Below are 115343 nucleotides of genomic sequence, written 5' to 3'. Positions count from 1 at the left end.
GGTGTAGAAGATATTTCTATCTCTGGTTTACGTTCTGAAATACGTAATAACATGGAGCGTGAATTAAAAAAAGTAATTCGTAATAAAATCAAGTCACAAATAATTAACTATTTAATTAATGCAAATGAATTTGATATTCCAGTTACCTTAATTAATAAAGAAATAAATAGCCTTCGACATCAAGCTTCTCAGTATAATAGTAAAGATAATCAAAAATTAGAGCTATCATCTGATTTAATTGAAAAACAAGCAAAAAGACGCATTAGTATTAGTTTACTACTAAGCGAAATTATTCGAATAAATGCAATAAAAGCAAATGAAAATCGGGTAAAAGCATTAATTGAAGAAATAGCTTCTGCATATGAAAATCCTCAAGAAATCATAAAATTATATATTAAAAACAAAGACTTAATGAATAATATTCGCAATATGGCCTTAGAAGATCAAGCAATTGATGAAGTATTAAAAAAAGCTAAAATTATTAATAAAAAAATTAATTTTCAAGATATAATGAATCATTATTCTACAATATAATTTATTGATAGTTTATTTTTTAAGTTAAGCCCGCAAACTAACTATTGCGGGTTTTCTATTTCATAGATTTATTTAATTAATTAAATTGAATTCTTTTAAAAATACATTCAAATTATTCCAGTAGGTATCCTATTAAGATAATAAATTTTATTAAAAGATAACAAAATAAAAATTAGCTAATTTATTATTCTAGCTTATCTTAAATTTGAGGATAGATATAAAATATTATGATATTTATTTAGGAGATGAACATTATGCCACATAGTAATAATAGTTTTATAGTTTCAAACATGACATTAGTACCTATGGTAATTGAACAAACTTCACGTGGAGAGCGATCTTACGATATTTATTCTCGTTTACTTAAAGAGCGTGTAATTTTTTTAACTGGACAAGTTGAAGATCATATGGCAAATTTAATTGTAGCACAAATGCTTTTTTTAGAAGCGGAAAATCCTGCCAAAGATATTTATCTTTATATTAACTCACCTGGTGGTGTCATTACTGCTGGTATGTCTATTTATGATACAATGAAATTTATTCAACCTGATATTAGTACTATTTGTATTGGCCAAGCTTCTTCAATGGCTTCATTTCTTTTATCTGCTGGAACAAAAGGTAAACGTTTTTGTCTTGCTAACTCACGAGTAATGATTCATCAGCCGTTAGGTGGTTATCAAGGTCAAGCTACCGATATTGAAATTCATGCACGAGAGATCTTAAAAGTAAAAAAACGTATTAACGAACTAATGGCTAAACACACTGGACAATCGCTTGAACAAATTGAACGTGATACTGAACGAGATTGTTTTTTATCTGCTAATGAAGCTGTTAAATATGGATTAGTTGACTCTATCTTGAAGCATCGATAATAAGACTTAAGTGTTAACTTTACACGTTATATCTCATGTAAGTAAACACTAAATTGATTAATATATAAAGTTCTTGTTGATGTATTATGTACTACACGTGATATAGTGACAGTATAATAATTTTTATTAAGGTTTCAGTTTTTGTTAGTTTTAAAAATTCAAAGAGGTTAATTGATGACAGAGCTGTTGTACTGTTCTTTCTGTGGTAAAAGTCAAAATGATGTACGCAAGTTGATTGCTGGACCATCAGTTTATATATGTAACGAATGTATTGATTTATGTAATGATATGGTTAGTGAAAAAACGAATAAAGTTACTCCATATCGTAGTAATAATGAATTACCTAAACCACATGAAATACGTCATCATCTTGATGATTATGTGATAGATCAGGAACACGCAAAAAAAGTATTAGCAGTAGCTGTTTATAACCATTATAAACGTCTACGTAATAGTGATACTAATAATGGAATAGAATTAGGAAAGAGTAATATTTTACTTATTGGTCCAACAGGTAGTGGTAAAACATTACTTGCTGAAACATTGGCTCGTTTTTTAGATGTACCATTTACAATAGCTGATGCCACTACTTTAACTGAAGCTGGCTATGTAGGTGAAGATGTAGAAAATATCATCCAAAAACTATTACAAAAGTGTGATTATAATGTTCAAAAAGCTCAACGCGGTATTGTTTATATTGATGAGATAGATAAAATTTCACGTAAATCTGATAATCCATCCATTACTCGTGATGTTTCCGGTGAAGGAGTACAACAAGCTCTACTAAAATTAATAGAAGGCACGATAGCTGCTGTTCCTCCACAAGGTGGCCGTAAACATCCTCAACAAGAATTTTTACAAGTTGATACATCTAAAATTTTATTTATTTGTGGTGGTGCTTTTGCAGGATTGAGTAAACTTATCTCTGAACGAATAGAAATAGGATCTAGTATAGGTTTTACTGCTACAATAAAAGACCAATTGCAAGAAAATAATGAAAATACACTATTATCTCAAGTTGCACCAGAAGACCTTATAAAATTTGGTTTAATTCCAGAATTTATTGGTCGTTTACCAGTAGTGGCTATTTTAAGTGAGTTGAGTGAAAAAGCATTAATTCGTATTTTACGTGAACCTAAAAATGCTCTAACTAAACAATATCAAGCATTATTTAATTTAGAAGGAGTTGAATTAGAATTTTGTGAGAATGCTCTTACTGCAATTGTTAAGAAAGCAAATTTACGTAAAACAGGTGCTCGTGGTTTAAGATCTATTGTTGAAGCAGTATTATTAGAAATAATGTACGATCTTCCATCTATGGAGAATGTTGAAAAAGTAGTTATTGATGAATTCGTTATTAATGGTCAATCTAAACCAATATTGATTTACAATACTAAACAAGATATTCAAGTTTTAGGTGAATAAATGATTGTGCTATATTGTTGTTTTAAAATGGATAAATGTTCTATTTAGTTTTTCTTTAATTGAAAACATTGAATGTATTACAAGAATCCCCATATAGTCAGTTATCTTAATAGGTTTAATCATTTTTATATATAACACAGTTCCCATTACTATGGCAGATACTACACTAAAAAGAGAGAGCTCTATGAATCCAGAGCGTTCTAAACGTATAAAAATTCCTGTGTTGCCGTTGCGCGACGTAGTAGTTTATCCGCACATGGTCATGCCATTGTTTGTCGGTCGAGAAAAATCTATTCGGTGCCTTGAAGCTGCAATGGATAATGATAAAAAAATAATGTTAGTTGCCCAAAAGGAAGCTTCAACCGATGAACCTGGTATAAATGAACTTTTTTCTGTAGGTACGATAGCTTCTGTATTACAGATGCTTAAGTTACCTGATGGCACAGTAAAAGTATTGGTAGAAGGATTACAACGCGCACGTATTACAACTTTATCTAATAATGAGGATCATTTTGTTGCTCAAGTTGAATATTTTATTTCACCTGATGTAGAAGAACGTGAACAAGAAGTATTAGTACGTACTGCTATTAATCAGTTTGAAGGATATATAAAACTTAACAAAAAAATACCACCTGAAGTATTAATTTCTTTAAATAGCATAGATGATGCTGCTCGTTTAGCTGATACAGTAGCGGCACATATGCCGTTAAAATTAGTAGATAAACAATCAGTATTAGAAATGTCGGATGTTAATGAACGTTTAGAATACTTAATGGCAATGATGGAATCAGAAATAGATTTATTACAAGTGGAAAAGCGTATTCGTAATCGTGTAAAAAAACAGATGGAAAAAAGTCAACGTGAATATTATTTGAATGAGCAAATGAAAGCTATTCAAAAAGAATTAGGAGAAATGGATGATACCCCAGATGAGTATGAGATACTAAAACGTAAAATTGAAGCAGCTAAAATGCCTACTGAAGTTCGTGAAAAAACTGAATCTGAATTACAGAAACTAAAAATGATGTCTTCAATGTCAGCAGAAGCAACTGTAGTTAGAAGTTATATTGACTGGATGCTTCAAGTTCCATGGCATGCTCGTAGTAAAGTAAAAAAAGATATATGTAAGGCACAGAAAACATTAGATACTGATCATTATGGTTTAGAGCGAGTAAAAGACCGTATTCTTGAATATCTTGCAGTGCAAAGTCGTATTAGCAAAATAAAAGGACCTATATTGTGTCTTGTCGGTCCACCTGGAGTAGGTAAAACTTCTTTAGGACAATCAATTGCAAAAGCTACAGGACGTAAATATGTTCGCATGGCTTTAGGTGGAGTACGTGATGAAGCAGAAATTCGTGGTCATCGTCGTACTTACATAGGTTCTATGCCAGGTAAAATTATTCAGAAAATGGCTAAAATTGGAGTAAAAAATCCTCTTTTTTTATTAGATGAAATAGATAAGATGTCTTTTGATATGCGAGGTGATCCAGCTTCAGCATTATTAGAAGTTCTTGATCCAGAACAAAATATTGCATTTAATGATCATTATTTAGAAGTCGATTATGACCTTTCTAATGTTATGTTTGTAGCTACATCAAATTCTATGAATATTCCAGCACCATTACTAGATCGTATGGAAGTTATTCGTCTTTCTGGTTATACTGAAGATGAAAAATTAAACATAGCAAGACAGCATTTATTAACTAAGCAAATACATCGTAATGCATTGAAAAAAAATGAAATCAATATTGATGATAGTGCAATTAATGGCATTATTCGTTATTATACTCGAGAGGCTGGTGTACGTGGCCTTGAACGAGAGCTTTCTAAATTATGTCGTAAAACAGTTAAATCCTTATTAATTGATAAAACAAAAAAAAGTATCACTATTAATGGTAACAACCTTAAAGATTTTCTTGGTGTGAAACGTTTTGATTATGGTCGTGCTGACAATGAGAATAGAATAGGTCAAGTCACTGGTTTAGCTTGGACTGAAGTCGGCGGAGATCTTTTGACTATTGAAACTGCTTGTGTTCCAGGTAAAGACAAATTAACTTACACTGGTTCTTTAGGGGAAGTAATGCAAGAATCTATTCAAGCAGCACTAACAGTAGTTCGTGCACGAGCAGATAAATTAGGAATAAATAGTAATTTTTATGAAAAACGTGATATTCATGTTCATGTTCCAGAAGGTGCAACACCAAAAGATGGTCCAAGTGCCGGTATTGCTATGTGTACAGCTTTAGTCTCTTGTTTAACTGGTAATCCTGTTCGTTCTGATGTAGCTATGACTGGAGAAATCACATTGCGTGGTCAAGTATTACCAATTGGTGGTTTAAAAGAAAAATTATTAGCTGCTCATCGTGGAGGAATTAAAATAGTTCTAATTCCAGATGAAAATAAGCGTGATTTGGAAGAAATTCCACAGAACATAATTGCAGATTTAAAAATACATCCAGTAAAGCATATTGAAGAAGTTTTAAGCCTAGCACTAGAAAATGAACCATATAGTATACAAGTTACAGCAGCAAAAGATCTTTAAAATAAAAATATTTACTTTAAATTAATTAAAAATTAATATCTACTCATATATATATGATTTACATAAATTATTTGAGTAATTTTAAATAAATGGTATGACTTTTAGCACTATAATTTATATACGATAGTATATTTTTTTAAAATCTTAGATGTATTAAATGTATTGGAGTAGTATCATAGCATGATGGATAATTTGCGTATAATCTCAAAGAATTTTATATTTAAAATTATTTTAGCATTAATTATTTTATCTTTTATAGTGACTGGTATAGGTAACTATCTAATTAGTAATAATGTTGATTATGCTGTTAAGATTAATGGACAAAAAATTGGACATGCTACATTAGAACAAATTTATAATAATGAAATAGAACGTCAACAAAAGATATTAGGTGATCAATTTTTTCAACTTATCAGTAATAAGTGGTATGTACAAGAAATACATCAAAAAGTTCTATCTCAATTGATAGATCAAGTATTATTTGAACAATACATTAAAGATTTAAATATTTTGATCAGCGATGATCAGGTAAAACAATCTATATTTAATCAGTTAGTTTTTCAAACCAATGGTAAATTTGATAATGACAAATATAAAAATTTACTTGCAAGTATAGGACTAACAGCTGATCAATATGCTGAAGCATTGCGTGAACAATTAGCTATTTGGCAATTGATTAATATTATTACTAATACAAACTTCATTCTTGAAGATGAAAAAAGTGATATATTAGAATTAATGTCTCAGCAACGCAAAGTTCGTACTGCCGTATTAGATATTAATATTTTATCTAAACAACAAACTGCAAGCGATAATGAAATAAAAGAATATTATGAACAAAATAAAAATATTTTTATGTCACCAGAGAGTTTTCGTTTAAGTTATATTAAGATTGATGCAAATAATTTAAAAGAAAAAGAAACTGCTAGCGAAGAAGAAATATATCAATGGTATAATAAAAATAAAACTAATTATTTACAACCACAGCGTAAACGTTTTAGTATTATTCAAACTAAAAGTAGAATAGATGCTGTAAATATTCTTAATGATTTAAAAAAAGGAAAAAAATTTTCTAATTTAGCTAAAACTAAGTCTATAGATATAATTTCTGCTCAAAAAGGAGGCGATATTGGATGGTTTGAAAAAAATAATATTCCAGATGAATTAAAAAAAATAAACTTAACTCAAAAAAATCAACTTTCTGGAATTATCAAATTACCTGTAGGATTTTTGATTGTCCGTTTAGATGATATCCAATCTGTAAAAATTAAACCATTATCTATACTGCATAAAATAATTGAAAATAATATTAAACAAGAAAAAGCACTTAATGCATTTTATAAAATACAAAGAAAAATAAGCATAGCTGCTAGTAAAAATAATAAATCACTAGACTATATTGCACAAGTTTCTGGGCTTAAAGTAATAGAAACTGGATGGATTACAAATAATAACATACCAGATAATATTAATTATTCTCAGATTAAACAATTAATATTCAATGGTAGCTTATTAGATTCAAATGGTTTTCCTGGTAATAATTCTGATTTAATAACTGTAAATAATCATATCGCTTTTATATTACGTATTAATGCGCATGTATTAGAAATACTTAAGCCATTAGATCAAGTCAAAACACAAATTATAAATATCATAAAGTATAATAAAGCAACACAGAAAGCAAAAATAAAAGCTAACAAAATTATAGCTGACTTAAAAGATGGAAAAAAAGATGCATTACAATCAGCAGGATTAATATTAAGTAATGAACAGTCTTTTGATCGTACTTCTCATGATCCTATAGCACAAGCTGCTTTTAATCTTCCAAGACCTATAGGTAACTCTTCTTCTTGGGGTATAGGAGAAGATATACATAAAAATATCATATTATTAACCTTAGATAAGGTTAGTCATATAAAGATATTAAAGCATCAAATTGATCAAATAATAGAAAGTTTTATTCAAAATAATGTGCAAATATGTTTTGAATCTATTATAAAAAATTTACATGAAAAAGCAAATATTAAATATGGCTAATTTAATTAAAATATTTTTTTATTTTAGTCTTAATTTTATCAGAATTAGCTAGATATTCAGATAATCCACGTGCACGTAAATAGCAAGAAGTACATTCTCCACACCCATCACCTTTTATTCCATTATAACAGGTTAAAGTTTCTGTACGTATTATTGATAATTTTTGTAAATAATCGGCTAATGCCCAAATTTCTGCTTTACTTAAATGCATTAAAGGTACTTCAAAACGAATGTTAATAGCCATGCCTAGGTTAACTGCATCGTTAAATGCTTGAATAAATTTTTTACGACAGTCTGGATATCCTGAAAAATCAGTTTCGCATACTCCTGTAATGACAACTTCTGCTCTTACTTGAAAAGCATAAATAGATGCTAGCGTCAAAAATAAAATATTACGTCCTGGTACAAAAGTATTTGGTAAACCATTTAGATTAGCATTATAACTAGATAAAGGAATATTATGATCTATTAGACTACTAACAGCTAAATCTTTCAATATTGAGACGTCTATAATTTTATGATTTTTCATACCTAGATTATATGCTAATTCAGTTGCAACTTCGATTTCTTTATGATGACGTTGTCCATAATAAAAAGTAATACAATGTATTTCATCATAAAGATTATTTGCTTGGATTAAACAGGTAGTTGAATCTTGTCCACCACTAAATAAGAGAACAGCTCGTTTCATTTTTAATACCAATATATTGATTTAGTATTATCAAATTAAAAAAAATAAATTTATATTAATATATATATCATATATTAATAATTATTAGTGTAAAATAAACATGTACAATTAATTTTAATATTTTATTATTAATAATAAATTGATTATTGATTTTTTCTAAAAAATATTTTATTAATATAAAAATATATAATAGTATTTTAATTATTAAATTATTAGTAAAATATAAGATATTTTATTTCAATAGAGGTTTTGTTGCTTTCCTACAACGATAGCTTGTGAATTCGGTCAGAGCTGGAAAGAAGCAGCCGTAGCAAGTGATTCTCGTGTGTCTGGATATAGTACACAAAACCTCTACCAGTTATAGTAAACAATAATAAATAATAATGAACAACAATGAAGTTATCTATCATTATTAGTAATAGTTTAATACATTAGTAATAATTTACTACTTAAGATTAGTTTTATCTTCTAATTCAATAATTATTAGATATATATATATAATTAATATATATAATTAAAATTTAATTTGCAGTAACTAAATATCCTATAAATTAGACTTTTAATTATTGTAATTAGAGATTGCTTAATTTAAATACATTACTTTTATATTTTACTTTCTTTCTTTAAAGTTATTACTTATTTTTAAAATTTTCTTTAGTTTATTATTCATTAATATCATTATTAAATAATGATTACATTAATTTGTTTTGAAAGATTTTAAGTATCTAAAAAGCATAGATAATTTTTATCTATGCTAAATAACTGTTAATTAAAATGATGTTTTTTTAAAGAAATATTTTTTCTTGTTAGATTTCTTTTAAAATAAAAAAATTATTGTTCTTTTAAAACAACAAATTCTAAAATATTTGAATCTACACTTAAAAAGATAGATAAAATTTTTCAAAAATAAAAATAACACTAAAACTTTTCTAGTTTTATGTATTTTATAAAATAAAGTTAATTATGCTTATGATTTATAAATTTTATTATTTATAATGACTAACATTTTTTAATAGCTGAGTTTAATTAATTTAAAATAAATACTATGAGCTATAAAGTACTTGCACGAAAATGGCGTCCACAAATTTTTGCCGATGTAGTAGGTCAAAAGTATGTATTGGCAGCATTAACCAATGGTTTATCGCAAAAACGTATTCATCATGCTTATCTTTTTTCTGGTACTCGTGGAGTAGGTAAAACGTCAATTGCTCGTTTATTTGTAAAAGGTCTTAATTGTGAAATTGGCATAACCGAAATACCATGTGGGCAATGTAAAAATTGCCGTGAAATTGAAGAAGGACACTTTATAGATTTAATCGAAATTGATGCTGCATCTCGTACTAAAGTAGAAGATACGCTGGATTTGCTAGATAATGTACAATATGCATCAGTTTGTGGAAGATTTAAGGTCTATTTAATTGATGAAGTACATATGCTATCACGCCATAGTTTTAATGCATTATTAAAAATACTTGAAGAGCCACCATTACATGTAAAATTTTTATTAGCTACTACTGAACCACAAAAATTACCGAGTACTATTATTTCACGTTGTTTACAGTTTCATCTTAAATCCCTAAGCATTGAACAGATTCAACAACAACTTGAATATATTTTAAAACAAGAACATATTCAATCAGAACCACGAGCACTTTACTTAATATCAAATGCTGCTCATGGTAGTATGCGTGATGCCTTAAGTTTGACTGAACAAGCAATAGCTATAGGGCATGGTTCTATAAGAAGAAAAATTGTAGTTGAAATGTTAGGTATGTTAGATGATGAACAGCCTTTATCTCTGATTGAAGCACTTGTAGAAGGTAAAGTTTCAGAAGTTATGGAATTACTTAATTATGTAGCTTTACAAAGTATAGAATGGGAATCGTTATTAGTAGAAATGATACGTTTATTGCATCGTATTGCTATGATACAATTACTACCAACATCTTTAAAATTTTTTAATGATGATAACCCTAAAAATATGCAACGTCTATGTTGTTTAGCACGTGTATTACCACCTACTGATGTACAATTATATTACCAAATTTTATTAATGGGACGCAAAGAATTGCCATTAGCTCCAAATCATCGATTAGGTGTAGAAATGACTATGTTACGTGCATTAGTATTTCATCCACAAGAAAACATATCCTACCCTATTCAAGAACCAATTTTAAAAACACAAAAATGCTCTCAATTTTCATCAGAGTATGAAAATACAAAATTACACACAGTAAAAAATCTTACATATGAAAATTTATTCCCATTATCATCTAATTCTGAAGAGATATCTAAATTAGATAACATGCCGAACACAATTAATCATCTATTAAAAGCAAGATCACAACTGTTAAAGGAGAATAAATTAAAAAAAAGTAATGTAACAGACAATATTACAGAGAATATAAAACAGAATATAGATAAATTTCCTATTACAACACTAGATAAACTTAAGTTATCTTGCTGGGAAAATAATCAAAAATCTAATGATGATCCACTAGTTACTACATATAAAAACTTAGAACTTAATCATAAGATTATTAATAAAAATGATATTATTAGTAAAATTAAAAAAAAAACTAATACAGACGAATTATCCGTAACACAAGAAGTTCTCAATGAAAAAAGACGGGATATTGAAGAGTGGATATCTGAAATCACAACATTTGTGCTACCAGAGTCAGCAAAGCAACTTGCACTAAATTCTTGGAAAGAAATAAATGAAAAAGGAATAGTTACTTTACACTTACGTAGTAGCCATCAGCATTTAAATTCTACTGATGTGTATAAATTATTACAAGATGCTATTAGTAAAAATAGGAATAAATTAATTAAATTAATTATTATTATTGATGATGATTATTCAAAATCATTGACACCTATAGAATGGTATCATTCTATATATCAAAAAAAATTAAAAAAAGCGCATCAATCTATTAAAAATGATATTTATGTTCAAACATTGCGTCAATTATTCGATGCTGATTTGGACGAAGAGAGTATTATACCTATATAAACATGCTGGTGTTCTTTAACTGTATACAGCTCTAGCAGAGAGAAAATATTATGTTTGGTAAAGGCGGATTAAGTAATTTGATGAAACAAGCCCAACAAATGCAAGATAAGATGGCTAAAATTCAAGCAGAAATAGCAGCTTTAGAGGTAACAGGAGAATCAGGTGCAGGTCTAGTAAAAGTAACTATAAACGGCGCTCATAATTGTCGGCGTATTAAGATAGATCCTAGCTTACTAGAAGATGATAAAGAAATGTTAGAAGATTTAATTGCAGCTGCATTTAATGATGCTGCTCGTCGTATAGTTGAAAATCAAAAAGAAAAAATAGCTGCTGTCTCTGCTGGTATGCAATTACCACCAGGGTTTAATATGCCTTTTTAATGTTATTAATATATTTTTTAAACTTTATTATTATGGATATATTTTATTTGTAGGTGATATATAGTACAAGCCGAAATTAATGTAGTAAATTATTTTTAAAATCTTAAAATCATATAAAAGTTCTAAGTAAAAATAATTTTTTATATAATCTATATATAAATATATACATTACTATAATATCAAGAAAATAAAAAATAATAATTTATGTAATATAATTTGAATATAATCCATGTTATAATTAAAAGTAATTAACAAATTAGATATAATAAAAAAATTAAATCTTGTTCTTTATTGATTAGATTAAACTAACTTGAAATTTTCTTTCATTATTCCCATTTTAAACTCGACTTTCGATTAACTGTATTTTGTTGAGGTAATAATTATTATGCAAGGGCAAGAAACACGTACTTTTCAATCAGAAGTAAAACAACTTTTAAATATGATGATACATTCTCTTTATTCAAATAAAGAGATTTTTTTACGTGAACTTATTTCTAATGCTTCTGATGCTGCTGATAAATTACGATTCCTTGCTTTGTCTACACCGGATTTATATGAAGGTAATGGGAATTTACATGTGCGTATATCTATTAATAAAGAAAATCGTACATTGACTATTACGGATAATGGTATTGGTATGCGCCGTGATGAAGTAATTGAAAATATTGGCACTATTGCACAGTCTGGTACTAAAAATTTCATAAAATCTATGGGGTCAAGTCAAATACAAGATAATCAATTAATTGGTCAGTTTGGCGTTGGTTTTTATTCAGCATTTATTGTAGCTGATAAAGTTACTATACGCACGCGGGCAGCAGGTGTAAAAATAGAGGAAGGTGTATTTTGGGAATCATCTGGTGAGGGAGAATATACCTTAGCAAATATTGAAAAAAATGATCGAGGAACTGAAGTGATATTACATTTTCGTAAAGGTGAAGATGAGTTTCTTGATATGTCACGAGTACGTAGTGTTATTAGTAAATATTCTGATCATATCGCATTACCAGTAGAAATGGAAATCAAAAAAGAAGACAGTAATATATTTACTTGGGAAAAAATTAATAAAGCTCAAGCATTATGGACACGCACTAAATCTGAAATAAGTGTTGATGAATATAAAGAATTTTATAAGCATATTGCCCATGATTTTAATGATCCACTTATTTGGACTCATAATCGAGTTGAAGGTAAACAAGAATACACTAGTTTATTATATATTCCATCACAAGCACCTTTTGATATGTGGAATCGTGATATTAAATACGGCTTAAAACTTTATGTACAACGTGTTTTTATTATGGATGATACAAAGCAATTTATACCCAATTATTTACGTTTCATACGTGGTTTGATTGATTCGAATGATTTGCCTCTAAATGTATCACGTGAGCTTTTACAAAATAGTCGTATTACTCAGAGCTTAAGGTCTTCAATAATTAAAAGAACTTTACAAATGTTAGAAAAACTAGCTAAAGATGATGAAGAAAAATATAATCAATTTTGGAAAGAATTTGGTATGGTTTTAAAGGAAGGACCAGCAGAAGATCATGAAAATCAACAAGCAATTGCCAAATTACTTCGTTTTACTACTACTTATAGTAAAGATTCTACTCAAAATATTTCTTTAGATAGTTATCTAAATCGAATGGTAAAAGGCCAAGAAAAAATTTATTTTATTACATCAGATAGTTATGCTGCAGCAAAAAGTAATCCACATTTAGAAATTTTCTATAAGAAAGGCATTGAAGTACTATTACTTTCTGATCGTATTGATGAATGGATGATGAGTTACCTTGTCGAATTTAACGGTAAACATTTTCAATCTGTTAGTAAAGTAGATAATTCTTTAAATAAATTAAATAATGAAGAAGAAAATGCAGAAGTTGTAGCACATAAAAAAGAATCAGAAAAGCATTTTGAAGCATTTATTAAACGAGTAAAAAATCTATTAGGTGATCGTGTTAAAGAAGTACGTTTAACACATCGTTTAACTGATACACCAGCGATTGTCATTACAGATGAAAACGAAATAACCACACAAATGGCTAAGCTTTTTGCAGCAGCAGGTCAAAATGTTCCAGAAGTGAAGTATATTTTTGAAATTAATCCGAATCATAGTTTGATAAAACGTATAGCTGATATTCAACAAGAAGAGCTTTTTATTGAATGGATAGAATTATTATTAGAACAAGCTTTACTAGCTGAACGAGGTACTTTAAACGATCCTCATAAGTTTATTCGTCGTATAAATCAACTATTAATAACACATTAAACATATTGAGTTAAATTCATTACATACGTATATGATGCTTAAATTTATTTTTAACTTTACTAATTTATTTTTGTTAATGAAATAAAATATAAATATAAATATAAATATAAATAAATTTATACGAGGTAATAATTTCTCGTATGAATTTGTTTCAATGAAAATATTTTAAAAATAAACTATATTTATGATTAAAATAGTAATTTTCAAATTAATTAGGATTTTAAGTAATTTAGGATTTTAAGTAATGAATTTAAAAGAATTATAAGATATTTTAAATTTGATATTAATATCAATATATCAATACAATTTTGCCTATGTTTTATTAGATAATCCTTTTTTTTAAAAAATTTAAAATATTAGATTTAAGAAATATTTTATATTTTTGCTTTCTTTACTTTAAATAAAAATATTTTTTTAATATTAAATTATATAACTATAAGGAGAAGTGATGAAATGCGGATTATTTTGCTTGGAGCACCTGGAACAGGTAAAGGAACTCAAGCTAAATTTATTACAAAAAGATATAGTATTCCACATATATCTACAGGAAACATGTTACGTTTGTCTATGAATACAAATAATGAAATAGGGCAAAAGGTAAAAAATATTGTAAATTCTGGAAAACTAGTATCAGACGATTTAATATTAATGTTGATTAAAGAACGTCTTCTTTGTGAAGATTGTAAAAATGGATTTTTATTTGATGGGTTTCCACGTACTATATTTCAAGCAGAAACTATCAAACAAGCAGGTATTAATATAGATTGTGTGCTAGAATTTTATGTACCAAAAGAATTAATCATTGAACGTATTACCGGTCGTCGTGTACATTTACAATCTGGAAGAATATATCATATTAAGTATGATCCACCTAAGATAGAGAATAAAGATAACATTACAGGAGAAGAACTTAGCATAAGAAAAGATGATACAAAAGAAACTATAAATAAACGTCTTATAGAGTATAGTCATTCAACTTTACCTTTAATTGATTATTATCATAAAGAAGCTATAAAAGGACACATTCTGTATCAGAAAATTGATGCTAGCCTGCAAATTTCTAAAATAAATAATTATATAATTAATCTATTTGATAAATATTTTTTAAAAAATAAATAAATAAATAATTTAAAAAAAAATTTTAAAAATTTAATTGAAAATTATTTAATTATTTAATTTAAATTAATAAGATATTAAAAGAATTTTGAAAAACATGGGTTTTTATTAGTCAACATTTTGTAAATAAAAGTATAGTATATTATATCAAGTATAAATTAATAGAATTTATACTTATTTAAATAATATATAAGATATTTTTAATAAAAAGAACATTATAATATTTATAGATGTTTTATTACCCAGTTAATACTTCTACTAGCATATTCTTTTGGAAGTATACTTATAAGATTATTTAGCGCTGTAGAAAGACGTACATGATCTATATCTACTAAGTTAAGATGACCCATTTTCCGATTAATACGTACTTCTTTATTATACCAATGAAGATGTACTAATGGTTGTTTTAACCATGAAAGGTTTAAATGAGTACCAATTAAATTAATCATTACAGACGAAGCGAAAACTATAGGATTTGGTAATGGTAAACCTAGCAATGCCCGTAAATGTAATTCAAATTGACTAATAGAAGCACCGTTTTGTGTCCAATGACCACTATTATGCACACGAGGTGCTAACTCGTTAATTAATAATCCTGTGGGCGTAATAAAACATTCCATTGCCATGACACCTACATAATTTAAGTGATTCATTATTTTACTCAACATATCTTCAGCTTGTTTTTGTTGAACATTGAACTTAGAAAAAGCAAAATTAATACATAAAATACCTTTTTGATGTAAATTATATGCAAGTGGATAAAAAACTATTTTTCCATCATAACCTCTTGCTCCAATTAAAGATACTTCATTACTGAAATTAATGTTTTGTTCAACAATACATTTTCCATAGTATTTATTTGGAATTGTTTTAGTTTCATGAGAATATATACTCCATTGACCACGACCATCATATCCACCAGTACGTAATTTAACAATTACTAACTCTCCTAATAACCTAAATATTTGAGTCCATTCATCTTGATCAGATAATAATTGCCAAGGTGCAGTAGATAAGTTAAGTTTATTTAAAAGTTTTTTTTGCATTAAACGATCAGCTAAACATTGAAAAATATCACGATTAATAAATGATGGATGATTAGATAACTCGTTAGTGAGTAAGTTTTTAGGCCAATATTCTACTTCACTAGTAATTATACTTTCAGCTATTATATTTTTACCTATAGGTAGATCAGTAGGTTTAGTATCTAATCCTATAGTATACACTGTAAGACCCAATGGCTGACCTGCTTGACATAACATACGTCCTAGTTGACCGTTACCAAGAACACATATAGGCTGCATCATATGTTTTCTCTAGGATCAGAGTTGTTCAATACCCTATCAGTTTGTTTCTGACGCCAATTAATTAAACGAATTTGTAACATATTATCATGCATTGCCAAAATTTGTGCAGCTAGTAAAGCTGCGTTTACAGCACCAGTTTTACCGATAGATAAAGTGCCGACTGGAATTCCACTTGGCATTTGTAAAATAGAATAAAGACTATCTATTCCATTTAATACAGTACTTGAGATTGGAACTCCTAGAACGGGGATTAATGTTTTAGCTGCTAACATTCCAGGTAAATGTGCAGCACCACCAGCACCAGCAATAATTACCTGTAAGCCATTCTGTAAAGCTGTTTCTGCAAAATGAAATAGTTTATCAGGAGTCCGATGTGCAGAAATCACTTCAACGTGAATAGATAAATCTAATGAATTAAGAATTTCTTCAGCAAATTGCATGGTCATCCAATCTTTTTTGGATCCCATGACGATAGCAATACGAGTTGGATTAGAGTTAAGTTCCATGTAATATAAGTCCTATTTATATTAAACTAATCTAGAATAATATGTCATCTATATTATTACTATTATAATGGTAAGGTAGACAAACGGTTATTAATTAAACTTGAAATTCGATAAAGCTAATGCCTTTTGAATCTATTTGTACCATTGATGCATGTATATCCCAAGATCCTAAAACAATACGTTGAAAAATTTTACCATTTATTTTAAATTTATGAATAGCTGGTCGATGAGTATGTCCATGAATTAAAATATTTACTTGTTTACTTGTCATTATATTTTCTACAGCTTGTTGATTTACATCCATAATATTTAGAGATTTATTCTTGATGCCCTGATTGCTATCAGAACGTATTTGTGCTGCTAGTTTTATACGTAAATATATTGGTAGTATAAGAAATAAACGTTGTATCCAACGCTGATGTACTGCAATACGCAAAAGCTGATAACTACCATCATCAATACATAAAGTATCTCCATGCATTATAAGAATAGAATGTCCGTATAATGTTAATACGTGTTCTTTGGGTAACAATATTATACCGCTAGCATTAGCAAAACACTGACCAATTAAAAAATCACGATTACCGTGAATAAAAAATTTCGGTATTGGTAAGGCTTTAAGAGTATTAGCAACTTGTTTGTATAATGGGTTTGGATCATCATCTCCAATCCAAATTTCAAATAAATCTCCTAGAAGGTAAATGGCTTCATATTGCTGCGCTTTACTTTGTAAGAAATTAATAAAAGCAGTAATAATTTTAGGCTTTTTTCCACATAGATGTAAATCTGAAATAAATAATGTACTTGACATAACACTCAATTTAAAAGTTATTCATTATTAATAAATATTGATATTATATTAATATCTCAGTAATTTAATTCTTAATTACCTTACGAAAAGAATTGAGAGTTAACTATTAATAAACTAACTAAATTTTTTAATTATTATTCGATAATGGATTTTATCAAAATTAAATAATTTTTTATATAAGTAAATTACTTATTTTTATATTATTAAAATTAATAATATAAAGGATATTATCATTACCTTTAATGTTTTATAATATTTGAGTAAAACCATTATAGTTATAATAATAGTATACTTTTTTAAACGTATATTTTAAAACTTCTGTTTGGATGTTTAGTTGATGATTATAATCAATAAATAAAATATTTCTATATGTATTAAATGGATGCTATTATGCTTAAGATTTACAATACTTTAACTAAAACTAAAGAAGAATTTAAATCCATTCATGATGGTAAAGTTTCTATATATGTTTGTGGAGTTACGGTTTATGATATTTGCCACATAGGACATGGGCGTACTTTTGTAATATTTGATATTATAACACGTTATTTACGTTATTTAGGTTATCAATTAAAGTATGTACGTAATATTACTGATATAGATGATAAAATCATTAAACGTGCTAATGAAAATAAGGAAACAATTAATACTTTAGCTAATCGTATGATTACGAGAATGCATATAGACTTTAATGCTCTTAATATTTTACCGCCGGATATAGAACCACGTGTTACACATCATATTAAAGATATTATTGAACTAATAAGTATTCTTATTAAGAATGATGCTGCCTACATTGCGAGTAATGGTGATGTATTATTTAATATCCATGCAAGTACAAATTACGGACTATTATCACGTCAAAATTTAACTCAATTAAAGACGAATTCAATAATTAATAAAAAAAATACGAAAATTAATCCATCAGATTTTGTATTATGGAAATTATCAAAAACTAATGAACCTGCATGGCATTCACCGTGGGGAGAGGGACGACCAGGTTGGCATATCGAATGTTCAGCAATAAGTTATAAACAATTAGGTAGTCATTTTGATATTCATGGTGGTGGATCAGATTTAATATTTCCTCATCACGAAAATGAAATAGCTCAATCTACATGTGCATATGATGGACCATATGTAAATTATTGGATACACTCTGGTATGGTGACGGTCGATAGTGAAAAAATGTCTAAATCGTTCAATAATTTTTATACAATTCGTGATTTATTACATTTTTATGATTCAGAAACTATACGTTATTTTTTAATGTCTTCTCATTATCGTAGTCATCTTAATTATAGTGCAAATAATTTAAATCAAGCACATGCAGCTCTAGAACGATTATATAATGCTTTACAGAATACTAACTTTCAAAATACCATAGTAGGATTAAAAAATCAAAGTGCAGAATGTAAAGAAAGTGCAGAATGTAAAGAATTTGAATCACGTTTTCGCATTGCGATGGATAATGATTTTAATACTCCTGAAGTTTATTCGATTTTGTTTGATATGGCTCATGAAGTAAATCGTTTAAAAAATAAAAATAAAAACATGGCTAATCAATTAGTAGTTAAATTACGCCAATTAGCAGGTGTATTAGGTATTTTACAACAAGATCCAGAAAAATTTTTACACCATAGTACACATTTTCATGCTAAAAAAATAGATGACAAAATAAAAGAAATTGAATTACTCATTCATATACGTAATAATGCTCGTAAATCTAAAGAATGGAAAAAAGCAGACTTAATACGAGATAAGTTACACATATTAGGAATATTATTAAAAGATAGTCCACAAGGAACTTCTTGGCGTAGAAAATAAATATAATGTATCTTATCTTCTTAAGATAAAGGAATCATCATTTTAATGATATATCTATAATTTTCTTTAAATATTTAGTTTATATCTTTTTATTGTCGTGATATAATTCACATGCTAGTAATGTATTTTGAATAAGCATAGCTACAGTCATTGGTCCAACACCACCAGGTACAGGTGTAATATACGATGCACGTTTAAAAGCAGATTCAAAGCTTACATCACCTACTATATTACCGTTTTCCAAACGGTTAATCCCTACATCAATTACAATAGCACCAGGTTTTATCCATTTACCTGGAATAAAATTAGGTTTACCTACTGCTACTATTAAAATATCGGCATGTTCAACATAATTTCTTAGATTTTTAGTAAAACGATGAGTTACAGTAGTAGTACAACCCACTAATAATAGTTCCATACTCATAGGTCGTCCAACAATATTTGAAGCTCCTATAATTACAGCACTTAAACCATAAGTATCTACATTATAATGTTGTAATAAAGTAATTATTCCATAAGGAGTACAAGGACGTAATAGGGGTACACGTTGACATAATCGACCGATATTATAAGGATGAAAACCATCAACATCTTTTTGTGGTTTTATATGTTCAAGTATTTCGTTATTATCAATTTTTTCTGGTAGAGGTAGCTGTACTAAAATACCATCAATTTTACTTTCGTTATTTAATTTATCAATTAATTCTATTAGTTCTGTTTTGCTAGTAGTAGTAGGTAGATCGTAAAGTCGTGAAATAAAGCCAACTTCTTTACATGCACGTCTTTTATTAGTAACATATATTTGTGAAGGTAGATTTTTACCTACAATAATTACTGATAAACCTGGTACACGTTTTTTCATTGCTACTCGTTTTTGTACTTTTTTAGCAATTTCAAGACGTATTTTTTGAGCAATTATTTTACCATTTATTATTTTTGCCACCATCATATAATATCCATATATTAAAAGAGTTAAATAAAATATAACTCTTAATTTAGTCAAAATTGCTGTTAACTATAAGTTATAGATTTTTTATTTATTCTTTTATGATTTTTCTTATATTTTATTTATTTTAATAAAAATAATAATATAATGAACAATAACAAAATTATTCTTATTTTCAAAAAAAAATAAATAACTTATTAAATGAGAATGGTTAAAATTTTATTTTTATATAATATTTATACTTTGAAAATATTATACTAGCTTAAATTTAATTATTTATTAGATTTTTTTAAAATTGTAGAAAATAGATGAATTATTTATTATAAATAAAATAATATTTATAGTATAAGGTTAATAATATATAATTAATTTATATGTTTAGAATATACAATTTATATATGATGATTATGCGCCCTTAGCTTAGCTGGATAGAGCAACGGCCTTCTAAGCCGTAGGTCACAGGTTCGAATCCTGTAGGGTGCACTTTGCATTTAATTAGTTAAATATTTGTTAAATGAATATTTAATTATATTAAGTTTAGTTATGAATGATTAATAATTATTAAATTAGTTTATTATGCATGCAATTTGATAAAATAAATTATTTTAATTACATATGTTTTTATACTTGTTTCCATAGTATCTAAATTTTTATTCCTTGAAACATAAATAGAATTGTTTTGACTAGATTGGTTTAAGCTAATTATTATTTTATAAATAGTGTCATGTATATTGTTAAAAATTTTTAAGATATAGCAATCTACCAAACTGAAAAAGTACTTGTTAAAAAATAAATAATGTTAAGTTAATTATCATAAAATAAATTAACTTTAATAAGTTAAATTTATTATACGAAAAGTGTATAAATCACTTCTTTAATTTTTTTTATCTCTTAAACTATATAATAAAGTATTTTATTAATAATAATAATAATAAAAAAATCATAAAATATTAAATTAATTAATAATTTAATTAATTTAATTTAAAATTATTTAAATCACTCATAATATATATTATTATAACTTTTTTCTTTTATTTTTATGTTATTTTATAAAATAGTATAAGTATAATACTGTATAGATTTAATCTATATATTTATATAATAGAAATTTAAATAGTTATATATATAAAAATAATTAAAACAGGAAATTATAGCTGTGAATTGGCATACTCCTGCATTTCTTTTAAGTTATTTCTTAACATTATTATTTTCTTTTTCTGCATTAGCTGGAAAAATGAATAATATAATGCAATTAAGTTTTAATGATTTTAATAAAAATATATTAGAAACCTGGTTATATCCTCAAAACTACGATTTTTATTTACCTATAATTATTAGGCATAATCGATGGATGTATGATGATCATCATATAAAAAGATATAATGAAAATCCATGGGGTTTAGGAGGAGATATCTCACGTTTAGATGATAAAGGTAATTGGCATAGTCTTTATATGATTATTTTTAAAGATTCATTTAATAAATGGGAAATAAGTAGTGGGTATAATTGGGAAATGACCTGGCATCCATTTAAAAATAAGGATATTTACGTTGGTGCTGGTTATACGGTAGGTATTACGCTACGAGATAACTGGAGATATATTCCAATACCTTTAGTCTTACCTTTAGCTTCTATAGGTTATAAATTAACACGTTTTCAAATGACGTATATCCCAGGTGTTTATAATAATGGTAATGTTTATTTTGCTTGTCTAAACTTTCAATTTTAACACTTAAAAGTGCGCATAAATCATGAAAATAATAAAAAAATAATATTTATCACTTTTTCATTAATTGTGACTGGACAATTGTTACAGTAATTGCTGTACTAGGAACTGGCACAGTTTTAGTGTCCATTTTTTTCATGTAAAGGTAATTATAGATGTCCAAGATCAAAGGTAACGTTAAGTGGTTTAATGAATCTAAAGGATTCGGTTTCATTACTCCAGAAGATGGTAGTAAAGATGTATTTGTACATTTCTCTGCTATTCAGAGTAACGGTTTTAAAACTTTAGCTGAAGGTCAAAGCGTGGAATTTGAAATTACCGACGGTATCAAAGGTCCATCTGCTGCTAACGTTACCACTTCGTAAGTTAACAAGCAGTACACTAAAAACCCGCTTAATGCGGGTTTTTAGTGTTTTTTTTATATGATGACTATCATACAGATATATTATAATGATTTTAAATTTTTGATTGATAAATATTAATTTTTTAAAATTAAGGTAAAATTCAAATATGGAAGGTATCACTATTTCTAAATTATTAATAATTGGAGCTCTTATAATATTACTCTTTGGTAGTAATAAATTACGTTCCTTAGGAAACGATTTAGGTTCTGCAATTAAAGGTTTTAAAAATGCTATGAAAGATAAAGATGATGACGAAGATTCTATTGCAGTAAAAAAAATATCTAAAACGAAATTACCATCCGAAGATATGAATCAACATCCATATCAAGATAAAGATAAGAAAAGTTAAATATTAATTATTATTTTAAATTAACTTACATTTAGTATATTAATTATTTTATATGTTTTTAGCTTGTATATTAGCATGATAAGAAGAGCGAATAAAAGGACCGCACATGACATTATTAAATCCCATCATTAATGCTTCTTTTTTAAAATCATTAAATTCAGTAGGACTAACATAACGCTGTACAGGAAAATGATTTAGACTTGGCTGTAGATATTGTCCAATTGTTAACATAGTAACTCCATGCTGTCGCAAATCAGTCATTACTTCAATTATTTCAGTATCTGTTTCACCAAGTCCCACCATTAAGCCTGATTTTGTAGGTATATTAGGATTTGCTTTTTTAAATTTTTCTAAAAGTTTTAATGATAATTCATAGTTAGCTCCAGGACGTATTTGGTTATAAATACGAGGTACATTTTCTATATTGTGATTAAATACATCAGGAGGGGTAGATATAAGAATCTTTAATGCATAATCCATACAATTACGAAAATCTGGTACTAATATTTCAATTTTAATGGATGTATTTTTTTCTCTTATAGAAGTAATACAGTGAGCAAAATGTTGAGCACCGCCATCTTTTAGATCATCACGAGCTACTGAAGTAATTACTACATAATGTAAAGCCATATCAGAAATAGTTTGTGCAATTTTTAGTGGTTCATTAATATCTGGAATTTTTGGACGTCCTTTTGATACGTTGCAAAATGGACAACGACGAGTACAAATGGAACCTAATATCATAAAAGTAGCAGTATTTTGGTTAAAACATTCGGATAAATTAGGACAAGAAGCTTCTTCACAAACTGAATATAAACCATTTTTACGCATTATAGATTTGATCTTTTTGATCTTATGAAAATCTATAGGTAATTTTATTTTCATCCAATCTGGCTTACGCAATATTTCTTTTTTTGTGCTAATCATGATATATACCAGGATCATTATTAATGATATTAGTATTACTAAAATTCATATTTTATTTAATTAATTCTTTTTCATCAAACCATTTGATTTGTTTAAAACCAGCTAAACGTGTAAAGTGTTGTATAAGATGTGGTTGTACATCATTTAATTGAATATCTGGATAAAAATCTTTTAGTTGAATCATACGCATTCCAACGTATCCACATGGATTAATACGTAAGAAAGGAGATAATTCCATTGCTATATTTAATGCTAATCCATGAAAAGAACATCCTTTACTAATACGCAATCCTAGAGAGCAAATTTTTTTTTCGTCTACGTATACACCTGGAGCATTCACTTTAGAATAAGAACATATAGAATAATCAGCTAAAGTAGCTATTATAGTTTGTTCCATTAAAGTTATTAGTTCTCGTACACTCATTTTACGACGTTTTATATCAATAAGCATATACATAACTTGTTGACCTAACCCGTGATAAGTAACTTGTCCTCCACGATCACTTTGTACTACTGGAATATTACCAGTATTCAATAAATGTTCTACTTTACCAGCTTTCCCTTGTGTAAATATTGAATAGTGTTCAACCATCCAAATTTCATCGACAGTATTATCGTTACGTTTATCAGTAAACAAATGCATAGCTTTATAAACGCTATGCCAATCACGTTGTCCAAGTTTACGGATAAAAATATTATTATTATTATTATTCAATTAATAAACTATTTTAAATGTATAATTTATAAAAATATTTGTCAAAAACAATCATTTATTAAAAATATGCATTATAGTACAAGACGTACACTTTTAATATTACTTAATTCTTTATATAAGGTTTCAATTTGCTCACTATTAGTAGCTATAATTTTAATGGAAATGGAGTAATAGTTACCTTTACTGCTAATTTTTACATCTGGTGTATACATACCTGGTATATAGTTTTGTACTATTTTTACTACTTGATTAATTAACTCTGGTTGTGCTAATCCCATAACCTTATAGGTAAATGGAGTAGGAAATTTAAGTAATTTATTTAGTTTACTTTCCATATATTAGCTCCAATAATAGCACAATACTTTGCCTAAATATAATATAAGTAATACTAGTGAAATGCAGTATTGCCAATCATCATAACATATATGTATTTATAACCTACTTATACTTAAACCAATGGTAAAATATTAATTTTATATAATCTAAAATACGACTAAATAATCCACCTTTTTTAACTTCATTCAATACTATTAATGGTTGTTGTTGAATTTTTTCATTACCTAAATAAAAATTAATACTACCTATTATTTGATTTTTCTGTAATGGAGCATGCAATTCTGTATCTTTTAATGTATACTTTGCTTTTACTTCTTCAGCATGACTACGTGGAATAGTTAAATATATATCATTTTTTACGCCAAGATGAACTTTATTACTATTTCCAAACCAAACTGGTTCTGAAACAAATTTCTTACCAGCTTTTAATGGTATTACTGTTTCAAAAAAGCGGAAACCCCATGTTAATAGTTTTTTACTTTCTACTTCACGTCCTTTATAAGTATATCCTCCTAATACTGAAGAGATTAAACGCATCTGACCTTCAGTTGCTGAAGCAACAAGATTATATCCGGCTGCATTAGTGTGACCAGTTTTAATCCCATCAACATTCAAACTCTTATCCCATAATAAACCATTACGATTTATTTGTCTAATATGATTAAAAGTAAATTCTTTTTCATGATAAATATTATACTCATCTGGTACATCACGAATAAGTGCTTTACCAAGTAAAGCCATATCGCGTGCCGAACTATATTGACCATTTGCATCTAGGCCATGTACTGTTTGAAAACGTGTATTTTTTAATCCTAATATAGTAACATAATGATTCATTAGATGAACAAACGCATTTTGACTACCAGCAATATAGTCTGCCATTGCTACACATGCATCATTACCAGATTGAAGGACAATACCTCGTCTTAACTGAGATACTAGAACATGATCTCCAGGTTTTAAAAACATTAGAGATGAACCTTTAAATATTGGATTACCAGTTGCCCAAGCATCCTCACTAATAGTAACAATATCATTTTGATGAATTTTTTTTGTTTTAATTGCTTGTCCAATAACATAACTAGTCATCATTTTAGTCAAGCTAGCTGGATTACGATGTACATCAGCATTTTTTGCTGCTAAAACCTTACCAGAATTATAATCAATAAGAATATAAGCTTGAGCTTTTATTTCTGGTACTTCTGGAAGTATATCTTGAATATTGATATTTTTAGCGAAAGTGTTTTTTCCACTAAAGAAAAACATCAATAATGATATAATCAAAAAAAATCTATAAAAATTTAAAAATTTGAATATAGTCATTTTTATAACAAAATATTAATTAAGTTAAAGTGAAAATTATTTCATGTATAAACATATGTTATAAGTATAAAGAATATTTTCTAAGTTCCTAAATAAGAATAGCTAAATGTAGGAATTTTAATATAATACAACATACTATAGCTAATAGGTTTTATTAAAAATAATAATAAATATATGAATTCTATATTTTATCTATTTAATAGAACAATTAAACCATTTTAGATAAAATTTTTTTATGAGAATGAATTGACATCACTATTCCAAATCCAGCCATCAACATAATCATAGCTGATCCTCCATAACTTATTAAAGGTAAAGGTATGCCAACTACAGGTAAAATACCACTTACCATACCAATATTAACGAATACATAAACAAATAAGATTAGCATTAAACTGCCAGATAGCACACGTCCAAAAGTAGTTTGTGCATGGGATGCAATTATCAAACCACGCATAATAAGGATTAAATAAAGAAAAAGCAATAATAATACTCCTATTAATCCAAATTCTTCTGCTAATACTGCAAAAATAAAATCAGTATGACGTTCTGGTAAGAATTCTAATTGTGATTGAGTTCCATGTAACCATCCCTTACCATATAAACCACCAGAGCCAATAGCAATCTTAGATTGAATAATATGATAACCAGCTCCTAGAGGATCGCTTTCTGGATTAATTAGCATAATCAAACGATCTCGTTGATAATCATGTAGACATAACCATAGTACTGGGATAAAAGCTCCAATTAATAGCAGCGCTAAGATCATTATCTTCCAATTAACTCCAGAAAAAAATAATACAAAAATACCGGAAGAGGCAATCAAAATCGATGTACCTAAGTCTGGTTGAATTGCTACTAGTAATGTTGGTATAAAAATTAATAACAATGAAAAAATAGTTTTTTTTAGGTTAGGTGGACATATATCACGGCTAATAAACCTTGCTATCATAAGTGGTACAGCAATTTTGGCAATTTCTGATGGTTGAAATCGTAATAAACCTAATTCAAGCCAACGTCTCGCTCCTTTACTTACATGACCACAAGCATCAACTATAACTAAAAGCATTATACATAAAAAATAAAGATATGGTGCCCAATTTTCATATACTCTTGGAGACACTTGAGCCATTATCAACATAATAGTTAATCCTATTGTAATTTGCCATATTTTATTCTCTATTATATCGTAATCTTGTCCACTTGCGCTCCAAATAACTATTATGCAATATACTAGTAAAAGTATAACTAATAACATAAATATTGGATCGATATAAACACGTATCCAAAACTTATTTTTTTGTAATCTATTTCTTTCTTTCATGAAAATTTTTATTTATATTTATAATGGGTGAGCTATTAATACTTTTTATCATAATATGATCAAGAATTTGACGAGTTATATTACCTATATTAGAATGGAGCTTATTCCCGCCGTTTTCTAAAATCATTGTAATAGCAACTCGAGGCTTATTATAAGGTGCAAATGCAGTCATTAATTTATGATCACGTAATCGTTCAGTAATTTTATTTACGTTATAAATTTCATGTTCTTTAAGACCAAAAATTTGTGCAGTACCAGATTTTGCAGCAATTTTATAAGGTGCATCAGCAAAACTTTTACGTGCCGTACCATTTAAACGATTTGCTACTCCATACATTCCATTTTTGACTATTTTCCAAGCATTAGAATAAATATGATCAATAGGTTTAATTGGAGGTTGGCAATAATACACCATACTTTGTTTTTTACGCATTGCGTGTAATAAATGTGGTACTTTTATGACTCCATTATTAATAAGAATCATAATCGCTTTATTCATTTGTAATGGTGTAGCACTCCAATAACCTTGTCCAATACCCATTGATATAGTATCACCTTGATACCAGGGCGTATTAAAACGTTGCATCTTCCAATCACGAGTTGGCATGTTACCAACATTTTCTTGAGGAAGATCAATGCCTGTACGATGTCCGTATCCAAATTTGGTCATCCATTTAGATAGACGGTTAATTCCCATGTCATAAGCTATTTGGTAAAAAAAAGTATCAGCTGATTCCTCTAAGGATTTAGTTATATCTAATCGATTATGTCCTAATTTTTTCCAATCACGGTATCTCTTTTTAGAGTCGGGTAATCTCCACCATCCAGGATCAAAAAGATTTGTATTACTATTGATTATTCCAGAAGTTAAAGCCGATATTGCAATATACGGTTTTACGGTTGAAGCAGGTGGATAGGTTGCTTGAATTGTACGGTTATAAAGAGGTTGATTTTCATTATTCAATAATATACTATAATCACTATTAGAAATACCTTCAACAAATAAATTTGGATTGTAGCTTGGCGTAGAAACTAAAGCTAAAATTTCACCAGTACGAGGATCAGTTACTACAGCTGCAGCACGATTACCAACTAGTAATTTTTCAATAAATTGTTGCAATTTAAGATCAACTGTTAGATATATATCTTGTCCAGCTTGAGGTGATTGTTTATGTAAGTTACGAATGATATTACCATGACTATTAACTTCAACTTCTTCATATCCTATTTTACCATGCAGTAAATCCTCATAATAACTTTCTATACCTAATTTACCAATATCATAGGTGTTTGTATAATTTTGCCATTTACCTTCTTTAATTAATCGAATTTCGTCGAGATCATTAATTTTAGAAACATAACCTAATATATGGGTTAGAGTTTTTCCATATGGATAATATCGACGTTGATAACATTTTATCTCTAATCCAGATAAAAAGTGTTGATTAATGGCAAAACGTGCTACTTGAATATCATTCAAATAATTTTTAATCGGAATGGATGCTAAATAATGAAAAAATTGATATTGATTTTTAACAAAATTAATATCATTATCATTAAAATTTAATAATAAACGTAAATTATGTAACATTTTTTTAAAATTAAAAATTTTTTCTGGAATTAATTCAAGAGTATAAATTGTTTGATTAACAGCTAATGGTATTCCATTGCGATCAAAAATTATTCCACGGCTTGGTTCAATTGGCATTATTCTAATACGGTTTTCATTAGATTTAATGTTATATTGATCAAAAAATAAAATTTGTAATTTATATGAATTAATTATTAACATAATAAAAACTACTAAAATAGCCATAAAAGCAAAAAATGCTCGCTTAATATATATTTTTTGTTCAGCACTATAATCACGAAAAATGTTTTTTTGTAATATCATGGGCTATTTATGTTTATTCAGTATAAAAATTAGAAGAAATAAAATTTCTGACTATTATATTTCAATTAGTTTAATTTTAATAATTATGATTATTAATAGATTTATCTAATATGACTAATAACTTTTTATATGTTTATATTAAATAAAAAACATAATACTAATGTAATTAGAAAGCTTATAGAATAATTTTATTTTTTTATGAAAATAAAAACACTTATTATATAATACCTCTTTTATTTATTTAATGTTAATACAGTTAATTAAACATAGAAATATTATTTCTATAAAAAATTAGATTTTTATTATTTTTTTTATAAAAACCTACATTAAATAATTAATAAAATTAAAGATTTATTATCTGATATTAGTATAATAATTATTTGATTTTTAATCATAAATATATTTATAAAACATGATTAATATATCAAAATAATTAGATATTTGAATACGGTACAAATAGATTAATTTTGATATAAACCAACATAATTAATATAATTAATTACTGAATCTGGCAATAGATTTGTACAAGAAAGTTTATTATAGTACCTATTACGAATTTCTGTAGAAGAAATATTAAAACATGGTGTATCAGCCAACCAAATATAACCTGCCGGTGTTTGATGTATCTGTTGAATATTATATGCAATATGTTTATGAAGCCACTTTTGCATATTGATATTAGACATATGTATAGTATAACCAGGACGTTTACATACTAGTAAATGACATAAAGATAATAATTCTTGCCAATCGTACCATTTTTCTAATGTTAATAAAGCATCTTTACCAACTATAAACCCTAGTGATTCTTTACAACCAAGTTCAGCACGTAATACTTTTAAGGTAGTTACAGTCCAAGATGGTGTTGTATTATTAAATATTTCACGTGTATCTATATCAAATAGTCTATTATTAGTAATAGCGTATCTTAACATTTCTATACGTTGATGTGGATTAGCTTTTGGATTAGGACGATGTGGAGGTATATTATTTGGCAAAAAAGTAATTTTATTTAAACAGAGCTGTTTTGCAAGTGATTCGATTGAACGAAGATGACCATAATGAATAGGATCAAATGTACCACCAAATAAAGCATGCATTTTAAATATTAAGATGTATTATTGAAAAATTACGTTGACATAATAGTAAAGAAAGATTTTCTAACTGCTCCCACAGATTTTGATTATAGTCTTGTTTTAAAGATAATTCTAATATTGTCAGTAAATTTATAGCATGTTTCAAATGTATAGAATTTAGACGATGTAAGGCTTCAATAAATAAAGAACGGCGATTTTGCCATATATAATGTTGATCCATAAGCGTACGGATAGGATATTTATTATAATTACGTTGTAACTGGATCAAGATCAATAAATCACGTTGTAAAGAACGTAGTAAAACTATTATTTCTATATCTTCTTTTTCCATTTGATATAAAATATGTTGAACTCGTTTGCTTTTACCAGCTAGGATAGCATTTATCCAATGTAATGGTGTAAAATTTGCAGCGTCTCTTACTACTTCCTTTACACGAGGTAAAGTTAAGTGTCTATCTGCCCATAACATTGATAAATTTTCTAGAACTTGTACTAGAGTAATTAAATTACCTTCATAACAATAGCAAAATAATTGTACTGCATCTTCATCGATTTTAAGATTCATAGTTTTTGCACGATTTATAATCCAGCGTGATAAATTAGCTTGTTCTGGTGTTTGACATGATACTAAAATTGCGTGCATACTTAACTTTTTAAACCAAAAAGTCTTCTCATGATTTTTCGTTAATTTATTGATACGTAATATTAGTAATATAGAGTTATGTAATAACTTAGAAAGCTTTATTAATTTTTCTGATATTCCAATAGTCAAATTATTTTCTGGTATTTTTAAAATTAAAGTTTTACCGTTAGTAAATAGATTAAGTGATTGACAATTTATAAATAACATATCCCAATCCGTCTTACTATCTACTGCAATATTAATATGTTCTGTAAAACCTTGTTCGATTGCAGTTGTTAAAATGGCATCTATACTTTCTTGAATCAGTAGGTCTTCATTACCTGTAATAAAATAACAAGTATTTAATTTATTAAGAAGTTGATATTTCAATTGTTCAGGATAAATCTTAATCATTTAAAATACTTCTTAAAATACTTCTTTTATAATACTGATTTAATAAAAAAACTAAGTTAATATTTTTATTTAGTTTTCACTCTTTTAGAATTAAGTAATTTACTTTGATATTCCTGATTATTACATAATATAATTATTTTGCGTAATAATTGAGAAGATATGATTTGTCGCATCTCTTGAAAGAGAGTTTCTTGCTCTACATCTTTTGCTAAAATAGTATTAGGTTCATCAAAGACATAATGATATGTATTAGCATTTATTGGATATATTCCTTTATATGGAATCATAATTTTTCCGGTTACTGTCATAGTAAGTAAAGATTCAGCAACAGTATTGTTTATAAAGACTGAAGTAGTTTTCCGTTCTATCATTTCTGTACCTAAGTACAAAATTGGATATTTATTATGTACATATTTAGTGTCACTAATAACATTTATACCATGAACATGTAATTCTTGAATTACACTACGTGTTAAAGGATTATACGGTTCAACACTTTCAATGATCATCGTTTTTATTTGTTTAGGCACAAACATACTATTACGCAATTTGAACCCACAGCCTATATTAATTAAGGCTATTATGAGTATAAACAACTTATATATAAGTTGTTTCACAGTTTCTCCTAATATCTATTTATCTAATAACTAAATTTATTAATTTTCTAGGAATATAAATAACTTTAATAATAGTAAATCCATTTAAATATTTAATTATTCGATTATCTTGCATAGCTTGCTTTTGGATTTGATGTTGAGTAGCATTAATATCAACATTCATTTTACCACGAATTTTACCATTTATTTGAATAATTATTAATAAAGTATCTTCTATTATTGCTGATTTATTGATCATAGGCCAACTAGTATTATCTATACTCTCTACACCTCCTAGTTCATGCCAAATAACATAGCTGATATGAGGAGTAAACGGATAAAAAAGGCGAGTTATTACCATTAATGCCTCTTGTAACAATGCACGATCTTGTTCACTTTTTTTAGGAGCACGAATAAGCTTATTCATGAATTCCATAATAGCTGCAATAGCAGTATTAAAACTTTGACGACGTTCAATATCATCTGTGACTTTAGCTATTGTTTTATGTAATTCACGATGTAGTGATTTTTGATGTTTATTAAAATCATTTAGGTCTAAAGCTACAGTTTTTCCTTGAGATACGTGTCCATGTACTAGTTTCCACCAACGTTTTAAAAATCTATAAGCACCTACTAATCCTGATTCTTGCCATTCTAACGCCATTTCTACTGGAGAAGCAAACATAATAAAAAGACGTACAGTATCTGCACCATAACGATTTATCATCACTTGAGGATCAATACCATTATTTTTAGATTTAGACATTTTCATCATACCAGCATAAACTAACTTATTTCCTTGTATATCATTAGCTTGTATAATACGACCTTTTTTATCACGCTTAACTATAACTTCAATAGGTGATATCCAATGACGTTGATTATTAATATCTAAATAATAAAATGCATCGGCAAGTACCATCCCTTGACAAAGTAAGCGTTTTGCTGGTTCATTTGAATTCACAAAACCGGCATCACGAAGCAATTTATGATACAGTCGAAAATACATAAGATGCATAATTGCATGTTCGATACCTCCTATATATTGATCAATGGGTAACCAATAATTAGCTGCAACTGGATCTAAAATACCTTTATCATAATGCACACAAGTATAACGAGCATAATACCATGATGATTCCATAAAAGTATCAAATGTGTCTATTTCACGTAACATTAATTGACCATTAAGAGTAATCTTTGACCACTCTGGATTCACTTTTATAGGTTTTTTAATTCCATTAGTAATAATATTTTTTGATAAAATAACAGGAAGTTGATCTTCTGGAGTTGGTATTATAGTACCATCTTCTAATGTAAGCATTGGAATTGGTGTTCCCCAATAACGCTGACGAGAAACACTCCAATCACGAAGACGATAATTTACTTTAAATTTTCCTATTCCTTTAGATATTAACATATCAGTAATAGCTTTATAGGCTATCTTATGATTCATACCGCTATAATTACCTGAATTGAATAATGTTCCTTTATCAGTCATTGCTGCAGTTAAAACATTAGGTTGAGTGCCATCTAAGTTAAGTAAAACAGGCTTGATTTTTAATTTATATTTATTAGCAAACTCCCAATCACGTTGATCATGCGCTGGAACTCCCATAATAGCTCCTGTACCATAATCTATTAATACGAAGTTAGTAATCCATATTGGTATATATTCATTAGTTAGTGGATGTATGGCATATAAACCAGTAGCTATACCTTGTTTATCTATTTTTGCTATATCAGCTTCAGCTATTTTTACATTATTACTTTTATTTATGAATTTTGCTAATAAATCATTATTAACCGCAGCTTGTAATGCTAGAGGATGAATAGGAGATATAGCAATATAAGTTACACCCATAAATGTATCTGGACGCGTTGTATAAATAGTTACTATTTTATTTGAATTTAAAACTTCAAAGTTAATTTCTATCCCTTCAGAACGTCCAATCCAATTACGTTGCATATTTTTTACTTGCTCTGGCCAACCTTTTAAATTATCAAGCTCGTTTAATAATTCTTCTGCATAATTTGTAATTTTTATAAACCATTGAGGAATTTCTTTACGTTCAATTTTAGTATCACAACGCCAGCAACAACCATTAATAACTTGTTCATTAGCTAGTACAGTTTTATCGTTTGGACACCAATTTACTCCGGATTTTTTTTTATACACTAAATTTTTTTTATATAATTGAATAAAAAACCATTGTTCCCATTTATAATATTCTGGTTTGCAAGTATATATTTCTCGACTCCAATCATAACTAAAGCCTAATCTTTTAAGCTGTTTTTTCATATACTTAATATTATTATAAGTCCAATAAGCAGGAGTAGTGTTACATTTTATTGCAGCATTTTCTGCTGGCAAACCAAATGCATCCCAACCTATTGGTTGTAATACATTTTTACCAAGCATACGTTGGTAACGAGCAATTACATCACCGATAGTATAGTTACGTACATGTCCCATATGCAAATGGCCAGAAGGATAAGGTAACATTGACAGACAGTAAAATTTTTCTTTTCCTTGTTGCTCAGTTACTTGAAAAATCTTATTTTCATTCCAGTATTGTTGTACTCTTGATTCTATTTCTTGTGGACTATATTGTTCTTGCATATCTATTTTAAGTACCTTTATTATGATATTTATATTAAATATATTCATTCATAACTTATTTGTTATTGAATAAGCTAAAAATAACAACTTACTATGGGATAAATATAAATATAAATATAAATATAAATATAAATATAAACTATTAATATTAATTTTTTTAAAATAATAAATATATAATTTTATTATATATTTATATGTATTAATATGTAATAATGGTATTTTACTGTTATTAATTTAAATATAGTTATGAATTGAAAATATTTTAGTAATTATAACTGTATTGAATTTAGTAGAGTAAAAATTTTATAGGAAAATAAATTTATTATTATTTAATGCGAATCTAATAAACAATTATCACATACGTCGGTATATAATAATTAGCCCAAGAGAAAATAAAGTTAGTATCCATACTGGCCAAATACCAACTATAGAATAAGGAGTTTGACCACTTGTTGGTGTAACTTTAACATTAAGTACTTGACGAGTAAACTGTGGTATAGATTTTTCTATATCACCATTAGCGTTGATTACAGCCGTAATCCCATTGTTTGTAGAACGTAACAGTGGACGTCCTAATTCTAATGCACGCATACGTGCCATTTGAAAATGTTGCCATGGACCAATGGAATCACCAAACCAAGCATCATTAGATATGGTTATTAAAAAGTTAGTATTAGGATGAAAATTTGCGCGTACTTGTTCACCTAATATAATTTCATAACAAATAGCGCTAGTTAAATTATAACCTGCTACTTTTAATTGTGGTTGTATATAATTTCCATTGCTAAAAGAAGACATTGGTAAGTTAAATAAAGGAAATATTGAACGTAATAATGATTGTAAAGGAACAAATTCACCAAATGGTACTAAATGATTTTTCTGATAGCGATTTTTATTTTGATAACTATAAGGATCATTATTTCCTAATACAATCATTGCATTGTAATAAACATTACTATTTAAATGAGCATCAACAACAATACCAGTAATTAAAGAGGTACCATGTAAACGTAACTTTTTATCAAGCTGGTTTAGAAAAAACTGTTGATTGCTTTCAAAATCTGTAATGGCAGATTCTGGCCAAATAATCATAGATACTTTACCTATCCATGGTTCACTATAAGATGTATAAATATGCAATGAATTATATAGTTGTTCAGGATTCCATTTGCTTGACTGTAAAATATTACCTTGTACTATAAGTACGTTAGCAGTTTTTTCTGGTATTATTTTATACCATTTTATCATAGATAGAGGATAGGAAAATAGTATTATTGCTACTGCTAAATTTAAACTTTTAATTCTATTATTATAAACTGCATGCGCTATTAACCCGGAAATCATCATTAAAATAAAGGTGATTGTTTCCACACCTACTATAGGTGCTAAACCCTTTAAAGGACCATTAATTTGACTATAACCAAATTGTAACCAAGGAAAACCAGTAAGCATCCGACCACGTAAAAATTCTGTTATATGCCATAATGCAGGTGCTGCACATACTAAACGCCATAAAGAATTACTAGGACACAGGTAATTTAAAATAATTGCAAATAATGTAGGGTATAGTGATAAGTAAATAACTAATAATATTACTAAAAAAATACTCAGAGCTTTTGGGATATCACCAAAACCAGCAATACTAAAGTAAATCCAATTAATCCCGGTCCCAAATAATCCAAATCCCCAAAAAAAACCAATACAAGCACTTTGAATTATATTTTTACCTAATAGTAATAACTGTAAGCTAAATAGCGAATATAATGCAGCAGGCCAACAATCATAGGGGGAAAAGGAAATAGTACCCATTGCACCTGATATTAAAGCTAGAATTACCTGAATCCATTGAATGGAATAAAGGAATGATAATTCCATAAAATTGTTTGTTCCCAAATATCAATATAGAGAATAGACTAAGTGAATGTTATTAATTATTAAATATAGATACATCAGTATTATTGAATTAGATGTATATTTTTTATTTTTTATTTTTTATAAATTTTTATTTTTCTATAATAATATAGGGATCAGGATAACCAAGATTTAGCATTATTTTAGTTTCTATTTTTTCCATTTTTTTAGCTTGATAATCTTCTATATGATCATAGCCAAGTAAGTGTAAAGTACCATGTATTACTATATGAGCCCAATGTGCTTCTATATTTTTACCTTGTTTAATAGCTTCAAATTCAACTATTTGAGGACAAATAACAAGATCTCCGAGGATTATAGGGTTAAAGCTTATCAAATATTTAAAAGGAAAAGAAAGAATATTAGTTGGTTTATTTTGGCCTCTATACCTTAAATTTAATTTATGGATTTCTGTTTTATCTACTAAACGAATGGTTATTTCTCTTTTTTTTTATTTTCTTTTTTAATAGTTTCTGGGATTAACGCTGATTTTATCCAACGTTGAAAAATTCTTTTATTTGGTAAGAAAAAATTTCTATTTTTACAGGCTAGTTGTAAATAAAGACTTATTGCATTCATAAAGTTATGTAAGTTCAATTAAGTAAAAAAAGTAAATAAAAATAGTTATATAGATTTTTTTATGATTATTTTAATCAATAAAGAAACATACATGCATTATAGAATTTCTTGATTATAAATATTACTACATTAAATATTTGAGAATTAAATATATATTAAGATTTAAATACATTAATATTTATTTTATAACGATTTTGTATTAATAATATTTGTAATTTTTGTTAATTTTTGGTTATTAGTAATAGATTTATTTATTTTATCTTCAGCGCTAATAACTCTTCCTCGTAATGAATTTGCATAAACATCGATGATTTCTACTTCAATAAATTTACCAATCATATCAATAGAGCCTTCAAAATTAACTGCACGGTTATTCTCAGTACGTCCAGTAAATTCCATAGTATTTTTACGAGATTGACCTTCAACTAAAATATGTTGAGTAGTACCAAGCATACGATTACTCCATGAAGTAGCTTGTTTATTAATTTGATTCTGTAAAATATACAAACGCTGTTTTTTTTCTTCTTGAGAAACATCATCTGGGAGATTAGCTGCAGGTGTTCCTGGACGAGCAGAGTAAATGAAACTAAAACTCATATCAAAATTTATGTCACTAATAAGTTGCATAGTCTGTTCAAAATCATCGTTAGTTTCTCCAGGAAATCCAACAATAAAATCTGAACTGATTCCGATATTTGGACGAGCATCTTTTAATTTATTAATTAATTCTTTATATTCCATTACTGTATGATAGCGTTTCATCAGATTAAGAATACGATCAGAACCACTTTGTACTGGTAAATGTAAAAAACTTACTAATTCTGGTAAATTTCGGTATACATTGATTATATTATCATTAAAATCAATAGGATGACTAGTAGTAAAGCGAATTCGATCGATACCATCAATTGCTGCAATTAAATATAATAATTCAGCAAAGGTACAAATATTATCATTAAAAGTCATTCCGCAATAAGCATTAACATTTTGTCCAAGTAAATGCACTTCACGAACACCTTGACTAGCAAGATGAGATATTTCTAGTAAAATATCATCAGAATATCTGCTTACTTCTTCTCCTCGAGTATATGGTACAATACAAAAAGTACAATATTTATTACAACCTTCCATAATTGAAACTAATGCTTTAGGACTTTTAGGGCAATGTTGGGGTAAATAATCAAATTTTTCTATTTTTGGAAAGCTTATATCAATAAGTGGACTTGAATTTCTTCGTTTTTTATTAGAAAGAACTTGTTCGATCATGATTGGTAGACGGTGCAATGTCTGTGGTCCGAATATTATATCAATATAATTTGCTCGTTGATAAATATATTCTCCTTCTTGAGAAGCTACACAACCACCAACACCAATAATTAAATTAGGATTATATATTTTTAGTAATTTCCATCGTCCTAACTGATGGAATAATTTTTCTTGGGCTTTTTCACGTATAGAGCAAGTATTAAGTAATAAAATATCTGCATCTTCAGCTTTATCAGTTAATTTATAACTATAAGTATGCATAAGAATGTCCATGATTTTTGATGAATCATATTCATTCATCTGACATCCCCAAGTTTTAATATAAAGTTTTTTTTTCATTTAACTGGTTATTTAACATAATATTATGTTTCAAATGATATTTTTTATCCAATCAACCTTAATAAGGTAATTTATAATTAAAGAATTTTCATTTTTTTGATTTATTACAAATGAATATTTATTAAAATCAATAATATTTAAATTTATTTAAATGTAATAGAAAAAAACTATAGATATTATTTATCTTCGTAAGTCTTTTTTTTTAAGATTATAAGATGAATATAATTCTATCAATAATATTGATGAGTTCTTTATTATTGATGAGTTCTTTATTAATGAAAAAAATTAAAATATTTAATATATAAATCTAATATCTAAATTAATATGAATGGCGCATCTATTATTACTTTATTTTAGCTGGGGTACCTGGATTCGAACCAGGGAATGCCGGTATCAAAAACCGGTGCCTTACCTCTTGGCGATACCCCATTTATTATAATGGCCTATAAAAACAAAATGGTAAATGCGGAAGGCGAGACTTGAACTCGCACACCTTACGGCGCCAGAACCTAAATCTGGTGCGTCTACCAATTCCGCCACTCCCGCAAAAAATATGGTGGCTACGACGGGAATTGAACCTGTGACCCCATCATTATGAATGATGTGCTCTAACCAACTGAGCTACGTAGCCATGAACTATTTTTTACGTTACTTTATGAGCATAATGTATTATGCTTATTAGTTTTTTATTCGTCAATCTTTTTTTAAAAAATAACCCCTTACTTAAGTAAAAAAGAAATTATTAATTATTAATCTCATTAAATAATGATATTAATAATTAAGTATAAAAAATAAAAATCAGAATAGAATTCTAAATAATTAAAATATTTTATTTATAGAACTTATGTGTATTTATAACACGACCTGAAGGGTCATTTATGTATTTAAATGATTTATCCCATTTTATGGCTGTGGAAGAAGAACAAGCAACGGATTGACAGCTAGGAACACATTCTAGTGCACCGGAAACTGGAAAAAGTTCTTCAAAGATTTTTCGATATAAATATTCTTCTTTTGATTTTGGTGGATTATATGGAAAACAACAATGAGCATTAGCTAATTGGTAATCGCTAATTCTTTTATCAGACTCTTTTTTAAGAGTATCAATCCATGTATAACCAACTCCATCAGAGAATTGTTCTTTTTGCCTCCAAAGAATACATTCTGGTAGATAACAAGAAAAACATTCACGTAAAATATGTTTTTCTATTTTGCCATTTATACTACACATTTTATCTTTTGGATTAATTCTCATTGCTATATCTAAAAAATTTTTGTCAAGGAAAGGTACTCGTATTTCTACTCCCCATGCCGACATTGTTTTATTTGCACGTAAGCAATCATACATATGTAATGCTAATAATTTGCGTACATTTTCTTCATGGAACTCTTTAGAGCTTGGTGCTTTATGAAAATATAGATAACCACCAAAGATTTCATCTGCACCTTCTCCAGAGAGAACCATTTTAATACCCATAGCTTTAATTTTACGTGACATTAAATACATAGGTATTGAAGCACGTACTGTAGTAACATCGTATGTCTCGATGTGGAAAATAACATTTCTAATAGCATCTAAACCTTCTTGAATTGTGAAATAAATTTCATGATGAACAGTATTCAAATGATCAGCAACTAATTTTGCAGCTTGTAAATCTGGAGATCCTTTTAAGCCTATCGCAAAAGAGTGTAACTGTGGCCACCAAGCATCAGTTTTACATTCATTTTCAATACGTTTTGTTACAAAACGTTTAGTAATAGCTGAAATAATGGAAGAATCTAAACCACCAGATAACAATACTCCATAAGGAACATCAGACATCAAATGATTTTTTACTGATTCTTCCAATTTAGCTCTTAATGTAGCCATATTTGTAATATTATGTTCAACAGCAGAATAATTCATCCAATCACGATGCCAATAACGATGGATTTTTTTATCTGTACTAGAAAGATAACTTCCAGGAGGAAACTCTTTAATATTGCAGCATACTGGTACTAACGATTTCATTTCTGAAGCTATATAAAAGTTTCCATATTTATCATTGCCCATATAAAGTGGAATGATACCGATATGATCGCGGCCAATTAAATATTCTTTTTTTACTTTATCCCATAAAACAAAAGCGAACATACCATGTAAATCGTCAAGAAAGTCTAGACCTTTTTGGTCATATAACGCTAGAATAATTTCACAATCAGAATTAGTTTGTAATAAGTAATTACTATTCTTCAATCCTTTGTATAAAGATTTATGATTATATATTTCACCATTTACAGCCAATACGTGAGTACGATTAGCATTATAAAGTGGTTGTGCACCATTGTTAACATCAACTATTGATAAGCGCTCATGTACTAAAATGGCATAATCATCTGCATATATTCCAGACCAATCTGGCCCACGATGACGCATTAATGAGGAACATTCTAATGCTTTATTACGTAATTCGATAGGATTGGTTTTAATATCGAGCACACTAAAAATCGAACACATAACTAAATCCTCAAGTATATTTTTCAGTAAAATAATGTTAATTTATATAAATTAAATATTTTGTGTTAATTAATAATATTAAATATCTTCATTAAATAATAGAAAATAGTTGTTTGAACTTTAAAATTAAATTTTATTTTTTAGTCTTGACTTAGAATTATTATTCTAGTTATAGTGAAATTAATATTTCTAAGGATTTTAGTATGATTGGAGATGAAAGTTATCCAATAAATTTTATTAGTAAAATTATTGATGCTGATTTAGCGAGTGGTAAATATAAAAGTATACATACTCGATTTCCACCAGAACCTAATGGTTATCTTCATATTGGACATGCAAAATCAATTTGCTTAAATTTTGGTATTGCACAAGCTTATCAAGGTGAGTGTAATATGCGCTTTGACGATACTAATCCAATAAAAGAAAATATAGAATTTGTTGACTCAATTAAATATGATGTAAAATGGTTAGGTTTCAAATGGAGCGGTAATATTCATTATTCTTCAGACTATTTTGATCAATTTTTTAACTATGCAATTGAGCTAATAAACAAAGGATTAGCATATGTAGATGAGCTATCAATTGAAGATATCCGTAATTACCGAGGAACTCTTACTCAACCAGGTAGAAACAGTCCATACAGAGATCGTAGTATCAATGAAAACTTGGTGCTTTTTCAAAAAATGCGCGAAGGTAGAATTTTAGAAGGAAAAGCTTGCCTACGTGCTAAAATTAATATGAGTTCAAATTTCATGGTTTTACGAGATCCAGTTTTATATCGTATTAAATTTTCAAAACATTATAGAACTGGCAATAAATGGTGTATTTATCCTATGTATGACTTTAGTCATTGCATTTCTGATGCAATAGAAGGAATTACACATTCTCTTTGTACTTTAGAATTTCAAGATAATCGTCGTTTGTATGATTGGATACTAGAAAATATAACTATTTCAAGTCATCCTCGCCAATATGAATTTTCTCGTTTAAATTTAGAATATTTTGTGATGTCTAAACGTAAACTGAATATGTTAGTAACTGATCAAATTGTTACAGGATGGAATGATCCACGCATGTTCACTATTTCTGGGTTGCGAAGACGTGGATATAGTGCAGCATCTATTCGTAAATTTTGTCTATGTATAGGTGTAACTAAACAGGATAATTTAGTTGAAATGGCATCACTAGAATCTTGTATTCGCAATGAACTTAATGAACATGCTCCTCGAGCTATGGCTGTATTAGATCCTTTAAAATTGATAATTGAAAATTTACCAATAGGATATGAAAAAATCATTAGTATGGCAAATCATCCCCAAAAAGAAGCCATGGGTAGACGAGAAGTTCCTTTTAGTCGTGAAGTTTGGATAAATCGTGCAGATTTTCGTGAAAAAGACCATAAACAGTATAAACGTCTAATTTTAGGTAAAAAAGTACGTCTCCGTAACGCTTATGTAATTCGTGCTGAAAGAGTAGTGAAAGACATAGAAGGTAATATTACATGTATTTATTGTACTTGCGATATAAATAATTTATATCAAGATCTCATTGATAATCATACAATTAAAGGTGTAATTCACTGGGTATCTGTACATCATGGTTTACCAGCTCAATTTCACTTATATGATCGTTTATTTAATATCCGTAATCTATCTTCTATTGATAATTTGCTTAAAGCTGTTAATCCTAATTCATTGATAATAAAAAAAGGATTTGTTGAACCATCTTTACTTAACGCTATAGCAATGTCGCCATATCAATTTGAAAGAGAAGGTTATTTCTGTGTAGATAGCGTATACTCACAACCATCACAATTAGTCTTTAATCGTATCGTAAATTTACGTGATATTTGGAAAAATATATTTAATTAATTTTCATTATTTAACATATATATTATTAATTTTTAATATGGATGTGAATTTCTCTTAGATTCAAATTAATTTTGAGATATGATATATAGATATTAATATCTCTCTTTATTTTCTTATTTTTCTTTAAAAGAATAATATTATTTTAAAACTATTTTTTACACTTTTAAGAAATTATACATAAAAAATATAATTTTATTACATATATTTTATAATACTTAGTCATTGTTTATTTAGTCATTGTTTATAATGAGATTATTTGTATATATTTCTTATTAAAGTATTTAATTTGAAAAGATAAAAAATTACCTTTTAATTATATTTTAAAGTTGTAATTCATGTAAAATTTGTTTTACCCATTTTTCTAATCGTTGAGAAGTAAGTTCTGGCTGGCGATCTTCATCAAGAGCTAAACCTATAAAATTTTTATCATCTAGTAAGCTTTTAGATGACTCAAAATAATAGTTTTCAATAGGCCATTTACCTATAATTACTGCACCATTTGTTTCAACAATATCTTTAATCGGCTTCATTGCATCACAAAAATATTCTGTATAATCTTCCTGATCACCACAACCAAAAATAGCTATGAATTTTCCATAAAAATTTATTTCCTTTAAAATTGGTAAAAAATCATCCCAATCACATTGTACTTCACCATAATACCATGTTGGAATACCTAATAAAAGAACATTAAATTTTTCTAAATCTTCTTTAATACTTTTAGAAATATCATATAATTCCACTGTGTTTTTGTTATTTAAATACGATAATAATTGCTTTTGAAGCATTATTGCAATTTTTTCAGTATTTCCTGTATCACTACCGAAAAAAATTCCTATGTTTTTATTCATGTATAATATAATCTCTTATGTTATTTTTTAAAATTTATTTAAATTAATACATCATAGATATTAAAATAATGATATCAAGTTATACTATAATAAAATTTATAGAATTTTATATCAATACGTTATTTTTTTTATTTTAAGACATTTATATCTTTCTAAAAGATAGTCTAAAAATCTTTAGTTTTTATCATATTCAATGTAAAACTAAGATAATATATTAATATATTCTACATATATTTTACTCTATATTTTAGATTAAAACTCTATATTAAAGATAATATCAGTAATAGAAATTATATTCTAAGAAATAAAGATCTTATATTCTTTTTTTATATTCTTTACATTAACTAATCAATAACATTAACAGTTATTTAATTGTTATTAAATAGACTTATTTTAAAATTTAAAATTACTGATTCAATAATATTGAATATTTATTAATTAGTTAATTATAAATTAATAAATTTTTCTCTCACAGTTTTTTTAATAAAAACATTATTTTTATAATGACTTGTTATATAAAAATAATTAAAATTAAATAATACAACATAGTTAAATAATACAACATACTTAGAATATGTTATGCTATATCTTATAGTTATAGTAATAAAACTTCCAGTTATCATATTTAGATTCTAATGAAAATTTTAATAACTAATCATCCACGTGCTGGTCAGCTAGCCCAACAGAACGATTTAATTAACGTTGCACAATTAATTTCACAATACTATCTTTTTACACCTGACATTTTAAATTTAGAACATGCAATTAAATTTGGCACCTCTGGTCACCGTGGAACTTCTAAAAAAAATACTTTTAATGAAACACATATACTTGCCATTGCTCAAGCACTAGTAGAAGAACGAAAAAAAAATGGCATTAATGGTCCATGTTACATTGGTAAAGATACTCATGCACTTTCTGAACCTGCAATGTTATCAGTAATAGAAGTACTCGTAGCTAACAATATTAATATTATTATTCAAAAAGATAATGGTTATACACCAGTCCCAGCTATTTCTAATGCTATTCTTGAACATAATAAGAATAATAGTATACAAGCTGATGGTATCATAATTACACCTTCTCACAATCCACCTGAGTATGGAGGAATTAAATATAATCTACCTAATGGTGGTCCTGCTGATATAAAAATAACAGAAATAGTAGAGAAACGTGCTAATCAATTGATTAAAAATAATTTAAAAGAAGTGAAACGTATTCCTATAGATCAAGCATTAACAAGTAGTTATATTTTTAAAAAAGATTTTATACAGCCATACGTAGAAGGATTAGCAGAAGTAATAGATTTTTCTATTATCCAAAAAGCTGGTTTAAAAATTGGTATCGATCCTCTTGGAGGATCTGCTATAGCCTACTGGCAGCGTATTGCTGAGTATTATAAGCTTAATATCACTATTGTGAATGATACTATTGATCAAACATTTCGTTTTATGCACTTAGATAAAGATGGAATCGTGCGCATGGATTGCTCTTCTGAATTTGCAATGGCTGGTTTAGTAGCCTTATGCAATACATTTGACTTAGCTTTTAGTAATGATCCTGATTCTGATCGTCATGGTATTATAACACCAGATGGCTTAATGAATCCAAATCATTATCTAGCTGTAGCAATTAATTATCTTTTTCAACATCGTCCACATTGGAATAAAGATGTCGCTGTTGGTAAAACTTTAGTATCTAGCGGTATTATTGACCGTGTAGTTAACGATCTTGGTCGTAAATTATTAGAAGTACCAGTAGGTTTTAAATGGTTTGTTGATGGCTTGTTTAATGGTAGTTGTGGATTTGGTGGAGAAGAAAGTGCAGGTGCATCTTTTTTACGTTTTGATGGCAGTGCTTGGTCAACTGATAAAGATGGTATTATTTTATGTTTATTAGCTGTAGAAATTACTGCAGTTACCAGTAAGAATCCACAGCAACACTACAATGAATTAGTTCAACGTTTTGGTTCTTCTAGTTATAATCGGTTACATAAGCCAGTAAATTCAGCACAGAAATATGCACTTTCTAAATTATCATTTACCAAGCTCAATGTTTGTAAATTAGCTGGAGATCCAATTACTGCTTATTTAACAACAGCTCCTGGTAATGGTGCTCCTATTGGTGGTCTAAAATTGATAACAGAAAATGGTTGGTTTGCTGCACGTCTTTCAGGTACAGAAGACGTCTATAAAATGTATTTTGAAAGTTTTCTTGGTAAAGAACATCGACAACGTATTGAAAAAGAAGCAATAGAAATTATCAGTGATATCTTTCATAATATTTGACTAGTCATTTATTAAATAATAAATATGATTTTGCTATTTCAAAATAACTTAAATTAATATAAGTAATCTTTAACTTAGCACCTAAGCTAATTAAATTATTTTATAAAAAATCTATTTTTGTTATTTATTTTAAGTAAATTTAAATAAATGTATTTTATTAAAAAGATTTTCTTATTTTAAAACTATTCTTTAAAATTTTTAATTATCAAAAAATTAATATATTAATAATTAATTTTGAAAATTTGATTTTCATATATTAATTATAACCTTTCAAAACTTTATTAAAGTTATTAAATTCTTAATTTAATAACTAACCTTACGATTAACGATATAATAATCTACTTGGAGTATTATGAAAGTTCATTTAGTTTGGATACGAGATGATTTACGTATTAATGACAATCCAGCTCTTACAATGGCATGTTACGAAAAAAGCACTATAGTTATAGCATTGTTTATAGCTACACCTGGTCAATGGTATTTTCATGATGTGTCACCGAAACAAGTAACTTTTATTTATCAAAATCTATGTTGTTTACAAAAGGAATTAACTAAATTAGGTATTTTTTTACATTATCATCAATCTTATGATTTTGCTGCATCATTAAAATATTTATTGAAGTTTTGTGATATACATCAAGTAAATGATATTTATTATAACTATCAATATGAAATTAACGAACGTAAACGAGATGAAAAATTAGAAAAAAAATTAAAAGAAAAAGGTATTATTTGTCACGGTTTTGATAATAGTTTATTATCACCAGGAGTCGTACGAACTAAAAATAATAAAATGTTTAAAAAATTTACTCCTTTTAGAAAAGTATTTATTAAATATTTGCATCATAAGTTACCAGATTGTTTTAATGCACCCCAAGTACGTTGTAAAATTCTATTTAGCAACCATTATCAAAATATTCCTCCTTTTGATTACCCATTGGAACACTTTGATTTTTCTCTTTTCCCTCCTGGAGAGAAAGCTGCTTTAAATCAATTAGATAATTTTATTGAAAAATTAGTTCAAGATTATTCAAAAAATCGCGATATACCTATAATAAATGGTACAAGCAGATTATCACCCTACCTGACGATTGGGGTACTATCACCACGTCAGTGTTTGTATTCCCTTTTAAAGAAATACCCACACGTTTTATATGGAGGTATAGGTTTTACTTGGCTTAATGAATTAATTTGGCGTGAATTTTATCGACATTTAATAGTAGCATTTCCGATGTTATGTAAACATCAACCATTTATCAAATGGACTAGTAAAATACATTGGAATAAAAATTTAATTTACTTTAACGCTTGGAAAGAAGGTAAAACAGGTTATCCAATTGTTGATGCTGGTATGCGTCAATTGAATAAATTAGGTTGGATGCATAATCGTTTACGTATGATTACTTCTAGTTTTTTAGTTAAAGATTTAATGATTGATTGGCAATGTGGTGAACGTTATTTCATGCAGAAATTAATTGATGGAAATCTAGCAGCTAATAATGGTGGTTGGCAGTGGATAGCTTCTACTGGAGCAAGTCATTTACCATATTTTCGTATTTTAAGTCCTATTGTACAAAGTAAAAAATTTGATAAACAAGGAATATTTATTAGACAATGGCTACCAGAATTAAAAGATGTGCCAAACAATGCGATTCATGAGCCACATATTTGGGCAAAAAAAAATAACAAGCATATAGATTATCCTAAACCAATTGTAGAACACAAAAATATACTTAAAAATATACGAAATAATTTTGAAAAAGCACGTAACAACGGTAATTGAAAATAATAGAGATATATTTATATGAATAATATCGAATTAGAAGAAATAGTAAATAAAAAATTAAATACTAATAATTTTAATGACTATATACCTAACGGATTGCAAGTTGAAGGACGTAATAAAATTAAAAATATTATTACTGGTGTTACTGCATGTCAGTTATTGATTAATGAAGCTATAAATATTAAAGCAGATGCAATAATAGTTCATCATGGTTTTTTTTGGAAAAATGAATTACCTTTTATTAAAGGTATAAAACGTCAGAGGTTACGTTCTTTATTAGAAAATAATATTAATCTTTATAGTTGGCATTTACCTCTTGATGCTCATCCTGATTTGGGTAATAATGTACAATTAGGACATATATTAAATATTAACATAAAAGGTAATATATTACCTTTAGTACTTTGGGGTGAGTTTAAAACTCCAATTAACGGTAGAGCGCTATTTAAAAAAATTGAAAAATATTTAGGTCGTACGCCACTGCATTGTAATGATAATGCCCCTGAATTCATTAAAAAAATAGCTTGGTCAACTGGTAAAGGTCAATGCTTTATTGATGAAGCTGCTCTATTTGGTGTAGATGCTTTTATAACTGGAGAAGTTTCAGAACAAACAATACATAGTGCTCGTGAACTAAAAATACATTTTTTTGCAATAGGACATCATGCTAGCGAGCGAGGTGGAGTTAAGGCATTAGGTGAATGGTTAGCATTAAATTATAAATTGAATATTACTTTTATTGATATATATAATCCAATTTAATTATAAAAGTAAAATCATTGATTAATAGATCAAAGAATATTAAATATACTAATATTTTCATTAATTAAGACTGAATAAATAATCAAAAAAGATTATAAAAAATTATAATTAAAGAGGTATTTAACCTCTTTAATATTTATATTTATACGATTAATTATTCTTTAATACTGATTTAAATTTACGTTCATTATAACCAGTATATAGTTGACGTGGACGAGCAATCTTCATTTCTTCGTCGTGCATTTCTTTCCAATGTGCTATCCAACCTACTGTACGTGCCACGGCAAATATCACTGTAAACATTGAAGAAGGAATACCCATTGCTTTTAAAATAATTCCAGAATAAAAATCAACATTTGGATATAATTTCCGTTCGATAAAATAAGCATCATTAAGAGCAATATGTTCTAGTTCCATTGCCACTTCTAATAAGTTATCTTTCATTCCTAATTCATTTAAAACTTCATGACAAGTTTCACGCATGACAGTAGCACGTGGATCATAATTTTTATAAATTCTATGACCAAATCCCATAAGACGAAATGAATCATTTTTATCTTTAGCACGTCGTACAAATTCTGGAATATGTTCTATTGTACTTATCTCTTCTAACATACGTAATGTAGCTTCATTGGCTCCACCATGTGCTGGTCCCCAAAGGGAAGCAATACCAGCTGCAATACAAGCAAAGGGATTTGCACCAGAAGATCCTGCAGTACGTACAGTAGATGTAGATGCATTCTGTTCATGATCAGCGTGCAAAATCAAAATACGATCCATGGCTCGCTCTAGGACACTATTTATTATATATTCTTCACAAGGAGTAGCAAACATCATATGTAGAAAATTTCCGGCATAAGAAAGAGTATTTTGCGGATATATAAAAGGTTGGCCAATCGAGTATTTGTAGCACATTGCAGCCATGGTTGGCATTTTTGATAGCAAACGAAAAGCAGCAATTTCACGATGTCTTTCAATGTTTACATCTAAAGAATCATGATAAAATGCTGCTAATGCTCCAGTTACACCACACATCACTGCCATAGGATGTGAATCTCGACGAAAGCCATGAAAAAGACGAGTAATTTGTTCATGAATCATAGTATGACGGGTAACAGCATTGCAAAAATCTTCGTACTGTTCTTGAGTAGGAACTTCATTATTTAATAAAATATAACAAACTTCAAGATAATTTGATTTAGTGGCTAGTTCAGAAATAGGGAAACCACGATGTAATAAAATTCCTTGTTGTCCATCTATAAAAGTTATTTTAGATTCACAAGATGCAGTAGAGGTAAAACCTGGATCAAAAGTAAATAACCCTTGAGATCCAAGAGTCCTTATATCAATAACATTTTGTCCCATCGTACCTTGCATGATATCAAGTTCAATAGAATTATCATTTTGTAGAATTAGTGTCACTTTTTTATTTACCATTTTTCGTCTCCATAGCACCTTTAATAGAAAAATGTTGGACACTATAATATCTTTCATATTACATAATATCACAATTTTTTAAAATTAATTTAAAAGCATTATTCATTTTCAATTGAAGTTTGACTTCAATAAGAAAAATTGAAGAAAAACACAATGTAATGTTTAACACATTTTAATATAATAACGAAATACATTTTCAATATTTTGTATGTTATTATTTATTAATATTTTTATTAAATTGTTAATAAACCTTTTTAAATTTCGAAATTACTTAATATCTATTTCTTTAAAAATTAGTCATTTATAATAAAAAATGTTAAAATAAATCCAAATACATAGAATATTAATTTAATTAAATTAATAATTTATTAATTGAATATTTATCTTTATTTAAAAAATTAAATATCATATTGTGGATACGATCATTGTTTTGTGTGAATTTTTACTAAAAACTATAGAGTCATTAATAATGAAAATTTAACATGCTTTATAAGTTAGTTTATGTTTTTAAGTATATTTTAATATTAATATATAAAAGTAATTAAAATTGATGATACATCTAATAAAAATAAAATGAGAACTTAATAAATTAAATAGTTTGAATTAAAATCTATGATTAGATTAATATATATCATGTGTATAATATATATTATAATTATAGAAAATCTTAACGGAAAAATTGTGAAAAAAAAAAGACCTGTTAATTTAGATCTTACGACCATTAAATTTCCTATTACTGCAATATCATCTATTCTTCACCGTTTATCAGGTATAATTATCTTTTTTACTATAGGATTTTTTTTCTGGTTATTGAATATTTCTCTTGCTTCTCCGGAAGGTTTTTCACAAGCAGAATTAATTATGAAAAATATTTCACTAAAAATATTACTTTGGTTTATTTTAACTATACTTCTGTATCATAGCATAAGTGGTATCCGTTTTATGATGATAGATTTTGGTTATATTCCAGAGACTTTAAAAGTAGGAATTCGTTCTTCTAAAATTGTTTTCATCATAACTATTTTACTCTCAATTGTAGTTGGAGTTCTTTTATGGTAATCCATGCTTCTGCTTTAGGACGAAATGGTATCCATGATTGGTTATTAGTTCGTGTTTCTGCAATAATAATGTTATTATATACAATCTATATCATTGGTTTTATTACAATAACAGACAAAATAACATATGAAATATGGTATAGTTTATTTTCATCATTTTTCACAAAATTTTTTACATTACTAACTTTAATTTCAATACTAATTCACGGTTGGATTGGAATATGGCAAGTATTAACAGATTATGTCAAAAAACTATCTATACGGTTATTATTACAGATAATAATTGTTATTGCGTTATTATCATACGTTATTTATGGAACTATTGTAATATGGAGTGTGTAAATGACTTTATTGATTAGAGAATTTGATGTCTTAGTAATCGGAGCTGGTGGTGCAGGTATGTATGCAGCACTACAAATTTCATTACTTGGAAAAAAATGTGCACTTTTATCTAAAGTTTTTCCAACTCGTTCGCATACCGTATCTGCACAAGGTGGTATTACTGTAGCACTTGGTAATACTCATCATGATAATTGGAAATGGCATATGTATGATACTATTAAAGGTTCTGACTACATTGGCGATCAACATGCAATAGAATATATGTGTAAAACAGGACCAGAAGTAATCATAGAATTAGAAAAAATGGGGCTACCATTTTCTCGTCTTAAAAATGGTCGTATATATCAACGTCCATTTGGCGGTCAATCAAAAAATTTTGGTGGTGAGCAGGCAGCACGAACTGCTGCTGCTGCAGATCGTACCGGTCATGCTTTACTTCATACATTATATCAGCAAAACTTAAAAAATAAAACCACTATCTTTTCAGAATTCTATGCACTAGATTTAGTAAAAAACGTAGATAATGCAATTGTAGGGTGTACTGCTATTTGTATTGAAAATGGTGAAAGTATTTATTTTAAGGCAAAAGCTACTGTTTTAGCAACTGGGGGTGCTGGACGTATTTATCAATCTACCACCAATGCACATATCAATACTGGAGATGGTATAGGGATGGCATTGCGTGCTGGTGTACCTGTACAAGATATGGAAATGTGGCAGTTCCATCCAACTGGTATAGCAGGTTCTGGTGTTCTCATAACTGAGGGTTGCCGTGGTGAAGGTGGATATTTATTAAATAAACATGGTGAACGTTTTATGGAACGATATGCCCCTAATTCTAAGGATCTTGCAAGTAGAGATGTTGTATCACGTTCTATGATGATTGAAATTCGAGAAGGACGTGGTTGTAATGGTCCATGGGGTTCACATCTTAAATTAAAACTTGATCATCTTGGTAGTGAAATATTGAAATCACGACTTCCAGGAATCCTAGAACTTGCTCGAACATTTGCTCATGTTGATCCTATTAAAGAACCTATTCCTGTTATTCCAACTTGTCATTACATGATGGGTGGTATTCCTACTAAACTTACTGGTCAAGTATTATGTATAAATTCACTTGGTGAAGATGAAGTAGTGTCTGGTTTATTTGCGGTAGGAGAAATTGCTTGTGTATCAGTACATGGTGCAAATCGTTTAGGTGGAAATTCATTATTAGATTTAGTAGTATTCGGCCGCGCAACTGGTTTATATTTAACTCAATATATTAAAGAACAAGGTTTTCAACGGGATGCTACTAAAAATGAAATTGAGTTAGCTATGAATCGATTGAACCGCTGGGAAAATAATATAACTGGAACCGGTGAAGATCCTGTTGAAATTCGTAATTTACTACAGCGGTGTATGCAGAATGCTTTTTCAGTCTTTCGTGAAGGTGATGTAATGATAAAAGGTTTTGAAGAATTAAAAATTATTCGTGAGCGATTAAAATATGCACGTTTAACAGATCGTTCAGTTAAATTTAATACTCATCGTATTGAATGTTTAGAGTTAGATAACTTAATGGAAACCGCTTATGCAACTGCATCTTCAGCTATTTTCCGTACTGAAAGCCGTGGTGCACATAGTCGTTTTGACTATCCAAACCGCGATGATGAAAATTGGCTTTGTCATAGTTTGTATGTTCCTCAAACAGCAACTATGACGCGCCGTCAAATCAATATGGAACCTAAATTACATACACCTTTTTTACCTAAAGTACGTATTTATTAATTGCTGGATATTTTATGAGACTAGTATTTTCTATATATCGTTATAATCCAGACGTTGATGACAAACCATATATGCAAGATCATAGTTTGGAAATTAAAGATAATTACGACATGATGTTATTAGATGCACTTATACTCCTAAAAGAAAAAGATCCAACTTTAACTTTCCGTCGTTCATGTCGTGAAGGTGTATGTGGTTCAGATGGTCTTAACATAAATGGAAAGAATGCTTTAGCTTGTATTACACCAGTATCTCAGTTACATAAAAATAAAAATAAAAAAATAATAATTCGTCCATTACCTGGGCTTCCAGTCGTTAAAGATCTAGTAGTTGATATGGAAATTTTTTATACTCAATATGAAAAAATTCAACCTTTTTTATTAAATAATGGTAAAAATCCCCCTGTTCGTGAATATTTACAAAGTCCAGAGGAACGAAAGTGCTTAGACGGTTTTTATGAATGTATTCTATGTGCTTGTTGTTCAACTGCATGTCCTTCATTTTGGTGGAATCCAGATAAATTTATAGGACCAGCTGGACTTTTAACAGCTTACCGGTTTTTAATAGATAGCCGTGATACTGAATTTAACGAGCGATTAAAAAATTTAGATGATTTTTTTAGTGTATTTCGCTGTCATAGTATTATGAATTGTACACAAGTTTGTCCTAAGGGTCTTAACCCAACACGCGCTATTAGTCATATTAAGTTAATGTTACTACAATATGGAGCATAAGATTACTATCTAAAACTAAAATAAATTATAAATGTTTTATTTTCAATAAATTAAAAAAGATAGTAATAATACTTACAAACGTTTTTTATTAGCTAATCTTAAATTAAAATCTGCAATAAATAACATTTTATGAAAATAACTTACTTAATACTTAAGGGATCACAATGCAGAACAGCGCGATGAAACCATGGTTAGACTCTTCCTGGCTGGCTAGCGCGAATCAATCTTACATAGAAAAACTCTATGAAGAGTTTTTAAGAGATCCTGACTCTGTCGATAAAATATGGTGTATAATATTCAAACAGTTACCTGTTACTGGAGTAGAGTTAGAACAATTCCATTCTAAAATTAGAGAACAGTTTCGTAGTTTAGCTAAAAAAGGCTTAATTCATTATAGTTCTAATATTCTTGATTCAGATATTAGTTACAAACAAGTAAAGGTATTGCAATTAATTAATGCATTTCGTTTTCAAGGTCATCAACATGCTCATCTTGATCCTCTTGATTTATGGAAACAAGAATCAGTACCAGATTTAAATTTGGATTATTATGAATTAACTGATGCCGATTGTCATAAAGTGTTTAACGTAGGTTCTTTTGCAATAGGCAAAAGTATTATGAAGTTATCTGACTTGTACTTTGCATTACAGCAAACTTATTGTGGTTCTATTGGAGCAGAGTACATGCATATCAACAATACAATAGAAAAACATTGGATTCAACAGCAGCTTGAATCAGGAATGAGCTATGTTTCTTTTAATCAAGAAGAGAAAAAAAATTTTCTCAAAGAGTTAACAGCAGCAGAAGGACTAGAGAAATATCTTGGAGTAAAATTTCCAGGTGCAAAACGTTTTTCATTAGAAGGCGGAGATGTATTAATTCCTATGCTCCGTGAAATCATTCGTTACGCAGGTAAAAGTGGAACACGTGAAATAGTTTTAGGTATGGCACATCGTGGTCGTCTTAATGTTTTGATTAATGTTATGGGAAAAAAACCTCAAGATTTATTTGATGAATTTTTAGGACAACATAAAGAATATCTTGGTACAGGTGATGTAAAATACCACATGGGATTCTCATCAGATATTGAAATCAAAAGTGGTTTAGTTCACTTAACTTTAGCATTTAATCCTTCTCATCTTGAAGTTATTAGCCCAGTAGTTATGGGTTCAGTGCGTGCGCGATTAGATCGTTTAATTGATAGATGTAGTAATAAAGTTTTACCTATTACTATTCATGGAGATGCTGCAGTAATTGGTCAAGGTGTAGTACAGGAAACATTAAATATGTCACAGACACGTGGATATGAAGTAGGTGGTACTGTGCGTATTATTATTAATAATCAGATTGGTTTTACAACTTCTAATCTAAAAGATGCACGTTCAACACCTTATTGTACTGATATAGGTAAGATGGTTATGGTACCAATCTTTCATGTCAATGCAGATGATATAGAAGCGGTAGTTTTTATTACTCGTTTAGCTGTGAATTATCGTAATATTTTTAAACGAGATGTTTTTATTGACCTTGTGTGTTATCGTCGTCATGGACATAATGAAGCAGATGAACCAACCGTAACTCAACCGATAATGTATCAAAAAATCAAAAACCATCCAACATCACGTGAAATTTATGCTAATAAATTACAAATTGAGGGTCTCATAACACTAGAAGATAATACCAACATGGTTAACTTGTATCGTAACTTATTAGATAAAGGTAATTGTGTCGTAACAGAATGGCGCCCCATGGATCTACATTCTTTTACATGGTCACCTTATCTTAATCATGAATGGGATGAAAGTTATCCAGCACGAGTTGCGTTAGACCATTTACAAAAATTAGCGCGGTGTATTAGTTATGTACCTAAAGAAGTTGAAATGCAATTACGTGTCGCCAAGATTTATAATGATCGTAAAGAAATGGCAGAAGGAAATAAGTTTTTTGATTGGGGAGGAGCAGAAAATCTTGCTTACGCTACTTTAATTAACGAAGGTATTTCTATCCGTTTATCCGGTGAGGACTCTGGGCGTGGTACTTTTTTTCATCGCCATGCAGTAATTCATAATCAAAAAAATGGTTCTATTTATATACCTCTTCATCATATTAATATTAATAATAATACTCAAGGTCAATTTAAAGTTTGGGATTCCGTATTATCAGAAGAAGCAGTACTTGCATTTGAATATGGTTATTCTATAACAGCACCTAGTATGCTAACAATTTGGGAAGCACAATTTGGTGATTTTGCTAATGGTGCACAAGTAGTTATTGATCAATTTATCAGTTCTGGTGAACAAAAGTGGGGTCGAATGTGTGGCCTAGTTATGCTATTACCACATGGTTATGAAGGTCAAGGACCAGAACACTCTTCGGCACGTTTAGAAAGATTTTTACAACTATGTGCTGAAAAGAATATGCAGGTATGCATACCTTCTACTCCATCTCAAATATATCATATATTACGTCGTCAAGTACTACGTGCCATGCGTCGACCTCTAGTCGTAATGTCACCAAAGTCATTATTACGTCATCCTTTAGCTATTTCTTCTTTACAAGATTTAGCAAATGGTAGTTTTCAACCTGTAATTAATGAGATTGATAACCTAGATCCAAAACAGATAAAACGCATTATATTTTGTTCTGGTAAAGTTTATTACGATCTATTACATCAACGCCGTAAGAATAAACAAAATGATGTAGCTATTATACGTATTGAGCAAATTTATCCTTTTCCGCATAAAGTAATACAAGAAATTTTAAAAAATTATTTTCACGTTAAAGATTTTATCTGGTGTCAAGAAGAACCACTAAATCAAGGTGCATGGTACTGTAGTCAACATCATTTCCGTGATGTAATACCACTTGGTGCATTATTACATCATATATGCCGTCCGGCTTCAGCTTCTCCTGCCGTAGGCTATATGTCTGTTCATAAACAACAACAGCAAAAGTTAGTTAATGACGCACTAAAACTTGGTTAATAAAAAGGACTAGAGATGAGTATCGTAGAAATTTTTGTTCCTGATTTACCTGAATCTGTAGCTGATGCAACAGTGATCACTTGGCATAAAAAACCTGGTGATTTTATAAATCGCGATGAAGTACTAGTTGAGCTTGAAACTGATAAAGTGATATTAGAAGTACCAGCACCACTTGAAGGAATCCTAGAAAATATTCTTGAAAAAGAAGGTGCTATAGTCAACTCTCATCAAATTTTAGGTTATTTAAAAAAAGAAAATAATGATGAAAATAAAACAACCAAAACACTATCAGATAATAAATCAACTTTAGTACAAGATAAAATAGTTTTAGATGAAAATAAAACAACCAAAACACTATCAGATAATAAATCAACTTTAGTACAAGATAAAATGGTTTTAAAAACAAAAAGTAATTATGATTTTAGTCCAGCTATACGTCGTTTAATTGCTGAAAAAGATATTGATATCAACCAAATCACAGGTATAGGTATTAGTGGTCATATTATACGTGATGATATCAATGAATTTTTAATAAAAAAAACAAAAAATGATCAAAATAACTCTATATCTTTATCAGATGAATTATTTCCTCAGAATATAGCGAATCGAAAAGAAAAACGAGTACCAATGACGCGATTAAGAAAACGCGTAGCTGAACGTTTATTAGAATCCAAGAATAGTACAGCAATATTGACTACTTTTAATGAAGTAAATATGAAACCAATAATAGATTTACGTAAAAGTTATGGTGAACTTTTTGAACAAATGCATGGCATACGTTTAGGGTTTATGTCATTTTATATTAAAATAGTAACAGAAGCATTAAAACGCTTTCCAGAAATTAATGCTTTTATCGATGGTGATGATGTAGTTTATCATAACTACTTTGATATTAGCATAGCTATATCTACACCACGTGGTTTAGTAACACCAGTATTAAAGAATGTAAATGCAATGAGTATGGCTGATATCGAAAATAAAATTAAAGAATTAGCTTTAAAAGGACGTAATGGTAAATTAACTGTAGAGGAATTAACTGGCGGTAATTTTACTATTACTAATGGTGGTATATTTGGTTCACTAATATCGACACCGATTATTAATCCACCACAGAGTGCTATTTTAGGTATGCATGCCATAAAAGATCGACCAATGGCAGTTAATGGAGAAATTGTTATATTGCCTATGATGTATTTAGCACTCTCTTATGATCATCGTTTGATTGATGGTCGAGAATCCGTAGGTTATTTAGTTGCCGTAAAAGAGATGTTAGAAGATCCAGTTCGTTTACTATTGAATGTTTAAATTAATAAAAATAAATTTTATATTAGGATTATAAAAATAGGTATAATATTATGAATTTACATGAGTACCAAGCAAAAAAAATATTTGCACGGTATGGCATACCAGTACCTATTGGCTATGTTTGTTCTACGCCTAATGAAGCAGAAGAAGCTATTTTAAAAATTGGAGTAGGTCCATGGGTAGTAAAATGTCAAGTACATGCTGGTGGACGTGGGAAAGCAAACGGTATAAAAGTAATTAATAGTAAAGAAGACATACGAGTTTTTGCTGAAAAATGGTTAGGTAACCGCTTAGTAACATACCAAACAGATAGAGATGGTAAATTAGTCAATCAACTTTTAGTGGAAAAATTTACATATATAGATCAAGAATTGTATATTAGTATAGTAATTGATCGTTCTATACATCGTGTAGTTTTAATTGCTTCTCCTGAAGGCGGGATAGAAATTGAAAAAGCTGCCAGAAATAATCCATCTTTGATTCATAAAATAATATTAGATCCTTTAATGGGCCCACAGTTATATCAAGGTCGAGAGTTAGCATTCGAAATGGGTTTATATGGTAAACAAATTAATCAATTTACTAATATTTTTATGGGTTTAGTAACTATGTTTTTAGAGCATGACTTAGAAATAGTTGAAATTAATCCTTTAGTAATTACAAAGCATGGTGATCTAATATGTCTCGATGGTAAAATATGTGTAGATAATAATAGTTTATTTCGTCAACAAGAATTGCGTGATATGCGCGATCTTAGTCAAGAAGATCCTCGTGAAGTACAAGCCATGCAATGGGAATTGAGCTATATAGCATTAGAAGGTAATATCGGCTGTATGGTTAATGGTGCTGGTTTAGCCATGGCTACAATGGATATTGTTAAACATTATGGTGGAAAACCTGCTAATTTTCTTGATGTTGGTGGAAGTGCAACTAAAGAAAGAGTTATCGAAGCTTTTAAGATTATTTTATCTGATCATGCTGTAAAAACAATATTTATTAATATTTTCGGTGGTATCGTACGCTGTGACTTGATTGCAGATGGAATTATAAGCGCAATCTCTGAGATAAATATTCATGTTCCAGTAATTGTACGTTTAGAAGGTAATAATGCTGATTTAGGAGCTAAGAAATTAGTATCTAGTGGTATGAATATAATTGCAGCAAAAAATCTAATAGATGCAACACAACATGCCATTTTTGCTGCAAAAGGTAATATATGATGTCTATATTAATAGATCAAAATACTCAAGTAATTTGTCAAGGTTTTACTGGATGCCATGGAACTTTTCATTCTAAACGAGCATTAGCTTATGGGACGAAACTAGTTGCTGGTGTTACTCCAGGTAAGGGTGGAAGTATCCATTTAGGGTTACCTGTATTTAATACTATGCAAGATGCAGTAAAAGAAACAGGTGCAACCACTACAGTAATTTATGTTCCAGCTCCGTTATGTAAAGATAGTATCTTAGAAGCGATTAATGCTGGTGTGAAGTTAATTATAACAATTACTGAAGGTATACCAACTTTAGATATGATCATAGTAAAGAGTAAAATTAATGAACTTGGTAATGTAAGAATGATTGGCCCTAATTGTCCTGGAATAATATCGCCTGGAAAATCTATGATTGGTATCATGCCAGGACATATTCATAAACCTGGTTGCATAGGAATTGTTTCTCGTTCAGGAACTTTAACGTATGAAGCAGTAAAGCAAACTACAGATATTGGCTATGGACAATCAACTTGTGTTGGAATTGGGGGTGATCCAATTTCAGGATCAAGCTTTATTGATATTCTAAAAATGTTTCAAAATGACTCACAAACTAAAGCAGTAGTAATGATTGGTGAAATTGGTGGCAATGCAGAAGAAGAAGCCGCTATGTTTATTAAACATTATATGACAAAACCCATAATAGCTTATATTGCTGGTATAACTGCACCAAAAGGTAAACGTATGGGACATGCAGGTGCTATTATTACTGATACTCAAGGTACAGCAGAAGAAAAAATTGCTTCTTTAGAATTAGCTGGTGTAAAGACTGTTCGTAGTTTAGCTAATATTGGAGAGGCAGTTAAATTAGTAATTGATGATAAAATTGATGATAAAATAGTTTATTCTTAATTATATATATTGTATTTGGTATATTTTATCTTTCATTAATTAAATAAATAATAAATATTATATATTTAACAATAAATAAATTGTTTTAATTTGTTGGTAATATACTGTAGTTTACATAAAAGGCATATCTTAGAAATGAATTGGTTGACGTTTTTATTTATTATTATCTAGTAAATTATTAAGGATTTAATGATTTTTTAACTTTCTATTATTTTATAATAAATATTTTTTATTATAAAAAATCATTATATTTATTAATATTAATTAATATTTGTATGAATATACAATGCAAGAAATATATTCTTTCAATTTATCTAATCTAGATTATTTATCTTCATTAAATAATTAAATAATTAAATAATTAAATAATCAAATAATTAAATATATTATTTTAATATCAATATAATATGATTACTCTAAATATTTAGAAAAAATCATTTTACCATAAAGAAATAAAAAAATCATAGAAATAGTGTTTAGTATTAATTTTTAATATAAAAATAACTATGGTTATAAATAAAATGTGTTTTTGTGGAGTATAAGCAGTGACTGAGATAAATGTTTTTAATTTATTTCTAAATACTAGTCTTTTCGTAAAAATTATAATTTTAATTTTAATTGGTTTTTCTATTATTTCTTGGGCCATTATTATTCATCGCACACGTATTCTTAATAGTGTAGTACGTAAAAATAAAGCGTTTGAAAATAAGTTTTGGGCTCATGATGAATTATCTTGTTTATATAAAGAAAGCCATAGAAGACGTGATGAACTAAATGGTTCTGAAAAAATTTTTTATAGAGGTTTTAAAGAATTTATCCGTTTGTATAGTGATAATCTTTATATGCCAAAAGTGGTAGTAGAAGGTGCTGAACGTGCTATGCGTATTTCTATAAATCTTGAGTTAAAATCAGTAGAAAATTATCTTTCTTTTCTTGGAATAGTAGCTTCTATTAGTCCTTATATTGGTCTATTCGGTACAGTTTGGGGTATTATACATTCCTTTATTGATATCGGTATACAAAAACAACAAGCTACCTTACAGATGGTAGCTCCAGGTATAGCAGAAGCATTAATTACTACTGCGGTAGGATTATTTGCAGCTATTCCTGCTGTTATAGCTCATAAAAGCTTAACTCAACTTATTAATAAATTAGAACAAGGATATGATAATTTTATGGAAGAATTTATGTCCATTTTATATCTTCAAGCTTTTTCTAAAAATAATAAAAAATAAGTGGAGTTTAAAATGCCTAAAATTCGTGTTCGTAGGCACAGTGATTCACAATCAGAAATTAATATTATTCCATTATTGGATGTTTTATTAGTTTTACTTCTTATTCTTATGATGACCTCACCTTTTATTACCACAAGTATAAAAGTGGATTTACCAAGCGTTAAAAATTCCAAAACTTTTTCTAAAGAAGATAAAAATATCCCAATTATTATTGAGGTGATAGGGGCAGCAAATTATAATTTAATAATAAATTACTCTCGAACGATCCATTTATCTCTAAAAGAAATAATAAATCAAGTAAAAAGAAATATTATAGCTAATCCTAAAACAGTATTTTTGATCGGCGGTAATAAGCAAGTATCTTACGATGAAATTATTAAAGTTATTATTTTATTACGTCAAGTTGGTGTTAAATCTGTTGGTTTGATGACTAAATCAATTTAAAGCATAATTATAGCGGAGAATGTTAAAATGTCTCAAATCATTAAACAAAAAAATGGAATTAAAAATGCTATAATTATTTCTATATTTTTTCATATAATACTAATTATCTTGTTAACTTGGAGTACATTTAGCAAAAAAAATATATTAAATGAAAGAAATAGGGATAGTATTGATGCAGTAAGTATTGATATTAGTTCACTAGACAATAAGTATTATTTTCATCAAAAACAAAAAAAAAACAATAATATAATTAAAAAACAAAATCTTAATTTTATTACTAAATCTATTATTGATGCTAAAATAAATAAAGAAAAGAAAGTAACAAAAGTAAATAAAGAAGTTGCTATAACATCTAAATCTATTATTGATGCTAAAATAAATAAAGAAAAGAAAGTAACAAAAGTAAATAAAGAAGTTGCTATAACATCTAAATCTATTATTGATGCTAAAATAAATAAAGAAAAGAAAGTAACAAAAGTAAATAAAGAAGTTGCTATAACATCTAAATCTATTATTGATGCTAAAATAAATAAAGAAAAGAAAGTAACAAAAGTAAATAAAGAAGTTGCTATAACATCTAAATCTATTATTGATGCTAATAAAAAGAAAAATTTTTCTTTTAAACAAGAAAAGAATAAAAAAACTGTTAATGATTTAATACATGAATTATCTTCAAGTAAAGACATATTAAAAGATATATATAATGATAAAAAATATTCTAATATATCAATAGAAATCAATACTTATCTTAGAGAAATAACTAAAGCTATTCAAGAACATTTCTACGATTCAGATCTATATCGTGGAAAAAGTTGTAATTTACGTATTCAAATATCGCCAGATGGATTGCTAATCAATATAAAATCAGAAAGAGGAAATATAGCATTATGTCAGGCGGCTATTACAGCGGCTAAGCAAGCACAAATTCCAAAACCACCATCTATAGCAATATATAAAATTTTTAAAAATATTCAAATACATTTTGAACCAAAATCAACCGTAACCAAACTATTAAAATAGTTAATTAGAAATATTCCTATAACTATTAATATTAATAAAGATTAATGTACTTTAAAATATTTAAAATACATCAATTTTTATTATTAACAAGGGAAAAAATGAAAAAAATAATTAGTTTAACTGTAATTTTTTTTATATTTATATGGTCAGAAATATTACAAGCAGATGTTTATATTAAAATCACAAAAGGTGTAGATATTGCACGTCCAATTGGAATATTTTTATTACAATGGGAAAGTTCTGGTATGCCGCCAGAAAACTTCGTTGAAATTGTAACAGCTGATTTGCGTAATAGCGGAAAATTTGATCCATTAAATGCTTCTTCCTTACCACAACAATTAGATAATTTAGAAAAAATACAGCCATCTTATTGGAAAAAGTTAGGTATAGATACAGTAGTTATAGGTAAATTAATACTTAATGTAGATGGAAGTTATCAAGTTTCTTATCAACTAATAGATACTAGTAATTCATTGAATAATGTGTTAGCTCAAAATTCTTTTAAAGTAACTAAACAATGGTTACGGTATGCCATTCATAATGTTAGTAATGAAATATTTGAAAAATTAATAGGTATTAAAGGAGCTTTTTGTACGCGAATTGCATATGTGGTTAAAAATAGTAATAAAGACCAAATACCATATGAGTTACGAATAGCTGATTATGATGGTTATAACCAGTTTGTAGTATATCATTCAATGCAACCGATTATGTCACCAGCTTGGTCTTCTGATGGAACTAAACTGGCATATGTTACATTTGAAAGCGGAAAATCTGCATTGGTTATCCAAACTTTAGCTAATGGAAATATCCGACAGATTGCTTCTTATCCATGTCATAATGGAGCACCATCTTTCTCACCAGATGGTTCTAAATTAGCATTCGTTCTATCAAAAACTGGTAGTTTAAATTTATATGTTATGGATATAAATTCAGAACAGATTATTCAGATAACTGATGATCGATTCAATAATACAGAACCTACATGGTTTCCTGATAATCAAACACTAGCTTATACTTCTGATCAATCTGGATCACCACAGATTTATAAGATTAATATTCATGGAGGTATGCCAAAACGTATTAGCTGGAATGGTTCTAGAAATCAGAATGCAGATATATCTTTTGATGGTAAAATGCTAATAATGATCACTAATGTTAATGGTATTCAACATGTGGCTAAACAAGATATGGAAACTGGAGTAGTGCAAATTTTAACAAGTACTTTTTTAGATGAAACACCTAGTATTGCTCCTAATGGAACAATGATTATATATAGCTCTATTGAAGGAATGGGATCTATATTACAGTTAGTATCAAGTAATGGTCATTTTAAAGCAAGTCTTCCAGCAAGCAATGGGCAAGTAAAATTTCCAGCTTGGTCACCGTATCTATGATTTTTTTATATAGAAAGAGTAAATAAAATACATTTATTTTATAAATAAAAAGGATAATTTAATGAAATCAAATAAATTTATGGTATGGTTAATATTATTTAGTATAGTTACTATAGTTTCTGCATGTAGCTCTGATAAAAAAAATAAGTATAATCAGAGTAGTCATATTATTACAAAAAATAATAATAAGAATGTTTCTAATGTTCACCATTTTTTAGACGAACAAGTACGTTTACACATGCAAAATAATAATACCATTTATTTTGATACCAATAAGTATGATGTAAAACCTGATTATTTTCAAATGTTAGAACAACACGTAACTTTTTTACATGCTCACCCATCTTATAAAGTAACAATCGAAGGACACACAGATGAACGTGGAACACCAGAGTATAACATTGCTTTAGGTGAAAGACGTGCTAATGCCATTAAAATATATCTTGAAAGTAAGGGTATACTATCTGAACAAATATTTATAGTATCTTATGGTAAAGAAAAACCTATTGTATTAGGTCATAATGAAATGGCTTATACTAAAAACCGTCGAGCTATATTAATATACTAATGAGGGTAAAATGATTTATAAACTTATAATTGATGTATTAAGATTTTTACTGTTTAGTAGTATAATGATTACATGGAATGTAACTGCTCAAATTTCAAGTAATTATTTTGAATCAACGTCACTTGAAAGTCGAATTACTATTCTTGAAAGGATATCTAATGCTCAAGCTCAACTTTTACAGAAATTACAACAGCAAATTCTTTATAATCAACATGATATTGATTTGCTAAGAGGTCAAATTCAACAAAATGATTTTAATTTAAATCAAAAAATTAATAGTCAAAAACAATATGATCAAAGAACAGGTGATTTATTTATATCTAAGATAATGGATAATTCAGATATAGAATATAATAATGCTATTGCATTAATTATAGACAAAAAAAAATATGAACTAGCAGCTAATGCACTACAAGAATGGATAATAAAATATCCTAGCTCTTCTTATCAACCAAATGCTAATTATTGGCTTGGGCAATTATTTTATAACAAAGGTCAAAAAGAAAATTCAGCTTATTACTTTGCTAATGTAGTAAAAAAATATCCCAAATCAATTAAAGCATCAGAATCTCTATTAAAAATTGGTCTAATTATGCAAGAAAAAAAAGAATTAATAAAAGCCAAAGCAGTTTATAAGCAAATAATTAAAAATTTTCCTGATACCAATTCTGCTAAACAAGCTAGAAAATATCTTTCTCAATTATAAATAATAAATGAGAAAGTGGAGCTAAGTTATTTAACTTAGTATTCAAATCACTAACATCAATTTAAAATATTAAATTTTGTAATACTACTATATTATTTTGTAATATGATTTGGTTTTCTTATATAACATATTTTACTTACTTTAAAATATTTTATTGATATGATACCAAATCATAATAATTTTCATATAGTATATATGATATATATGTCTATTAAATAACAAATAATTCATTTTATATAAAAAAACTATTTTAAAATTAATAAATCTTTACGATTGATTTAATTAAATAATTAATATCATTTATGTTTTAATTGAATAATTACATCTAACTAAGAGATAAAAATGTTTATTTTTAAAATAATTTTATTGTATGTTTTTTTATTGATATTTTAATTTGTTAATTAATATTTATAGTATATTAAAATCAATAAAATTAGTTATATTTATTGGTAGAATAAAGATTCTTTACATATTAATAAAATTACAGTATGAGTAATTTTTATTGTTTTACTTAAAATATAAACAATTTTGTTATTAACATTATATTTTTTATATTGTTTTTTAAATAAAAATGAGAACTAGGTAATGAGTTTGATATTCAATTCTGAAATCATAAATTATTCTTTCCCTCCAAAACCAGATAATCTTAGCCAAGATGAAAAAATATATTGGAAAATAAAAATAAAAAATTTATTAAAAGAAAAAAATGCTGTTATAGTAGCTCATTATTATACTAATCCTGATGTTCAAGCATTAGCGGAAGAAACAGGTGGCTGCGTAGCTGATTCGTTAGAGATGGCTCGTTTTGGAAATTCTCATTCTGCTTTAACTTTAATGGTTGCAGGAGTACGGTTTATGGGAGAAACTGCAAAGATTCTTAATCCAAAAAAAACTGTATTAATGCCTACCTTACAGGCGGAATGTTCTTTAGATATAAGTTGTCCAATTGATAAATTTCATAGTTTTTGCAATGATCATCCAGATCGTACTATAGTAGTTTATGCTAATACATCTGTAGCTGTTAAGGCTAATGCAGATTGGGTTGTAACTTCAAGCATTGCTATAGAAGTCATTTCATATCTTCACAGTATTGGAAAAAAAATCATTTGGGCTCCAGATAGACATCTTGGTCGTTATATTACTCAAAAAACTGGTGCAGATATACTCTGTTGGAATGGTACTTGTATAGTACATGAGGAATTTAAGACTCAAGGTTTAAAACATATGAAAATACTTTATCCTAATGCAGCAGTATTAGTACATCCAGAATCACCACAAAGTATAGTCGAACTTGCTGATGTAATAGGATCTACTAGCCAATTGATTAAAGCTGCATATTCTTTACCAAATAAGCAAATGATAGTTGCTACAGATCGTGGAATTTTTTATAAAATGCAACAAGCTGTTCCAGATAAAGAATTAATTGAAGCACCTACTGCTGGTGTAGGAGCTACTTGTCGTAGTTGCGCACATTGTCCTTGGATGGCAATAAATAGCTTACAATCTATTGCAAATGGATTAGAATATGGAGGTAATGCTCATGAAATTTGTCTTGATCCAAAAACAAGTCAAGATGCTTTAATACCATTAAAGCGTATGTTATCGTTTGCATCTAAAATAAAAAATAATTTTAAATAAAATATTTAATTAGTATTAACTTTTGCTATGTAAATAAAAAAAATAATTATCATGTATAATTTAAATATAAAATATAAAATATAAAATATAAAATATAAAATATAAAATATAAAAATATTATAAAATTTCATTTTTTATTAAAAATATTTAAAATCAAGAACTGAACAAGTTAATAAAAAAATAAATTCCATCTAGTAAGAATTAATATTCTTAATGTTAATTAAAATTAACTGATAACTAATATTTACATATTTATTACTAAAAAACTTTATTATCAGCTATTTAATATATTAAATAATATTATATTAATTCGTATTATTTAAATAATAGTGTCTAATTGGTTTAGAATCATAATTTAATTCATAAATTAATGGAATACCATTTGGTATGTTGAGTTCAATAATTTTATTATCATCTATATTATCTAGGTATTTTATTAATGCACGTAGTGAGTTGCCATGTGCTACAATAATTATTTTATTTCCTTTTTTTATACGTGGTAGAATATTATTCTTCCAGAATGGAATTACACGTTCAATGGTTAATGCTAGACTTTCAGTAGTAGGTAATTGATCGTAATCTAAAGATTGATAACGAATATCATGTCCAGGGAAACGTTCATCAGTACGATTTAATGCTGGTGGTTTATTAATAAAACCTCGACGCCATTTTTTAACTTGTTCTTTACCATATTTAGCTATAGTTTCGTTTTTATTTAATCCTTGAAGTGCACCATAATGACGCTCATTAAGATGCCATGTTTTCTCAACAGATAGCCAAGATTGATTTAACTCATCTAATACTTTCCATAAAGTATGTATCGCACGTTTTAACATAGAAGTATATGCATAATCAAAGGTGAATCCGTGTTCATTTAAAATCAAACCAGCTAATTTAGCTTCATTTTTTCCATTATCAGATAGATCTATATCATGCCAACCAGTAAAACGGTTTTCTTTATTCCACTGGCTTTCGCCATGTCTTATAAGAACTAGTTTATTAAATATCATATATTTTTTCCCTTTATTTTTATTCGAAATACATATACATATATTGATTAAGTCTTTAGCTTAGGTGGTATTATATATTTTTAAATAATATTAAAAATTCTTTTAATTAAAAGTAAAAGATTTATTTTTTTATATCCAGTTAATAAGAATATGAATTCAATGCGAATATATTGATATTGTATATTTTATTATATATTGATTTAGTTACGTATTTCATAGTTACTTTATGATGGATATAATATAAATGACTAAATTTATTTTTATATCATTATTACTACTTACTTTAAAATATTAATTATATTACTAAAATAATTTTATAATTGTATTTTACATACAAAACAAGAATAATTTAGCATATATAATTAATAATTTTAAATAGTTAGAAAAATAAGATGAAGAAATATATTTTTATTAGTAGTATGAATATGAAATGACTTTAATTTAATTATAATAAATAAGATAACTAAATATTTATTCATTATTTGATTAATTTATAAATTTAAAAAAAAAAGCATATGAAACAAATTGTATATGTTGCTAGTCCTATAAGTCAGCAAATTCACGTATGGCTATTAAAAAAAAATGGAGAATTAATATTATTACAAATATTAGATGTTGACGGTCAGGTGCAACCAATGGTCGTACATCCGAAAAAGAATATTCTTTATATAGGTATTCGTCCAATTTTTCGTATCTTATCTTATTATATCAATATTGATGGCACACTTAGACTATCTAGTGAAGTTAGATTACCAGGTAGCCCAACACATATTTCTACTGATCGTTTAGGAAATTATTTATTTTGTGCTTCTTATAACAGTTCTTGCATTAGTATGAATCCTATTAATAATGTAGGCAAATTAACTAAACCAAGTCAGATTATCAATGATTTAGAAGGATGTCATTCAGTAAATATTGATCTAAATAATAAAATATTATTTGTGCCTGTATTAAAACAAGATCGTATTTGTTTATTTGAATTGAATTATAGCGGTAAGTTATTACCATATAAACAGTCACAAGTTAATACTGCTAAAGGTGCTGGACCTCGTTGTATAGTATTTCATCCAAACAATAAATATGCTTATTCAGTTAATGAATTAAATAGTACCGTTGACGTTTGGATTTTAAATAATGATCAATATCAAGTTGAATGTTTGCAAACCGTAGATATAATGCCTAGGAATTTTTTTGGAAAACGATGGGCTGCAGATATTCATATTACTTCTGATGGACGTTTTCTTTATACATGTGATCGTACTAGTAATATACTTAGTGTATTTAAAGTCAATAATAATGGTGATACATTAACAATTCAAGGCTTTCAATCTACTGAAATACAACCACGTGGTTTTAATATTGACTATAATGGACATTATTTATTATCAGCAGGACAAAAATCTGATCATATCACAGTATATAAAATTCAAAAAAATGGATTACTTATTCCATTAGAACGGTATACAGTAGGAAAAGGTCCAATGTGGATTACTATTCATCAATTAAATTAAAAATCATTTTTTAAAAGAAAATAAATATATTTATTACCTATAGTTATGTTAATAAATATTCTTATATAAGAACAAATCCGTGATATCATTATTTTATAATACTATCAAATAAAATACAAAGAAATTAATTTGTTATTATTTTTATATCATTATTATTTCTATCATACAAACAAAAGAGATGAGTAATTATATTTAAAAGGTTTTCAGTTGGATTACTTTTTTAGTATAAATTTTTATTTTAATTGGATAATTATTGAATAAATTACAGTGATATTAAATTAGCACAAGCACATTGATTACTTTAAGAAGTTAGATTATCAATACTATATAACTATTATCAATACTATATAACTAATAGATACTATAGTTTTTATTTAAAAATATTACTTAAACATATAGAACATATATTGCTTTTAGATAAAATTATTTATTTTTAATAAATTATAGTATATATCGTACTTTACCGAAATGGTTATTTTTTTATGTACTTGATCTTTTTTTTTAAAATACTAATATTTAATTATATTAAATTATTTTATTTTTAATCATTTATTTTAAATAACTTGATTTTAATCAGTACTATAAATGGATTGATATGGATTGATTATGAGTAAAGTTTTTAAACTGAGATCAACTTTTAAACCTTCAGGTGATCAACCAAAAGCTATTAAAAGCTTAAAAAAAGGAATAAGGTATGGTCTTGCACATCAAACGCTATTAGGAGTAACTGGTTCTGGAAAAACTTTTACTATAGCTAATGTGATAGCTGAATTAAATAGACCAGCAATGATTTTAGCACCAAATAAAACGCTAGCTGCACAATTATATGGTGAAATGAAAGATTTTTTCCCAGAAAATGCCATAGAATTTTTTGTCTCTTATTATGATTATTACCAACCTGAGGCTTATATACCAAGTTCTGATACTTTTATTGAAAAAGATGCTTCTATAAATAACTATATTGATCAAATGCGTTTATCAGCTACTAAAGCAATATTAGAACGTCGTGATGTAATTATTGTAGCATCAGTATCAGCCATCTATGGTATAGGTGATCCTGTTTCATATTTGAAAATGATTCTTCACTTAACGCGTGGTATGATTATAGATCAGCGTAATATTATAAATCGTTTAATTGAATTACAATACATCCGAAGTAATAAAATATTTCAACGAGGTTCATTTCGGGTACGAGGAGAGATTATTGATATTTTTCCAGCTGAATCAAGCAAAATTGCATTACGTATTGAATTATTTGATCAAGAGATAGAACAGCTTTCATTATTTGATCCTTTAACGGCAGAAGTACATAGTATCATACAACGTTTTACAATTTATCCTAAAAATCATTATGTTACGCCACATATACAACTTTTACAAGCGATTGCTGATATCAAAGATGAACTAAATAATTACCGTAAAATTTTACTAAAAAATAATAAATTAATAGAAGCACAACGTATAACTCAGCGTACACAATTTGACTTAGAAATGTTAAATGAATTAGGTTACTGTTCAGGTATAGAAAATTATTCTCACTATATATCAGGACGAGATTTGAAAAAACCTCCACCAACTTTGTTTGACTACTTACCTTCTGATGGATTATTAATAATTGATGAATCACACATCACTATTCCACAAATTAAAGCAATGTATCGGGGCGATCGTGTACGTAAAGAAACTTTAATAGAGTATGGATTCCGATTACCATCAGCGTTAAGTAATCGACCATTAAGTTTTGAAGAGTTTGAAGAGGTAGCACCACAAACTATATACATTTCAGCTACACCTAGTAATTATGAACTAGAAAAATCAGGTAATGATGTAATAGAACAATTATTACGTCCAACTGGATTACTTGATCCTATATTAGAGGTTCGTCCAATTTTAACACAAATAGATGATTTATTATCTGAAATTGAAAAAAGAGTTCAGTTAAATGAGCGTATTTTAGTTACTACCCTTACTAAACGTATGGCAGAAAACTTAACTGAATATTTTGAAGAATATAATCAAAAGGTTCGTTATTTACATTCGGAAATCGATACATTAGAACGTATGGAAATTATTCGTGACTTTCGTTTAGGTACATTTGATGTTTTAATTGGTGTTAACCTTTTACGTGAAGGCTTAGATATACCAGAAGTATCTTTAGTGGCAATTTTAGATGCAGATAAAGAAGGATTTCTACGTTCTGAATGTGCTTTAATTCAAACTATTGGTCGTGCTGCTCGTCATTTACATGGTAAAGCTATTCTCTATGCCGATAAAATTACCCATTCAATAGCATGTACTATCAAAGAAACCGAAAGACGCCGGAAAAAACAAGAGTTTTATAATCAAAAGCATTGCATCATACCACAAGGACTAAATAAGAAAATTATAGATATTCTTGAATATAATAAAAAAAATAAAATTAATAATAAAAAAAATATATTAAATACATTTTAAAAAATAAAAAATGTTTTATTATTGAATCCACAAGAACTAGAAAAAAAAATTAATGAAATGGAATATAATATGAAACAACATGCACAAAATTTAGAATTTAAAGAAGCAATAAGTATTCGTGAACAGTTGAAAACATTACGTAAATATTTATAAAGATTATTATATAGTTAAATAAACTTTTTAAAAAATATAGGTAGATGAAAAATTATTAAAAAACATTATATTTATTTTAAGATATTGAGATTGTATTAAAAATTGAGTAATATTTTTTTATATAAAATGTTTTATAGACACTAATAAGAAATTTAATTACTATTTTCTACCGACTATTATTTTTATTGCATATTTATTTTTTAATTCATAAAAATTTAAATATTAAAAATCTTAATATAAGATATATTTATAGTTATAATTTGGGAATAAAAAATAAATAAGTAGCGTATTGATCTTATCATACCATTCGTGTAGTCCTAACAATAGAAACTCATCTCTAAAAAATACATAGATATATTTCTAACTTAATAATTATGTATGTTATGAAAAAGTTAAATTTTGAGTTTTATTTTTTTGTTTCTTACTATTTAAAATATATTGTAATATTATTTGGAAAGTATTGTATATGATAAAAATTTTATTTTTTGCTCAAGTACGTGAATTAATTGGTATTAGCTCTTTAGAAGTAGAATCAACATATGAAAATATTATCGCTTTACGTGATGAACTTGCTAAAAAAAATATTCGTTGGGAATTAGCATTAGAATCTAATAAATTATTGACAGCAGTTAATCATATTCTAGTACCGATGAGTCATCCTCTAAAATCAGGAGATGAGGTTGCATTTTTCCCACCAGTTACAGGAGGATAAAATGAAATATCGCACTCGTATTTTAGTCGAGGATAAACCTTTTAATGTTGCACATGAACATAAAATGTTATCTTATTATGATATAGAAGGCGTAATAGTTACTTTTGTTGGTAAAGTACGCAATCATAATTTAGGTAAAAAAGTTTTAACATTAACTTTAGAGCATTATCCTGGCATGACAGAAAAAATTTTAACTAATATTGTTAGTGATGCATGTAATCGGTGGATGCTACAGAAAGTAACAGTTATTCATCGGTTTGGAGTACTTTTCCCAGGTGATGAAATTATGTTTGTTGGTGTTAGTAGTGCTCACCGTAATAATGCTTTTAAAGCCTCTGAATTTATTATAGATTTTTTAAAAACTAGTGTTCCTTTTTGGAAAAAAGAAAGGACTAATGATGGTGATTATTGGGTGAATATTTGTGATAGTGATTATCGAGCAGTAGAAAAATGGAAGAAATGTTATTAATTTTTGAAAGAATAAAAAAATTTATAATAGATAAAATATTATAAAAATTAAGTATTTCAATATTGTTAATGAATCTGAGTATTTTATTATTTAAATGTTTTAATAATTTAAATACAAAGATCTAAACATTTTATTTACTATTTTATTGAATCTAAAGTCTAATTTTATTAGAAAAATTATTTTTTAATTTTATTAAAAATTTTTTTAAATTAAGTAAGGATATCGAAGTTGCCTATAAGTATGTATTAGATGTTTTATTTAAAATAAATATACACTAATAAGTAAAATTATATTGCATGTATAATTATATGAGGAGTATTTAATCTTTTTTTAAAAAAAATTATGAATAAATCTTATATATATCTAAAATATTTGGTTATTTTATTTAAAAACATAAATTTAAGTATAAATATACTAAAATAATTTTGTTATTATAAATAATATTATTTTTATAATTTACTGGATTGATTTAAGAGTATATTAATATATTAATTTTAAGATTTATATTATGTATTTTATAAATATTAGTTCTATAAACTTAAAATTTAAAAATTAATCACGATATTATTATGAATAATAGATAGATGTAAAGCAATAGATTCATGAACAGAATTTATATATTTAATCAATTAATTAGCAAATAATTTAAAGAATTTTATACTGTTTATCATATAAATAATTTTTATTATTGGATCATAAGATGATTATTATTTGCCGAATATAATATTGTTATATATTGTGAATAATACCTTAACAATGACTTATAAAATTACAGCACGTTAAAGCTTTTAACTTTTAAAGAGGTATATTATGGAACGATATTTCCGCAATAATTCAATTGAACAGCAAGTATCAGCTCATTTACAAACTTATATGGCACAAGTTTATGGCTGGATGACTTGCGGTTTATTACTTACTTCCTTTGTATCATGGTTATCTTGGCATTCACCTGCATTGATGACTATGATATTTGCTAATCGTAGTATTTGTTTTGGTTTAATTATTTTACAATTAGCAGTAGTTTTTTTGTTATCCAGTATGGTAGATCGTCTAAGCGGAGCAGTTGCTACTAGCTTATTTATGTTTTATTCAACTCTTACTGGTTTAACAATTTCTAGTATTTTTCTTGTTTATACTGTTGTATCTATTAGTAGTACTTTTTTTGTTACCGCAACTATGTTTGGTTCTGTGAGTCTTTATGGTTATATTACAAAAAACGATCTAAGCCGTTTTAGTAGTTTATTATTTATGGCTCTTATTGGAGTGTTAATTGCATCACTTGTCAATTTCTGGTTAAAAAGTTCATTATTAACATGGATTTTAAATTATGTTGGAGTTATTGTTTTTGTATGTTTAACAGCTTATGATACACAAAAGCTTAAAATAATGGGTCAAAATATTAACTTAAATGATAAAGAAAGTATGCGTCGTTTTTCTATTATGGGTGCATTGACATTATATTTAGATTTTATTAATTTATTTTTAATGTTGTTAAAATTTTTTGGTAATCGTCGTTAATTTTTTAAAGCAACAAGTTTTTTTGAAAGTATTATGATGTTAATGTATTTTACTTTTGTTACTGGACGATCCTATGATCGTCCTTTTTGATGTTTATTTTTAGTTAATTAATAAATTCAATATTAACTTGATAGATATTTAAATTATGATAAATTCTACATATTTAATTAATTTTAAATAATTATATTTATTGACATGAAAAATATAGTATAAATAATAAACAGATTATTTTTTCGTTTTTTAAAATCATTATATTATTAGGAGCTATATCTTTAATAAAAAACTAACTTAATTTTAATGATTAATTTTTATAGGAATACCACTACGGTATTGTATAGCAGCATTTAGTAAATCCTTATTTACACTAGCATCTAATATGATTTTTGTTACTGCTAATGGAAAATTAATTGGAACTATTTCATTTGATTTAAATTGTTTTTCAGTTTTTGATAATGGATTATGTACTTCAATATAACGGGTACCATCCGGCTCTACAGTAGCTTTTACTGGTTGATCTATGAAACGTACACGCGTACCAACTTTTACATTATTAAATAGCCATCTTATATCTTCTGTTCGTAATCTTATACAACCGTGGCTTACACGAAGACCAATCCCAAAATTAGCATTAGTACCATGAATAGCATATAAACGCCCAATATAAAGAGCATATAACCCCATAGGGTTGTCTGGTCCAGCTGGAAAAATATTAGGAAGGCTTTCACCCCGCGCAGCATATTCTAAATGCATCTCTTTAGTAGGAGTCCAAGTAGGATATGCTTTTTTACGTTTAATCTCTGTTATCCAATGTAAAGGAGTATTTTTTTTTGGTTCACCAATACCTATAGGTAAAACAACAACAGTTTTAGTACTTTTTCTATAATAATAAAGTCGCATTTCTGAACTATTAATTACTATATCTTCTCTTGGTGCTTCTGGTAGTATTAGTTGATGTGGAATGATTATTTTACTTCCCGGTTTTGGTAAATAGATATCAATTCCTGGATTAGCTTCTAATATATTACTAATACCCATTTGATAATGAGCTGCAAATTCTTCTAAAGATAATTTACTATTTTTAGGTACAATAATTTCAATGTTTTTACCAACTAACCTACTATTAATTGAAGGAAGTGGATAAACTACTGCAAAAGTAGATTTATGAAAGCCGGTAATTAAGAGAGCAGATAAAACTAAAACAAAAATACTCTTTTTCATTACTAATTAATAGATATTATATAACACTATACTTAATATATTTGTTAAGTAACAAATATATTGTCTCTATTGTTTACTACTATAATTATAGACATAATAAATATCACTAATCCAATTTATTAAAAAAATTATTAAATATTGTTACTAATGAGCTTTTTATTTTAAGATAACATTATTGATATTTACTAATGTAAATTACTAATATTAAAATATTTTTATAAAAAAAATCAGATTTCACAAAATAAAAAATAATAATTTTTTTATTTTAAATAATAGTATTTTTGACATAAAATTTTTACGTTTTTTAAACCATATGTACTTTATGATAATAGGTAAATTAGTGATTTTTTGTATTTTACAATATAATAAGAAATACAGGGAATTTCATTCCTTATAAAAACTATATTTTTTTACCTTCCTTGTAAAGGAAGATATTTATTTTTTAAAAATAAAATTCATAGATGGTAATTAATATTTTTTTAAAATAAATAACTATTATTATAGTAGATATCTTTATTTTGTTTTTTATACATATCAAAATCAAAAATAATGATTCTTTATATTAAAGAATTACATTCTATTTAAATAATTAAGGTAATAAATTTCGTAAAAATATATTTAAATATTAATTAGTATTTTACTTATACTTTACACATATATGAAAAATATTACATAAATAAATTGTTAATTCCTATATTTATTAATATTAAAAAATTAATCTATTAATTTGTTTTATGGCGATTCCAATAATATATGATATATATTACAAGAAAAGAAATTAATACTAAATAAATTAATAGTTTTAGATGTTTATTGAGGTTATGTAACCATATTGTAATTATCTCTCCTGCAAAATAACCTAATGTTACAAAAATAACTGACCAAAGTGCTGCTCCTATAATATTCAAAATAAAAAAACGTATTGGATTAAGACGACTTATACCAATAATAATTGGACCGATAATTCGAAAACCATACATGAAACGTACACTAATAACAAATAAACTAGGCCATTTCTTAATAAGCTGATCAACTTTATTAATTGTTTGTTTATACTTATTGAAACGTTTTAAGATATTTGTACCGAGATAATAACCGATGTAGAATAATGCTTGATCTCCAATAATACCACCAATCATGGTAGTTAAAACAACGCCGTTAAATTTTAGTAAACCTTCATGCACTGCTATCCCACCTAATAAAGTAAAGGTTTCTCCTTCACTTATACATCCAATTAATAAAGCTAAATATCCATATTGGCTGATTAATTCCTTAATATCAAACTGCAAATTATTCTCTCCAATGATAAATTTATATATAGGTTTATATACTATTAATTTTTATTTCTATACTTAGAAAAAGACATCAATAGATTATAATTAAAAATAAAACATCTATCTTTATAAAAGATTAAAATTTTAATATTTATTCATATAGGAGTTCTTTTATGTATCATTTTTGGAAGCTGTTAGCACATCCTCATCAAGAAATGCATAGGATAAATCAAAAAAATGAAAGTTTAATATACCATTATACCCATCATATTTTATTAATGGCAGCTATACCTGTTATATTTACTTTTATTGGGACTACACAAATCGGATGGAATTTAGGTAAAGATCACTATATTAAGATTAGTTTAATAACAGGTCTTAAATTAAGCTTGTTTTTTTATTGTCTTATTTTAGGAGGTGTAGCCGTAATGGGCCGTATTATTTATTGGATGGCACATGATTATATTAATCGGCCTAGTATTTCTCGTTGTACTATATTTGCTGGATATGTAGGAACACCTCTTTTCATCAGTGGAGTAATAGGATTATATCCATTAGTTTGGCTTTGTATGTTAATAGCAACTTTAGCTTTAGTTTATACAGGATATCTCTTATACATTGGTATCCCTAGTTTTCTTAATATTAAACAAGATGTAAATTTACAGTTTTCTAGCTCTATATTAGCAATTGGAATATTAGTATTTGAAATATTATTAGCACTCACAATTGTTTTATGGGGTTATGGTTCTAGTATTTTTTAGTCATGAAAAATTTATAAAACATCTTTAATATTAGATATTATTATGTGTAGTAATACACTTATTTTTATTAATTTATATTTAATAAGTTTATAAATAAATAATGTTTTACAAAACAAATCAATAATAAATTATTCTGAATTTTTATTCAATTTAAAAAATCTAAATTTTAGCTTTTCGTAAAATCATTTCAGCTTCCTCTAGATTCTGTGATCTTCCAGTAGCTATTAAACAACATGCTAACTGTAACCTTATTGACTCTGGTACTGTATGTTTATTATATAAAACTTCATTAATCCAGTTAGCTGTATCTATGGCTCCCTTACTTTTTGGTAAATTTATTATCTTTTTTTCTTCATGATGTTTGATCATAAATTCTAATTTAATATTCTTACTAAGAAGAATATTAATAACAGGACAGTTATATGGATCAGCATATACTTCACCTTCAGTGCCATTGAGTAGAATAGCAGGTGAATTTATTTTGAAAAAAAAATTACTTATTCTAGTAAAATATTTAGGATGAGAAATACTTGTAATACAAAGTGCAGCGTGATTAGTAAAAGGATTTATTAATTTAGCTAAAATATGTGCGCTATTACGTACTCCCATACGCCAACGTAATGATAATTGTTTAGCAATTGGTGCACAAAGATTATCAATAGTTATAAAGACTAATTTTCCTTTATTTAAATATTCTTGTATTTCTTGTTTTTCCATAACTGGCTTCATATCTAAAGCTAACAAAATTTCTTTTGTAGTGATACGTGTTGGATCATTATTAATAGCATGAACTAATACTGGAAAATCAAGTTTAATCAATAATAATGCTAAAAGTAATGTTAAATTAGCTTGTCGTCGTGCGCCGTTATAACTAGGAATAATAATAGGCATAGGACGATTAAGTGGTGGATATAATTGTATTATTTTGTGTTGCATAGCTTCATAAAAGCCCTGAATTTCTTCTTCATTTTCTCCTTTAATGCGAAATGCAATTAATATAGCTCCTAACTCTAGATCTGAAATATTTCCATTCAAAATAGCACTATACAGTGTAATAGCAGTATGGTAATCAATATTATTTTTCCTATTATTATTTTGTCCTATCTTTTTTATTATTTTATTTATTTCCATATGTTTTATAGTATTTAATTGATTCAATAAAGTTTAACATTAAAAAAAATATTTTATTGTTTTAGATAAATTTTAATTAAAATTGTAGTATTATTAATAAATAAAATATTCTTTTATTTAAGAAAAAATATAAAATACCTTAATTAATTCATTTTAATTATAGGTAGTTATTACCCTATATGAATAATCTTAATTAAGATAGAAGAAATATACTTAACTTATATATAATTTTAAATTTTAAAATATGATGAAAAGTATTAATTAATTTATAGTATTTGATAATGATAAAAATTCTTTTTATTGATTTTCAATTTTTAATTAAATAATAAAATGATTAAAAATCAATAATAAATACAAGTTTTTTTAGATATTGGTATGATAGAATCGTATGACGATTAAGTTAGTAACAAAATTTAGCTTTAATTAACTATCTTGTGTAGTATCCATAATATTTTATTATTTACATTTTAATGTTAATATAAATGATTATGCCATACTTATTAGTATTGTTATCGATTTATTAAACTAAAATTATTAAGTACATGGGGAATTCTAGGAAATGTATGTAAAAACCACGGTGTAAACTGTGATGAGTTAGCTATTGTTTCCTGTTGAATCTGTTGAATTGAACGATAACACCAAGCATCAGCTTCATTAAAGTTAATTTGAGGTTTTTTATCACTAATTACAAAAAAGACATGACTATATTCGTGTTCAATTAAACCGTTACTTAATATAAGATTATAATTTAACTCCATTACTGGACTTAAAATTAATTGTAGACCCATTTCTTCACTAAGTCGTCTTTCAGCAGCATAATGTGTATCTTCTTGTGGATAAGGATGACTACAACAGGTGTTACTCCACAATCCAGCACAATGATATTTTTTACTAGCACGGCGTTGAAGTAATAATTCATATCGAGAATTAAAAACATAGATTGTTACTGCACGATGTAATAATCCTTTAGTATGTGCTTCAATTTTTTCCATTGTACCAGTTGGTCGATCAAGATAATCAACTAAAATAACTTCAACAACAGAAGACATAAAGAGCTCCTTTTTTGCTAAAAGGACAATATTGTATAAAAAAAGTATTACAAGCTAAATTATATGATTTTTATTTAATAAATTAATAATACAAGTCTCTTGTATATTGATCTTTTAAACCAGTTTTAAAATAAAAATGAATATTTTATTAAAGAATTAAAGTAAAGAAGGATATTTACCATTATTATATACTTTGTGAATTTATTTTCATATTAAGAATCAAAAGATAAAAATAATTCAACATAATTCTTAATATATATGAGTATAAATAATAATTTAGTGTAATCTTCTTAATACTATTCATTATAAAATGAATAGAAATAATAGATTTATTATGATAATTCTATAAAAGTTATTTTTATAATGTAATAAACAAAATGTAAAGAAAAACTTTTCGTATTAATAAATTAATTATTTTACTTTAATTTATTAAATATAATTTAATATAATAATTATTATATTAAATTAATATTGATTTTACTTATAAAAATAATTTATTTATTAAGTAATAAATCTTATTTTTAAAAAAGTCAATAGTTTTTAACTACAACTTATTTAGTTAATTTTTGTATATTACATTATATATATTAATTATATATAAAACATTATATTTTAATTTATTAATGAATTCATAAATGAATAATTAACTATATTCATTTTATTTAAAGTTTAAAATTATTAAACTTTTATTTTTTATAAATACATTCATTTTAGCTTAATACTCATTGTTTTATTATAAAATAATAATATTATTAAGAAATGTGCTGTAAAAATTCTTGTAGACGTTTACTAGATGATTTACTAATTAAATCGTGTGGATGTCCATCATCAATAATTTTACCTTCATCAATAAAAATTAAACGTGAAGCAATTTTTTTAACAAATTCCATTTCGTGTGTGACTATAATCATAGTCATACCTTCTTTAGCAAGGTTCTGTATTACTTTGAATACTTCATAACGTAGCTCAGGATCTAATGCAGAAGTTGGTTCATCAAATAACATCATTTTTGGTTTAACTGCTAGCGCACGAGCTATTGCCACACGTTGTTGTTGACCACCAGAAAGCTCAGATGGAAAATGATGAGTTCGCTTAGCTAAACCAACTTTATTTAATAAATCATGTGCTATATTCTTAGAGTCTTCTTTATTCATACCACGAACTCGTCTAGGGCCAAATGCTACATTCTCTAACGCAGTCATTTGTGGAAATAAGTAAAATTGTTGAAATACCATGCCAACTTCTTGACGGATGATACATGGATTAAACTTTGGATCATTAACTTTCATATCATCAATAATTAATTCACCTGTACTTATTTCATCTAATTTATTTATGCAGCGAAGTAATGTAGATTTACCAGATCCTGATGGTCCAATAATAACAACTACTTCACCTTGATCAATTTTTAAATAAATATTATATAAAACTTTAATTGGACCAAAATTTTTAGAAACATTTTTAAATTCAATCACAAAATTTTTACCTTTTTTTCAATACAACGTAGCACAAAGCTAAATATTAGGGTAATACATAAATAAATAATAGCGACAGTACTCCATATTTCTAAAGCTCTAAAATTACTAGCTATAATTTCTTGACCTTGACGGGTTAATTCCGCTACACCAATTACGATAAATAATGAAGTATCTTTAATGCTTACAATCCATTGATTACCTAGTGGTGGAAGCATACGGCGCAGTGCTAATGGCATTATAACATAACGTATTGTTTCGATACGTGATAATCCTAATGCTAAACCTACTTCACGAAAACCTTTATGAATAGATGAAACTGCACCGCGTGTAATTTCAGCAATATAAGCTCCAGAATTAATCATAATAGTAATTACTGCAGCAGTAAAAGAATCTATACGTAAATATGGACATGCTATTGGTAAAGCAAAATAAATAAACATAACTTGTACAACAATTGGCGTACCGCGGATTAATTCAATAAATAATAACGCTATATTTTTAACAAGACATCCACCATATATGCGCAATAATCCAGTAAATAAACCTATAATTAAACCACCCATCAAACCAAGAACAGAGATAAGAAGAGTCATATGAACTCCGTCTATTAAAATGGGGAGTACAGGCCAAATGACTTTCCAATCAAATTCCATTGTATAGCTCCAGAGCTTCTTGTGTTAAAAAAATAAGAATTTTAAAGATCATATATGTCTATTTTTAATTTTAATATTTTGGTTCAGAATTAAACCATTTTTTATAGATTGTTTTATAAGTGCCGTTTTTATAAAGAATTTTTAATGCATGGTTTACTTTACGACGTAATTTATCACTTCCTTTAGGAAAAGCTATACCATATTTTTGAGCTTCAATAGAAGAACCCGCTGTCTTAAAGTTATTTTTACCCATTGTACGAATGAAATATAAAATATTTGGTGTATCATGTAATACTGCATCGGCACGTTTAGTACTTAATTCCATATAAGCATTATCAATGTTTGGGAATTGACGTAATTTTTTTGTATGAATATATTGTTTTACATAATCAGCAGAACTAGTACCGCTTTTGACAGCAACTATTTTTCCGTTTAAATCTTTAATATTTTTTATGTCATTATTGTCTTTACGAACCATTATTAACAGTCCACTAGTATAATAACTATCTGAAAAATCAATTACTTTTTTACGTTCTTGAGTAATTGTAAGACCAGCTAGTGCTAAATCAACATTCTTGGTTTGTAAAGCGGGAATAATTCCATTAAAATCAATTGGTTTTAATATATATTTAAGTTTTATTTCTTTAGCAATTGCATTCCAAAGCTCTATATCAAAGCCAACATATTTATGACCTTGTCTGAATTCAAAAGGTACAAATGATGTATCTATAGCTATAATTAATTTTTTCTCTGCTGCGTAGGATAAAAAGGTAACCAACATGCACATAGCTATAAGTATTTTGCTCAATAGTTTAATCATTATTTTTCCTATTTTAAAGAATTTAATATCATTATTCATAGTATAAAAATTATGCATTTTATGCTGCATTATTTAATACATGTGTGTTATAAATAACACTATTTTATTATGGTAATTAAATTAAATTTATTTTTTTAATAAAATAAAAATGGTATATACATTTTGTGCATAATATAAAATTAATATGTTTCTTTTGAAGAAGAATTAAAAATATTTGATTGAAAAAATATTTTTAGTTAAAATAAATACTAAACTTTTCATAAAAAAGGTGGGAGATAACTCCCACTTATTCTACTTTTTTTTATTTAATAATTAGATTCAATATAACACATAAATTGATCAAGATCTCGTGAGGTAATAGTTAATATAATTATTGTATTTATATCAGTTATTTCTATACGTATATTATTAATCACACACAATAGTATATCGGTTTAAGATATGTAGATGTTCTTATACAGAATAAATATTCAATAAATATTGATGTAAAAAAACTTTTATCATTTATTATTTGAGTTATACCTAAAATTATACAACCTAGTTGAATAATTTTATCAGCTATAGTATCTTTATTAGTGATAGTTACAACTGATCATATAGCGAAAATTTATCTATACATTTCATGTATTCCGATAAATTTTACTTCATGCATAATTCCATTATGCTTTCTTACTTAATTATTAAAGATAAATCTATAAATTTAATTAACAAAAAATTTAGTTTTTTGATAGTATTTTTTTTATGATTAGATATATTATTACTATATAAATAAGTGTATAGGTTTTTTTTAAAGTTTTGTAGTATATAAGCATTAACAATTAATTCTACTAATATTTAAAAATAAAATATGATGATAAATAAGATAAAATATTTAATTTAATTCATTATGGCTACTGATGCTTCACTTAAAATTTTGTATGTAATTTAATTAGAAAAATGAGTTTTTTATATTTATATACTATTATAAAAAAAGTTTTTATTAAAATAACAATTACTATTTTTATCAATTGATTTAATACTTATCTGTTTAGTTTTATAAAATTTTACTATAAAATAAAACTAAACATTTATTTAAAGTATAAATTTTATTATATTACTTTAAATAATAATCAAAAAAGTAATCATTTTTGTAAATATTCATATATTATATTGATTTTAAAATAATTTATGATGCCTTTGCTATAGATATATTTACAGATTATTGAAAATTTAAGTATTATATAATAATATCTTACTATATTAATCAATAAATTAATATAGTATAACTACCTATATTTTAAATTTTATTAGTAATATTAATAAAATAAGAACTTCACATAGTACATATAGAGATTATGATTTACCAATATTTTTGAACTTTGATAAAGTTAATAGGAAAAAATAGAAAAGAAATAAATAAGATAATTAAACTTTTTTGTAAATAAGAAATTAACTAGCTTTAGAAAATATGTCAAATGTGTTTATTTGTATGAATATGTAATATTTACTTAGTAAGTATAAGTATAATTAAGACATATAATAGGGGATGTATTCTCTTATAAAATTCTTATATGTTATATATAAATATTTAAAAAAATAATTGTAAAATATGTAATAATAAAACTTATATTAAAGTTATAGACTATAAATATTTATTTTTTATAAATTTTATTATTTATTCGAGTAGAATACCAATCTTTTTGAAAGTATGGCAATAAAAAAATATCTAAAATATTAATACAGTAATTAACTACTTAATTAAGTTTAATAAATCCTTAATAAAATATTTAACTAACGTAGTTCTAATTTTTTTCATAATAAATAATTATTTTTATAATATATATAATTAATTAGAAAATTAGGAAATTAGATAAATTTTTAATATATGATATTGTAAGTACTACTAGAAATAAAGAAGCAGAATTTCTTGTTGAATTTTATTATATTCCTTTATATTTTGAGTATTTCATGAGAAGCTATATGAAAATATTATGAGGTGGTTATGAAAAAAATTATATTTCTTTCAGTTTTAACTTATTTATTATCAATTCATACATGTCCAGCTGTTGTAATAAAAAGTACTGTTTCCACTGGTTATGCACAAGGTGATATTAAGGGGTTTTTCAATAAAAATAATGGATTCACCTTGAAATATCGTGAAGAAAATGAAGCTAACCCTCTAGGTTGGATAACTTCTTTTAACTATATTGAAAGAGATCTCGTTACTAACGGTGTATATCGTAAAAGTCAATTTTATAGTTTTACTGGTGGTCCAGCATACCGTTTAAATGATAATACATATGTTTATGGTACATTAGGTCTAGGTTACGGTAAATTTAATTCTAATATGTCACATCGTCGTAAAAAAGATATTAGTGATGTAGGATTTACTTATGGCATCGGGTTCCAATTTCACCTGTTTGATAACTTTTCTTTAGATATTGGATATGAGATGAGTCGTATTCGTAATCTAGATGTAGGTACTTGGGTTGCTGGTATAGCTTATACTTTCTAATTTTTTAAAAATATTTAAATATAAAAACGATCTATGAAATGGATCGTTTTTATATTTAAATATTTAATTAACTTGTTAAAATTAGGAAATATCCTAAATATTAAAATATATAGAATATATTTATTCATTTTTTATAGTACATTTTATGTATAAATACATTATTCTTCTCTACAGTTTGCTTATAATGTAAATAGCCCATATATATTATGCAAATAATAGAAAAAGGAATCTGATTAGAATGAGTCATCTTGCGAAAAACGTTAGCAACACATTATTCCAGGATCCATTTAAATACATAGAAGATCATGTTAAAGGATTTTGTCAAGCACGTGAAGCAAATCGGCGTGAGATTATTGATGACTATGTAGAATTAATTTCTGATTTAATTTATAAATTCGGTGAAGCAAGACAGGTAGATATAGCAGCATATCTTGGTGTATCTCAACCCACAGTAGCAAAAATGCTTAAACGTCTTAATAATACTGGATTAATTGAACAATTACCATATCGTGGAATTTTTTTAACTATGAAAGGTGAGAAATTAGCTAAACAAAGTCGTATTCGTCACCATATTGTAGAGAATTTTCTATTAACATTAGGTGTAAGTCCAGAGATTGCAAGACGTGATTCTGAAGGTTTAGAACATCATGTTAGCGATGAAACACTTATCATTTTTAGAAATTTTAAAAAACCTGTTAATCTTAGATAAACATAATAATTTATTTAATATTTTCTAAATTACGTTTTTTTTGCTTATTATTACATCTTTACTTAATAGAGATATAGTAAGTTTATTATTTAATATTTAATAACATGTATTTATTGATTCTTAATTTTATAAGATAATCTTTACTTATAAATATAATAATTTAATTATTATTAAGATTTTATTACTATAATAATTAGTACTTTTAATAAAAAAATTATGTAAATATATAAAGTTATTGAAATATAAAATTAAAACCACATTTATAAATTATTATTTATTTATTATTTTTAGATTATTTGATATTATAGTAATAAAGTTTGATGATTATTATCATAAGGTAATTTATACTAAAATATATATTTAAATTAAATTTAATGAATTAAGCAATTTTTTTTACTAATAATCTTTTTTATTTTAAAATTTTTAATTTTACTGTTAATAATCTACTCTACTGGAAAATTTTACTTGAATTTATTTGAAAATTTAATTTTCAATGTATTATGTACTATATATTCAATAAAATAATAATTATTTATTAAATAATTTAAAAAATGTATTCATACTAAAATGTAGTGTGTATTAATAATAAACTGTATTTTAAAATTAATAATATAAGTATATTAAATATAATTATTTTTTTAGAAAACTAATTATATTTTTATCTTTACTTATGTGTTTCTATTTTTAATAAATTTATTTTATAAATTACATAGATACTTTTCTTTTTTTAGCATTGATTAATTCATTAATAAATGCATCAATAATAGAAAGAATATCCAGTCATATTTATTAAAAGCTAAGTGTTAAAATTAAAATAACATATATAATTATATTAATATATATTCAGAAAATATGTATATTTTAATTTAAAATTGGATATGTTTAAATCTTAAAATAGTTAATTTTATTACTAAATTGTTTATTAAAAATCTTTAGGTAAGGATATTGTGATGAGTAATGCATTTAAAGTTTTAAATAATATTCGTACATTACGTGCCCAATCACGTGAACTTCTTTTAGCCGATTTAGAAGAAATCTTAGATAAATTAACTATAGTAATAAGTGAACGTCGAGAAGAAATAAAAGCAAAAGAAGCCAAAAATCGTACAAAAGAAGAAAAAATTTCTAAATACCGTGAAATGTTATTAGCTGATGGTATTGATTTAACAGAATTGCTTAGTACACTAGAAAACAATAAAAAACATATTAAACGTGTTCCACGTCCAGCAAAATATTTATATATTGATGAAAAAGGTATGGAAAAATCTTGGACTGGACAAGGAAGAACTCCGGCAACTATTAAAAAAGCGTTAGATAAAGGAAAAAGATTAGAAGATTTTTTAATTAAATAATTTATATTACTTAATATAATAATTAACAGTATATGTATCATATACATATTTATATTGGTCAATAATGAATACTATTGTCATGTTATTTATAACAATTTAAAACTATAAAAAAGTAGTTATATTTAAAATTAAAAGTTAATAAACAAGATTACTTACATGTATACATAAGCTACATTAATTTTTTTTTAAAAATATACTGCTAATTTCTTTAGTAATTAATAATAAAAAAATAATATAAATTTGTAAGATACTAAAATTTATATTGCATAAAGGTAAAATACTATATTTTAAATAAATAAATAAATAAATAAATAAATAAATAAATAAATTTATTTATTTATTAAATAAAGGTATTTATTTTAAAAAAGTAATATACAATTTTTTATTTAATTTATATTATAACTATTAATTTTAATTGCAATTATAAATTGCATAATTTTTTTAAAAAAGCATTAAAATATTTAAGTAGTATATATATAATTTTACTGATTACAAGTACCACATACTTCACAATAAATATCTTGTATTATCTTTACTGTATATAATTCCATGATCATGGCATCATAGATTAATAAACGTGCATTTAATGTTTTACCAAATTTAGTTAATACTTTAAGAGTTTCTAGTGCTTGCATTGAACCTAATACACCAACTAATGGAGCTATTATACCAGTTTCTAAGCAATTTAATTCATATTCATTAAATAATCTGCTAATACAACGATAACACGGTTCACCTGGCTTCCAAGTAAATACACTTAATAAGCCTTCCATACGAATAGCTGCACTAGAAATAAGTGGTACTCTATGTTGAAAACATAAACGATTAATTTGTTCACGAGCTCTAATGTTATCAGTGCAATCCACTACTGCGTCATGATTGGAAATCAGACATGAAAATGAAGTCTCATTTAATTGTTCATTAATAATTTCTATATTACAGTATGGGTTGATTGTTTTTAATTTTTGTGCTGCTACATTAACTTTTGGTATACCAATTTTTGTATCGCTATATAAAATTTGACGCTGTAAATTACTTAAGCTAATTGTATCAAAATCAAGTATAGTAAGGTATCCAATTCCAGAAGATGCTAGATAAGGTGCAGCAGCACAACCAAGTCCACCAAGTCCTACTATTAGCACATGAGAACTTTTTAATTTTTCTTGTTTTTCAAAATCAAAACCTTGTAATACGATCTGTCGATTATAGCGTATTATCTCTTCATTACTTAACTTATTCATATTTATTCTTATCCTTTAAGAAGACGATTAAATCCTTCAATCTCTACCCATTCACCAGGATTAACATTACCACGCTCACGTTCTAATATAATAAAACAATTAGCCATTGTTAATGATCTGAATATATGTGAATCTTGTATACCAGTACTTGATACTTTTAATAGTCCATTTTCATCTTGACTATAAACACCACGTTGAAAATCAAGTCTTCCAGGGGTTTTTTTTAAGTAGTTCATTGTAATTGCCCTTTGTCGTAACGGCATAGTATATTTAGTGTTTCCTGCGAGATGCTTTAAAATTGGCTGAACTAAGTAATAAAAAGTAACTGTTGCAGATACTGGATTACCTGGAAGACTACAAAACCAACTATTTTTTAAACGACCAAAAGCAAATGGCTTACCTGGTTTTATAGCTAATTTATAGAAAGTAATATCGCCTATTTCTTGTAAAATCATTCTAGTAAAATCCGTATCTCCTACTGATATCCCACCAGTACATATTACTATATCAGCTAGGCGATCAGCTTTATTAAAAATATAACGAATTTCATTTGGATGATCTCGAATAATGCCTAGATCAATAATTTTACAATTTAGTTTATTTAACATTAATGATATAATAAAACGATTAATATCATAAATTTGATTTTTTAATAATGGTTTACCTAATATCTGTAATTCATTACCAGTAGAAAAAATAGCAACACGTAATTTACGTATTACACTTACTTTATTGATCCCGAGGGATGCTAATAAAGTTAGTTCAGTAGAGTCTAGTCGTATACCAGAGTCAAGAATTTGGTTGCCAATCTGTATATCTTCACCTTTATAACGAATGTTTTGTCCTTTATATATTGGAGTATTAATTGAAATTTTATTTCCAAATTTTTGAATATTTTCCTGCATTATTACAGCATCGCATTTATTTGGAATTGGCGCTCCAGTCATAATACGAATTACAGTATCAGGGGGCCATTTATTTTCAAATGGTTTACCAGCATAAGCTATACCAATAATTTGCATTAAATGATTTAATTTTATATTTTTAATTTGTTGAATAGCATATCCATCCATTGCTGAATTATCAAATAAAGGTAAATCTAATGGGGAAAAAACAGCTTTTGCAGTGATATATCCTGCTGCTTTCAGTAAAGATATTTTTATATGATCATTAATAGGTTGAATTTGTTCATATATTTTTTGTTGAGCTTCTTCAAAGCTAATTAATTTTGTAGTTAAAAATTGCATGTGTATTTTACATTTTCTAATCGATAGATATAATGGTACATTATACTTATGTTAATGAATACACGATATGTAAATTACTAATGATTCTAATTAATTTAAATATAATAGTATTATATAGTATTATTATGCTAATTTTTATCTAACTTTTAATGACATGGAAATTTTTAAGTAATTTGAATATAGATATAAAACTATAATTTTTTTTAATTTATAAAAAAAACATCTTAATTTATTTAGAATTTTTAAATATTTTTAATGAAATTAAAATTTTTGACTTTAAAGTTTATCAACCAGAAAAATTCAATTATTTCATAATCTATTAATTAAATTAATATATACTTTTAATTCATTGTTAGTTTAATGATACTAAGGTTTTTTTAAAAAAAAATTATTTGAAATATAAAAGGAATTTTATTCTTCTTATATTTATCTTTTTTAAAAAAAGTTTAATTAATATTTTTAATTTATTAATAATTTTTTTATGTTTGTTTTAAGAAAAAAATAATCATACTATAAATACTAGTCATAATTTTTATATTTTTTGATTTTCAAAAAATATAAAAATAAGTATTATGAACAAATATGTTATTATTTTAATAGTCTGGCATAAAAATTACTTTTTTAACAATATAATTATTGTCTTAAAATACCTTTAAGATAAGGTATCTTACTTTTTATAAATAATTATTTAATTTAAAATAGCAAAAAAAAAATAAATCACTTTTCCAAAGGCTAAAATAATAGGAAACCCTATTCCTTTATTATTATACTATAAATTTGATTTATAGTATAAATATTAAAATTAGGTATATGAACGATTTTAATTCATAAAAGCATAATTATTATTTTGAGAAATATACAGTATATAATAGTAAAATATTATAATATTTATAATTAAAAAATAAGTGAATTTAGCAGTTTTATACAATTAAAAAATTGTATATTTTATAAATAATTTAATTATAATTAATGATATTAAGGATTTTTATAATGAAAATGGCCATCCTTTCTCGAGATAAATCTCTTTACTCATGTAAACGGTTACATGATATTGCAAAGAAACGTGGCCATAAAGTACAGATCATAGATGTACATTATTGCTATTTCAATATACAATCTCATCTTACAACTTTACAATACCAGGGTAAGCAGCTTGGGTATTTTGATGCGGTTATACCACGGATTAGTACTACTAATACTTTTTGTGGTACAACGGCATTACGGTATTTTGAAACATGTGGAACCTATACATTAAATAAATCTATAGCTATTATTCGTGCTCATGATAAATTATGCTCTCTACAACTATTAGCTAGTCAAGGTATTGATATGCCAATTACTAGCTTTTCTTCTTCTTTTAAAGATACCAAAGATCTTATTTCTATAGTAGGAGGAGCACCTTTAATAATAAAATTAATAGAAGGTAGTCAAGGCATAGGAGTAGTACTAGCAGAAACAAGTAAGGCAGCAGAAAGTATTATCGATGCTTTTCATAGATTAAATTCATACATTTTAGTCCAAGAATTTATTAAAGAAGCTAAAGGACGAGATATTCGCTGTTTAGTAATTGGTAATGAAGTTGTAGCATCAATTGAAAGAAAAGCAAAAAAAGGAAGTTTTAGATCTAATTTGCATTGTGGCGGTAAAGCTAAATCAATATCTATTACTAAACAAGAACGTAATCTTGCAATAAAAGCTGCAAATATCATTGGACTTGAAGTTGCTGGAGTAGACATTCTTAGAGCTAATCGTGGACCTCTAGTAATGGAAGTTAATGCTTCGCCTGGTTTAGAGGGAATAGAAAATGCTACTGGTATAAATATTGCATCAATGATGATAGATTGGATTGAAAAAACTTATTTAAATAAATAGTAATTTAAATATAAAAACTTAATATAAACTTATTTAAGTTTTTAACATTTAAATAAAATATAAATAGTATTATCTAAATTAGATTTCATTTAAATGAAATTATTTTTTTAAAAAAAGTTCTAATTATTATAGAAAACTTATTAATAGAACTAATTCGTTGACTAGTAATTATAAATTATTATCGAATAGTAATTCGAAGGTATTATATTTTTCTTATCAACAATTTTATTGTTAGATAGTAAATTTAATATAGATAAAAATATAGTTATTTAACTTAATTAAAGTATCACTGATTAAATGATTAAATGATTAAATGATTAAATGCATATTTTAAAATAGATAATAATCAAAAATTTAAAACATAAAAATAATTAGCATTAAATCTTTAATAGACGAAACAGTATAAATTCTTAATGTTTTAACTAAAAGACAAAAGTCTTATATAGATAACTATCAATATTAAAGATACAGCAATAGTAATTTTAGATATAGTTACAGTAGAGTTAGTTATAAACTATATATTAACTATTGTAATATACATACTATATAAATTTGAAATTTATGTACTATAATAAAAGTACCTTTGTAATACCTGTTAATAAATTTAAAATTATTAGTTTGTAATATACTGCTATTAAAATTTAAACTAAGTTATAGAAATAATCAAGTAAAGATTCTAATTCGGGATTAAAATTATTCTAATGTTATTATTTCTCGAATTAATTTTAAGTTTATTAAAATGTAAATAGTAAAAGAATAGTAGTATTATACTTAATAGTAAAAGAATAAAGAATATTATATTCCTATCATATGTAAATCAATACATAAGAATGATTATAATCATATAATAATTAGTTATTTCATAGAAAATAAGTTAGGTTACATGTATACCTCTTAATCAAGGCAAGAAATTTAAATTATAAGAATATGAAAAATAGTTATATAATAAAAAACTCTTTTAGTTTAGCTAACTAATAGATATTGATACAATCTTTATAGATAAAATTAAGAAGAAATTTATTATTTTTTAATGTTTAAAAAATAAAATAAAAAAATTGCATATTCAATTAATAAAATGATTATAAAATATTATAAAAGAAGGAAAAAGATCAAATTTATATCTGCTCTTTTTCCTTCAAGTACTTAAATCATATTATATTAACGGCTGCGAAAAATAATACGACCTTTACTTAAGTCATATAAAGTTAATTCGACAGTCACTTTATCACCCGTTAAAATACGGATATAATTTTTACGCATTTTACCTGATATATGAGCAGTAATAACATGTCCATTTTCCAGTTCTACGCGAAACATAGTATTAGGTAATGTATCTAGTACAGTACCTTGCATTTCAATATTATCTTCTTTAGCCATTAAATCCTCTAGGTAACCCATAAAAGTATAAAACTGAAAAATAATGCCTAATTCTGTTCTTTATGTAAAGAAACTATATTAATTATATAAAATTATTTACATGAAGAATAAATTGATATTGTTATATATTTTAAATTTTATTTTAAATAAAAGATTATTAATTAAATTAATAAAATATATACTTTTCAAGTATTTAATAAATTATTTTTTAATATTCAAGTATTTAATAAATTATTTTTTAATATAAAAATATCTAAATTATAAAATTTAAAATTTATTGCCTAGAACTGAAACTTAATGGTCTTATAACATAAGAGGAGGTATTAAATTATTATGAAATGCTATCTTGTCCACTAATTTATAGTATAATAAAACTATATTATCAATACTATGTTTATATAAATAATCATTATATTTAAAGGTTTAAAGAATTAATTTAATAATAATTTATTGCATTAAATATAAATTATTAAGATATCTTTCTGCATCCATGGCAGCCATACATCCAGTTCCTGCTGAAGTAATAGCTTGACGATAAATATAATCAGTAACATCTCCAGCTGCAAATACACCTGGTATACTAGTTTGTGTTGAATTGCCGTTTAAACCAGAGTTAATTTTAATATAACCATCTTTTAAAGTAAGTTGACCTTCAAAAATTTTACTATTAGGGGTATGACCAATAGCAATAAAAATACCTGATAATTGAAGTAATTTTATGCTTCCATTATTATTAGTAGAAAACATTTTTAAGCCAGTCACACCTATTTGATCGCCAATTACTTCTTGTAGGATATAATTTGTATGTAATATAATATTACCTTTGGATACTTTTTCCATTAAGCGGTTTATAAGTATTTTTTCTGCTCGGAAAACATCACGACGGTGAATTAAATGTACTTCAGATGCAATATTTGATAAGTACAATGCTTCTTGTATGGCTGTATTACCTCCTCCAATTACTGCAATTTTTTTATTTTTATAAAAGAAACCATCACAAACTGCACAAGATGAAACTCCTTTACCTTTAAAAATTTCTTCTGATGGTAAACCCAGATAACGTGCAGAAGCACCTGTTGCAATTATTAATGCATTAGTAGTATATTCGCTATTTTCACCTATTAAATGAAATAATTTATTTTGTAAGTTTACTGTAACAATATGATCAAAAATAATTTTTGTTCCAAATTTTTCAGCATGTAAATTCATACGGTCCATTAATAATGGACCAGTTAAACTATATGGGTCACCAGGCCAATTTTCAATATCAGTTGTAAAGGTTAGTTGTCCGCCTTTTACCATCCCAGTAATTAATGATGGATTTAAGTTAGCACGTGCTGCATAAATAGCTGCTGTATAACCAGCAGGACCTGAACCTAAAATAAGTAGCTTACTATGTTTTATAGTGTTCATCTATTCCTCAATCTGTGTATTTAAAATACCTATTCATTCATTCTGTGTATTTAAAATACCTATTCATTCATTAATTATACATAAATCATTTAAATAATAAGATAATAATTAATTATTTATTTTAATAATTAAAAAACATTTTTTTAATTATTAAAATATTGAACATGATTAATAAATAGATACTGTTTTTCAGTATTAATATTAAAGGATAAAATTCTATTTTTATTTATAATACAAATTAATTTAAAGTAAATATAAATATAAATTATTATATATAAAAATATACGTCACATGTATAGTTTAACTTAAAATATTAGGTCAATAACTTGTATTAAAATATTAGACATTCTTATGATATCGGATTAACTAAGATCTTTTATCTGTATAATTAATTGATTTACTCTAACTTAACAATGAAAAATAATACATAATTTAAGTAAACAATTTTCTTTTTTTAAAAAAGTATATTAATGTATCTTCTTAATATCCTAATAAAGACAGAATAGCAATAGTAAAGCAATGTAAGAGAGACCATAAGCATGGTAGAAAATAAGCATCACCTTGGTAAAGGTTTAGATCGTATAGATAGAAATATCTTAAATGAACTTCAAAAAGATGGACGTATTTCTAATGTAGAACTTTCTAAACGTGTCGGTTTATCACCCACACCTTGTCTTGAACGTGTTCGTCGTTTAGAGCGTAACGGATTTATTTTAGGTTATACTACACAACTTAACCCACATTATCTTAATGCATCACTTTTAGTATTTGTTGAAATTACTCTAAATCGTGATAGCCCAAATGTATTTGAACAATTTAATGCTACAATACAAAAACTTGAAGAAATACAAGAATGTCATTTAGTTTCTGGTGATTTTGATTACCTATTAAAAATTCGCATATCTGATATGTATGCCTATCGTAGATTATTAGGTGATACTTTGTTACGATTGCCGGGTGTAAACGATACTCGTACTTATGTAGTCATGGAAGAAGTAAAACAAAATAATCGTCTATTTATTAAACTTAGATGAATTTATAATTATGGTAAGAAATTATAGGTAATTATTACATAATAAATTTTACCCTTATTTTTTTGAATCAAAAATTATAAAAATTTGGAGATTTATTTTGACTCAAGAACACATAGAAAATGAGAACAAATATATTTTTTCCCCATGTATAATTAAAAAAAAAGAATATTAAAAATCTTACTTATTTTAATTGTGTTTTTGTTTACTGTTTACTTAATTATTTCGATACTTAGTTTTAATCCATCTGATCCTAGTTGGTCTCAAGTAATGTGGGAAAAACCAATCCATAATATTGGTAGTAATATAGGAGCATGGTTGGCAGATTCGATGTTATTTATCTTTGGTATAATAGCTTATTTTATTTTATTTATTAGTATGATACTTATACTTATTAATTTATGTCATATTATTCTATATCAAAATTATTACCAAAATATAATCGATTATTTTTTTGTTAGTTTACGCTTAGTTGGTATTTTAATTTTAATAATTACTAGCTGTGGGTTAATTGAATGTCATATAGATAAAATTTGGTATTTCCCTTCTGGTGGTATTATAGGTGTATTTATTAACCAAATAATTTATTCATGGTTTAGTATAACTATAGGTACATTCATTTTATTATGTTTATGGACTGTTGGTTTTAGTTTGTCTACTGGATGGTCCTGGTTAATTATTGCTGAAAAAGTAGGAAACATAGTCATCTCTATGTTTTTATTTATTAAAAATAACTTATGTGCAAATAAATTAAATAAAAAAAATAATAAAATTCAAAGATATGATCATAAATCAAAAGAAGTACTATTTAAAAAGTCCATTAATTTACATTACTCTAATAAAAATATGTTCATTACAAAAATACATAATATTCCAAAATTTAGTTTATTTAAGCCTGATGATAATATACTGCTAATTAAAGTTAATGAAGTATCAGCAAAAATTATGGCTCATAAAAATAAAAAAGTGATAGATCTAAAAAATAATTTAATTTCTATTAAAAAAGATTTAAATATTTGTAGCCAAACTAAATTCAGCAAAGAAGCATCAACATTATTTTCTAAATTAATATCTTTTAATTATTGTTCTCTTAAAATAGCTACTGAATTTAAATTTCCAATATGTTTGTCAGTTAATTATAATTATAATAAAAACATTAATAATTATCAGAATTTCATTCTGACTTCTAAACTTACTTATGTTTTCATAATAGGCAATAATAAACTAATAATAAATTCATTAAAATCAATTTCTGTATTATTAACATATTTCAATGATATTAGAGTTAAAAAAAAGAAGCAGAATAAAAGGAAAAAAGTCCATAATAAACTTTATATAAATTTTAATAATATATTTGTTGATGTACCAATATTACGGGTTAGTATAAAGCATTTGATAATTAGATTTTTAATAGATCATAACGCAAATCTTGACTTAACGTTGATAAATAAAAAAGTTTCTATTCATGTTACATGGAAAGAACCTACCTTAGTTTATATGAAACAGAATGTTTTATATAATAAAAAAAACCAATCTTTTATTCAATTACAAAAAGGTAAAATACTTGAATCATTGGTGAAATCTACCAACAGTAACTTATATTCATTAATATCAAATAAAAAACAACAATTTTATAAAACTTATATATTCCCTACTCTTGATCTATTAATATTACCTCCATTAAAAATAAATCAGATTGATATATCAATTATGGAGAAAAAAGCACGTTTATTAGAATTATGTTTAGCTAATTATCGAATTAAGGTAAAAGTTATAGGCATTTCACCTGGTCCTGTTATTACTCTTTTTAAACTAGATCTAGCTCCTGGTGTAAAAGCTTCGCGTATTTCAAGTTTATCTCAAGATATTGCACGTTCTCTATCCGCTATTTCAGTCCGTGTAGTAGAAATGATTCCAGGAAAATCATATGTAGGGTTAGAGTTACCTAATCAAAATCGTCAAACTGTATATTTAAGAGAAGTATTAGATTGTGCTGTATTTCAAAAAAATATATCACCACTTTCTATAGTTTTAGGAAAAGACATCTCTAGTCAACCTATAATTGCAGATATAGCAAAAATGCCTCATCTATTGGTTGCTGGTACTACTGGTTCAGGAAAATCGGTGAGTATTAATGCTATGATTATTAGCATGCTATATAAAGCAACTCCCGAAGAAGTACGCTTTATTATGATTGATCCTAAGATGTTAGAATTATCAGTATATGAAGGTATTCCACATTTACTAACTCAAGTAGTAACAGATATAAAAGATGCTACTAATGCATTAAATTGGAGTATTAATGAGATGGATCGTCGATATAAAATTATGTCTGTACTTGGTGTGCGTAATCTGAATAGTTATAATGAAAAAGTCAAACAAGCTGAGATAATAGGTTGTCCAATTAAAGATCCTTTTTGGAAGGCAATTAATAGCAAAAATAATACACCATTGTTGTTAAAAAAATTACCTTATATTGTCATTATAATAGATGAATTTGCTGATCTTATGACAATAGGTAAAAAAGTAGAGGGACTTATTTCTCGCTTAGCTCAAAAAGCTCGTGCTGCAGGTATTCATTTAGTATTAGCTACTCAACGCCCATCTGTAAATGTCATTACAGGTCTAATTAAAGCAAATATTCCAACACGCATTGCTTTTACAGTTTCAAGTAAAATAGATTCACGTACTATTCTAGATCAAAGTGGAGCAGAATCTTTATTAGGTATGGGAGATATGTTATATTTACCAGAAAATTCATCTACTCCAATTCGTGTGCATGGAGCATTTGTATGTGATCAAGAAGTACATGCAGTTGTCCAAGCTTGGAAAAAGTATAATAATTTAGATTATATTAATCATGTTATTCATAGTTAATAACAAACTAAGAAAAAAGATGATTTTTATTTTACTAGGTTCTTTTTTTATCTTAAAAAGAATGAATAATAAATTACTAAAATATTTTTTTTATAATGAATATTATTAAAGTATTTAGTATTAATTAAAAGTAAAATATAATTTATGTATAAATTACCTTTGTATTTAAATATAATTACACTATTATAGTATAATTTATATTATTATATAAATGATTTTAAAAATTTAAATGTTAATAAATAATAATTAAAATTAAATATATAGTAATAAATATAAAACAACAGCATAATGCATTAAGGAAATAAAAAATGAATTTACGGATTATTATTTGTTATTTATTAATTATTCTTTTCCCTGTTCCTATAAAGGCTAATGCCGTAATTAATTTACAACAACGCTTGAATAAAATAAAGAATTTTTATGCGGTTTTTGAACAACAAGTAACTAATAGTAATAATATTAACGTCCAAAATGGAAGAGGGGAATTATGGATTAAACGTCCTAACTTATTTAAATGGCATATGACTACACCAGATGAAAATACTATTATTTCTGATGGTAAAAATTTATGGTTTTATAATTCTTTTATTAAAGAGGTTAGTGTAAGTTTATTAAAAAATTTTAGTAAAAGGACTCCATTGATACCTATCATAAACAATTCACCTAAGTATTGGAAACAGTATGATATAATACAACAAAATAATTCATTTATTTTTATTCCAAAAGATAACGATGATAATTTAAGAAGATTTACTATTAATATAACTTCATCTGGTATTATTAATTACTTTAATAGTAAAGAACAAAGTGGTAAGTGTATCTCTTTCCAGTTAAAAAATCAGAAAACTATTCCTATTAATATAAATAAATTTATCTTTAAAATTCCTAAAGGAGTATCATTAGATGACCAACGTTAAATCATAAAATTGTTATATTTATAATTATTTTTAGGATAAAGTTAAAAAACTAACCATGTTAAATCTATTTATTTAATTCATTTTATGTATAGGATAAGCATGATCGATCCTAATCTCTTGCGGCATAATCCAGAAATTGTTGCACAAAAATTAGCACATCGCGGCTTTAAATTAAATGTAGAAAAACTATATTTACTTGAAAAAAAACGTAAATTCTTTCAAATAAAAACGGAAAATTTACAGGCAAAGAGAAACTCTAGATCTAAATTTATTGGTCAAGCTAAAGCACGTGGAGAAAATATTGAGCTATTATGTTATGAAGTGAATATTTTAGATAAACAGTTAAATATAGCTAAAGCAAATCTTAACAAGTTAAAGGAAGAAATCCTTGATTTTGCACTTTCGTTACCTAATTTACCATCTGATGAAGTCCCAATTGGAAAAAATGAGATGTACAATAAGGAAATAAGCCAATGGGGAAAACCTCGAGATTTTAATTTTTTAGTAAAAGATCACATTGAATTAGGCGAAGCTATAAAGGGATTGGATTTTGCTGCCGCTGTAAAACTTACTGGTTCACGTTTTATTGTTATGCAAGGGCAAATTGCACGTTTACATCGTATTTTAAGTCAATTTATGATTGATTTACATACTCAGCAACATGGATATATTGAAACTTATGTTCCATATCTAGTTAACCAAGAAACACTTTTTGGTACAGGACAATTACCCAAATTTAGCAATGAACTTTTTCATATAAAAGCTGATGAAGAACATTCACATCTTAATAATTACGCTCTAATTCCCACAGCAGAAGTACCATTGACTAATTTGATGAGGAATAAAATAATTAAAGAAATAAATCTACCTATTAAACTTACTGCACATACACCTTGTTTCCGTTCTGAAGCTGGATCATATGGACGTGATAAGCGTGGTTTAATACGTATGCATCAATTTGATAAAGTAGAAATGGTACAAATTGTTGCTCCAGAAAATTCTATGATTGCATTAGAGGAGTTAGTCAGTCATGCTGAAAAGGTTTTACAATTATTAGATTTACCTTACCGTAAAATGTTACTATGTACTGGGGATATGAGTTTTGGCGCAGCTAAAACTTATGATCTTGAAGTTTGGTTACCAGCACAAGGTAAATATCGTGAAATTTCGTCTTGCTCTAATATGTCGGATTTTCAAGCACGTAGAATTAAAATACGCTATCGAACTAACGATAGTAAAGAAACTAATCTTGCTCATAGTTTAAACGGTTCTGGACTTGCAGTGGGGCGTACTTTAGTTGCTATACTAGAAAATTATCAACAAGCTGATGGGCGTATTAAGATTCCAACTGTACTGCATTCTTATATGAAAGGACTAGATTTTATTGGTTAATATATTTATTAATTATTTATAAGATATTTTATTTATATACTTTGGAATCTAACATTATTTTTTTTAGTAAAAATTTTGAATTACATTTAATTAATTTAACATATATGTAATATGTAAATTACATATAAAATTACGAACATAAATATATTTGATTATTAAAAAATAAATTTTAATTTAATCAATTAAATAAAAGTTTAATCTAAATAATAAATTATATGATTAATAATTTTTTCTAAAAACTAATATTAACAATCAGTAGTAACAGTACTATATAGAAAATCTTCACTTATTTAAATAATTTTACTTTCTTATTATTGCAAGTATTTATAAGCAATGATAAAAGAATTACTTATTATCCATAAAAGTTTAATATAAAAATAGCAGTAAGTGAATATGAAACAAGTATATAATTTTAGTTCCGGGCCAGCAATGCTTCCTATAGAAGTTCTTAATCATGCAAAAAAAGAATTAATAAATTGGCATGGATTAGGGGCATCAATAATGGAAATTAGTCATCGTAGCAAAGAATTTATTAATTTAGCTGAAGAAGTAGAACAAAATCTTCGTGATCTATTAAATATCCCTGTTAATTATAAAGTATTATTTTGTCAAGGTGGAGCAAGAGGACAATTTTCTGTAATTCCAGGTAATTTACTGGATCATGCAACAACTGCAGATTACATTGATAGTGGTTATTGGTCACATTGTGCTATTACAGAAGCAAAGAAACTCTGCTTACCTAACATTATTAATGTTAAAATAAAACGTAATAATAAACAAGCAATATTACCTATGAATAAATGGAAATTAAGCGATGAAGCGGCTTATGTCCATTTTTGTCCTAATGAAACAATTGATGGTATATCAATTGAAGAAGAACCTAATTTTAATGACAAAAATTTTGTAGCTGATCTTTCTTCAACAATTATGTCACGTCCTATTGATGTAAGACGTTATGGTATGTTTTATGCTGGAGCACAGAAAAATATTGGTCCAGCTGGTTTAACAGTGGTTGTAATACGTGATGACTTATTAGGTAAAGCAAAGCAGTGGGTACCATCAATTCTTAATTACAAAATATTAGCCGATAATAATTCTATGTTTAATACTCCTCCAACTTTTTTACTTTATCTTTCTGGTCTTGTTTTTAAATGGTTAAAAGATAAGGGTGGTTTAACTGAGATTTATAAGATAAATAAAGAAAAAGCTAATTTATTATATAATATCATTGATAGTAGTGATTTTTATCATAATGATGTAGCTGTTGAAAACCGTTCAAAAATGAACGTACCATTTCAATTAGAAAATTCTAGATTAGATAATCTTTTTATTGAAGAGTCAAATAAAGTTGGTTTGCTTTCTCTAAGAGGACATCGTATAGTTGGTGGCATGAGGGCTTCTATTTATAATGCTATGCCATTAAAAGGAGTTAAACTATTGACAGAGTTTATGATTGATTTTGAGCGTCGCTACGGATGATGCTTTTTATTTAAATTTACTATTGAAGCCATTAAATCAATAATAATTGATGGTTTCTTATTTTTTAGAGATTCAATTGCAATGTGTAACCTCTTAACTTTACAACCTATCTCACGTATTAATGGAACAATAAGTATACCAGGATCGAAAAGCATTTCTAATCGGGCTTTATTACTTGCAGCATTAGCAAAAGGTAATACATCTTTAACTAATTTGCTTGATAGTGATGATATTGCATACATGTTAAATGCGCTTAAAACATTAGGTGTTATATATAACATATCGGAAGATCGAACAGTATGTAAAGTTATTGGTACTGCTGGTTTACTTTTATCACCTAAAAAGTCAGTGGAATTATTTTTAGGTAATGCAGGAACTGTAATGCGCCCACTTACTGCAGTACTTTGCCTTGGGAAACAATCAATTGTATTAACAGGTGAAAAACGTATGAAAGAACGTCCAATTAGTCACTTAGTTGATGCTTTACGACAAGGGGGGGCAAAAATTGATTATTTAGAACAAGTAGGTTATCCACCTCTATTATTACATGGTGGTTTCGTAGGAGGCAATATTAATATTAATGGTAATATTTCTAGCCAATTTCTTACTTCATTACTAATGATTGCTCCATTAGCACTACAGGATACTACTATTAGCATTAAAGGTAATCTCGTATCCAAACCTTATATAGATATTACATTACATCTAATGCGTTGTTTTGGTATTAATATTAAAAATAATGATTATCAATATTTTATTATTAAAAGCCGACAGCAATATACTTCGCCTGGTAATTATTTAATAGAAGGAGATGCTTCATCAGCATCGTATTTTTTTGCAGCGGCTGCAATTAAAGGTGGTACTGTTCGAGTAACTGGCATTAATCGTAATAGCATTCAGGGAGATATTAATTTTGTTGATGTACTAGAAAAAATGGGAGCAATAATTAAATGGGGAAGAGGTTATATCTCATGCACTCGAAAAGCATTAAACGCTATTGATATGGACATGAATCATATTCCAGATGTAGCTATGACCCTTGCAACTACTGCATTATTCGCTAAAGGGACTACTTTAATACGTAATATTTATAATTGGCGAGTAAAAGAAACTGATCGTCTCTTAGCAATGGCTACTGAGTTACGTAAAGTTGGTGCTATAGTTGAAGAAGGATATGATTTTATTAGTATAACTCCTCCTTCTCAGTTTAAACAAGCAAAGATTCATACATATAATGATCATCGTATAGCTATGTGTTTTTCTTTAGTAGCTCTATCTAATATACCAATAACAATTATTAATCCGAACTGTACAGCTAAAACATTTCCTAATTATTTTCAGCAACTATCTAAAATAAGCTATGTTAATTAAATTTAATTAATTTTTTATGTTTATTATTTATTAATTATAGATACAAGATTTAAGCTTTTAATATTACAGAAAAATATATATATGGATAGAATAAGATAATTAGCAGAGAGTCAAAAATATTTTCATTGGAGCAAATAAAAGAATAGGAGACAATTGATGTCGATTGCCCCACCGGTGATTACCATTGATGGTCCAAGTGCTGCAGGTAAAGGAACATTATGTAGAGCAATAGCAAAATCATTAAAATGGCATATGTTTGATTCTGGCATTCTTTATCGTGTACTAGCTTTATCAGCACTATATAATCGAGTCGATATAAAATCTGAAGAAGCATTATTATCATTAGCTAGATATCTTGACGTTAGTTTTATATCAGTTAATAATAAAATACATATACTTCTCAAAAATAAAAATGTAACAAGTGAAATTCGTATACCATCAGTCAGCAAAATAGCATCATGTATTGCTATATTTCCACGAGTACGTGAAGAATTACTAAGTAAGCAACGTTCCTTCCGTAAAGAACCAGGATTAGTTACTGATGGTAGAGATATGGGAACTATAGTTTTTCCTGATGCAAAAGTTAAAATTTTTCTTGAAGCTTATTTAGAAGAAAGAGCTAAACGTCGTATGATACAGTTGCAAAAAAATGGATTTAATGTTAAGTTTGAACATATTTTAGTCGAAATAAAAAAACGTGATGAGTGCGACCGTACGCGTCTTATTTCACCTTTAATACCTTCAGTAAATACTTTAATCTTAGATTCGACTAATATGTCTATTGAGCAAGTGATTAAAAAGACTCTTGATTATATTTACCAAATTTTAAAAGGTTGCAATAAGAACTAATATATTTAACTCGGTACTAAGGAATTGTTACTGGGTATTTAAAATAACCCCATTAGACAATGATGTTAGATGGACGTTAATAAAGAATTTTAAGGTCATAAATATGACTGAATCTTTTGCTCAGCTTTTTGAAGAATCTTTAAAAGAAATTGAAACACGTCCAGGTTCTATTGTTCGTGGCATAATTATAGCTATAGATAAAGATATTGTATTAGTAGATGCTGGTCTAAAATCTGAATCTGCAATTCCTATAGAGCAATTTAAAAATGCATCAGGCGAATTAGAAGTTCAGATTGGTAATGAAGTAGATGTAGCACTAGATGCAATAGAAGATGGTTTTGGCGAAACGTTATTATCACGTGAAAAAGCTAAGCGTTATGAAGCTTGGATTACTTTGGAAAAAGCTTATAAGCATGTTGAAACTGTTAATGGTATTATCAATGGCAAAGTTAAAGGTGGTTTTACAGTTGAATTAAATGGTATTCGTGCATTTTTACCAGGATCATTAGTCGATGTACGTCCAGTTAGAGATACCTTACATCTAGAAGGGAAAGAACTTGAATTTAAAGTAATTAAACTCGATCAAAAACGTAATAATGTTGTAGTATCTAGACGTGCAGTGATTGAATCTGAAAATAGTGCTGAACGAAATCAACTTCTAGAAAGTCTTCAAGAAGGTATAGAAATCAAAGGAATCGTGAAAAATCTCACTGATTATGGTGCATTCGTTGATTTAGGCGGAGTTGATGGTTTATTACATATTACTGACATGGCTTGGAAACGTGTTAAGCATCCAAGTGAAATTGTTAATGTAGGGGATGAGATTGATATAAAAGTACTTAAGTTTGATCGAGAACGTACTCGCGTATCTTTAGGTTTAAAGCAACTTGGAGAAGACCCTTGGGTAGCAATTTCTAAACGATATCCAGAAGGTAGAAAATTAACTGGTCGTGTAACTAATTTAACTGACTATGGTTGTTTTGTAGAAATAGAAGAAGGAGTTGAAGGCTTAGTACATGTTTCTGAAATGGATTGGACTAATAAAAATATTCATCCATCTAAAGTTGTTAATGTAAACGACTTAGTGGAAATTATGGTTCTTGATATAGATGAAGAACGTCGTCGTATTTCTTTAGGTCTAAAACAATGTAAATCTAATCCATGGCAACAATTTTCAGAAACCCATAACAAAGGAGATCGTGTTGAAGGTAAAATTAAGTCTATTACTGATTTTGGTATCTTTATTGGATTAGATGGTGGTATTGATGGCTTAGTTCATTTATCTGACATTTCTTGGCATTCAAATGGTGAAGAAGCTGTTCGTGAATACAAAAAAGGAGATGAAATTTCTGCAGTTGTATTACAAGTTGATGCAGAACGTGAGCGAATATCTTTGGGTATTAAACAATTAACTGAAGATCCATTTAATAACTACATAACTTTAAATAAAAAAGGAACTATTGTAACAGGTAAAGTTATTACAATCGATACTAAAGGTGCTACAATAGAATTAGCTTATGGAGTAGAAGGTTATATAAGAGCTTCTGAAGCTTCAATGGATCGCACTGAAAATATAACTTTAATTATGAATGTCGGTGATGAAATTAAAGCAAAATTTACAGGTGTTGATCGTAAAAACCGTATTATCAGTTTATCTGTTCGAGCCAAAGATCAAGCTGATGAAAAGGAAGCTATTAGTAATGTTAATACTAAACAGGAAGATGGAGTATTTTCTAATGTTATGGTTGAAGCATTCAAAGCTGCTAAAGGTGAGTAATCAATTATCACTATTAATGTTCTTAATTTATTAAAAGATTGATCATTTTTTTGTAATTAAGAACAATTGGAGGTTATATGACCAAATCAGAGTTAATTGAAAGACTTGCTAGTCAGTATACTCATATCCCAGCTAAAATTATTGAGAATGCAATCAAAGAAATGATTGAGTACATGGTAAGCACATTAGCTAAAGGAAAACGTATTGAAATTAGAGGCTTTGGTAGTTTTTCCTTGCATTATCGTGCGCCACGTACTGGTCGTAATCCAAAAACTGGTGATAAAGTAAAACTTGAAGGAAAATATGTTCCTCATTTTAAACCAGGTAAAGAACTACGTGATCGTGTAAATATATCTATTTATAATAATTAACAGAACATAAATAATGACACCTGTTAGGTGTCGTTTTTTTTATATATTCTATTTTATCTTTATCAAATAAATTTAATGAAGAAAAAATAATTTAAAAACAATATTATTTTTTCTTCTAATTAAGTTTTGATGGACAATCAAAGGTATTTAAATTTAATTTTAATAATATTGTTATTCTGTATTAATAAATATAAATTTAAAAGTATATGAAAATACTGTAATGAGCGTGGTAAGGTATTATCATAGTACATAATCATATAATAAAATCAGTTATTTTATATTCTTAATTATTAGTATTTAATAAATAAGGAAAAATCATGTGAAATACTATTATATATTCATGAATTGAATAAAAAATAAAAATAGCCGATATATATTATGTATAGCATTAATTTCACAGCTAAAACAATTTACACCTATTAAAATATTAATAGTAGATTTTTCTTCAGTATTAAATATTCTTGGATGTTTAAATTGCGTTAGGCCTAAAACAGCGTGAATAAGTAATGTATCAAGAAAAAGATTATTCTACATGGAGCACATTCCGCCGACTATGGCCGATGATAGCACCCCACAAGATAGGTTTATTTGCATCTACTTTATCACTGATGCTTAATGCAGCAGGAGATACTCTGATCATTTCCTTATTAAAACCTTTACTAGATGATGGCTTTGGTAAATCGAATCAGTCTGTTTTACTTTGGATGCCAATAGTTATTATCTGTTTAATGATAGCACGTGGTGTAACTAGTTATATTTCTAGTTATTGCATATCATGGGTTTCAGGTAATGTAGTTATGGATATGCGTCGTCGTTTATTTAGTCATATGATGAGTATGCCTGTTGCTTTTTTTGATCAGCAATCGACTGGTACTTTATTATCTCGTATTACATATGATTCAGAACAAGTGGCATCTTCATCTTCTGGTGCTTTGGTTACTTTAGTACGTGAAAGTGCTGTTATTATAGGTATGTTTGTAATGATGTTTTACTATAGTTGGAGAATATCCTTAATTCTCATTTTACTTACACCTATAGTTTCCTGTGCAATTTGTAATATTTCCAAACGTTTTCGCAGTATAAGTAAAAATATGCAAAATGCTATGGGACAAGTAACGACCAGTGCTGAACAAATGCTTAAAGGACATAAAGAGATATTAATTTTTGGTGGCCAAGAGATAGAAACAGAACGTTTTTCTCAGGTTAGTAATAAGATGCGTCAGCAGCATATGAAATTAATATCTACTTCATCAATTTCTGATCCATTAATTCAGCTTATTGCATCATCAGCATTAGCTTTCATACTATATATTGCAAGTTTTCGAAGTGTGATGGAAACATTAAGTGCAGGAACTATTACTGTAATATTTTCGGCAATGATTGCCCTTATGCGTCCTCTAAAAGCATTGACTAATGTTAATGCACAATTTCAACGTGGTATGGCTGCATGTCAAACTTTATTTGGTATTTTAGATAGTGATAAAGAAATGGATCATGGTAAACGTGAATTAGGACGAGCAAAAGGTAATATAGAATTTCGTAATGTTACTTTTAGTTATCCTGGGCAGACTATTCCAACATTACGTGATATTAATATGATTCTTTCAGCAGGTAAAACAGTTGCATTAGTAGGAAGTTCTGGTTCTGGTAAATCAACAATGGTCAGTTTATTAACACGTTTCTATGATATTACTCATGGAAAAATTCTATTAGATGGTTATGATTTACGAGAATATACATTACGTTCCCTTCGTAATCAAGTTGCATTAGTTTCGCAAAATGTATATTTATTTGATGATACAATAGCTAATAATATCGCTTATGCATGTAATAATAAATACTCTCGTAAAGAGATAGAACGAGCAGCAAATATGGCTCATGCTATGAATTTTATTAAAAATATGGAGAATGGTTTAGATACATTAATTGGTGAAAATGGAATATTACTTTCTGGTGGACAAAGACAGCGTATTGCTATTGCACGTGCATTATTACGTGATTGTCCTATTTTAATTCTTGATGAAGCAACGTCTGCTTTAGACTCTGAATCAGAACATGCAATTCAATCAGCGTTAGAGGAATTACAAAAAAATCGTACATCTTTGATTATTGCACATCGCTTATCAACAATTCAAAAAGCTGATGAAATTGAAGTGGTTGAAGATGGATGTATCGTCGAAAAAGGTACACACAATGTTTTATTAGTTAAAAAAGGCATTTATGCTCAACTTCATAAATTACAACAATTTAATTAAATAAAAAATAATATATCATGAATCATATTTGGAGTGGACGTTCAAAACTATGGATTATATTATGGCCATGTAGTGTATTATATGGAGTAATTACTTGGTTAATTAAAATAAGTTTTAAATGTGGTTGGCGTAAACGTTGGCGTGCTAAGTGTCCAGTAGTCGTAGTAGGTAATCTTACAGTTGGAGGTAATGGTAAAACACCAGTTGTAATTTGGTTAATTCAGGCATTACAAGAACGAGGTTTACGCATCGGTGTAGTATCACGTGGTTATGGTGGTAAAGCTAAGCGGTATCCATTATTAGTTACTGAAGATACATCACCTAGTCAAGCTGGAGATGAACCTGTCATGATCGCACAGCGTACACAAGTACCAGTAGCCGTAGCACCGAATCGTTATTTAGCTGCTAAAGCATTATTAGATGCACACGATATTGATGTAATTGTTACTGATGATGGTTTACAACATTATGCATTACATCGTGATATTGAAATTGTAGTAATTGATGGAGTACGTAGATTTGGTAATGGTTGGTTGTTACCAGCTGGTCCTATGCGTGAACGTGTGTCTAGATTATCTAATGTAGATGCTATTATCGTTAATGGTGGTCATGTAAATGTAAATAATATAGAAATTGCTATGACAATAAAACCTGGTTTAGCTATTAATTTATTAACAGGAAAACCTATTAGTTTACATAAATTACCACCTATTGTCGCTATGGCAGGGATAGGGTATCCACCAAACTTTTTTAATATGATTAAGAAACAAGGTATTAATCCAATAGCAGAAATTGCCTTTACAGATCATTATGTTTATAGCAAAGCAGAATTACATAGTTTAACTAAACAAGATCAATGCCTCTTAATGACTGAAAAAGATGCTGTTAAATGTCGGAATTTTGCTCAACCTAATTGGTGGTATCTATTAGTTGATGCACATCTTCATGGTAGCAGGGTATCTACATTACTAGCTGATATTGTTGAGCTTTATACTACTACGCGTGATGTACGATTACGCTATTAAAACTTACAAAGCAATAAAATAATATATAAAATGAGATTTTATCTATTATCTATATTACTTAATTTAAGTAGTTAATTTTTATATAACATACAAGCAAACTACTTAATAAAATAAACTTGATCTAAAAGGATAAAACTATGGATCACCGTTTACTTAAAATTATTGCTTGTCCACTTTGTAACGGAAAATTTTATTATAGTAAAGCTCAACAAGAGTTAATTTGTAAATCTGATGGATTGGCTTTTCCAATACGAAATGGAATTCCAGTATTAATTGAAGTTGAAGCACGTACATTATCTATAGAAGAGATTTATTCATGAATTTTATTGCTGTAATTCCAGCTCGATTTAATTCAAAACGTTTTCCGGGAAAGCCATTGGTATGCATTAAAGGTAAACCAATTATTATACATATGATTAACCGTATTAAAAAATCTGGTGCTTATCGTATAATTGTTGCAACTGATCATCCTGATATAGCTTCTGCCGTGATTGCTGCTAAAGGAGAAGTGTGTTTAACACATTCTCAACATCAATCTGGTACAGAACGCTTGGTAGAAGTAATTGATAAATATCAATTTGCTGATGAGACTATTGTAGTAAATGTACAAGGAGATGAACCAATGATTCCACCAGATATTGTACGTCAAGTAGCATGTAATTTAGTACAACAAAAAAATAGTTGTATGGCTACAATTGCAGTTCCTATTACTAATATAGAAGATGTTTTTAATCCCGATGTTGTTAAAGTAGTCACCGATGCATATGGTTATGCAATTTATTTTTCACGGGCTGCTATCCCGTGGGATCGTGAGGCTTATGCTGAAAAATGTAAACAAATTGGTAAATTATTACTACGTCATATTGGAATTTATGCATATCGTGCTAAATTTATTCGTCGCTATGCTACTTGGAAACCTTGTCCATTAGAAAACATTGAGTTATTAGAACAGCTTCGTGTATTATGGTATAGAGAAAAAATTCATGTTGATATAGTAAAGACTAATATCAATATAAGTATTAATACACCAGAAGATATTAAAAGTTTGTTATTAGCAATGGATTAATTATATGTAATTGTAGGTAGTATTTATATACTAAATCTAACAGAAATATTAATATATTTATATATTAAATTGAGTATAATTGAGCATAAAATTTTATGAATTATAAAGTAATTAATGTTACGACTTTTTCAGAAAACTGTATAGTTATTTGGGATAAAAATAATATTCAACAAGCAGCATTAGTAGATCCTGGTGGTGATACAGAATTAATTATAAAGGTTTTATCTGAACTTAAATTAATAATATCACAGATATTATTAACACATGGACACATTGATCATGTTGGTGCTGCAATAGAACTAGCAACTTATTATCAAGTGCAAATTATTGGACCTCACTTTCTTGATGCATTTTTGCTAAATACTTTACCAATGCAGAGTTCTTTATTTAGTTTACCAAAATGTAAACCTCTAATACCAGATAAATGGTTAGAAGAAGGTGAACAGATTATGATAGGTAATACTATTATATTAGACGTAATACATTGTCCAGGACACACACCAGGCCACGTTGTATATTTTGATCGTATAAATCGTTTATTAATTTCTGGTGATGTAATTTTTAATGGTAGTATAGGACGTACTGATTTTCCTCGTAGTAGTAAAAAAGATTTAATTAATAGCATTAAAAATAAATTATTACCATTAGGTGATGATATAACTTTTATACCAGGTCATGGAATAACTTCGACAATAGGTTATGAAAGCAAGAACAATCCTTTTATTAAATAAAAAAGTTGTGCTTGCTTTATAGTTAATAAAAATATTTTATAATACTTCTATAATGGCTTTACATAATCTGGAAATATTTTCTAACGTAATACCTGCTATGTTAATTCTACTGGAATTTACGGCATAAATAGCAAAATCTTCACGTAAACGTAATATTTGATCTTGATCTAATCCAATAAAAGAGAACATACCCTTCTGATTAATGATAAAATTAAAATTTTTTCCTTTTTCAGATAGTATCTGCATAAATTGATAACGCATATTTTGAATACGTTGTCGCATATAATATAGTTCTTGTTCCCAAATCTTACGTAATAATCTATCATTTAGAATTGTTACTACTATTGCAGCACCATGAACTGGTGGATTAGAATAATTAGCACGAATATTATATTTTACTTGACTAAAAGTAGTTTTAGCAATATCGCTATTAGCTGCAATTAGTGTTAATCCTCCTACACGTTCATTATAAAGACCAAAATTTTTAGAATAAGAATTAGAAATAATTAGTTCATCATGAGAAGCTGCAAAAATACGCAATCCTTTAGTATCTTCATCTAATCCATAAGCAAACCCTTGATAAGCTAAATCAAATAATGGTAACCAACCTTTTTTTTTCGATAATGTTGCTAATATTTTCCATTGATTAATAGTTGGATCAAGACCAGTTGGATTATGACAACACCCGTGAAATAGTACTGCATCACAAGCATTTGCTTTTTGTAAAGATGTTAGCATGCCACAAAAATCAAGTTCATGACTAATTGAATTATAGTAGTTATAATAGCAAACTTGAAGACCAGCTGAACTAAATATATTTTTATGATTAGGCCAACTAGGATTACTTATCCAGATCCGTTTAATATTAGTGTTAGTAGCTATAAAATCAGCAGCTATACGTAATGCACTAGTGCCACCTGGAGTTTGTGCTGTACAAGCACGATTAGTATGAATGATTTCACTATTTATGCCAAATAAAAGTTCTTGTGTAAAACGAGCAAAGTCGCTTAAACCATCAATATTAAGATAATTTTTAGTTGTTTCATTTTCTAATAGATATTGTTCAGCTTGTTTTACACTATTAAGAATTGGAGTATTACCAGTTTCATCTTTATATACACCTATACCTAAGTTAATTTTATTATGTCGTTTATCTGCATGAAACAGTTCAGCTAACCCTAAAATTGGATCAGTAGGAGCTGCAAATATTGATTCAAACATTATTGAAGTCCAGTTATGAAAACTGTAATTTATTCTGTTAAGAAAGAAATATATACTAAAATATTTATTAAAATCATCTAAAAATGAAATGGAGCTTGGTAGCTCCTTTTGAATTTTATTGTATAAATAATTAATTAACTAATTTAAATTAGCTAATTAAAATTGATAAACCAATCCTACAGCCACTATATTTCCAGGTGAATACATTGGATCAATTTTATAATTGAAATAAGTAGTTAACTTTTTATTGAACGAATATGTTGCTCCCAATGAAATATATTTTTCTGTAGCAATACCTCCAATTGTAGTTTCTGAATAAGAGATAGAAGGACTTAAGCCGAAATCAAACTTATATTGAGCTACTATTTCAAAAGTACTACCTCTTTTAGCAAATGTAGGAATATAAGGAATTTTTTTCTTAGTTTTACTGAAAATAAAAGATGAGGATGAGTTAGGTGATGAGTGAGGTGATGTGTCTGATGGTATGTCTGATGCTGGTTTTATTGCTGGTATTTTTGTTGTTATTGTTTTTGATGTAAGAGGAATTTCATTAATTGTATGACTATATGTTGCTGCTAAATAAAACTTATCTGTATCATATTTCAATGCAGTAGCCCATGTATGACCACGTTTCATAGGCATAACAACACTACGATTATGATTCATCATTTGATTACTACTAAACGTGCTATTACTATATGCTGCTGCAATTCCTACCCCCATAGGAATATTATAAGAAGTTGAAATACCATAGCCATGACCGTTAGAAAGAAGAAGATTAGGGCGATTATTTTGACCTTGATATTGGATAGCAAAGTCCCAACCATTAACTAAACCAAAAAAATTAGTATTATTGTAAGTTAAAAAACCAGAACCACGACCCTGCATAAAATTATCTGAACGAATAGCTATTCCTCCAAACTCTGGATTCTTATGACTCCAAGATGTTATATTATAAATTATACCATAATTCCGACCATAATCTATTGAACCCATATTACCTAATTTTAATCCAGCAATACCTAAAATAGTTTTATTATGATTTATTTCATTAATATCTTCAGAACCATTAGCAAGGATTTTATATTCCCACTGACCATAACCACTTATATCTTCATTAATACGAGTTTCACCTTTGAAACCAAAATTAATATAACTTTTATCTCCATCATCCTTTGATTCACGAGATATGTAACGTACACCGGAAGCCTTTCCGTATAAATCAAGTTTGTTACCACCTTCATTATATACTTCTAATGCATTTGCTGTACCACTTACAGTTAATAAAGAAGGAATAACTACTGCAAGAATTTTTTGCTTTATCACTTTTTTACCCTCATTGGAATGACTTAAATATCTGTAATTACTATTAGCAAATTATTAGAAAACCCTTGAAAGAAGTTGAATATCTTCTATTCTACCTAGGATTGCTTATTTTAGCTTGAAAATAACATAAAATAACATAAATATTTTAATTAAAAACATGAACATTTATATACTTTAATAAGTATTACAGG

At 27.0% G+C, this 115343-nt stretch carries 89 protein-coding genes, 4 tRNA genes, 1 other RNA gene and 4 pseudogenes (1 of these 98 only partly in view); 59 read left to right on the top strand and 39 right to left on the bottom strand.

The window, feature by feature from the left end:
• The 5 genes from tig to ppiD all read left to right on the top strand — a co-directional run.
• Positions 1-534 carry the 3' portion of a trigger factor gene (gene tig, locus FD728_RS02300; protein WP_159934368.1) on the top strand. It extends 768 nt beyond the left edge of the window, so only the last 534 of its 1302 coding nucleotides appear in the window; the start codon falls outside the window, past its left edge; the stop codon is at positions 532-534.
• A gap of 254 nt (positions 535-788) precedes the next feature.
• Positions 789-1406: an ATP-dependent Clp endopeptidase proteolytic subunit ClpP gene (gene clpP / locus FD728_RS02295; RefSeq protein ID WP_159934366.1), complete on the top strand. Its 618-nt coding sequence runs from the start codon at positions 789-791 to the stop codon at positions 1404-1406.
• Positions 1407-1580: 174 nt separating this feature from the next.
• Entirely contained in the window at positions 1581-2831 is a 1251-nt protein-coding gene (clpX, locus tag FD728_RS02290; RefSeq protein ID WP_159934364.1) for an ATP-dependent protease ATP-binding subunit ClpX, read from the top strand.
• 184 nt (positions 2832-3015) lie between these two features.
• Positions 3016-5376, top strand: coding sequence for an endopeptidase La (gene lon / locus FD728_RS02285; RefSeq protein WP_159934503.1), 2361 nt, complete (start codon positions 3016-3018; stop codon positions 5374-5376).
• A gap of 180 nt (positions 5377-5556) precedes the next feature.
• Positions 5557-7413 carry a peptidylprolyl isomerase gene (ppiD, locus tag FD728_RS02280; protein WP_159934362.1) on the top strand — a complete coding sequence of 619 codons (1857 nt, stop codon included), beginning with the start codon at positions 5557-5559 and terminating at the stop codon, positions 7411-7413.
• 1 nt (position 7414) lies between these two features.
• On the opposite strand, the gene queC is transcribed toward ppiD, so the two are convergent.
• A complete protein-coding gene (queC, locus tag FD728_RS02275; protein WP_159934360.1) occupies positions 7415-8104 on the bottom strand; it encodes a 7-cyano-7-deazaguanine synthase QueC in 690 nt (229 codons plus the stop codon).
• A 249-nt stretch (positions 8105-8353) separates the two neighbouring features.
• Between queC and ffs the strand changes: the two genes are divergently transcribed.
• The 5 genes from ffs to adk all read left to right on the top strand — a co-directional run bounded on the left by ffs (position 8354) and on the right by adk (position 14891).
• Positions 8354-8452: signal recognition particle sRNA small type (ffs, locus tag FD728_RS02270), an RNA gene on the top strand.
• 697 nt (positions 8453-9149) lie between these two features.
• Complete coding sequence (dnaX, locus tag FD728_RS02265) at positions 9150-11120, top strand: DNA polymerase III subunit gamma/tau (protein ID WP_159934358.1); 1971 nt, start codon at positions 9150-9152, stop codon at positions 11118-11120.
• Positions 11121-11170: 50 nt separating this feature from the next.
• Positions 11171-11500 (top strand): YbaB/EbfC family nucleoid-associated protein, encoded by a 330-nt coding sequence (locus tag FD728_RS02260; protein ID WP_159934356.1) that lies wholly within the window; start codon positions 11171-11173, stop codon positions 11498-11500.
• Between the two features lie 379 nt (positions 11501-11879).
• Positions 11880-13772: a molecular chaperone HtpG gene (gene htpG / locus FD728_RS02255; protein WP_159934501.1), complete on the top strand. Its 1893-nt coding sequence runs from the start codon at positions 11880-11882 to the stop codon at positions 13770-13772.
• 453 nt (positions 13773-14225) lie between these two features.
• Entirely contained in the window at positions 14226-14891 is a 666-nt protein-coding gene (gene adk / locus FD728_RS02250) for an adenylate kinase (RefSeq protein WP_159934354.1), read from the top strand.
• Between the two features lie 221 nt (positions 14892-15112).
• On the opposite strand, the gene purK is transcribed toward adk, so the two are convergent.
• From purK to FD728_RS02235, 3 genes are all read right to left on the bottom strand, one after another.
• A complete protein-coding gene (gene purK / locus FD728_RS02245; protein WP_159934499.1) occupies positions 15113-16192 on the bottom strand; it encodes a 5-(carboxyamino)imidazole ribonucleotide synthase in 1080 nt (359 codons plus the stop codon).
• Positions 16192-16701: a 5-(carboxyamino)imidazole ribonucleotide mutase gene (purE, locus tag FD728_RS02240; protein WP_159934352.1), complete on the bottom strand. Its 510-nt coding sequence runs from the start codon at positions 16699-16701 to the stop codon at positions 16192-16194. Before purE ends, purK begins: the two co-directional genes overlap by 1 nt.
• 94 nt (positions 16702-16795) lie before the next feature.
• Complete coding sequence (locus tag FD728_RS02235) at positions 16796-17512, bottom strand: UDP-2,3-diacylglucosamine diphosphatase (RefSeq protein ID WP_159934350.1); 717 nt, start codon at positions 17510-17512, stop codon at positions 16796-16798.
• Positions 17513-17902: 390 nt separating this feature from the next.
• On the opposite strand from FD728_RS02235, the gene cysS reads away from it, so the two are divergent.
• Positions 17903-19339: a cysteine--tRNA ligase gene (gene cysS, locus FD728_RS02230; protein ID WP_159934348.1), complete on the top strand. Its 1437-nt coding sequence runs from the start codon at positions 17903-17905 to the stop codon at positions 19337-19339.
• 79 nt (positions 19340-19418) lie between these two features.
• Here the strand turns inward: cysS and folD are convergent, their stop codons facing one another.
• The gene (gene folD, locus FD728_RS02225) at positions 19419-20285 is read right to left on the bottom strand and encodes a bifunctional methylenetetrahydrofolate dehydrogenase/methenyltetrahydrofolate cyclohydrolase FolD (protein ID WP_159934498.1); all 867 of its coding nucleotides are present in this window, start codon (positions 20283-20285) and stop codon (positions 19419-19421) included.
• Positions 20286-20694: 409 nt separating this feature from the next.
• Here folD and FD728_RS02220 point away from each other — a divergent pair.
• The 4 genes from FD728_RS02220 (at position 20695) to tatA (ending at position 22764) form a co-directional block, all read left to right on the top strand.
• A tRNA-Arg gene (locus FD728_RS02220) sits at positions 20695-20768 on the top strand.
• A gap of 673 nt (positions 20769-21441) precedes the next feature.
• On the top strand, positions 21442-22014 hold the full coding sequence (pagP, locus tag FD728_RS02215) for a lipid IV(A) palmitoyltransferase PagP (RefSeq protein WP_255456966.1): 573 nt from the start codon (positions 21442-21444) through the stop codon (positions 22012-22014).
• A 152-nt stretch (positions 22015-22166) separates the two neighbouring features.
• Positions 22167-22376 carry a transcription antiterminator/RNA stability regulator CspE gene (gene cspE, locus FD728_RS02210; protein WP_159934346.1) on the top strand — a complete coding sequence of 70 codons (210 nt, stop codon included), beginning with the start codon at positions 22167-22169 and terminating at the stop codon, positions 22374-22376.
• Positions 22377-22521: 145 nt separating this feature from the next.
• Positions 22522-22764, top strand: a complete 243-nt coding sequence (tatA, locus tag FD728_RS02205) for a Sec-independent protein translocase subunit TatA (RefSeq protein ID WP_159934344.1) — start codon at positions 22522-22524, stop codon at positions 22762-22764.
• A gap of 48 nt (positions 22765-22812) precedes the next feature.
• On the opposite strand, the pseudogene lipA reads toward tatA, so the two are convergent.
• The 17 genes and pseudogenes from lipA to asnB form a co-directional block, all read right to left on the bottom strand.
• Positions 22813-23679, bottom strand: a pseudogene (gene lipA, locus FD728_RS02200) (lipoyl synthase); the annotation flags it as partial.
• A 64-nt stretch (positions 23680-23743) separates the two neighbouring features.
• The gene (lipB, locus tag FD728_RS02195) at positions 23744-24406 is read right to left on the bottom strand and encodes a lipoyl(octanoyl) transferase LipB (protein WP_159934340.1); all 663 of its coding nucleotides are present in this window, start codon (positions 24404-24406) and stop codon (positions 23744-23746) included.
• A 71-nt stretch (positions 24407-24477) separates the two neighbouring features.
• Entirely contained in the window at positions 24478-24741 is a 264-nt protein-coding gene (gene ybeD, locus FD728_RS02190; protein WP_159934338.1) for a DUF493 family protein YbeD, read from the bottom strand.
• Positions 24742-24844: 103 nt separating this feature from the next.
• Complete coding sequence (dacA, locus tag FD728_RS02185) at positions 24845-26008, bottom strand: D-alanyl-D-alanine carboxypeptidase DacA (RefSeq protein ID WP_159934494.1); 1164 nt, start codon at positions 26006-26008, stop codon at positions 24845-24847.
• A 265-nt stretch (positions 26009-26273) separates the two neighbouring features.
• Positions 26274-27389 (bottom strand): peptidoglycan glycosyltransferase MrdB, encoded by a 1116-nt coding sequence (gene mrdB / locus FD728_RS02180; RefSeq protein ID WP_159934336.1) that lies wholly within the window; start codon positions 27387-27389, stop codon positions 26274-26276.
• Positions 27373-29283 carry a peptidoglycan DD-transpeptidase MrdA gene (mrdA, locus tag FD728_RS02175; RefSeq protein ID WP_159934334.1) on the bottom strand — a complete coding sequence of 637 codons (1911 nt, stop codon included), beginning with the start codon at positions 29281-29283 and terminating at the stop codon, positions 27373-27375. Before mrdA ends, mrdB begins: the two co-directional genes overlap by 17 nt.
• Before the next feature lie 461 nt (positions 29284-29744).
• Positions 29745-30392 carry a nicotinate-nucleotide adenylyltransferase gene (gene nadD, locus FD728_RS02170; RefSeq protein WP_159934492.1) on the bottom strand — a complete coding sequence of 216 codons (648 nt, stop codon included), beginning with the start codon at positions 30390-30392 and terminating at the stop codon, positions 29745-29747.
• Positions 30385-31416: a DNA polymerase III subunit delta gene (gene holA, locus FD728_RS02165; protein ID WP_159934332.1), complete on the bottom strand. Its 1032-nt coding sequence runs from the start codon at positions 31414-31416 to the stop codon at positions 30385-30387. The genes nadD and holA overlap by 8 nt, the downstream gene beginning before the upstream one ends.
• Before the next feature lie 65 nt (positions 31417-31481).
• Positions 31482-32033 (bottom strand): LPS assembly lipoprotein LptE, encoded by a 552-nt coding sequence (lptE, locus tag FD728_RS02160; protein WP_159934330.1) that lies wholly within the window; start codon positions 32031-32033, stop codon positions 31482-31484.
• A gap of 19 nt (positions 32034-32052) precedes the next feature.
• Entirely contained in the window at positions 32053-34635 is a 2583-nt protein-coding gene (gene leuS, locus FD728_RS02155) for a leucine--tRNA ligase (protein ID WP_159934328.1), read from the bottom strand.
• A 354-nt stretch (positions 34636-34989) separates the two neighbouring features.
• Positions 34990-36510, bottom strand: a complete 1521-nt coding sequence (gene lnt, locus FD728_RS02150) for an apolipoprotein N-acyltransferase (protein ID WP_159934326.1) — start codon at positions 36508-36510, stop codon at positions 34990-34992.
• Positions 36511-36637: 127 nt separating this feature from the next.
• A pseudogene (gene ybeY, locus FD728_RS02145) lies at positions 36638-37125 on the bottom strand (rRNA maturation RNase YbeY).
• Positions 37126-37308: 183 nt separating this feature from the next.
• Positions 37309-38730, bottom strand: coding sequence for a tRNA (N6-isopentenyl adenosine(37)-C2)-methylthiotransferase MiaB (gene miaB, locus FD728_RS02140; RefSeq protein WP_159934324.1), 1422 nt, complete (start codon positions 38728-38730; stop codon positions 37309-37311).
• A gap of 357 nt (positions 38731-39087) precedes the next feature.
• Positions 39088-39159, bottom strand: a tRNA-Gln gene (locus tag FD728_RS02135).
• Positions 39160-39194: 35 nt separating this feature from the next.
• Positions 39195-39276, bottom strand: a tRNA-Leu gene (locus tag FD728_RS02130).
• 8 nt (positions 39277-39284) lie between these two features.
• Positions 39285-39361, bottom strand: a tRNA-Met gene (locus tag FD728_RS02125).
• Between the two features lie 198 nt (positions 39362-39559).
• Entirely contained in the window at positions 39560-41227 is a 1668-nt protein-coding gene (gene asnB / locus FD728_RS02120; protein ID WP_159934322.1) for an asparagine synthase B, read from the bottom strand.
• A 203-nt stretch (positions 41228-41430) separates the two neighbouring features.
• On the opposite strand from asnB, the gene glnS reads away from it, so the two are divergent.
• Positions 41431-43098 (top strand): glutamine--tRNA ligase, encoded by a 1668-nt coding sequence (gene glnS, locus FD728_RS02115; RefSeq protein ID WP_159934320.1) that lies wholly within the window; start codon positions 41431-41433, stop codon positions 43096-43098.
• Between the two features lie 320 nt (positions 43099-43418).
• On the opposite strand, the gene fldA is transcribed toward glnS, so the two are convergent.
• The gene (gene fldA, locus FD728_RS02110; RefSeq protein WP_159934318.1) at positions 43419-43949 is read right to left on the bottom strand and encodes a flavodoxin FldA; all 531 of its coding nucleotides are present in this window, start codon (positions 43947-43949) and stop codon (positions 43419-43421) included.
• A gap of 647 nt (positions 43950-44596) precedes the next feature.
• Here fldA and pgm point away from each other — a divergent pair.
• The 3 genes from pgm to FD728_RS02095 all read left to right on the top strand — a co-directional run bounded on the left by pgm (position 44597) and on the right by FD728_RS02095 (position 48785).
• Positions 44597-46237 carry a phosphoglucomutase (alpha-D-glucose-1,6-bisphosphate-dependent) gene (pgm, locus tag FD728_RS02105; RefSeq protein WP_159934490.1) on the top strand — a complete coding sequence of 547 codons (1641 nt, stop codon included), beginning with the start codon at positions 44597-44599 and terminating at the stop codon, positions 46235-46237.
• Between the two features lie 352 nt (positions 46238-46589).
• Positions 46590-48020, top strand: coding sequence for a deoxyribodipyrimidine photo-lyase (gene phrB, locus FD728_RS02100; RefSeq protein WP_159934316.1), 1431 nt, complete (start codon positions 46590-46592; stop codon positions 48018-48020).
• Positions 48021-48041: 21 nt separating this feature from the next.
• The gene (locus tag FD728_RS02095; protein WP_159934314.1) at positions 48042-48785 is read left to right on the top strand and encodes a Nif3-like dinuclear metal center hexameric protein; all 744 of its coding nucleotides are present in this window, start codon (positions 48042-48044) and stop codon (positions 48783-48785) included.
• Between the two features lie 150 nt (positions 48786-48935).
• Here the strand turns inward: FD728_RS02095 and FD728_RS02090 are convergent, their stop codons facing one another.
• Entirely contained in the window at positions 48936-50222 is a 1287-nt protein-coding gene (locus FD728_RS02090; protein WP_159934312.1) for a citrate synthase, read from the bottom strand.
• A 633-nt stretch (positions 50223-50855) separates the two neighbouring features.
• Between FD728_RS02090 and sdhC the strand changes: the two genes are divergently transcribed.
• From sdhC to nadA, 15 genes are all read left to right on the top strand, one after another.
• Positions 50856-51281, top strand: a complete 426-nt coding sequence (gene sdhC / locus FD728_RS02085; RefSeq protein WP_159934310.1) for a succinate dehydrogenase, cytochrome b556 subunit — start codon at positions 50856-50858, stop codon at positions 51279-51281.
• The gene (gene sdhD / locus FD728_RS02080; protein WP_159934309.1) at positions 51275-51622 is read left to right on the top strand and encodes a succinate dehydrogenase membrane anchor subunit; all 348 of its coding nucleotides are present in this window, start codon (positions 51275-51277) and stop codon (positions 51620-51622) included. Before sdhC ends, sdhD begins: the two co-directional genes overlap by 7 nt.
• Positions 51623-53395, top strand: coding sequence for a succinate dehydrogenase flavoprotein subunit (sdhA, locus tag FD728_RS02075; protein WP_159934307.1), 1773 nt, complete (start codon positions 51623-51625; stop codon positions 53393-53395). It abuts the gene before it with no gap.
• 14 nt (positions 53396-53409) lie between these two features.
• The gene (locus tag FD728_RS02070; protein WP_159934305.1) at positions 53410-54129 is read left to right on the top strand and encodes a succinate dehydrogenase iron-sulfur subunit; all 720 of its coding nucleotides are present in this window, start codon (positions 53410-53412) and stop codon (positions 54127-54129) included.
• A 164-nt stretch (positions 54130-54293) separates the two neighbouring features.
• The gene (sucA, locus tag FD728_RS02065) at positions 54294-57113 is read left to right on the top strand and encodes a 2-oxoglutarate dehydrogenase E1 component (RefSeq protein WP_159934303.1); all 2820 of its coding nucleotides are present in this window, start codon (positions 54294-54296) and stop codon (positions 57111-57113) included.
• 15 nt (positions 57114-57128) lie between these two features.
• Positions 57129-58418, top strand: coding sequence for a 2-oxoglutarate dehydrogenase complex dihydrolipoyllysine-residue succinyltransferase (gene odhB / locus FD728_RS02060; protein WP_159934301.1), 1290 nt, complete (start codon positions 57129-57131; stop codon positions 58416-58418).
• Between the two features lie 50 nt (positions 58419-58468).
• Positions 58469-59638, top strand: coding sequence for an ADP-forming succinate--CoA ligase subunit beta (gene sucC / locus FD728_RS02055; RefSeq protein ID WP_159934299.1), 1170 nt, complete (start codon positions 58469-58471; stop codon positions 59636-59638).
• A complete protein-coding gene (gene sucD, locus FD728_RS02050) occupies positions 59638-60540 on the top strand; it encodes a succinate--CoA ligase subunit alpha (protein WP_159934297.1) in 903 nt (300 codons plus the stop codon). Before sucC ends, sucD begins: the two co-directional genes overlap by 1 nt.
• Before the next feature lie 545 nt (positions 60541-61085).
• Positions 61086-61775, top strand: coding sequence for a protein TolQ (gene tolQ, locus FD728_RS02045; protein ID WP_159934295.1), 690 nt, complete (start codon positions 61086-61088; stop codon positions 61773-61775).
• 12 nt (positions 61776-61787) lie between these two features.
• Positions 61788-62219: a colicin uptake protein TolR gene (gene tolR / locus FD728_RS02040; RefSeq protein WP_159934293.1), complete on the top strand. Its 432-nt coding sequence runs from the start codon at positions 61788-61790 to the stop codon at positions 62217-62219.
• A gap of 27 nt (positions 62220-62246) precedes the next feature.
• Positions 62247-63239: a cell envelope integrity protein TolA gene (gene tolA / locus FD728_RS02035; RefSeq protein WP_159934291.1), complete on the top strand. Its 993-nt coding sequence runs from the start codon at positions 62247-62249 to the stop codon at positions 63237-63239.
• A gap of 98 nt (positions 63240-63337) precedes the next feature.
• A complete protein-coding gene (gene tolB / locus FD728_RS02030) occupies positions 63338-64636 on the top strand; it encodes a Tol-Pal system beta propeller repeat protein TolB (protein WP_159934289.1) in 1299 nt (432 codons plus the stop codon).
• Positions 64637-64697: 61 nt separating this feature from the next.
• Positions 64698-65204, top strand: coding sequence for a peptidoglycan-associated lipoprotein Pal (pal, locus tag FD728_RS02025; RefSeq protein ID WP_159934287.1), 507 nt, complete (start codon positions 64698-64700; stop codon positions 65202-65204).
• Between the two features lie 64 nt (positions 65205-65268).
• Positions 65269-65910: a tol-pal system protein YbgF gene (gene ybgF, locus FD728_RS02020; protein ID WP_236261813.1), complete on the top strand. Its 642-nt coding sequence runs from the start codon at positions 65269-65271 to the stop codon at positions 65908-65910.
• Between the two features lie 585 nt (positions 65911-66495).
• Positions 66496-67548, top strand: coding sequence for a quinolinate synthase NadA (nadA, locus tag FD728_RS02015; RefSeq protein WP_159934283.1), 1053 nt, complete (start codon positions 66496-66498; stop codon positions 67546-67548).
• A 305-nt stretch (positions 67549-67853) separates the two neighbouring features.
• On the opposite strand, the gene gpmA is transcribed toward nadA, so the two are convergent.
• A complete protein-coding gene (gene gpmA / locus FD728_RS02010; RefSeq protein ID WP_159934281.1) occupies positions 67854-68558 on the bottom strand; it encodes a 2,3-diphosphoglycerate-dependent phosphoglycerate mutase in 705 nt (234 codons plus the stop codon).
• A 515-nt stretch (positions 68559-69073) separates the two neighbouring features.
• Here gpmA and pgl point away from each other — a divergent pair.
• The 6 genes and pseudogenes from pgl to FD728_RS01985 all read left to right on the top strand — a co-directional run bounded on the left by pgl (position 69074) and on the right by FD728_RS01985 (position 75375).
• Positions 69074-70069, top strand: coding sequence for a 6-phosphogluconolactonase (pgl, locus tag FD728_RS02005; RefSeq protein WP_159934279.1), 996 nt, complete (start codon positions 69074-69076; stop codon positions 70067-70069).
• 606 nt (positions 70070-70675) lie between these two features.
• Positions 70676-72469, top strand: a pseudogene (uvrB, locus tag FD728_RS02000) (excinuclease ABC subunit UvrB); the annotation flags it as partial.
• A 75-nt stretch (positions 72470-72544) separates the two neighbouring features.
• Positions 72545-72676 (top strand): UvrB/UvrC motif-containing protein, encoded by a 132-nt coding sequence (locus FD728_RS04790; protein ID WP_370516243.1) that lies wholly within the window; start codon positions 72545-72547, stop codon positions 72674-72676.
• Positions 72677-73142: 466 nt separating this feature from the next.
• Positions 73143-73388, top strand: a complete 246-nt coding sequence (gene moaD, locus FD728_RS01995; protein ID WP_159934277.1) for a molybdopterin synthase sulfur carrier subunit — start codon at positions 73143-73145, stop codon at positions 73386-73388.
• Position 73389: 1 nt separating this feature from the next.
• A complete protein-coding gene (gene moaE, locus FD728_RS01990) occupies positions 73390-73857 on the top strand; it encodes a molybdopterin synthase catalytic subunit MoaE (RefSeq protein ID WP_159934275.1) in 468 nt (155 codons plus the stop codon).
• Between the two features lie 810 nt (positions 73858-74667).
• The gene (locus FD728_RS01985; RefSeq protein WP_159934274.1) at positions 74668-75375 is read left to right on the top strand and encodes a Bax inhibitor-1/YccA family protein; all 708 of its coding nucleotides are present in this window, start codon (positions 74668-74670) and stop codon (positions 75373-75375) included.
• Positions 75376-75675: 300 nt separating this feature from the next.
• Here FD728_RS01985 and FD728_RS01980 read toward each other — a convergent pair.
• Together FD728_RS01980 and FD728_RS01975 are read right to left on the bottom strand one after the other, a co-directional pair.
• A pseudogene (locus tag FD728_RS01980) lies at positions 75676-76593 on the bottom strand (L,D-transpeptidase family protein); the annotation flags it as partial.
• A 722-nt stretch (positions 76594-77315) separates the two neighbouring features.
• Positions 77316-77882 (bottom strand): DedA family protein, encoded by a 567-nt coding sequence (locus FD728_RS01975; RefSeq protein WP_159934270.1) that lies wholly within the window; start codon positions 77880-77882, stop codon positions 77316-77318.
• Between the two features lie 158 nt (positions 77883-78040).
• Between FD728_RS01975 and FD728_RS01970 the strand changes: the two genes are divergently transcribed.
• Positions 78041-78628: a Yip1 family protein gene (locus tag FD728_RS01970; RefSeq protein WP_159934268.1), complete on the top strand. Its 588-nt coding sequence runs from the start codon at positions 78041-78043 to the stop codon at positions 78626-78628.
• A 159-nt stretch (positions 78629-78787) separates the two neighbouring features.
• On the opposite strand, the gene ybiB is transcribed toward FD728_RS01970, so the two are convergent.
• The 5 genes from ybiB to glnH form a co-directional block, all read right to left on the bottom strand.
• Positions 78788-79759 carry a DNA-binding protein YbiB gene (gene ybiB / locus FD728_RS01965; protein WP_159934488.1) on the bottom strand — a complete coding sequence of 324 codons (972 nt, stop codon included), beginning with the start codon at positions 79757-79759 and terminating at the stop codon, positions 78788-78790.
• Positions 79760-80268: 509 nt separating this feature from the next.
• Positions 80269-80808 (bottom strand): isopentenyl-diphosphate Delta-isomerase, encoded by a 540-nt coding sequence (idi, locus tag FD728_RS01960; protein ID WP_159934266.1) that lies wholly within the window; start codon positions 80806-80808, stop codon positions 80269-80271.
• Between the two features lie 752 nt (positions 80809-81560).
• A complete protein-coding gene (glnQ, locus tag FD728_RS01955) occupies positions 81561-82283 on the bottom strand; it encodes a glutamine ABC transporter ATP-binding protein GlnQ (protein ID WP_159934264.1) in 723 nt (240 codons plus the stop codon).
• Positions 82280-82939: a glutamine ABC transporter permease GlnP gene (glnP, locus tag FD728_RS01950; RefSeq protein WP_159934262.1), complete on the bottom strand. Its 660-nt coding sequence runs from the start codon at positions 82937-82939 to the stop codon at positions 82280-82282. The genes glnQ and glnP overlap by 4 nt, the downstream gene beginning before the upstream one ends.
• A gap of 70 nt (positions 82940-83009) precedes the next feature.
• A complete protein-coding gene (gene glnH, locus FD728_RS01945) occupies positions 83010-83759 on the bottom strand; it encodes a glutamine ABC transporter substrate-binding protein GlnH (protein ID WP_159934260.1) in 750 nt (249 codons plus the stop codon).
• 1981 nt (positions 83760-85740) lie between these two features.
• Here glnH and ompX point away from each other — a divergent pair.
• The 3 genes from ompX (at position 85741) to FD728_RS01930 (ending at position 88314) form a co-directional block, all read left to right on the top strand.
• Positions 85741-86253, top strand: a complete 513-nt coding sequence (gene ompX / locus FD728_RS01940) for an outer membrane protein OmpX (protein ID WP_159934258.1) — start codon at positions 85741-85743, stop codon at positions 86251-86253.
• A gap of 238 nt (positions 86254-86491) precedes the next feature.
• A complete protein-coding gene (mntR, locus tag FD728_RS01935) occupies positions 86492-86962 on the top strand; it encodes a manganese-binding transcriptional regulator MntR (RefSeq protein WP_159934256.1) in 471 nt (156 codons plus the stop codon).
• Between the two features lie 950 nt (positions 86963-87912).
• Positions 87913-88314 (top strand): H-NS family nucleoid-associated regulatory protein, encoded by a 402-nt coding sequence (locus FD728_RS01930; RefSeq protein ID WP_159934254.1) that lies wholly within the window; start codon positions 87913-87915, stop codon positions 88312-88314.
• 482 nt (positions 88315-88796) lie between these two features.
• Here FD728_RS01930 and FD728_RS01925 read toward each other — a convergent pair whose 3' ends face one another.
• Both FD728_RS01925 and moeA read right to left on the bottom strand, forming a co-directional pair.
• Positions 88797-89555, bottom strand: coding sequence for a molybdopterin-synthase adenylyltransferase MoeB (locus tag FD728_RS01925; protein ID WP_159934252.1), 759 nt, complete (start codon positions 89553-89555; stop codon positions 88797-88799).
• A gap of 8 nt (positions 89556-89563) precedes the next feature.
• Positions 89564-90802 (bottom strand): molybdopterin molybdotransferase MoeA, encoded by a 1239-nt coding sequence (moeA, locus tag FD728_RS01920; protein WP_159934250.1) that lies wholly within the window; start codon positions 90800-90802, stop codon positions 89564-89566.
• 990 nt (positions 90803-91792) lie between these two features.
• On the opposite strand from moeA, the gene rimK reads away from it, so the two are divergent.
• Complete coding sequence (gene rimK / locus FD728_RS01915) at positions 91793-92674, top strand: 30S ribosomal protein S6--L-glutamate ligase (protein ID WP_159934248.1); 882 nt, start codon at positions 91793-91795, stop codon at positions 92672-92674.
• A 1158-nt stretch (positions 92675-93832) separates the two neighbouring features.
• Here the strand turns inward: rimK and infA are convergent.
• Positions 93833-94051 carry a translation initiation factor IF-1 gene (infA, locus tag FD728_RS01910; RefSeq protein WP_159934246.1) on the bottom strand — a complete coding sequence of 73 codons (219 nt, stop codon included), beginning with the start codon at positions 94049-94051 and terminating at the stop codon, positions 93833-93835.
• A gap of 447 nt (positions 94052-94498) precedes the next feature.
• A complete protein-coding gene (trxB, locus tag FD728_RS01905; protein WP_159934244.1) occupies positions 94499-95464 on the bottom strand; it encodes a thioredoxin-disulfide reductase in 966 nt (321 codons plus the stop codon).
• A gap of 539 nt (positions 95465-96003) precedes the next feature.
• On the opposite strand from trxB, the gene lrp reads away from it, so the two are divergent.
• The 5 genes from lrp to serC all read left to right on the top strand — a co-directional run bounded on the left by lrp (position 96004) and on the right by serC (position 103160).
• Positions 96004-96498: a leucine-responsive transcriptional regulator Lrp gene (gene lrp, locus FD728_RS01900; protein ID WP_159934242.1), complete on the top strand. Its 495-nt coding sequence runs from the start codon at positions 96004-96006 to the stop codon at positions 96496-96498.
• 165 nt (positions 96499-96663) lie between these two features.
• Positions 96664-99372: a DNA translocase FtsK gene (locus tag FD728_RS04760; RefSeq protein WP_304623075.1), complete on the top strand. Its 2709-nt coding sequence runs from the start codon at positions 96664-96666 to the stop codon at positions 99370-99372.
• A gap of 308 nt (positions 99373-99680) precedes the next feature.
• On the top strand, positions 99681-100289 hold the full coding sequence (gene lolA / locus FD728_RS01890; RefSeq protein WP_159934238.1) for an outer membrane lipoprotein chaperone LolA: 609 nt from the start codon (positions 99681-99683) through the stop codon (positions 100287-100289).
• A 99-nt stretch (positions 100290-100388) separates the two neighbouring features.
• Entirely contained in the window at positions 100389-101681 is a 1293-nt protein-coding gene (gene serS / locus FD728_RS01885) for a serine--tRNA ligase (RefSeq protein WP_159934236.1), read from the top strand.
• Positions 101682-102074: 393 nt separating this feature from the next.
• Entirely contained in the window at positions 102075-103160 is a 1086-nt protein-coding gene (serC, locus tag FD728_RS01880) for a 3-phosphoserine/phosphohydroxythreonine transaminase (RefSeq protein WP_159934234.1), read from the top strand.
• Here serC and FD728_RS04730 read toward each other — a convergent pair.
• Positions 103151-103402, bottom strand: a complete 252-nt coding sequence (locus FD728_RS04730; RefSeq protein ID WP_236261821.1) for a hypothetical protein — start codon at positions 103400-103402, stop codon at positions 103151-103153. The two genes, serC and FD728_RS04730, sit on opposite strands and share 10 nt — an antisense overlap.
• Between FD728_RS04730 and aroA the strand changes: the two genes are divergently transcribed.
• The 9 genes from aroA (at position 103290) to FD728_RS01835 (ending at position 112605) form a co-directional block, all read left to right on the top strand.
• Positions 103290-104531 (top strand): 3-phosphoshikimate 1-carboxyvinyltransferase, encoded by a 1242-nt coding sequence (aroA, locus tag FD728_RS01875; protein ID WP_236261818.1) that lies wholly within the window; start codon positions 103290-103292, stop codon positions 104529-104531. The two genes, FD728_RS04730 and aroA, sit on opposite strands and share 113 nt — an antisense overlap.
• A 156-nt stretch (positions 104532-104687) precedes the next feature.
• On the top strand, positions 104688-105380 hold the full coding sequence (cmk, locus tag FD728_RS01870; RefSeq protein WP_159934230.1) for a (d)CMP kinase: 693 nt from the start codon (positions 104688-104690) through the stop codon (positions 105378-105380).
• Between the two features lie 103 nt (positions 105381-105483).
• Positions 105484-107157: a 30S ribosomal protein S1 gene (gene rpsA, locus FD728_RS01865; RefSeq protein ID WP_159934228.1), complete on the top strand. Its 1674-nt coding sequence runs from the start codon at positions 105484-105486 to the stop codon at positions 107155-107157.
• Positions 107158-107234: 77 nt separating this feature from the next.
• The gene (ihfB, locus tag FD728_RS01860; RefSeq protein ID WP_159934226.1) at positions 107235-107528 is read left to right on the top strand and encodes an integration host factor subunit beta; all 294 of its coding nucleotides are present in this window, start codon (positions 107235-107237) and stop codon (positions 107526-107528) included.
• 506 nt (positions 107529-108034) lie between these two features.
• Positions 108035-109783, top strand: a complete 1749-nt coding sequence (gene msbA / locus FD728_RS01855) for a lipid A ABC transporter ATP-binding protein/permease MsbA (RefSeq protein WP_159934224.1) — start codon at positions 108035-108037, stop codon at positions 109781-109783.
• 14 nt (positions 109784-109797) lie between these two features.
• Complete coding sequence (lpxK, locus tag FD728_RS01850) at positions 109798-110808, top strand: tetraacyldisaccharide 4'-kinase (RefSeq protein ID WP_159934486.1); 1011 nt, start codon at positions 109798-109800, stop codon at positions 110806-110808.
• A gap of 137 nt (positions 110809-110945) precedes the next feature.
• On the top strand, positions 110946-111128 hold the full coding sequence (locus tag FD728_RS01845; RefSeq protein WP_159934222.1) for a Trm112 family protein: 183 nt from the start codon (positions 110946-110948) through the stop codon (positions 111126-111128).
• The gene (kdsB, locus tag FD728_RS01840) at positions 111125-111874 is read left to right on the top strand and encodes a 3-deoxy-manno-octulosonate cytidylyltransferase (protein ID WP_159934220.1); all 750 of its coding nucleotides are present in this window, start codon (positions 111125-111127) and stop codon (positions 111872-111874) included. Before FD728_RS01845 ends, kdsB begins: the two co-directional genes overlap by 4 nt.
• A gap of 95 nt (positions 111875-111969) precedes the next feature.
• The gene (locus FD728_RS01835; protein WP_159934218.1) at positions 111970-112605 is read left to right on the top strand and encodes an MBL fold metallo-hydrolase; all 636 of its coding nucleotides are present in this window, start codon (positions 111970-111972) and stop codon (positions 112603-112605) included.
• A 36-nt stretch (positions 112606-112641) separates the two neighbouring features.
• On the opposite strand, the gene FD728_RS01830 is transcribed toward FD728_RS01835, so the two are convergent.
• Positions 112642-113826, bottom strand: coding sequence for an amino acid aminotransferase (locus FD728_RS01830; protein WP_159934216.1), 1185 nt, complete (start codon positions 113824-113826; stop codon positions 112642-112644).
• 156 nt (positions 113827-113982) lie between these two features.
• Positions 113983-115152: a porin gene (locus tag FD728_RS01825; protein ID WP_304623074.1), complete on the bottom strand. Its 1170-nt coding sequence runs from the start codon at positions 115150-115152 to the stop codon at positions 113983-113985.
• Positions 115153-115343 lie beyond the last annotated feature (191 nt).

This window comes from Pantoea sp. Aalb (genome assembly GCF_009829985.1).
In the GTDB taxonomy this organism is placed as follows: Bacteria; Pseudomonadota; Gammaproteobacteria; order Enterobacterales; family Enterobacteriaceae; genus SZZU01.
Note: the sequence above shows the minus strand (reverse complement) of the source record. Positions and strands in the feature narration are given on the sequence as shown.

Coding starts and splice junctions, on each gene's coding strand:
- purE (WP_159934352.1), bottom strand. CDS start 16,701: ATGGAACTTAACTCTAATCCAACTCGTATTGCTATCGTCATGGGATCC.
- dnaX (WP_159934358.1), top strand. CDS start 9,150: ATGAGCTATAAAGTACTTGCACGAAAATGGCGTCCACAAATTTTTGCC.
- holA (WP_159934332.1), bottom strand. CDS start 31,416: ATGATTAAGATTTATCCTGAACAATTGAAATATCAACTTCTTAATAAA.
- moaE (WP_159934275.1), top strand. CDS start 73,390: ATGAAATATCGCACTCGTATTTTAGTCGAGGATAAACCTTTTAATGTT.
- rpsA (WP_159934228.1), top strand. CDS start 105,484: ATGACTGAATCTTTTGCTCAGCTTTTTGAAGAATCTTTAAAAGAAATT.
- cspE (WP_159934346.1), top strand. CDS start 22,167: ATGTCCAAGATCAAAGGTAACGTTAAGTGGTTTAATGAATCTAAAGGA.
- idi (WP_159934266.1), bottom strand. CDS start 80,808: ATGTCTTCTGTTGTTGAAGTTATTTTAGTTGATTATCTTGATCGACCA.
- sdhC (WP_159934310.1), top strand. CDS start 50,856: ATGTGTATAATATATATTATAATTATAGAAAATCTTAACGGAAAAATT.
- cysS (WP_159934348.1), top strand. CDS start 17,903: ATGCTTAAGATTTACAATACTTTAACTAAAACTAAAGAAGAATTTAAA.
- trxB (WP_159934244.1), bottom strand. CDS start 95,464: ATGAACACTATAAAACATAGTAAGCTACTTATTTTAGGTTCAGGTCCT.
- moeA (WP_159934250.1), bottom strand. CDS start 90,802: ATGCAATTTTTAACTACAAAATTAATTAGCTTTGAAGAAGCTCAACAA.
- pal (WP_159934287.1), top strand. CDS start 64,698: ATGAAATCAAATAAATTTATGGTATGGTTAATATTATTTAGTATAGTT.
- lrp (WP_159934242.1), top strand. CDS start 96,004: ATGGTAGAAAATAAGCATCACCTTGGTAAAGGTTTAGATCGTATAGAT.
- ppiD (WP_159934362.1), top strand. CDS start 5,557: ATGATGGATAATTTGCGTATAATCTCAAAGAATTTTATATTTAAAATT.
- fldA (WP_159934318.1), bottom strand. CDS start 43,949: ATGAATAAAAACATAGGAATTTTTTTCGGTAGTGATACAGGAAATACT.
- tolR (WP_159934293.1), top strand. CDS start 61,788: ATGCCTAAAATTCGTGTTCGTAGGCACAGTGATTCACAATCAGAAATT.
- FD728_RS02090 (WP_159934312.1), bottom strand. CDS start 50,222: ATGGTAAATAAAAAAGTGACACTAATTCTACAAAATGATAATTCTATT.
- sdhD (WP_159934309.1), top strand. CDS start 51,275: ATGGTAATCCATGCTTCTGCTTTAGGACGAAATGGTATCCATGATTGG.
- purK (WP_159934499.1), bottom strand. CDS start 16,192: ATGCAGCCTATATGTGTTCTTGGTAACGGTCAACTAGGACGTATGTTA.
- sucC (WP_159934299.1), top strand. CDS start 58,469: ATGAATTTACATGAGTACCAAGCAAAAAAAATATTTGCACGGTATGGC.
- clpX (WP_159934364.1), top strand. CDS start 1,581: ATGACAGAGCTGTTGTACTGTTCTTTCTGTGGTAAAAGTCAAAATGAT.
- miaB (WP_159934324.1), bottom strand. CDS start 38,730: ATGAAAAAAAAACTTTATATTAAAACTTGGGGATGTCAGATGAATGAA.
- glnP (WP_159934262.1), bottom strand. CDS start 82,939: ATGGAATTTGATTGGAAAGTCATTTGGCCTGTACTCCCCATTTTAATA.
- ompX (WP_159934258.1), top strand. CDS start 85,741: ATGAAAAAAATTATATTTCTTTCAGTTTTAACTTATTTATTATCAATT.
- mntR (WP_159934256.1), top strand. CDS start 86,492: ATGAGTCATCTTGCGAAAAACGTTAGCAACACATTATTCCAGGATCCA.
- msbA (WP_159934224.1), top strand. CDS start 108,035: ATGTATCAAGAAAAAGATTATTCTACATGGAGCACATTCCGCCGACTA.
- FD728_RS02095 (WP_159934314.1), top strand. CDS start 48,042: ATGAATAATATCGAATTAGAAGAAATAGTAAATAAAAAATTAAATACT.
- adk (WP_159934354.1), top strand. CDS start 14,226: ATGCGGATTATTTTGCTTGGAGCACCTGGAACAGGTAAAGGAACTCAA.
- FD728_RS01970 (WP_159934268.1), top strand. CDS start 78,041: ATGTATCATTTTTGGAAGCTGTTAGCACATCCTCATCAAGAAATGCAT.
- FD728_RS02235 (WP_159934350.1), bottom strand. CDS start 17,512: ATGTCAAGTACATTATTTATTTCAGATTTACATCTATGTGGAAAAAAG.
- FD728_RS01835 (WP_159934218.1), top strand. CDS start 111,970: ATGAATTATAAAGTAATTAATGTTACGACTTTTTCAGAAAACTGTATA.
- clpP (WP_159934366.1), top strand. CDS start 789: ATGCCACATAGTAATAATAGTTTTATAGTTTCAAACATGACATTAGTA.
- tatA (WP_159934344.1), top strand. CDS start 22,522: ATGGAAGGTATCACTATTTCTAAATTATTAATAATTGGAGCTCTTATA.
- odhB (WP_159934301.1), top strand. CDS start 57,129: ATGAGTATCGTAGAAATTTTTGTTCCTGATTTACCTGAATCTGTAGCT.
- dacA (WP_159934494.1), bottom strand. CDS start 26,008: ATGTTTTTCTTTAGTGGAAAAAACACTTTCGCTAAAAATATCAATATT.
- asnB (WP_159934322.1), bottom strand. CDS start 41,227: ATGTGTTCGATTTTTAGTGTGCTCGATATTAAAACCAATCCTATCGAA.
- mrdA (WP_159934334.1), bottom strand. CDS start 29,283: ATGATATTACAAAAAAACATTTTTCGTGATTATAGTGCTGAACAAAAA.
- rimK (WP_159934248.1), top strand. CDS start 91,793: ATGAAAATGGCCATCCTTTCTCGAGATAAATCTCTTTACTCATGTAAA.
- ybgF (WP_236261813.1), top strand. CDS start 65,269: ATGATTACATGGAATGTAACTGCTCAAATTTCAAGTAATTATTTTGAA.
- FD728_RS02070 (WP_159934305.1), top strand. CDS start 53,410: ATGAGACTAGTATTTTCTATATATCGTTATAATCCAGACGTTGATGAC.
- FD728_RS01930 (WP_159934254.1), top strand. CDS start 87,913: ATGAGTAATGCATTTAAAGTTTTAAATAATATTCGTACATTACGTGCC.
- queC (WP_159934360.1), bottom strand. CDS start 8,104: ATGAAACGAGCTGTTCTCTTATTTAGTGGTGGACAAGATTCAACTACC.
- leuS (WP_159934328.1), bottom strand. CDS start 34,635: ATGCAAGAACAATATAGTCCACAAGAAATAGAATCAAGAGTACAACAA.
- FD728_RS01985 (WP_159934274.1), top strand. CDS start 74,668: ATGGAACGATATTTCCGCAATAATTCAATTGAACAGCAAGTATCAGCT.
- moaD (WP_159934277.1), top strand. CDS start 73,143: ATGATAAAAATTTTATTTTTTGCTCAAGTACGTGAATTAATTGGTATT.
- ihfB (WP_159934226.1), top strand. CDS start 107,235: ATGACCAAATCAGAGTTAATTGAAAGACTTGCTAGTCAGTATACTCAT.
- pgl (WP_159934279.1), top strand. CDS start 69,074: ATGAAACAAATTGTATATGTTGCTAGTCCTATAAGTCAGCAAATTCAC.
- cmk (WP_159934230.1), top strand. CDS start 104,688: ATGTCGATTGCCCCACCGGTGATTACCATTGATGGTCCAAGTGCTGCA.
- FD728_RS02260 (WP_159934356.1), top strand. CDS start 11,171: ATGTTTGGTAAAGGCGGATTAAGTAATTTGATGAAACAAGCCCAACAA.
- FD728_RS04730 (WP_236261821.1), bottom strand. CDS start 103,402: ATGTATGCAATATCATCACTATCAAGCAAATTAGTTAAAGATGTATTA.
- mrdB (WP_159934336.1), bottom strand. CDS start 27,389: ATGAAAGAAAGAAATAGATTACAAAAAAATAAGTTTTGGATACGTGTT.
- sucD (WP_159934297.1), top strand. CDS start 59,638: ATGTCTATATTAATAGATCAAAATACTCAAGTAATTTGTCAAGGTTTT.
- FD728_RS01830 (WP_159934216.1), bottom strand. CDS start 113,826: ATGTTTGAATCAATATTTGCAGCTCCTACTGATCCAATTTTAGGGTTA.
- folD (WP_159934498.1), bottom strand. CDS start 20,285: ATGGTGGCAAAAATAATAAATGGTAAAATAATTGCTCAAAAAATACGT.
- ybeD (WP_159934338.1), bottom strand. CDS start 24,741: ATGGAAAGTAAACTAAATAAATTACTTAAATTTCCTACTCCATTTACC.
- phrB (WP_159934316.1), top strand. CDS start 46,590: ATGAAAGTTCATTTAGTTTGGATACGAGATGATTTACGTATTAATGAC.
- ybiB (WP_159934488.1), bottom strand. CDS start 79,759: ATGGAAATAAATAAAATAATAAAAAAGATAGGACAAAATAATAATAGG.
- glnS (WP_159934320.1), top strand. CDS start 41,431: ATGATTGGAGATGAAAGTTATCCAATAAATTTTATTAGTAAAATTATT.
- FD728_RS01925 (WP_159934252.1), bottom strand. CDS start 89,555: ATGAATAAGTTAAGTAATGAAGAGATAATACGCTATAATCGACAGATC.
- lnt (WP_159934326.1), bottom strand. CDS start 36,510: ATGGAATTATCATTCCTTTATTCCATTCAATGGATTCAGGTAATTCTA.
- gpmA (WP_159934281.1), bottom strand. CDS start 68,558: ATGATATTTAATAAACTAGTTCTTATAAGACATGGCGAAAGCCAGTGG.
- FD728_RS01845 (WP_159934222.1), top strand. CDS start 110,946: ATGGATCACCGTTTACTTAAAATTATTGCTTGTCCACTTTGTAACGGA.
- tolB (WP_159934289.1), top strand. CDS start 63,338: ATGAAAAAAATAATTAGTTTAACTGTAATTTTTTTTATATTTATATGG.
- nadA (WP_159934283.1), top strand. CDS start 66,496: ATGAGTTTGATATTCAATTCTGAAATCATAAATTATTCTTTCCCTCCA.
- infA (WP_159934246.1), bottom strand. CDS start 94,051: ATGGCTAAAGAAGATAATATTGAAATGCAAGGTACTGTACTAGATACA.
- kdsB (WP_159934220.1), top strand. CDS start 111,125: ATGAATTTTATTGCTGTAATTCCAGCTCGATTTAATTCAAAACGTTTT.
- tolA (WP_159934291.1), top strand. CDS start 62,247: ATGTCTCAAATCATTAAACAAAAAAATGGAATTAAAAATGCTATAATT.
- sucA (WP_159934303.1), top strand. CDS start 54,294: ATGCAGAACAGCGCGATGAAACCATGGTTAGACTCTTCCTGGCTGGCT.
- serS (WP_159934236.1), top strand. CDS start 100,389: ATGATCGATCCTAATCTCTTGCGGCATAATCCAGAAATTGTTGCACAA.
- lolA (WP_159934238.1), top strand. CDS start 99,681: ATGAATTTACGGATTATTATTTGTTATTTATTAATTATTCTTTTCCCT.
- glnH (WP_159934260.1), bottom strand. CDS start 83,759: ATGATTAAACTATTGAGCAAAATACTTATAGCTATGTGCATGTTGGTT.
- sdhA (WP_159934307.1), top strand. CDS start 51,623: ATGACTTTATTGATTAGAGAATTTGATGTCTTAGTAATCGGAGCTGGT.
- serC (WP_159934234.1), top strand. CDS start 102,075: ATGAAACAAGTATATAATTTTAGTTCCGGGCCAGCAATGCTTCCTATA.
- lon (WP_159934503.1), top strand. CDS start 3,016: ATGAATCCAGAGCGTTCTAAACGTATAAAAATTCCTGTGTTGCCGTTG.